The following is a 111846-nucleotide window of genomic DNA, read 5'->3' as shown; positions in this document are numbered from 1 at the left end:
CATGACCAGCCCCACCCGCGCTTCGCGATAGCGTGCGATGGTTTCCGGGATCGTGGGGCGGTGCTGGAACTTGAAGTATTTTTCGGCGGCGTCGTCGAATTCCTTGCCGAACAGGTCGGGTGCGCAGCGGCACGAGACTTCGGCATGCACGTGCATGTCGATGGCAATCAGGTTGGAAATATCCATGGGATGTCCTTGCTCAGCTCACCTGGGGCTGGTTCAGCAGCGCGTCCAGGCGGGTCTTGAATTCAATGAAAAGCGGCATGCTGTCCGGATTGGCCATGGCATCTGGGCTCGCCACCTTGGCGGGATCCGCCCCCAGCAGCAGCTTGCGGATCGGCAATTCCATCTTCTTGCCCGTCAGGGTGCGCGGGATGGCCGGCACGGCAAACACGTCGTTCGGTACATGCCGCGCCGACGCCTTGCTGCGGATCTGGTCCTTGATGCGTGCCTTCAGGGATTCATCCAGGCTCACGCCCTGCGCCATCACCACGAATAGCGGCATGTACGACGGCCGGCCCAGGTATTCAAGGTCGACGACCAGGCTGTCCGCGACCTCGGGCAGGTCTTCCACCACCCGGTAGATTTCGGCCGTGCCCATGCGGATGCCGTGCCGGTTGATGGTGGTGTCCGACCGGCCGTAGATCACGGCGGTGCCGCGCTCGGTAAAGCGGATCCAGTCACCGTGCCGCCACATGCCCGGCCAGGTGTCGAAGTAGCTGGCCAGGTAGCGGGCGTTGCCCGGATCGTTCCAGAAGTACAGCGGCATGGACGGCATGGGCTGGGTGATGACCAGTTCGCCGACTTCGCCAATCACGGCATGTCCGTCTTCGTTGAAGGCGCAGGCGGCCACGCCCAGTTCACGGCACTGGATTTCGCCGGCGTTGACGGGCAAGGTGGGCGCGCACGCCACGAAGCCCGAGGCGATGTCGGTGCCGCCGCTGATCGACGCCAGCCACAGGTCGGCCTTGACGTGCCGATAGACCCAGGCATAGGCCTCGAGCGGCAGCGGCGATCCTGTCGAATTGATCGCGCGCAGCGCCGCGAACGTGCCCGCCGGTTCCACGCCGTCTTTCATGTTCTGGATCAGGAAGGCGGCGCCGCATCCCAGATGTGTGACGGCCGCTTCGTCGATGAAGCGCCACAGGGCCTGCGTGTCGGGCCAGGCCGGATTGCCATCCGACAGCACCACGGTGGCGCCTGACAGCAGGCCGCCCACCATCAGGTTCCAGACGATCCAGCCCGTGCTGCCCAGGAACAGGAACCGGTCCCCCGGCCGCACGTCGTGTTGCAACTGATGGGTCTTGAGGTGCGTCAGCACGATGCCGCCATGCCCATGCACCATCGCCTTGGGCAGGCCGGTCGTCCCCGACGAATACACGATCCACAGCGGGTGATCGAACGGCAGGCGGTCGAAGCGCAGCGGCGCGGCATCGCGCGTCAGGTCATTCCAGCTGCGCAGGTGTGGCCAGTCAGGTGCCGTGGCCGTGCCGCCCTGGGTGCCCTCATTGCGCGTTACGTGCACCACGCAGGTCAGGGTGGGCAGCGCGTCGATCAGATCGCTTACGGTGCGGTTCCGGTCGTACGGCTTGCCGTTGTAGCGGTAGCCGTCGACAGCGAACAGGACCTTGGGTTCGATCTGCTGGAAGCGGTCAACGACCACCGACAATCCCATCTCTGGCGAACAGCTGGACCAGATCGCGCCGATGCTGGCGCAGGCCAGGAAGGCAATGACGGTCTCGGGCGTGTTTGGCATGTAAGAAACGACGCGGTCACCCGCTTGCACGCCCAGGGCGCGAAGGCTGGCCGCCAATGCGCCCGTGGTGCGTTCCAGTTCGGTCCAGCTGACGGTGCGGTCGGGTTGGCCTTCGCTGCGGGCAAGCAGCGCAGGCGACGCGCTGCCGGCGTGGCGGAAAACGTGTTCGGTGTAGTTCAGACGGGTGTTCGGAAACCAGCGTGCGCCCGGCATGTCGCGGGACGCCAGCACCGGGTCGGGCGAGCCGTCGGCGCGCACATCGCAGAAGGTCCACACCGCGGACCAGAAGGCGTCGGGGTCGTCGACCGACCATTGCCACAGGGCCGCGTAGTCGGCAAAGGTCAGGCTGCGCGATCGGGCCAACCAGGTCGTGAAGGCCCCAAGGCGGCTGGCCGCGATGTGGTCAGGACCCGGTCGCCAGAGTTCGTCGCCTTCGTGCATGGTGTCTCCCGGATAGTTATAAACAATAATAGATATGTTTTATAACTATACGAACCGGGAAGGGCGGCCGCATCGAGACAAACCCGAACGCGCCGCCCTGGGTACGACTTATGTCACGCCATGATCAGCTTGGCGCGCGGCATTCGAAGCTGGCTGCGCTTTCGATGCTGCCGGTGCCCTTGTAGATGGCTTCTTTCGGATAGCTGCACAACGGACGGGTGCGGCCAGGCCATGGCGCACCTGCCGCGGCACGCGCGGTGGCGGTCATGGTGTCGGGTGCAGCGCCTTGCTCGACCCACTTCACCAGCGCACCGAACGCATCGAACTGGTCGGTGCCATAGCTGCCGCCACTGCAATGCGCCATGCCCGGGACCGCGAACAGCCTGGCGCTTTCCGCTGCGTTGTCGCTGCCGTAGCGCGCCTGCACCTTGCGGTAATAGGCTTCGATGTCCGGGAACGAGAACGCCGGGTCGGCGGTGCCATTGAACATCAGCAGCTTGCCGCCGCGCGCCTTGAAGGCGTCGAGGTTGGGCGATTCGGCGTTGGTGAAGGACTCGGCCGACACGGTGTAGATCGGCGTGGTGGCGCGCGTCTTGGCGTATTCGGCGTCGACATTGGCTGTCAGCGAATAGCCGTACAGGTCTGGCGTCACCGTGGGCGGCGACGTGTAGATGTGCGACAGCTCGCCCGCGAAGATGCTGAGCAGCGCATTGTTGGGCGACCGGCTGCCCAGGAACCAGGTGCGCCATGCGCCCGCATCGGCAATGCCCGGATCGAACGACCACCGTTCATAGATCTGCGCGCCGGTGGACGTCTTGGCGCCGGCAAAGATCTGCTTGACGACAGCGGCCTTGGCAGGCGTCAGGCAGTCCGTGGTCTGGCCGGCCGTGCACGCCCATGCTGCCGGGTCAGGCTGGCATGCGCTGAGCTTGCTGACGATGCCGTCGGTGGCGCCATCCAGCGCATCGCAACTTTGCAGGATGCGATTGCTGATGCTCTTGAGGTCGGTGTCGGTCAGGGACTGGCTGATGTCGGGGCGTCCATCGGCGCCGGTTGGCGCAATGGTTGCCAGCAGTTGGGTCTGGTAGACCGACCCTTGCACGGCGGCCTGCGTCAGGCGGAAACCCGGTGCCGCGGCAACGATGCCGTCGAACAAGGTGGGGTAGCGCTGCGCGGCGATCATGGCCTGGCGGCCGCCGTTCGAGCAGCCCACGAAGTAGGACTTGTCCGGCGCCTTGCCATAGAAGTTGTTGATCAATTGCTTGGCGGCGGCGGTGACTTGCGGCACCTGCTGATCCCCGTATTCCAGACGCGCCTGCGGGTCCACGGCAAACAGATAGGATCCGTTGGCTACGCCCGTTTCGGCTCGATGGCCCGAGTCCGTGGTGACGACGGCATACCCGTCCAGCAAGGCATTGCGCGTATTGCCGCCAGCCGGGTAGGCACCGGTCGCAACAAACAGGGTGCCGTCGACGCCGCTGCCGCCCTGGTAATAGAAACGGCTGTTCCACGTGACGGGCAATCGCAGTTCGAAGCCCAATGCATAGGGCTTGTTGTCGATGCCGGTGCGCGCATTCATGGCGCCGCGCGCCAGGCAATGATCGGGAAAGGACGACGCGGTGACGGTGCCCGCCGTGGCCGCCACGAATTCGGCGGTGGTGACCGTTCCGCCCGGAACGGCACGGCCGACGAGGGCCGAGCAGGATTGAGTGAAGGTGGGGGAGGGGGCCGGCGCGTCATCATCGTCGCCGGAACATGCCGACAGCGTGACGACCATACCGACGCCGAGTCCGACGCCAACGGCGGACCGAACAACTTCGTGCAGAGCGTGTTTCATTTCCATCCTTGCGCAGGTTGATAGAACGAAAAGCCATGGGGAGTGCGCCATGCCAGTGCCGGCCCTGCGCCAAAGCGATGCGTGTTCGGGCGCGATGGGCCGTGCTGGGGCGTTAAGTGGCCTCTGAACAACTCATGAAGTGGCCGCTACATGAACGGCAAGCTTGAAAAGCAAGGGGTGTGCCATGGCGCGCGTTGGCGGCGCTTCCGGCAACCCGTGCACGGCTTGGGTAAAATCGTCGCTGCCCGCAGGCTTTGCGGGCAATGTTCAAAGGAATGGCATGGCGTGGATCATCCTCGTGCTCGCGGGACTGCTCGAGATCGTATGGGCCATCGGCCTCAAATACACCGAAGGGTTCACCCGGTTGTGGCCCAGTGTCGGCACGCTTGCAGCCATGGCGGCCAGCGTGGGCTTGTTGGGCGTGGCAATGCGGACCTTGCCGGTCGGCACGTCGTATGCCGTCTGGGTGGGCGTCGGCGCCGTGGGCACCGTCATTCTTGGCATGGTGCTGTTCGCCGAACCGGCCACCCCGGGCCGCCTCGTCAGCGTGGCGCTGATCGTGGCCGGCATCATCGGCCTGAAGCTGGCGAGCTGACGGGATGGATTCGATACGTGAAGGTGCAGCGGGCGGGGACGTCGTGGTGGGTGGCGCGCCGATCGGCGTCTATGACTCTGGCGTGGGCGGGCTGAGCGTGCTGCCGGCGATTCGCGAACTGCTGCCGGCCGATGACCTGATCTATATCGCCGACGCCGGCCATCTGCCCTACGGCGAGAAGTCGCCGTTCTATGTGGTGGAGCGGGCATGGCGGATCAGCGACTATTTCCTGTCGCGCGGCGTCAAGGCAATCGCCATTCCGTGCAATACCGCAACCGCTGCCGCAGCGGCGGTCTTGCGCGACAAGCACACCGACCTGCCCATCATCGGCATTGAACCCGCGGTCAAGCCGGCGGCACGCCTGACGCGGTCCGGGGTGATCGGGGTGCTGGCCACGACCGGCACCTTACTCAGCGCCAAGTTCCAGCAGTTGGTGCGCCGCGAAGCGCCCGGCAAGCAAGTGCTGCTCAAAGCCTGTCCGGGCTGGGTCGACCTGGTGGAGCAGGGCGCATCACCGGAAGACGCGCGGCGTATCGTGTTCGAACCGATCGACGACCTTCTGGCGCAGGGCGCCGATGTGCTGGTGCTGGGCTGCACGCATTTTCCGTTTCTGGTGGACCTGGTGCGCGAGCGCGTCGGCCCGGACTTTCCGGTACTGGAAACCGGGTTGCCGTTTGCGTTGGAACTGCGGCGGCAACTGCTGGCGCGTGAGCCCGGCGCCGCAGCGGCGGCGGGGATGTCGTCAGCGCTGTCGTCAGCGGTGTCGCCGGGCCTGTCGTTGGCGGCGGCGTCATCGGTCCGGGCGGCTGTGACGCCCCTGCGCCAGGCCTCGGGCGCGGCCGGCCGCATCGAAATGTGGACCAGCGGCGATCCCACGGTCGTGCAATCGCGTGTCGACCGGCTCATGCCGGGACTGGCTCCCGTCCGCCGCCTGCCCGAACCCTATTGTTGAACCCCCGCCGCGATGCGCTGCAATGCGTCCGAATGCACCCGATTGCGCCCGTCCATCGGGACCTGAGTATCCATGAGGGCTCATCCGTACCGCGGCGCGCAATGATCGAATCAGAGTATCCTCACGCGCTTGACCCCCGGATTCCGCAATGAAAAAAACTGACCTCGAAAAGAACAAGGCCCTGAAGATCATGGGCGCCATGAAGCAGTCGAACCTGCCCGACCGCTTTGGCACGGGCGCGTCGGCCGCTGGCACCGCGGTCGATCGCCGCACCCAGCGCAAGATGGACCAGGAACAGGGACTGATTTCGTTCCCCGTCAAGATTCCCGCCACGCTCGCGCAAGAAATCCGCGAGAAGTCGCAGGCCGACGGCGTGTCGGTCAACGACCTGGTCGCGCAACTGCTGGAAAAAGGGCTGGGACGCTGATCGCCGACAGGCCGGCGCCCTGGACGCACACGACACTCTGGAGGACTTATGTCATTGGAGCAGCATTACACCGCCATCCTCGAGGGCCTGGGCGAAGACCCGACCCGCGAGGGCCTGCACGGCACGCCCAAGCGGGCGGCCAAGGCCATGCAGTATCTCTGCCAGGGATACTCGCAGAACCTCGATGAGATCGTGAACGGCGCGCTGTTCACATCCGACACCAGCGAGATGGTGCTGGTGAAGAACATCGAGCTGTACTCGCTGTGCGAGCACCATCTGCTGCCGTTCATCGGCAAGGCGCATGTTGCCTATCTGCCCAACGGCAAGGTGCTGGGGCTGTCCAAGGTGGCGCGCATCGTCGACATGTTTGCCCGCCGCCTGCAGATCCAGGAAAACCTGAGCCGCCAGATCGCCGAAGCGGTCCAGCAGGTCACGGGCGCCATGGGCGTTGCCGTGGTGATCGAAGCGCAGCACATGTGCATGATGATGCGCGGCGTCGAAAAACAGAATTCGTCCATGGTCAGCTCGGTCATGCTCGGCGAATTCCGGAACAACCCGGCCACCCGCGCCGAATTGCTGCACCTGATCGGCTGATCGGCTGATCGACCCGGCCTTGCCTGGGGCCGCCCGTTCCAGGGGGGCCTGCCCAGACGGGCCTGCCCAGGCGGGGCCCGACAGGGTCGCCGCAGCAAGGGCTGCGCGTCCCTGCCCTGGCGCGAGTCCTTACCCGTCGGCCGCATCGGCTTGCCGGCCCCGCGCCGGACTCTCTCCCTCTCTCCCTCGCGTCGACCCTTGCCCCTCCTGGCACCGGGTCTGCACCAACACCGTGCCATTTCCGCCTTCCAGGACGCGCCAGCGCGGTGCGTCTTGCGCCGCGCGGTCGCTCCTCCCTACGTAACGCCCTGCATGGCCCGACATTTGCTTAGTTAAGCTAGTGGTTTACCCCACTCGCGCTTCCAAAATCGAGGCGCTATATTTTTACCCTTGTTCCGTATATGAGATGGGGTTTCGTATTTAAAACGCGATTCAACTGTCTTTCAGGCGTTTCACACAGGCCAGCCCTCATGAACGAAATCGAATTCCGCAAGGTCGGCAAACGCTTTATCGATCGCCAGACCTCGGAGCCGCGTGCTGCGGTCACCAATGTCAACCTGTCCATTCGCCGCGGCGAAGTGGTCTCCCTTATCGGCCCGTCGGGCTGTGGCAAAAGTACCTTGCTGAACATGGGCGCCGGTCTCTACCTGCCCAGCGAAGGCGAGGTCTACATTGGCGGCGAACTCGTCACCAAGCCGGTCCGCAAGGTCGCCTTCATGTTGCAGAAAGACCTGCTCATGCCCTGGCGCACCATCCGGTCCAACGTTGAACTCGGCATGGAAATCGACGGCGCCCCGGCGGCCCAGCGTCACGCCGTGGCGGAAGAACTGCTGGCCAAGTGCCATCTGAAAGGCTACGAACACCATTACCCGTATCAGCTGTCGGGCGGCATGCGTCAGCGCGCCGCCCTGGCTCGCACCCTGGCGGTGGATCCCCAGGTGCTGCTGCTGGACGAGCCGTTTTCGGCGCTCGATGCGCAGACCAAGATGGTCTTGCAGCAGGATCTGGCCAAGATGCTGTTCGAAAAGCAGAAGACCGCGCTGTTCATTACGCACGATCTGGTCGAAGCCATTGCGCTGTCGGACCGCCTGCTGGTGATGAGCGAGCGTCCGGGCACCATCATCGAAGAAATCAAGATCGACCTGCCGTTCCGCGACAACCCGCTGGAACGCCGCAAGCTGCCCGAGATCGGCCCGCTGCAAGGCCGCCTGATGGAATTGCTGAAGGTCGGCAAGGAAAGCGCCGAACTGCATTGAACCGGTGGTCTTGAACCGACTGCCCTGATTCGACCGCATCGAATTGATCCCGAATTTCCTCGTCACGCTGCACACGCCCGTCTCTACAGGAATCCCTCATGAAAAACGTTTTCGCCTCGTTCAGCTTCAATCTTGCCGTGGTCGCCCTGGCCGCCATCGCGCCGCTGTCCGCGCACGCCGCGCCGGAAGAAGTGACCTACCTGCTGCCCGCTCCCCCAAATTCGCCCGCTTTCGCGCCCTGGATGATCGCGCAAAAGAAGGGCTACTACGCCGATGAAAACCTGAAGGTCACGTTCGTGGCCGGCAAGGGCGGCGTCGATGTGGCCAAGCAGATCGGTGCGGGCAATGCCGTGATTGGCGGCGCCATCGGCGACACGCCGATCATCGTGCGCGCCAACGGCGTGCCGGTGAAAGCGGTGGCCGTACTTGGCGCCGGTTCGCTCACGCTGCTGACGGTCAAGAAGGGCAGCCCGATCAAGTCGGCCGCCGACCTGAAGGGCAAGACCATGACGGTCATGGCCTACACCGACACCACTTACTACGCGTTGCTGGGCACGCTGCGCAAGTACAACCTGAACAAGAATGACCTGAACATCCAGGCCGCTGGCCCGGCCGGCGTGTGGCAGCTGTTTGCCGCAGGCAAGGCCGAAGCCATGGCCGGGGTGCCGGACTGGGTGGTCGATGCCAACGAAGCGTCGGGCGGCAACGTCGAACTGCTGCCGGTGGCCGACAACTTCAAGAGCATGGCGCAGGCCATCCTGGCGTCCGACGAGACCATCAAGAAGAACCCGGAACTGATCAAGCGCCTGGTGCGCGCCACCCTGCGCGGCATGCAGGACATCATGCAGGACCCGAAGGCTGCGGCCATGACCTACACCGAAGCCGTGCCGGCCTACAAGGGCAAGGAAGCGAACATCGAAAAGGTGTTTGCCCTGTACAACCAGTACGTCTACGCCAACCAGAAGCCGTTGGGCCAGATGGATCCGGCGCGTCTGGACACGGTGCAGAAGTTCTACGTGTCGGAAGGCGTCGTGGCCAAGGCCACGCCGATCAATGACCTGTACACCAACCAGTTTGTCGGAGTGGCGCGGTAATGTCTGTCTCAGTTGAAACCGCGGCGGTGCCCGTCGCGGGCGGCGCTGCCGTCGGCACGCCGTCCACCCGCCGTCCGGGCGCATGGCAAAAGAAGCTGCCCACCGTGCTTGGCAGCCTGCTTGTCCTGGTCGTCTTCCTGGCCGCGTGGGAATGGGGTCCGGCTGCCATGGGCATGCCGGAATTCATCCTGCCCAAGTTCTCGCGCGTGGTGCAGGAATCGGTGTTGATGTGGAACACCAGCGACTTGCTCATGCACTTTGGCATCACCGCGTTCGAAGTGTTCGTCGGCTTCCTGCTGGGCGCCTTGCTGGGCCTGGCGGTTGGTGTGGTGCTGGGCCTGTCGCCCACGACCGAATCGATCTTCTCGCCGTACATCCTGGCATTGCAGATCGCACCGAAAGTGGCCTTTGCACCGCTGTTCGTCATGTGGCTGGGTTACACCATCTACCCGAAGATCCTGGTGGCCGTGCTGATCGTGTTCTTCCCGGTCATGATCAACGTGCTGTCGGCAGTCCGCACGGTCGACCCCGACCTGGTGAACCTGGTCCGCACGCTCAATGCGGGACGTGTCCAGATCTTCCGTCTGGTGGAATTCCCGTCGGCCATGCCGGCGCTGTTTTCCGGCTTGCGGATCGCGTCGACGCTGGCAGTCATTGGCGTGACCGTGGGTGAGCTGGTTGGCGGCAACATGGGCCTGGGCTACCTGCTTGTCGATGGGGAAGGCCAGGGCAATACGTCGGCGGTGTTCGTCGCGATCGCCGCGCTGACGCTGATCGGTATCGTGGCGTATGCTGGGGTCGTGTGGGCGGAAAAGCGCGTGCTGCACTACATGCCGCGTGCCGCAACGTCTACGGTGTAACGCCGTTTTTTACCCCTCGCAGTTTTTCTGGAAGTGAACGTGAATTCGACAGTCAGCAATAACCTTCTCGCGGGTCGCCGCATCCTGGTCACAGGCGCCGCACGCGGCCTCGGATTCGAGTTTGCCGTGGCGCTGGCCAAGGCCGGCGCCAAGGTGGTGATGGCCGACATCCTGGCCGACCTGCTCGCAAGCTCGGTCCAGCGTCTGCAGGCCGACGGCCTGGACGTCTTCGGCGTGACCGTCGACCTGGCCGACCAGGCATCCATCAAGCAATGCGCCGACCAATCGGTGGCATGGCTTGGTGCCCTGGATGGCCTCGTCAACAACGCCGCCATCACCAATTCCGGTGGCAAGACGGCGTTCGAACTGGACCCGAAGGTGTGGGACCTGGTCATGAACGTGAACGTGCGCGGCACCTGGTTGATGACGACCGCCTGCCACGAAGCGCTCAAGGCATCCGGCCGCGGCGCCGTGGTGAATCTGGCGTCCGACACGGCGTTGTGGGGCGCGCCCAACCTGCTGGCCTACGTGGCAAGCAAGGGCGCCGTCACCGCCATGACCAAGTCGCTGGCCCGCGAATTCGGTCCCGACAACATCACCGTGAACGCCATCGCGCCGGGGCTGACCCTGGTCGAAGCCACGGAATATGTGCCGGAACATCGCCACAAGCTCTATCACGACCAGCGCGCGCTGAGCCGTGAGCAGGTGCCTGCGGACGTGAGCGGCGCCGTGGTGTTCGCACTGTCGGATCTGTCGCGCTTCGTGACCGGTCAGTTGCTGCCGGTCAATGGCGGCTTCGTGATGAACTGATCGCCGCTTGCTGGCGATGCTAAGAAAAAGCCTTGCCGGCTTGTAGTGCGGCAAGGTTTTTTTTATGCCTGCGCGGTCGGCAACGGCGACGTTTCCGTCAGCCGGATCATTTCAACCGCCAGTTGAGCGATCAAGGCATCCCGCTGTGCGCGGGCTTCAGGCACGCTCCACACGTTGACCACTTCCTGCGGATCGTTTGTCAGGTCGTAGCACTCGCACGCGGCCTCGTCTTCCGACAGGGTCAGCCGCCACGCGCCATTGAACAAGGTGCGAACACGAAAGCGGGCGGGGCGGTCGAACAGGAATTGCATGGGTTCGTTCTCGACCACCACGCCGGCACGGGCAGGCGAAGTGGTGGCATCGCCCGCCAGCCACGGCAGCAGGTTCACGCCCTGGATGCCGTTATAGGGCGCGAGGCCCACCCGGGCCAGGATGGTCTGCGCCAGGTCCAGCGTGCTGGCGACTTCCGGCATAGCCTGGCCGCGGCGAGACGCCGGCAGCGCCGGATCGCGCCAGACGAACGGCACCTGGGCCACGCTGCGGTAGTGCAGGGGACCCTTCAGCATGATGCCGTGATCCCCCATCATTTCGCCATGGTCCGACGTGAAGATGATGACCGTGTCGTCGGCAATGCCCAGCCGGTCCAGCGTTTTCATGACCGACCCGATCGCGTCATCGACCAGGCTGATCATGCCGTAGGTCAGCGCAATCATTTCCTTGCATTCGCGTTCGTCCACCGAAAAGGGCGCGTAGGCCTCCCGGTTGCCGCCGGCTTGCGTGTACCGGTGCACCGCCGCCAGCAAGGCGGGCTTGTCTTCCTGATGAAAGGACGCGGGCAGCGCCATTGCATCGGGGTCGTACATGTCCCAGTACTTGCCGGGCGGCGTCAGTGGGTGATGGGGATCCGGGAACGAACACTGGATGTAGAACGGCGCCGCGTCGGGACGGGACACGTGATCTTCGATCCAGCCCGATGTCTGTTCCGCCACGAAGGTGGTCGGGTACAGTTCCACCGGCACTTTGGTGCGCCAGGCCTGTGGCGCGCAATAGCGGTCGTCGGGCGTGGCGTTCGCGCGGCCACGCAGGCTGTCCGGGTCGGGGTGACGCGTGGCCAGCCAGCGCGCATAGTCCCCCTGCACCTGGTCCGCATGCAGCGTGCACAGGGTGACGTGGTTAAAACCATAGAAAGGCGTTTCGACGCCGTGATCGGGCGACTGCTTCCACAGGGGCGTCCATTCGTTTTCGTACTCGGGGCCCCGACGCGGATCCTTGTGCGCATCGCGCAGCGCGTCCGGGGGCGGCGTGCCGCCGTTCAGGTTCTCCCAGCCGCGCTTGTTGGGATTGTCGTAGCCAAAATTCTGCAGATGCGACTTGCCGAACAGGGCGGTCGCATAGCCTGCGTCGCGCAGCAGCTCAACAAAGGTCGTGTGCTGGCGCGACAGCGGGATGCCGTTGTGCAGCACCCCATGCAAGGACGGCATGCGCCCCGTCATCAGTGTGGCGCGATTCGACATGCAGGTCGTGCTGGCCACATAGAACTGGTCACCGCGCACGCCGTCGGCGGCAAGCGCGTCCAGGTGCGGGGTGCGCAGTACCGTGTTTCCCGCAAAGCCGACATGATCGGCGCGCTGCTGATCGGTAATGAACAGGATGACGTTGGGACGCTTGCCGGGATTCATGACGGTCAGTCCGCGGTGATGTTGAACTCTTTGACCACCTTGCCGGTGGTGTCGTATTCCAGCTTGGCGGCGCGCGCCAGATCTTGCGGCGTGCCGCCGACCGGCACTTCCCACGTGGTCTTCAGGCGCGCGATCATGTCGGGCTGCTGCAGCACGGCGTTGATCTCGGCATTCAGCTTGTCGATCACGGCAGCAGGCGTGTCCTTGGGCGCAAACACGCCATACCACGCATTGACCGCCACGTTGGGGATGCCTTGCTCGGCCAGCGTCGGCAGATTAGGCATCAGCGGGCTGCGCTGCGCTTCGGCGGTACCCAGCGCGACCAGACGGCCCGATTCAATGTGCTGGCCCAAGGCGCCCAGCGCGCCGTAGGTCACTTTCACATGACCGGCCAGCACGTCGGAAATCGCCGGGGCAATGCCCTTGTACGGAGCGTGCAGCATGTCCACGCCCGCCGACTTCTTGAACAGTTCGCCGGCAATGTGCATGGGCGATCCGTTGCCCGCGCTGGCATAGGCCAAGCCAGGTTCCTTCTTGACCAGGGCCACCAGGTCCTTGGCATTCTTGACGCCCAGCGACGGGTTGGCCACCATCACCATCACGCCCTTGGTCGGCTGGATCACCGGGGCCAGGTCCTTCAGCACGTCGATCTGGCTGCCGGCGCCCTTGGGCAGCACGTGCGGCGCGCTGAACACCGTATTGGGCGACAGCATCAGCGTGTAGCCATCGGGCGTGGCGCGGGCCACGGCGGCGGCGCCGATCATGCCGCTGGCACCCGGACGGTTTTCGACCACCACGGGCTGGCCCAGGCGGGTCGCCAGCTTTTCACCCAGCGAACGGGCCAGCACATCCGGGCCGCCGCCTGGCGGATTCGGAACGATGATGACGATGGGCTTGCTGGGAAACGGGGTTGCCGCGGTAGCCTGGGCGGACGCCAGGGGCGCAACGGCCGCAAGGCCCAGGGCACACAGGGCGTTCAGCACGAAGAAGGGAGGGCGCATGATGGATTTCCGGAGGCAGGCGAATCGAACAAGGGCGCCAGGGCAATGCCCCTGACGATGGCTTTCTGCGATGCGGCGGCAAGCCGCGGCGCACGTAACGATTGTTCACTGCCATCCCCCGGGGCTCAACCGCCGCAACACCTTAATGAGGTATCGATCGTCTCGTTTCGGGTAGACGAAAGGCACCGCGACGCCCACAATCGGTCAGAATCTTTCACTTTGCGCAGGAGGTCTGCCGTGGATGTCCTGAGCGATGTACTGGCTGCCTGCCGCGTGGAAGGCGCTGTCACCGGCCGCTTCACCTTGTCGGCGCCCTGGGCCCTGGCGTCTGCCGGCGTCGACGGCGCCATGTTCCGCGTCGGCCGGGGCGAACCCTGGTGGCTCGCGGTGGACGGCGATTCCCCCGTGCGCGTCGATCCGGGCGACCTGGTGCTGCTGCCCCACGGCAGTCCGCACATCCAGATGTCGTCCCCCGATGTGGACGTTGCGCCTATCAACCTGGCGCAGGTGTTGCACGACACCGGGGTGGCCGATCGCCTGCATACGCCGTTGGTGTTCGCATCGGGCGGCGGTGGCGCGGTCACCGATCTGTTCTCGGGCATCGTGCTCTTTCGCGAAACGCAGCGCAACCCCGTGCTGCGGATGCTGCCGAAAATGATCCGCATCCGCGCCGCCGACATGTCCGTCGCGCCGTGCCTGGGCCCCATGACCGAAATGTTCGTGGAAGAAAGCCTGACCTGCCGCCCCGGCTGGAAAATCACCGCCGCGCGCATGGCCGACCTTTTGTTCGTGCACATGTTGCGCGCCTATCTGCTGACGCATTCCGGCGCCGGCCATGACTGGTTTCGCGGGCTCAGCGATCCCAAGATCGGCAAGGCGCTGATGCTGATCCATAACGATCCCCGCGCGCCATGGACCGTCGAATCACTGGCCGAAGCGGTGTTCATGTCGCGCTCGCGGTTCAGTGCGCGATTTCGTGAACTGGTAGGGGAGTCGCCCATCTCGTATCTGGCGAGCCGGCGCATGGGGATTGCCGCCGAGCGCCTGGCGCTGGGCTACCTGCGCATGAGCGATGTGGCCGAAGAAGCCGGTTATGGATCCGACAAGGTGTTCGCCCGGGCGTTTCGGCGCTGGTGCGGCATGACGCCGACGGAATACCTGAAGAGCCGCGGCGTGGAACGAGTTGGGGAAGATGCGGGCTAGGGAGTCCGGCGGAGCATCTCTGGCGCCTCCACCGACTGAGCGAGGCGTTCCCCGGGCGGCCGAAGTATGATCCCGCTTCGATCGCTAGGAACGATGCAACTTGGTATGACCACGAAAGCAAAGATGTCGGACGACGCCCAGGACAAATACCTGGTGCCCGCACTGGAACGCGGCCTGCTGCTGCTCAGCGAGTTCAATCACAACGACCGCCAATTGTCGGCCCCCGAACTGGCGCGCCGCCTGAACCTGCCACGGTCCACCGTCTTTCGCCTGTTGATGACGCTGGAGTCCATGGGCTTCGTGCAGCGCACCGAAGGCGGCCACGATTATCGGCTGGGGCTGTCCGTCTTGCGCCTCGGCTTCGAATACCTGGCCTCGCTGGAATTGACGGAACTGGGGGCGCCGCTGCTTGAACGCCTGCGCACCGACATCGGCTTTTCATGCAACCTGGTCGTGCGGGACGGCCGGTCCATCGTCTACGTGGCCAAGTCCAGCGCCTCCACGCCGTTCACCAGCACGGTCAACGTCGGCACACGCCTGCCCGCGCACGCCACGGTGCTTGGCCGCGTGCTGCTCGAAGACCTGACCCTGCCCGAACTGCGCGAACTGTTTCCCGAAGAACATCTGGAAAGCTACTCGTCCAGCACCCCGACCACCGTCCTGGAATTGTTCGAGCTGGTGCAGCAGGACAAGGAACGCGGCTTCGTGCTGCAGGAAGCATTTTTTGAAGCGCGGGTGTCCACCATCGCCGCCCCCGTACGCGATCACACCGGCCGCATCGTGGCCGCGCTGGGCGCCACCATTCCGTCGTCGCGCTTCGAACCCGAACGGCTGGATGACATCCTGACCAGCGTACGCAGCACCGCGTACGAATTGTCCCGACTGTTGAACTACTCGCCTTCCAAGGGCGCGGCGGCGGGCAAGGTCGTCAACCTGTGGCGGGAATAACCCCGCCGGACCGTGTCGTCGTCATTGGCGCCGGTCCCGCAGGGTTGATGGCAGCCGAAACGCTCGCGCAGGCCGGGCACGCTGTGGACGTCTACGACGCCATGCCATCCGTCGCACGCAAGTTCCTGCTGGCCGGCAAGGGCGGCATGAACATCACGCATTCTGAGCCGCTGCCCGCGTTCATCGGACGGTACGGTCCGCGTGCGGCGCAGCTTGATCCCCTGATTCGCGACTTTGATCCGGACACGTTGCGTGCGTGGATCGAGGGGCTGGGCGTGGGCACTTTTGTCGGGTCGTCCGGACGCGTGTTCCCCACCGATATGAAGGCCGCGCCCTTGTTACGCGCGTGGATGCAGCGGCTGCGAGACGCCGGCGTGCGGTTTCACATGCGGCACCGATGGGTAGGGTGGGATGAGACCGGCGCGCTGCGGTTCGTGGTCGGCGGCGCGGTAGCGGCGGTGCGGGCGGCGGCGGGCGGTGCGGGTGTTGGGGGCGATGCTGACGCTGTGTCCGGTGCAAATGCTGTGGGCAGCCTTGTCGCCCGTGCTGATGCAGACGTCCCGGAGGGCGCTGCAAGGCCTGTTGCGAGCGCTGATGCTGCTGCGGCTGCATCGGTCGGCCGGCCGGGAAACGAGGTTTGCGTCCACGCCGCGGCCACCGTGCTGGCCTTGGGCGGCGCGAGCTGGCCGCGGCTGGGTTCCGATGGCGCATGGGTGCCCCTGCTGTCCGCCATCGGCACGCAGGTCGCCCCGCTACAGCCCGCCAACTGCGGCTTCGACATTCGCTGGACACCGTTCTTTTCCGATAAGTTTGCGGGCGCGCCGCTGCGCGCCATCACCGCCCAGGTGACGGACGCGCACGGCGTCACGCACACGCGCACTGGCGAGTGCATCGTGACCGCCACCGGCATCGAAGGCGGGCTCATCTATGCGTTATCGGCCGCGCTGCGTGACACCATCGCCACGGGTGGATCCGCCACCTTGACGATCGACCTTGCACCCGGACTGTCGCTGGAACGTGTGCTGGACGAGATCCAGTGGCCACGCGGTTCAAAGTCCATGGCCAACCACCTTCGCAGCCGAGTCCGCATCGAAGGCGTCAAAGCAGGCTTGTTGAGGGAAGCGCTGGATGCCGACAGCTTTGCCGATCCGCAGCGGCTGGCCCGGACCATCAAGGCGTTGCCCTTGACGCTGATCGCGCCGCGCCCGATCGCCGAAGCTATCAGCACGGCCGGTGGCGTCGCGTTCGAATCGCTGGACGCGCGCGGCATGCTGGCCGCCCGGCCCGGCGTGTTCTGCGCCGGCGAAATGCTGGACTGGGAAGCCCCCACGGGCGGTTATCTTCTGACCGCGTGCCTTGCCAGCGGCCGCGCAGCGGGGAAGGGCGCCGCAGCCTGGTTGGCCAGTGCCGCGCGCGGCAAGGCGGAACGTTGAATCCGGCGCGTGGTGCCAAGCACGTGGCACCACGCACGTAGCATCATGCACGTAGCACCACGCACGTAGCACCACGCACGTAGCATCATGCACGTAGCACCACGCACGTCGCTCCATGCACGTAGCACCCTGTACGTAGCACCATGCACGTAGCACCACGCACCGAGCCCCCACCACAGCCGCCTTGAAACAGCCGCTGTAACGGGTGCAACCCACGATCACCTTCGCGGTGCTTGACCTTGCCACGGTGATAAGGTAGATCCTGAAGAATCACGCTATCAGGAGAACATCCATGTTGTCATTGCAAGTCGAAGGCATGTCCTGCGGACACTGCGTCAAAGCCGTTACCGAAGCCGTCCAGGAAATCTCTCCGGGCGCCAAGGTTGACGTTGATCTGACTACCGGCAAGGTGCAAGTCGATGGCGCCGACGACGCCGCCGCGGTATCGCACGCGATCACCGAAGCCGGGTACACGGTCAAGGGCTAGGTACCGGCAGGCGCGCGGGGCAGCGCGGGGCAGCATGACCGCTCCGCTCAGCCCCCTGGTCCCGGGGCAGGTGCCGCCGTAGGGCGTCGCTATTCAGGTTGCTGCGACGCTTCAAGGACTGCGCCTCAGCACCAGCCTCAACACCAGAGCCTCACCAGCAGCGCCTCAACACCATCCCCTTCAACACCATCCCCTTCAACACCATCCCCTTCAACACCATCGCGCCGCGATCGTCCCGCCCGCCCGCCTGACTCCTTCCTCCCTACTGATCGGCGAACTTCAATTCGCCCTGCACCTGCTCAGGCGCCAGGTCCGCCGGGTCATCCCCCGGCCGTGACAGCGCCCCGATCCGTACGCCCAACAGTCGCAAGCGCTGATCCAGCGGCACACGCCGCAGACATTCCCCCGCCGCCCGCCGTATCGTCGCCGCATCCCCCGTCGGGACAGGCAGCGTCACGTCCCGCGTCACCGTATGGAAATCCGCGTAGCGCAGCTTGATGCCGATGGTTTTGCCTACGTAGCCCTTGCGCTTCAAGTCTTCCGCGACCTTCGTACACAGCGCGGTAAAGATGCCCGACAGCGCGTCGCGGTCCTGCCGAGCATGCAGGTTGCGCTCGAACGTGGTTTCGCGGCTGACGGATTTTGGTTCCGACCGTGTCTCGACAGGCCGGTCATCAATGCCGTGCGCAGCTTCGTGCAGCCACGCCGAATAGCTGCGGCCAAAATGTTCCTGCAGAAAGCCCAGATCGGCATGGGCCAGTTCGGTCACGGTCCGGATGCCCAGGCTGGCAAGCTTCTCGTTCGACTTGGGGCCGATCCCGTTGATCTTGCGCACCGGCAACGGCCCGATGCGCACGGGAATGTCGTCGTGGCTCAGGATCGTCAGCCCGTTGGGCTTTTCCAGGTCGGAGCAGATCTTGGCCAGCAGCTTGTTTGGGGCCACCCCGATCGAACAGGACAGCCCGGTGGCTTCCTTCACGGCATCTTTCAGCCGGGAAGCCAGGGGCAGGGTGTCGTCGGGCTCTTCGCTCAGGTCGATGTAGATTTCATCGATCCCGCGGTCCTCGATGTGCGGCACGATGCTGGTCACCGCCGCCTTGAACAGTTTCGAGTAATGCCGGTAGGCATCAAAGTCCGCTGGCAGCAGCACGGCCTCGGGCGCCAGTTGCGCCGCTTTCATGATGCCCATGGCCGAAAAGACGCCCAGGGCCCGCGCTTCGTAGGTCGACGTCGTCACCACGCCCCGTCCTGCGTAGGTCCGCAGCGTCGTGAAGCGCCGCACCCCGTCGTCGCCGGTCTGGGGCTGCGCGGTCGAGCGCCCGCCAATGACCACCGGCCGTCCACGCAATTCCGGGTAGCGCAGCAGTTCGACAGAGGCATAAAAGGCATCCATGTCCAGATGCGCGATACGACGAGCTTTCATGTGCAAGATAGTAGCCGCTCGCGCCGCAACGGCGTCCCGGGCACTGCGCCGCGCGCATGTCGCAAGAAGTTAGCGGACAATGCGCGTTTCTGCGGCACTAGGGTCGGATGCAAGGCATGAACAAAATCAGCGGTCTGGTAATCACATTCAACGAGTCCAGGAATATCGTCGACTGCATTCGCTCGCTCAAGCGGGTGTGCGACGACGTGGTGGTCGTGGACTCGCTCAGCGCCGATGACACCGTGGCCCTGGCCGAAGCCGAAGGCGCGACCGTTATCCGGCAGCCCTTTCTGGGCGACGGCCCGCAGCGCACCGCGGGCCTGCCGTACTGCCGGCACGACTGGGTGCTGAACCTGGATGCCGACGAACGCCTGGAAGACGACCTGGCGGACTGGCTGGCGCGCACCGACCTGGACGCCTTGCCCGCGGACGCCGTCGAGTCGCGGCGGCGCAACTTTGTCGGGGACCGGACCACGCGCCACGCCGGGCAATATCCGGATTATGTGCTGCGCATCTTCAACCGGCAGCGGGCGGATTTCAAACCGGTGGTTGCCCATTCGCGGATCCAGGCCGGGCGCGTGATCCGCAACGAAGGCCACATCACGCATTACTCCTACCGGGACTACGCGGACATCTTTAACCGCGCCTGCCTGTATGCAAACTGGATGGCCAAGGACCTGGCGGCCAGCAGCAAGCCGGTGCATGGCTGGCATCCCATGCTGCACGGCACGTCGGCCTTCCTCAAACATTACGTCATCAAGACCGGTTTCCTTGCCGGCCTCGACGGCTTGACCCTGTCGCTGGGCAAAGCGTTGGCCTCGTACCTCAAATATGCCAGGGCCCTGGAGATACGTCGCGCCATCAGGTAAATGCGTTAGAATCTAAGTCTTTGATTTCTCTGGACTATTGATTCGTGCGATGCATTGCAGCAGATCGGCGGACCCCCCAACCATGACCAATACGGACACGAACAAAGTGACGACAACGACGGTGACCACGGCGGCAGACAGCCCGGTGACACCTTCGGGGGGCGAGTCAGGCGCGGAAACACAACATCCAGCAGGAACCGGTGCACCCACGGGTACGCAGGCGTACGCCGCGACCGAACCCGCCGCAGTGCCCGCGGCGCCTGCGTCTGCCGCACCGCCCGTGACGGGCGCCGCCGCAGCCACGCCAGCCGGCGCGTCCACCGCAGCCGCCTCCGCGGCGCCCGATGCGGCAGTGGAGATTCCCGCAGCCGCGGCTCCCGCCCAGACTGCGTCCCCTGCGCCTGCGTCCACGTCGACAGTGTCAGTGGCGCCTACGCCCGTCGCTTCAGCGCCGGTTGCTTCGACGCCGGTTGCGCCTACGCCGGTCGCTTCGACGCCGGTTGCGTCTGCGCCCGTCACTTCGACGCCGGTTGCGTCTGCGCCGGTCGCTTCGACGCCAGTTGCGTCTGCGCCCGCGTCCGCCGCACCTGCAGCCGCACCGTCGCCTGCGGCCTCCGCCGCTGCCGCCTCCGCCGCCCCGGACGCTGCAATCGACCTCCCTGCCGCTGAGCCTGCCCTGAGCGCTGCAGCCGCACCAATGACTGCTGGGACATCCGCTGCCGCCGCGCCCATGCCTGCCGCGCCAACCGGGGCAACTGCAGACGCCGCCGCTGCTGTAGACGCCGCCGCTGCTGCCGACGCCCCTGTGGACGCCGCCCCGGTGGATGCCGCACCCGCGACCTTCGACACCTTTGGTCTGCACCCGAGCATCCTGCAGGCCATCGTTGCCACGGGCTATACCGTGCCGACGCCGATCCAGGCCAAGGCCATTCCGGTGGTTGTTGCGGGTGCCGACGTCATGGGCGCCGCGCAGACCGGTACCGGCAAGACGGCGGCGTTCACGCTGCCTATCCTGCACCGCCTGATGCCGCTGGCCAACGCAAGCGCCTCGCCTGCCCGTCACCCGGTGCGCGCGCTGATCCTGACGCCGACCCGCGAACTGGCCGACCAGGTGGCCGAGAACGTCAAGCGCTACAGCAAGTTCACACCGCTGCGTGCCGCAGTCGTGTTCGGCGGTGTCGACATTGCGCCCCAGAAAGCCGAGTTGCGCGCTGGCTGTGAAGTCCTGATCGCCACTCCCGGCCGACTGCTCGACCACGTCGAACAGAAGACCGTGAACCTGAGCCAGGTCGGCATGCTGGTCCTGGACGAAGCGGATCGCATGCTCGACATGGGCTTCCTGCCCGACCTCGAACGCATCATGCGTCTGCTGCCCGAAAAACGGCAGACCCTGCTGTTCTCGGCCACGTTCAGCAATGAAATCCGTCGCCTGGGCCACACGTTCCTGAAGCAGCCAATCGAAATCGAAACGGCTGCCCGCAACGCCACATCCGACAACGTCACCCAGATCGCCTATGCACTGAGCAGCGACGCCAAACGCGCCGCCGTCGTGCACCTGGTCAAGTCACGCAACCTGAACCAGGTCATCGTGTTTTCGAACACGAAGATCGGCACTGCGCGCCTGGCGCGTCAGCTGGAACTGGATGGCGTGCGCGCCGAATCCATCCACGGCGACAAGACGCAAACCGACCGCATGAAGGCGCTTGAAGCCTTCAAGGCAGGCACGCTGGAAGTGCTGGTAGCCACCGACGTGGCCGCGCGCGGTCTGGACGTGGCGGGCGTGCCGTGCGTCATCAACTATGACCTGCCGCACAGCGCCGAAGACTACGTGCACCGCATCGGCCGCACTGGCCGAGCAGGCGCCCGGGGCGAAGCCATCGCGCTCTACACGCCCGAAGAAGAAAAATACCTGATCGACATCGAAAAGCTGATCAAGCGCACGGTGCCCCGCGCCACGCTCGACCTGCCTGTCACCCCAGGTTCCTTGCGCACCTCGCGCGAAAGCCGGGAAGGGCGCGAGCCCCGCCGCGACAGCAGTCGCGGCGCCAGCGAAGGCACCCGCGACACGGGTGCAAGCGGCGCCGCCAGCCGTGACAGCAGCCGTGACACCACCCGCGATGCCAGCCGTGACGGGGCGCGTGACGCCGGCCGCGACAGCACGCGTTCACCGTCACGCGACGGCGCCCGTTCCGCCGCGCCGGGTGCGTCGTCGCCCCGCAGCTACGATCGGCCGGACCGCAGCGGGTCCCGCGATGCGCGCTCATCAGGCCGCGGTGGCCGGTCGGCGCCGGTGGACGACTTCTTTTCGAAGCCGTACGTGCCGTCGCCCTCGGCCCACCGTGACACGACGCCAGCAACGGATGCCGCGCCTAGCCGCCCCGGCCCGAAGCGCCAGCTGGCCGCCTTGCTGGGTGGTGGCAAGAAGTCCTGATCGTTCAGGTTCGGACCACCCCGGTTCGGACCGCTCAGGTCTTGATGGCTAGCTTCTGATTGTCCGGTCCCTGATCGTTCAGGTCTGGTCAGCCGGCGCCGCGAATGGGCCAAGCCGCCACGCTGTCACGCCCTTCCAACCCCCGATACCCAAGCGGTACTCGGGGGTTTTTGCTTCCTGCTTACCTTGCCACCGCATCCCGTGACGCCGCGTCCGCAGCCTGCGCTTCGGACGCCAACCGTGCCGCGCCATTCAACGCGCCATAGCCGTCATACCCGCCAACCCGCTGCACCACTTCAAAAAAGAAGCGGTCCGCAAAGCGGGGGGTATAGATATGGAAAAATGCACCCAACGGTGTCTGGTCAAACAGGATGCCCAGACTGTGCATTTTCCCCACCAGCGCCGGGTCGAGGTCGCTGCGTGCCAGCAGGTCCTCGTAGTAGTTAGGCGAGATGGGAACGAACTGCGTGCCCGATGCCCGCAACTGCGCCACCGCCGCAAAGATGTCATCGCATGCAAAGGCCAGGTGATGCAGGCCGCCGCTACCGCCGCTTGCATTGACCGCGTGCGCCACGCCGGTCCGGCGGCTGGAAGACACGTTCATCACCATCCGCACGCTGCGCGTGTCATTGCAGACGCTGCTGCTTTGCACGAGCCCATACGGATCCGCCAATTCCTGGCTGTCGCCAGGCTCGAGACCCAGCACCGCGCGGCTGAAGAGCACCCAGCTGTCCAGTTGATCGGGCGGCAGCGCCAGCGCGATGTGGTCCAACGATTTCAGGAGGGGACCCGGCCGGGGCGATCGTGACAACGTTGCGGCGCCGGACGATGGCGTCGCCACGTCAAAATCGGCGGCTTCGAATCCGGGCGTTCCGGCTCCGGTCGGCACGAAATGGATGCGCATGCCGCCAGGCGAGACGATGGCAGGAATATGCAGTTCGTCTGGCCGGCGCGGTGTGTCGGCGGCGGCAGAAAGCAGGGCCGACGCACGTGCGGCGGCCTGATCCGGCAGGGGCGTCCCAAGGCCGATCGCGCACATGCCCGGCCCGCCCTGGCGCTCGAAACGCTGGCTGGCAAACGAGTCGGGCTCGGCGTTCACGACCAGACGGATATCGCCCTGCGCGTACAGCTGCACGTCTTTGGAACGATGCTGCCCGGCCAGATGGAATCCCAGGCTAGCGAGCAGGGTCCCAAGGGTCGCGGCATGTGCGGTGTCGACGGCAAACTCGACGAACGCCACGCCGTTCAACACTGGAACGGCGGGCGGCTTGAACAGCCACGCCTGTGTCGCCGTCTGGCGCCACAGCCTGTCGTGATCTCCGCTGGTTTCCAGCCGCGATCGCACCCGGCTTTCAAGCCACAACAAGGATCGCATCGCGTCGGTTGCGGTGCGTCGATTGGGCGTCTCGCGAAACTGGTCGTTGAAAATTTCAAGCGACAGCGGGCCTTCGTAACCCGACTTCAGCACCTGTTCGAAAAAGTATTCGCAGTCCAGTTGCCCCTGGCCGGGAAAGTTGCGGTAGTGGCGCGCCCACTGCAGAACATCCATCTGCAATTGCGGGGCATCGGCCATCTGCAAAAAGAAAATCTTGTCGCCAGGAAGCGTCGCGATGTCCGTGGGGTCGTCCTGCAGCGACAAGGTATGGAAGCTGTCCAGGATCAGGCCCAGATGGGAGTGATTGGCCAGCGCAACCCGTTTCCATGCATCGCGATAGCGCCTGACATGACGTCCCCAGGCCAGCGCTTCGTAGCCGATGCGGATGTCGTATCGCGCGGCGCGTTCAGCTATTTCGTACAGCTGCGCAGCCGCCCGTTCGGGTTCCCCTGTCGACAACGGCGACGTGTTCGAACACACCAGCAGCGTCGGGCAGCCCAGTTCCTTCATGAGCGCGAACTTGTGTTCGGCACGCGCCAGGCTGCGGCGGAAATGGGCGGTCGGCATGCCCTCTAGATCGCGAAAGGGCTGGTACAGGTCGATTCGTAGCCCGTGATCGCTGGCCATGCGCTGCAAGGCAAGGGCGCTGCCGGAAAAATGGACGAAGTCCGGCTCGAACAGTTCGATACCGTCAAACCCGGCGGCGGCAATGGCTTCGATCTTCTGCCGAAGGGTCCCGCTCATTGACACGGTGGCAATGGACCGGTGCACGGTCGTTCTCCTTGGGATGCGCAGTCAGCACCAACTGGCGCAAGCAGCAAGCGTACCCAATCGCGTGCTCACCATCACCGCGCGCACCATGACTTCCGTCTTGACGCGTCGTGAACAATCAGCGCCGTGGCCGTGGAACGTGCAGCGCCGTATCCAAGGCATAGGCACCCTGGGTCAGCTCCTGTTTCATGTACTCGATGCAGGCGCCCACTTTGGCCGACGTGGTGCTGCGGCTGCAGGTCATGGCCCAGACGTCGGCGCATTCCACGTAATCCGGCAGGACCTGCACCAGGCTGCCGTCGCGCAGATGCGCCGCCACATCCCACACCGACAACAGCAGGATGCCGTGGCCTTGCAGGCCCCAGATTCTGACGATGTCGCTGTGATTGGAACCGAAGCGGCCCGTCACCTTGACCGTGTGCAGGCCATCGGGGCCTTGCAGGCGCCACACGCCAAACGCCTGTTCGCGGTCACGGAAGGCCAGGCATTCGTGCTGGGTCAGGTCATCCGGCGTCGCGGGCATGCCGCAGCGCGCCAGATAGGCGGGCGACGCACAGAGGACGCGGCTGCTGTCGGCAATGCGGTGCGCGATCAGATGCGGATTGACCGGCTCGCCAACGCGGATGTCGATGTCGAAGCCTTCTTCGATCAGGTTGACGCGGCGGTCCACCAGTTCCAGCCAGACATCCAGTTTGGGATAGCGCTGCTGCAGGCCGGAAAGCACGTAGGACACGTGACTACGGCCCAACCGCAGGCTGGTACTGATACGCAACAACCCGCTCGGTTCATTGCGCGCGCTTGCCACGGCCTCGGTCATGGCGTCGACGTCTTCCAGCACCTTCAATGCCGCGCGGTAGACCCGTTCGCCTTCGTTGCTGATATGCACGCGCCGGGTGGTCCGGTGGAAGAGCCGCACGCCCAGTTGCGTCTCGAGAATGTGGATGCGTTTGCTGACGTAGGCGGGGGATACACCGCGTTCGTTGGCGGTCGCGATGAAGCTGCCACGGCGCGCCACTTCACAGAAAACAGAGAGGTCGTTGAGTTCAGGCTTATTGTGCACGCGGCGTTGTTTTCGTGAAGACGGATGAGCCAATGATAAGAGCAGGGGCCGTCGGTATTCTCTTCGCAAAACCACGATCAGGAGACGAAATGCCACACGCACAACCCCTCACGCACACGCCGTTCTGGCTGGCGTTTCACACCCTGCATCCGGCTTGCTGACGCGTTGTCGGTCACGACCATGTCTCGTCTTCGCATCGCCATTGTCGGCGCCGGCAGCATGGGCCAGGCGCACCTGGCCGTCGTGCAACGCAGTGCCTCGTGCACGGTGTCGGCGCTGGTCGACCCGTCCCCTGCAGCAGCCCACGTCGCGCAGCTTGCCGGTGTCCCGCTGTACCCCACGCTGGATCAACTCATTGAACGTGACCGGCCCGATGGTCTCATCCTGGCGACCCCCAACACACTGCATGCCGACCAGGCGTTGTGGTGCATTGCGCGGGGTGTTCCCGCGTTGATCGAAAAGCCCTTGGCTGCCACGGTTCCCGACGCCCTGGCCATTGTCGAAGCCGTCGATCGCACCGGCGCCAAGGTGCTGGTCGGCCATCACCGCGCGCACAGTCCGATCATGGCGCACGCACGACAACTGGTTGCCGATGGCCGGCTGGGTCCCATCGTCGCCGTCATGGGCAGCGCCCTGTTCTACAAGCCCGATCAGTACTTTGTTGACGGGCCCTGGCGCACCGGGCCGGGTGCCGGGCGGGTGCTGCTCAACATGATCCATGAAGTGCACAACCTCCGCATGCTGTGCGGCGACATCGCTGCCGTCCAGGCGCTGGGGTCCCGGCACACCCGCGGCTTTCCGGTCGAAGACACCGTGGCGATCACCTTGCGCTTTGCCAGTGGCGCCTTGGGCACCTTCATGTTGTCGGACACGGCAGCCAGTGCGCGCAGCTGGGAGCAGACGTCAAAAGAAAACCCGATCTACGCGCATTACGACGACGAAGACTGCTACGTCATTGCCGGCACCTTTGGTTCGCTGGCCATCCCGACCATGCGGCTCAAGACCTGGGGCAAGGCGGATGACCGGTCCTGGCGAACGCACTTCGATGTCGGCCAGGGCGAAACGACACGTGAAGACCCGCTCGCCCGCCAGCTTGCGCACTTTGCCGACGTGATCCGCGACGACGTCACGCCGCTTGTCAGCGCGCGCGATGGCCTGTGCAACGTGCGCGTCACCCAGGCCATTCTGGATGCGGTACGCGCCGGCACCACGATCACGATCTCGCCCGACTGACGTCAGGTCTCTGACGCCCATCACGGACGCGCAAGCGTTCTTTTCACCCACGCACCAAGGAACCTCCATGCACAAGATCGTGATGCTGCATGGCATCAACCACAACCTGTTTGGGCAGCGCGAACACGCCCACTACGGCAGCGTCACGCTGGCCGACATCGACCATTCCTTGCAGGACCTGGGTCGGGAATTGGGCGCGGAAGTCGCCTGCTTCCAGACCAACAGCGAAGCCGAAATCTGCGACCGCATCCACCGGGCGTTCCAGGAAAAGACCGACGCGGTGCTGATCAACGCAGGCGCATGGACGCACTACAGCTATGGCATCCGCGATGCGCTGGCCGTGCTGAATGTCCCGGTGGTCGAGATCCACATGTCGAACATTCACGCCCGCGAAGCGTTCCGTCACCAGTCCGTCTTCGCCAGCGTTGTCACAGGCCAGATCTGCGGATTTGGCGCCGAGAGCTACACCCTGGGTCTGCGCGCCGCCGTGTCGGCCATTGCAGCCCGAACAGCAGGAGTCCAGGCATGATCAAGACAGTTTCGATGGCGGCCGCCGTGGCGGCGTGCGGCATGGCGGTGTGCAGCACGGCAGCGTTCGCGCAATCGTCCGTGACCTTGTATGGCACCGTCGACCAATACGTCAGTTATCTGCGCAGCAGTTCAGGCGAAAAATCGGTTGCGCTTGAAGATGGCGCGCTGACCCGCACCCGGTGGGGACTGCGCGGCAGCGAGGACCTGGGCGGCGGGCGGCGCGCCACCTTCCAGCTTGAAGCCGGCGCCAACGCCGACGACGGCAAGGCTGCGGACACATCCCGCCTGTTCGACCGGCAGGCCTGGGTCGGACTGGGCGGGGGCTTTGGGGAAGTGCGTGTGGGGCGGCAGAACACCGTGGTGCTGGGCCGAGGGTCGTACGTCGATCATTCCGCCCGCACGCTCGGTTCCGTCTTCAACGCGTTCGGCATTCCGGCGCGCTACGACAACGACGTGTCCTACATCTCGCCTCGGGTCGCCGGGTTTCTGGTCGAAGCGCATTACGCTCTGGCCGAGACACCGAATCAAAGTCGCCGCCAGTCGGTCAAGCAGTTGGGCGTGGATTACGAGACGGGGCCTTACCGCCTGGGCTACGTCGGCGTCACAGCCGGACCGCGCTCGCCAGCTGCCTACACCGCCAATGTGCAGTACCAGAACGTGTACGCCAATTATGACTATGGGCAGGGCAAGGTCTACCTGGCGTATGCGCGGTCGAACAACACGACCGCGACCGGGGCGGGCAACAATACGGGCACGATCCTGAGCAATGTGGGCGGCGTGGTGGACGGCAGCAATGCCGACGTGAACCGCATGTACAACCTCTGGCAGATTTCGGCAGATTATCGGGCCACGCCGCAGTTTCGCGTTGGCGCCTTGTTCGGCTTGCTGGATGACCGGTCGGGCAACCGCAGTGCATCCGGCATGTCGGTCGCCGGGTTCTATGACCTGTCCAAGCGCACCACGGTCTATACGGTGGGCCAGCAATTGCGCAATCGTGGATCGGCGGGCTTTCGGCCGGCGGGGTCAGCTGGCCTGAAGTCCAATTTCGCCACGCCCAATGACGTGAACGGCCGCACGATCACCGGGCTGCATGCCGGGATACTGCATCGCTTCTGATGCGGGATGGCCGACGCGGCGTAGGCCGTGTCGGTTGCGGCGCCTGCCGTGTCGGCTGGTGCGGCGGCCGTGACGTTGGCGTTTCGTTGCAGCATCGGTGTGGACCGCATCCTGCATTGCTGCGGCCCGCATCCCTACTGCCCGCAGCCAGCAGCCGGCATCCGGGCCCGCATGCTGCATGCTGCATTGCGCATTCCTACGGCCCGCATCCCTGCACCCCGCACCGCGCAGCCATCATCATCAGTTGGCGGTGGCCCCCGACTTCTGCACCAGTTCCGCCCAGCGCGGGATTTCCTTGGCCATGAACGCCTGCAGTTCGGCCGGGGTGCTGCCCACGACTTCCATGCCAAGCTGCTGCGTCATCTTCTGGCGGACTTCGGGATTCTGCAGTGCCTTCACCACTTCCGCATTCAGGCGTTGCACAACGTTGGGCGGGGTGCCCTGTGGCGCGTACAGCGCCTGCCAGGACACCATCTCGAAATTGGGCAGGCCGGCTTCGGCCATGGTCGGCACGTTGGGCGCCAATGCGGACCGTTTGGGAGACGTGACGGCCAGGGCGCGCAGCCGGCCGGCCTTGATCATCGCTTCGCCCGCGGTCAATTGATCGAACAGGAAAGGCACCAGGCCGGCGACGACGTCCTGCAAGGCTTGCGGGCTGCCCTTGTAGGGAACGTGGGTCATCGGCACCTGGATGGTGTCGGCAAACAGTTCCCCTGCCAGGTGGGTCGACGTGCCCGCGCCCGACGACGCGAACGTCAGCTTGCCGGGCTGCGCCTTGGCGTACGCGATCAGTTCCTGCACTGAATGGATAGGCAGCTTGGCATCCACCATGAGCACGTTCGGCACATAGGCGATCAGGCTGACCGGCGCAAAGTCCTTGACCGGGTCGTAGCTCAGGTTCTTGTACAGGCTCGCGTTGATGGCGTGCGTGCTGATGGTGCCGCCGAACAGGGTGTAGCCATCGGGCTTGGCGCGGGCCACGTAGGCGGCGCCGACGCCACCGGCTGCGCCCGGCCGATTTTCGATGATGACGGGTTGGCCCAACGACTTGGACATCTCCTGGCCCAGCGTGCGTGCGACGACGTCGGTCGATCCGCCCGGCGCGAACGGCACGACCCAGTTGATAGGCCGGTTTGGCCACGCGTCTTGCGCAAGCGCTGCGTGCAGGGGCAGGGCGGCGCACACCGCCACGAAGGTGATCGCGTGCCACGCACGTGAAGGCAGCCGGCGGGGCGGGTGGTGGTAGTGCTGCTCGTGCTCGTGCTGGTGCTGGTGCTGGTGCTGGTGCTGTTGCTGGAGTTGGAGCTGCTGTTGCAGTTGCTGGAGCGGTTGCGGATGCTGGTCTTGGTCTTGGTCTTGGTCTTGGTCTTGGTCCTGGCAGTGGTCGGGCATGGTGTCTCCTGGTGACCGGCATCAAGGCCGATCTGTTGTGCTTGTGGGTGGATCTGCGGACTGGCAAACGCCGATCGTCAACCTTCAGCGCTGACGCGCCTCGCGCCATGCGGCGAAGTCGGCCCGGGACTGATCGTGCGTGGGCGGATAGAGGCCGATAATGGATCGGCCCTTCAAGACCTCTTCGGTCACGAAATCTTCGAAGGCCGTCATCTCGACGGCTTCGGCGGCGATCTCGTTGGCGATGCCGGCTGGAATGATCACGACGCCTTCGGCATCCCCCACGACCACGTCTCCGGGGAACACGGCGACGTCGCCGCAGCCGATCGGCACGTTGATGTCGATGGCCTGATGCAAGGTCAGGTTGGTGGGTGCCGACGGACGGCGGTGGTAGGCCGGCATGGCGTAGCGCGCAATGTCGGGGGAGTCACGAAAGCCGCCGTCGGTCACGATGCCGGCCGCGCCGCGCTGCATCAGGCGCGCCACAAGGATCGATCCGGCCGACGCGGCGCGGGCGTCCTTGCGGCTGTCGATCACCAGCACCGCGCCGGGCGGGCAGGTTTCGACGGCCTGCCGTTGCGGGTGGGACGCATCATTGAAGACGGCAAGGGTGTTGATGTCTTCGCGCGCCGGGATGTAGCGCAGGGTGTAGGCCTCGCCGACCATAGTGGGCGCCGAGGGGTTCAGCGGGCGGACGTCCTGGATGAACTGGTTGCGCAGGCCGCGCTTGAACAAGGCGGTGCAAAGCGTGGCGGTGCTGACCGTCCGGAGCATGTCGCGGGTACGCGGTTCGAGAGTCGGCATGGCAGATCCAAAGGAAGGAAACAAGAGGGCAGCGCGGCCGCCAGACAGGTGAGCCGGTCAGAACGCAGTCAAAAAATGTTCGGCTCGCCAATCGGCGCACCGAAATCCGTCTGCAGAAAATCGAAATCACAGCCGTCATTGGCCTGTCGGATGTGACGGGTAAACATCCACCCGTAGCCACGTTCGAAACGGGGCGGGGGCGGCACCCACTCGGCTTGCCGCCGGGCGAGTTCGTCATCGGGCACATCGAGATGGATGCTGCGGCGGTCGATATCGACGGAAATCAGATCGCCCGTGCGCACCAGGGCGAACGGCCCGCCGATGTAGGACTCGGGTGTCACATGCAGGATGCAGGCGCCATAGCTCGTGCCGCTCATGCGCGCGTCCGACATCCGGAGCATGTCCCGCACGCCTTGCCGCACCAGTTTTTTCGGGATGGGCAACATGCCCCACTCAGGCATGCCGGGGCCGCCCTGGGGGCCGGCGTTGCGCAGGATCAGGACGTGATCGGCGGTCACCTCCAGGTCGTCGCGTTCCACCGCTTCCTTCATCGATGGATAGTCATCGAAGACCAGAGCAGGGCCGGTGTGTTTGAAGAAGCGCGGGTCGCAGGCGCTGGGTTTGATGACGCAGCCGCCCGGTGCAATGTTTCCCCGCAGCACGGCCAGGGCGCCTTCCTTGTAAAGCGCGGTGGCCTGCGTGCGAATGACGTCGTCGTTGTAGACCTGGGCGCCTTCGATGTTGTCGCCAAGACTGCGGCCCGTCACGGTCAGCGCGTCCAGATGAAGCTTGTCGCCGATCCGGCTCATCAGCCCGGGCAGCCCGCCTGCGTAAAAGAAATCTTCCATCAGATAGGTGTCGCCGCTGGGCCGGATGTTGGCAATGACCGGCACGTGGCGGCTGGCGGCATCGAAGTCCTCCAGCCCGATGTCGTTGCCGGCGCGCCGGGCCATGGCGATCAGGTGGATGATGGCGTTGGTCGAGCACCCCATCGCCATTGCCACCGCGATCGCGTTTTCGTACGCCGGACGTGTCTGGATGCAGGACGGGACCAGGTCTTCCCAGACCATGGAAACGATGCGGCGGCCGGCTTCGGAACACATGCGGATATGGCCCGCGTCCGCCGCCGGGATGGACGATGCGCCGGGCAAGGTCATGCCGATGGACTCGGCGATCGCCGTCATGGTGCTGGCGGTGCCCATGGTCATGCAGGTGCCGTGGCTGCGCGCAATGCCGCCTTCGATGCCGATCCATTCGGCCTGGCTGAGCTTGCCCGCGCGGCGTTCATCCCAGAACTTCCAGGCGTCGGAGCCCGAGCCGAGCACCTGGCCTTTCCAGTTGCCGCGCAGCATCGGCCCCGCGGGCACATAGATGGCCGGTACGTTGGCGCTGGTGGCGCCCATCAGCAGTCCGGGGGTGGTCTTGTCACAGCCGCCCATCAGCACCGCGCCGTCGATCGGATGCGATCGAATCAGTTCTTCGGTTTCGATCGCCAGCAGGTTCCGATACAGCATCGTTGTCGGCTTGACCGCGCTTTCCGACAGCGAGATCGCAGGCAGTTCGACCGGAAAGCCGCCTGCCTGCAGCACGCCGCGCTTGACGTCGTCGACGCGTTGCTTGAAGTGGGCATGGCACGGGTTGAGGTCGGACCAGGTATTGATGATCGCAATGATCGGCCGGTCCAGCCATTCTTCGGGCGAATAGCCCATCTGCATGATGCGGGAACGATGGCCGGAGGAACGAAGGTCGTCTGGTGCGAACCAGCGCGCGCTGCGCAAGGTGTCGGGAGTTTTTCTGGGGCGGGTCATTGTCTCGTACCGTTGTTGTCGACTGCAGGGCAGGCGCGGTGCTCTGTGGCCCGCTGGACTGCATTGAAGCACTAATATATTAGTGCGTCAACGCAGGAGTCCCTGGGGTAAACTCGGCCCATGGAAGCGACTCTCCCCAATGTTCCGGTGCAACGATTCTTGTTCGACCGCACCCGCCAGGCGGCGCCGCAGGTGTTCGAGCACATGCGCGACCAGATCATCGCGATGGCGCTGCCCCCGGGCACCGTGCTGTCGCGTGTGGACCTTGCCACGCAGTACGGCATCAGCCAGACGCCGGTGCGGGATGCGTTGATGCGCCTGAGCGAAGAAGGGCTGGTCGACATCTTTCCGCAGCACGCCACGCGTGTCAGTCCTATCGATATCGCGCTGGCGCAGCAGGCGCATTTTCTGCGGCAGTCGATCGAGCTGGAAGTGGCGCGCGCGCTTGCCGAATCGGCCGACCCCGCGCTGGTGGACACTTTGCGCGCAAACATCCGGCGCATGCGCACGGTCGTTGACGACGACAACTATGCCGAGTTCACGGTGCTGGACCAGGCCTTCCACCGCACCTTGTACGAGGCGGCCAGGGTGCCGGACCTGTTCCACCTGGTGCGGCGCCAAAGCGGTCACCTGGATCGTCTGCGGCGGCTGCATCTGCCCATCGCGGGCAAGACCAAGGCCGTGGTGCGCGACCATGTGGCGATCGTGGACGCGATCGCGGCGGGTGATCCGGTCAAGGCCGAAGCGTGCGTGCGCGGGCACCTGTCGGGTACGCTGTCGCATCTGGACGCGATCCGGTCGCGCTATGCGACGTATCTGCGTTGACCGCTCACCACGCCGTTGTCTTTTCGAGGCCTTCATGACCCCAGCTCCCGCACCGCTCGCCAATTATTCCGATGTCCGCCGCAGCGGGCAGCAGCTGTATGTCTCGGGTACGACCGCACGTCTTGCGGACGGCGTGGCCGGCGTGACCGTGGGCCCGGCGGGTGCCAAAACTTATGACGTGGGCGCGCAGACCGATGTCATCTTGCAGAAGATCGACACGGCGCTGCGGCCGCACGGATCGTCGGTAGGGCGCTGCGTGGCCATGACCTGCTACCTGGTCGACATGGCGGATTTCGCCGCCTTCAACGAGGCCTATAACCGGTGGTTCCCGCCGCAGGTGGTGACGCCGACGCGCACGTGCGTCGCGGTGCTGGCCCTGCCGCATCCCGACATGCGGGTCGAGATCACGGCGATCGCCGGTTTGCCCGAGCGTGACGAAGGACCTGGCACGTCCGACTAGGGAGTACCCGGCTACTGTCGAGCCAGCGGCCGGAACCCTGCTACCATCTGCGGGCCCCGCAGTACCCCCGCAACCCGTTGTGCCCTCTCATGCCCCACCCCGTACCGCCCCAAGCTCTGCCGGACGAGCGCCTTGCCTTCCTGTCCGGCGGCGGTGAAATGGGAGCCCGCATGCGCGCCTTCGACTGGGCCGCGTCGCCCCTTGGCGATCCGGCGGCCTGGCCGCAATCCCTGCGTTCGATGATCTCGGTCTGCCTGAACTCGCCCATGCTGGGCACGGTGCTCTGGGGACCCGATCTGCGCATGTTCTACAACGATGCGTATATCGATTCGATGGCCGATCGTCACCCGGCCGCCCTGGGCGCGCCAGTTGCCTGCGTCTGGGGCGATGCCTGGACGCAGGTGTCGCCCCCGTTCCTGCAATGCCTGCAAACCGGCCAAGGGTTCTCGCAGACGCGCGTTCCTTTGCCAATCCTGCGGCGGGGGAAGGCCGAAACCACCTGGTGGGACTTCAGCGCCGCCCCGATCCGCGGCGAAGACGGCAGCATCGTCGGTCTGTTCAACCAGGGTGTCGAGACGACCGACCGCGTCGTTGCCGAAGCCGAGATCCGTGCCGACGCCGATGCCAAGGCCTTCCTGCTGGCGCTGGAAGAACGCCTGCGTGACCGGTTCGATGCCGACGCCTGCATCCGCGCGGCAGCAGAATTGCTGGGACGGCGGCTGGGCGTCGGCCAGGTGGCCTATGGCGAATTCGATGCGTCGGGCGAGCACGTCGACGTCAAGTCGGACTGGAACGACGGCCACTTCGAGCCCATCCGCGGACAGTTTGCGGTGGACGCGTTCGGTCCGGCATTTATCCGCGAGCTTCGGGCAGGGCGCACAGTGGCCATCGCAGACATCCACAGCGACCCCAGGTCGTGCGGGCCTGAAGCGTTGCCCGCATTCGAAAGCGTGGGCGTCGCGGCGCTGGTCAATGTGCCGGTGTTCAAAGATGGCCGGTTGATGGCCGTGCTGGCCGTGCATTCCAGTGCAAGGCGTATCTGGTCTCCTGACGAGCTGGCATTGGCGGAACAGGTGGCCGAACGCCTGTGGGCATCGGTGGTGCGCATGGGGACCCACACGCTGTTGCAGCACAGTGAACGCCGTCTGGAAGCGGCGCTGGCGATTGCCCGGCTCGGCGCGTTCGAGTGGAATTTTCTGACCGGCGAAACCCGGTTTGATCAGCGGGCCCGCGATATCTTCGGGTTTTCGCCCGACGAACGCCTGGATGCGCAAAAGATCATCGACCGGATCGAGCCGGCGGACCGGCCGTCGGTCGATGCGGAAACGAGCATGGCGTCACGCGTCGTCGGACAGCGGGATATCGAATACCGCGTGCGCGCGCCGGGCGCACCGATCCGTCTCGTACGCAGCCTGAGCGATGTCTCCGCCGCGGCCGACGGCAGGATCGAACGCGTGATCGGCGTTTTTGAAGATGTGACGCAGCGGCGGCAGGCCGAAACGCGGCTGCGCGATAGCGAGGAGTTCAATCGCCGCGTATTGGCCAGCAGCGATGACTGCATCAAGGTGCTGGATCTGGACGCGTGCATCGTGTTCATGAGCGAAGGCGGGCAGCGCGTCATGGAGGTCAGCGAATTCGAAACGATACGCGGCAAGCCCTGGCCCGATCTCTGGAAGGGCGAAGGGCATCACGATGCGATCGCCGCGGTCGCCGCCGCCCGCGACGGCATGAGCTTTCGTTTCCAGGGCGCGGCCGACACCCTGGCCGGCACGCCCAAGTGGTGGGATGTGCAGGTCACACCCATCCTCGACGCCGAGGGCCGTCCTGAAAAGCTGCTGTCCGTGTCCCGCGACATCACCACACGCAAGCAGATCGAACTGGCCTTGCAGGCGTTGAATGAAACCCTGGAGCATCGGGTCGTCGAACGCACTCGCGACCGCAACAGCCTGTGGGAATTGTCGTCGGACATCATGCTGCGGTGCGAGGCGAGCGGCACCATTACCGCCGTCAATCCCGCCTGGACCGAAGTGTTGGGATGGCGCGATGATGAACTGCTCGGCCAGGACATTTTCGACTTCATCCACCCCGACGACCGGCATCGTGCCGATCCGGATACCCGGGCGTCGGGCGAGGGGCGTCCTTACCGGCGCTTCGACAACCGGTACCTGCACAAAGATGGCAGCTACCGGTGGATTTCGTGGTCGACCCGGCTGGACCAGGGTGTGGTCAACGCGGTCGGGCGCGATGTGACGCTGGACTATGAACGGGCCGAGGCGCTCAAGGTGGCCGAGGCGTCGCTGCGCCAGGCGCAGAAGATGGAAGCGGTCGGTCAACTGACCGGCGGGCTGGCGCACGATTTCAACAACCTGCTGGCCGGCATTTCGGGCAGCCTGGAATTGACGCAGGTGCGCCTGGCCCAGGGCCGGTTCAACGACGTGGATCGCTACATGGCGGCCGCCCAGGGCGCCGCGCGCCGCGCCGCGGCCTTGACGCATCGGCTGCTGGCTTTTTCGCGCCGGCAGACGCTGGACCCGAAGCCGACGGACGTGAATCGCCTGGTCTTTGGCATGGAAGAACTGATCCGCCGCACCATCGGCCCGTCGATCGAACTGGAAACCGTTGGCGCGGCCGGTCTGTGGCCCGCCCTGGTCGATGGGTCCCAGCTGGAAAATGCACTGCTGAACCTGTGCATCAACGCGCGGGACGCCATGCCCGATGGCGGACGGATCACCATCGAGACCGCCAACAAGTGGCTGGACCGATGGACGGCCGATCACCACACGATTCCGGACGGGCAGTACCTGTCGCTGTGCGTGACGGATACCGGCACCGGCATGACGCCCGAGGTGATTGCGCGGGTGTTCGAACCGTTCTTTACCACCAAGCCGATCGGCGCCGGGACGGGCCTCGGGCTGTCCATGATCTATGGCTTTGCGCACCAGTCGGGCGGCCAGGTGCGGATCTATTCGGAGGTGGGGCAGGGCACGACCGTGTGCATCTACCTGCCGCGTCATCAGGGGGAAGGCGAAGTGGTCGAGCCCCTGCCCGCGCCTGCCGAGTTGCCGCGGGCGGAGCAGGGCGAGACCGTGCTGGTGGTGGATGACGAGCCGACCGTGCGCATGCTCGTCGCCGACATCCTGGATGAGCTGGGCTACACCGCCATCGAAGCCGACGATGGCCCGTCAGGGTTGCGGATCCTGCAGTCGGACGCGCGGATCGACCTGCTGATCTCCGACGTGGGCCTGCCGGGCGGCATGAACGGCCGGCAGATGGCGGATGCGGCGCGTGTGTCGCGGCCCGAGCTCAAGGTGCTGTTCATTACCGGCTATGCGGAAAATTCCGTGGTCGGCAACGGCCATCTGGCGCACGGCATGCAGGTGCTGACCAAGCCGTTCGCGGTCGACGTGATGGCCGACCGGATCCGGGCGATTATCGGCGCGGACTGAGCATCACTGCCCCGGCGCCGCGCATCACGCCGGCTTGCGGAACTTGAGCAAGCGCGTGGGCAGCGCGATCGGCTGGTCCGGGTCGAACCAGCTCATGTCCGGGATGCGGGAGTCGGTCACGTACATCGTGCCGTCCGGTCCCTCGGCCAGGGTGTCGGGCCAGCGGAAATCGGGTGCCTGGGCCCATGGGCGCACTTCGCCGTCTTCCAGGATGGATACGGCATTGTCTTCGACGGCCGTGATGTACAGCCGGCCCTGGGCATCGATATGCAGGCCGTCGGCCGGACCATGTTCCACCACCTTTTCCACCTGCTGGCCGACGGCGTCGTCGCTGGCCTGCGGGTCCAGCAAGGCCGGGGTCGGGACCCGGTAAATGGTCTTGCCCTTGACGGCCTGCCAGTACAGATGCCCGCCATCGGGAGACAGGGCAATGCCGTCGGACGAGAACACGACGCCGCGGCCGTCGGTCATCAGCAGCGGTTTGCCGTCGGACTTGACCTGCACCGTGGTGTCGATCTGGGTGCTGGGGTGGCCATCAAGCACGCGCCGCGCCGTCCCGGTCTCCAGGTCGACCACCACGATGGCGCCGTGGGCGCCGGAGTCGGTCAGGTAGGCCGTCTTGCGGTCCGGACTCAGCCGGATGTCATTCAGATAGCTGCCCTGCGGCGCGATGGTCTCGTCGAACGCAATATTCTGCACGACCTGGTCGGACGCCAGGTCGATCTTCACCAGCTTGGGCGCATCGGGCACCACCTGCGCCTGCGCGGGCGCGCCAGGGTCGATGACCCACAGGCTGTCGCCATGCGGATCCGCCACGACCGACTGCACGCAGACCCAGTGATCGTTTGGCGTCATGTCGTCGCGCCTGGCATTGCGCCAGCTGTTCCATTCCTCGTCGGGATAGGGACGCAGCGAACCGTCGGGCAGCAGCTCGGCAACCGACACGGGCGCGTCTTCGGTCCAGCGCGGGAAGTTAACGAAGAACCGGTTGTCGGGCGTGACGGTAATACCGGTGACCTGATGCTCGAAGGTGGCGACGACTTCCAGTTGGGCCGCGCCGGCCGACGAACCAATCGATGTGACGTCCACGTCGGGGGACCGGCGCGCCTGAACACGGGAAAAGGGATAACGAAGCATGGGAGCCTCCTTGCTGCGGGCGCCGTGAAAGACATGCCCCATGCATGCCCAGACGACGGCGCGTTGGTGCCTGACCTGCAGCAACATCGGTGCCCAGTCTCACCCTCCGTGCTTCAGGCGCCGTCGACCCATCGGGCGGCCCACACCCGGGTGGCTTCCGTCAGCCATCCCGCCACCTCCGTGCGGACGATGTCTCCCAGTTCCAGGTGGTGTCCGGCTTCACGCAAGCCGTCGAGCGCACGGGCCGGGTCCAGTGCGGTCGCGCCCGTTTGCTTGGACAGCTTTTGCCCATCGGCGTTGGTCACGACGGGCACATGCATCATGCGCGGCTCGGGCAGGCCCAGCAGCCGCTGCAGTACGCGCTGGCGGGGCGTTGACGCCAGCAAGTCCGCGCCGCGCACCACGTCGGTCACGTGCTGCGCCGCGTCGTCCACCACCACGGCCAATTGATAGGCCCACAAGCCGTCCGCCCGCAGCAGGACAAAGTCGCCCACGTCGGCGGCCACGTCTTGCTGCTGGGGGCCGACCCAGCGGTCCTCGAAGTGGATGACACCCGGTGGTACGCGCACGCGCCAGGCCCGGGCATGGCGGCCCGGCGGCAGGCCCTGGGCGCAGGTGCCGGGGTAGGGGATTTCGCCGTCGGGCAGGCGGCCGTCGCGCCGCAATACCGAATCGGCGATTTCCTTGCGCGTGCAGCCGCAGCCGTAGATGTGGCCGGCGTGTGTCAGGCGGTCGAACGCCTCGCGGTAGACGGCGTTGCGGGCCGACTGGACCAGGATGGGGCCATCCCAGTGCAGGCCGAAGCCTTGCAATTGCTGGCAGATGCGGTCGGCCGCCCCGGGCACGACCCGGGGCGTATCCAGGTCTTCCATCCGCAGCAGCCACTGGCCGCCGTGCGCGCGCGCGTCCAGGTAACTGGCCAGGGCGGCCACCAGGGACCCCTGGTGCAAGGGGCCGCTGGGGCTGGGCGCGAACCGACCGATGTAGGGTCGGCGGCTCATGGCAGCACCTTGCCGGCCGGCGCCTGCGCATGCAGCGGCGTCAACAGGGCCGCCCGCAAGCGGGGCGATTCCAGCCGTTGCAGGAACCACTGCAGGGCCAGGCCTTCCGCCGGCGCGCGCCAGGCGTACAGCACCCGTTCGTTCAGCGGCACACCGTCGACCTGGCGCGCCACCAGCCGGCCTTGCGACAGGTAGGGCGCCGCCATCGGCTCGGGCAGGTAGCCGCATCCCAGGCCGCGCAGCTGTGCCTGCAGCTTGGCCTGCAGGGTCGAGACGGTCAGGGTGTGCTGCACCGACAGCAGGCCCTTGGACATGACCGGCAGGCGGCGCGATGTGTCGGCGACGGCCACGGCCGTATGCCGTTCGATCACGGCCGGGTCCAGCGGGTCTTCCATGCTGGCCAGCGGATGGTGCGGCGCCATGCAGAACACGAACGGCATCTGGCCGATCACCCGCGAATGAAAACCTTCAGCCGGGGCGCCATCGGCGTCGGTGCCTATTGCCAGGTCCGCCCGTCCGCTGAGCAGGGCGTCCCAATTGCCTTGGAGCACCTCGGTCGAGAAGCGCAGCCGGGTGCCGGTGCCCAGCGCATGAAAGTCTTCCACCAGGTCGAACAGCGGGTCTTCGCACAGAATGGCATTGACCGCGATGCGCAGCTCGACTTCCCATCCGGTCGCGATCCGTTTGACCCGGTGGGCAAGGGCGTCGAAGGCATTGAGCAGATGCCGGCCTTCCCGCAGCAATTCGGTCCCGGCGCGGGTCAGCTGCGCGCGGTGGCCCGACCGGTCGAACAGCAGCACGTCCAGGTCGTCTTCCAGGCGGCGCACCGAATAGGTCACGGCGGATGGCACCTTGCCCAGCTCGCGCGCCGCCTTGGCAAAACTGCCGTGGCGCGCGATCGCGTCGATCATCTGCAGGGATTCGGGGGTCAAGGACTGCATAGGCACTCGTTCAAATTTATTGAATGGTTCCGTCAAATCATACGGCACCGGCAGCGGGCTCACGCGCCCACAATGGATCCATCGTCAAGCGCGCCACGGCAATCTTCGTGGTGCAGCAACTGGAGCATTTCTCATGATTACCCTTCGTCGCAGTGAAGAACGCGGTCAGGCCAACCACGGCTGGCTCAAGAGCGCCCACACCTTTTCGTTCGCCGGCTATTACGATCCGGCGCACATGGGCTTCGGGCCGCTGCGCGTGATCAACGACGACTTCATTGCCGCCGGCCGGGGCTTTGGCACCCACGGTCACCGCAATATGGAAATCATTACCTATGTGCTGGACGGCGCGGTAGCGCACAAGGACAGCATGGGCAACGGGTCGACCATCCGTCCGGGTGACGTGCAGCGCATGAGCGCCGGCACGGGTGTGCAGCATTCGGAATTCAATCCCGATGCCGCCAACGCGACCCACCTGCTGCAGATCTGGATCGAACCGAACGAAGTCGACGGCCAGCCCGCCTATGAAGAAAAGAACTTCCCGGCCGAAGAAAAGCGGGGCCGCCTGCGCCTGGTGGCCTCGCCCGACGCGGCAGACGGCTCGGTCGGCATCCGGCAGGACGCCCGCCTGTTCGTCGGTCTGTTCGACGGGCAGGAAAGCGCGACCTTGCCCCTGGGCGCCGGCCGCAAGGCCTGGGTACATGTTGCGCAAGGTCAGGCCACCGTCAACGGCAAGGCCTTGAATGCAGGGGATGCGCTGGCGCTGGAAGACGAGGCGGAAGTCTCGATTGCCAAGGGGACGGGGGCGGAAGTGCTGGTGTTCGATCTGCCCTGATCACCCGGTGGACGGGCAGGGCGGGCCGACACAGTCCAAACCTGCATAGCTCGGTGCCAGACGGCGGCCCTCATGGCCGCCGTTTTTTATTGTTCGTACGACCATCCTCCTGGGAAAGCGGCCGGTTTTTGTGTTGTTGCATCAACACGAAAGCGATACGTGCCATGCAATCTGGTGTGCAAGGGTTTACCCTAGTCGCAGTGGGGCACCTTGCACGCTACTATCTGTTTCGTGTTCCATATATGGGCCGATGGTTCACATACGAAACAAAAGTACGCCCGGCCACCGACTCAACAATTGCACCGCTGACCCCTCATGACGATGCCCCGCCCCGACGCGCAGGACAAGTATCTGGTTCCAGGCCTGGAACGGGGTCTGCGCGTCTTGTGCGAAGTGGGCAAGGGCGAATTGAACCTGACCGCGCCGGAACTGGCGCGGCGCCTGCAGGTTCCGCGAACTACCGTGTTCCGGCTCTTGTCTACGCTTGAGCATCTGGGTTTTGTCGCCCGCACCGACAGCCGCCGTGAATTTGGCCTGGGCATGTCGGTGCTGCGCCTGGGATTCGAATACCTGTCGTCGCTTGCATTGACCCAGCACGGCCTGCCGGTGCTTGAAGCACTGCGCGACGAGTGCGACTATTCCTGTCATCTGGTGGTGCGCGATGGCGCGCACATCGTCTATGTTGCCAAGGTAGCGTCCGAGCGGCCCCTGGCCAGCTCCGTCAACGTCGGCACCCGCCTTCCTGCTCATGCCACGGCGCTGGGCCGCGTACTGCTGCAGGACATGGACATCGACGCCTTGCGGCAACTGTTCCCGGTGCATCCGCTGCCGGCCCATTCCCCGTCCACGCCAACGTCGGTCGACGCGCTGGCGGCCATGCTCGAACTGGACCGCGCACGCGGTCATGTGTATTCGGAAGGTTTTTTCGAACCCGGGATTTCCACGGTCGCCGCCGCCGTTCGTGATGGCAACGGCCAGATAGTTGCCGCCCTGGGGGTGACCATCCCCCAGACGCGGATCGATGCCGACGCGTTGCGGGTGCTGGTCCAGCGCGCGCACCGCGCTGCCGGCGACCTGTCGGCGCGGCTTGCTGCCGACGCCGGCGCTGACATGACTTCTTCTTCGTCCCGCATTTCCTCTTCTTTCAACGGAACGACCGCTCAATGACCATGTACAACCTCCAAGGCACCGTTGCCGTCGTGACCGGTGGCACTTCCGGGATCGGCCTTGCCACCGTCGACCTGCTGCTGGAAGCCGGCGCCGCCGTGGCCTTCTGTGGTCGCGATGAAGCCAAGCTGCGCAGTGCGCGCGAAGGCCTGCTGACCAAGTATCCCGGCGCCACGATCTTTGCCGATCGGTGCGACGTGCTGGTGCCCGAACAGGTGCAGGCGTTTGCCGCCGCGGTCGAGCAGAACCTGGGCAAGGCCAGCATTCTGGTGAACAACGCTGGTCAGGGCCGTGTGTCGACGTTTGAAAACACCGAAAACGCCGCCTGGCTCGAAGAAATGCAGCTCAAGTTCTTCTCGGTCATCAACCCGACGCGCGCCTTCATTCCTCAACTCGAACAGTCCGACAACGCCGCCATCGTGTGCGTGAACTCGCTGCTGGCAATCCAGCCCGAGCCCCACATGGTCGCCACGTCGGCTGCCCGCGCCGGCATCCACAACCTGGTGCGCTCGCTGGCATTTGAATTGAGCGCCAAACACATTCGCGTCAATGGCATCCTGCTCGGCCTGGTCGAGTCGGGCCAATGGCGCCGCCGCTACGAGAACCGCTCCGACAAGTCTTTGTCGTGGGAAGCGTGGACCGCCGGCATCGCCAACGAAAAGCAGATTCCCCTGGGCCGCCTCGGCCGCCCCGAAGAACCTGCACGCGCCATCTTTTTCCTAGCCACGCCCTTGTCGTCCTATACGACGGGCAGCCATATCGATGTTTCCGGAGGGGTCTGCCGTCATGCCTGATACCAATAAAATTACCGTGGGCGCAGCCATTGCCGCCTTTCTCGAAAACTGTGGTGTCAAGGCGGCCTTCGGTGTCATCTCGATCCACAACATGCCGATCCTGGATGCCTTTGGCGAACGCGGCAACATCCGTTTCGTGATGGCGCGCGGCGAAGCCGGCGCGACCAACATGGCCGATGCCTATGCGCGCACGGTCGGTGGCCTGGGCGTCACGGTCACCAGCACCGGCACCGCCGCCGGCAATGCGTCGGGCGCCATGGTCGAAGCCCTGACCGCCGGCACGCCGCTGCTGCACCTGACCGGTCAGATCGACAGCCCGTACCTGGACCAGAACCTGGGCTTCATCCACGAAGCGCACAACCAGCTCGACATGCTGAACGCCGTGTCCAAGGCCGCTTTCCGCATCCGCACGCCCGAAACCGCGATCGGTGTCCTGAAACGCGCCGTGCAGATCGCCATGACCGCGCCGACCGGCCCCGTCAGCATCGAAATCCCGATTGACGTGCAGCAGGCCCTGATCGACATGCCTGCCGACCTGAACCCGCTGCCTATCGTCAGCGCCGTGCCCTCCGAAGCCGCGCTGGACGAACTGGCCGACCGCCTGTCCAAGGCTACCCGTCCGCTGCTGTGGCTGGGCGGTGGTGCACGCCAGGCCGGTGAACAGGTGCGCCGTCTGGCCCGCCTGGGCTTCGGCGTCGTGACCAGTACGCAGGGCCGCGGCGTCCTGCCGGAAAACGATCCGGCGATCATCGGTTCGTTCACGGCGTCCAAGCCGGTCGAAGCGCTGTACCAGACCGCCGACGCCATGCTGGTGGTGGGCTCGCGCCTGCGCAGCAACGAAACGCTCAAGTACGCCCTGAGGCTGCCCAAGACCCTGTACCGCATTGACGCGGATCCGCAGGCTGACGGCCGCGGCTATCGCAGCGATTACTTCGTGACGGGTGATTCGACCCTGGCATTGAAAGGCCTGGCCGACCGCCTGGAAGGCAAGCTGAAGGTTGACGCCAAGCTGGCCGACGACGTGCAGCGCGCACGCCAGGATTCGCTCAAGCAACTGATGGACGACGTCGGCCCCTACGCCACGCTGATCCAGAAGCTGCAGGCCCGCATCGACGCCGACTGCGAGGGCACGGATTTCAACTGGGTGCGCGACGTGACCCTGTCGAACAGCATGTGGGGCAACCGCCTGCCTAACCTGGCGGATTCCAAGTCCGGCGTGCACGCCCTGGGCGGCGGCATTGGCCAGGGCCTGGCCATGGGTATCGGCGCAGCCATCGGCTCGGCGGTCACCTCGGGCAACAAGACGGTCATGCTGGCCGGTGACGGCGGCTTCATCCTGAACCTGGGCGAACTCGCCACCGCGGTGCAGGAAGATGCCGACGTGGTCATGATCCTGATGAACGACCAGGCCTACGGCGTGATCAAGAACATCCAGGACGCCGTGTACGGTGGCCGCAAGCACTATGTGCAGCTGCACACCCCTGACTACGCATTGCTGTCGCAGTCGATCAACCTGCCACACACCCGCGTCAGCGACCTGGCCGATCTGGACGCCGCGCTGGAAAAGGGCTTCACGACCGAAGGCCCGTTCCTGATCGAAATCGACATGCTGTCGGTGGGTGGCTTCAAGGCCACGTTCGCCGGTCCGCCGTCCAAAGTTCCTGCCGACAAGGCAAAGGCGTAAGCCATGAGCAACGAGAAGAGTCTTCCGATTTGTATCGCCGGCGAGTGGCGGCTGGGCGGCGGTGACCGCTACGCCACCCTGTACCCGGCCACCGGCGAGCCGCATGCGTGGCTGAACGCCGCCAGCCTGGACGACGTCGAAGAAGCGATCCAGGGCGCGCACAAGGCCTTCCGCGAAAGCGGCTGGGCCCAGAAGAAGCCGCACGAACGTGCCGCTGTTCTGTATCGCGTCGCGCAACTGATCCGCGAACGGTCCGAAGAACTGGCGCAGATGCAGCGCCTGGACAACGGCAAGCCGATCAGCGAAACGCGCGGCCTGGTGGCCAGCGCCGCCGGCACGTTCCAGTTCTTTGCCGCGGCCTGCGAGACCCTGGAAGAAACCATCACGCCATCGCGCGGCGATTTCGTCACCATGAGCGTGTACGAACCGATGGGTGTCGTTGCAGCCATCACGCCCTGGAATTCGCCGATCGCCAGCGAAGCGCAAAAAATGGCGCCGGCGCTGGCCGCCGGGTGCGCAGTGGTCGTCAAGCCTGCCGAAATCACGCCGCTGGCCGCGCTGGAACTGGCCAAGATTTGCGAAGCCGCCGGCGTGCCCAAGGGCCTGATCAGCGTGTTGCCGGGCAAGGGCTCGGTGCTGGGTGACGCGATCACCAAGCACCCGCTCGTCAAGCGTGTGTCGTTTACCGGTGGCACCACGACCGGAAAGCACATTGCGCACATCGCGGCCGACAAGATGATGCCGGTGTCGATGGAACTGGGCGGCAAGTCGCCCACCATGGTGTTTGCCGACGCCGACCTGGACCACGCCGTGAATGGCATCCTGTACGGCATCTTCAGTTCGTCGGGCGAATCGTGCATTGCCGGGTCGCGCCTGTTCGTCGACGCCAGCATCTATGACGAAGTGCTGGAACGCCTGGCGGCCGGCGCCGCCCGTCTGCGCGTGGGCGATCCGGCCGACGAAAAGACCCAGATGGGTCCGCTGATCACCGGCAAGCACCGCGAATCGATCGAACAATACGTGGCGCTGGGCGTGAGCGAAGGCGGCCAGATCCGCACGGGTGGCGAGCGTCCGAGCGTGGCCGGGCACGAAAACGGCTACTTCTATCGTCCTACCATCATCGAAGGCCTGAATAACCAGAACCGCACGTGCCAGGAAGAGATCTTCGGCCCGGTGCTGGTTGCCATGCCTTTCAGCAACGAACGCGACCTGATCGAGCAGGCCAACGACAGCGTGTACGCGCTGGCGGCCGGCATCTGGACGCGTGACTTCAAGAAGGCCTGGAAGATTGGCCGCGAAGTCCAGGCCGGCACCGTCTGGATCAACACCTACAAGCAGTTTTCCATCTCGACCCCGTTCGGCGGGTGGCGTGACAGCGGCCTGGGCCGCGAAAAAGGCCGCCTGGGTATCTTGCAATACATGGAACAGAAGGCCATGTATTGGGGCACCAACGAACAGCCGCTGGGCTGGGCAAACTGAGATGGCGCATCAGGAGAGCAACATGGATGTACTGGGCATTGACGAGATCACCTACGGCGTGGACGATCTGGCGACCTGCAAGAAGTTCTTCGCCGACTGGGGCATGACCCTGGTCCAGGAGACCGACAAGTCGCTGGTGTTCGAAACCATGAACCGTTGCCGCGTGATCGCCAAGACGACCGACTTTCCTGGCCTGCCGGCCGGGATCGAAGACGGCCCGACCCTGCGCGAAGTGGTGTGGGGCGTGTCGAGCGATGACGTCATCGCACGCTTTACCGATATCGTGAAGAATCTGCCGGGTTATGTGAACGACAACGCCGGCCGCATCGGCTGCACGGACCCCAACGGCCTGGCCGTCCGCTTCCAGAAGACGCGCAAGATCGACGTCGAAATGGAAGTCGCGGGCATGAATACCTGGACCGACAAGTCGCGCCGCAACCAGCGCAGCCCGATCTATGAGCGCGCCACCCCGATCGAAGTGGGCCACGTCGTCTTCTTCGTGAAGGATGTGAACGCCGTCGAAAAGTTCTATACCGACAACTTCGGTTTCGTGGCGTCCGACCGTTATCCGAACAAGGGCGCGTTCCTGCGCTGCGCACCGGAAGGCGGTCACCACGACATCTTCCTGCTGCAGCCGCCGCACGGCAAGCCGGGCCTGAACCACGTGGCGTTCGCCGTGCGCGACATCCACGAAGTGTTCGGCGGCGGCATGGCCATGTCGCGCCTGGGCTGGGAAACGCAGTTGGGCCCGGGCCGTCACCCGATTTCGTCGGCCTATTTCTGGTACTTCAAGTCGCCGGCCGGCGGCCTGATCGAGTACTACGCCGATGACGACTACCTGGATGCCGAATGGGAAGCGCGTGAATTCGAACCGGGGCCGACCGTTTTCGCCGAATGGGCGATCGACGGCGGTCTGGACGGCCATACGCGCCGCCAGGTCGGCACCAAGGGTCCGGACGGCAAGTTCCTGACCGACAAGCGTTGATGTCCGACCCGAGCCCAATGATGAGCACGCCTGAATCCGGCCAGCCCGCCAGCCAACCCGCCGCCGCGCCGTCGCCGAACATTCTGCTGACCGTGCTGCTCAAGCACGATCAGTCGAACAACCTCGACGCCGTCCAGACCAAGCTGAAAGACGCCGACTGGTGGGAACGCTTTCCGCCCGAGGGCGTGAAAGTGGTCTCGTGGACGGTGGCGATGGGCTTCGGCCAGATCGTGACGCTCGACGTGCCCGCGCACCTGCTGCCGCTGGTGAACGTTGAACTCGAACGGTCGGCCTGGGGCGTGTTCCGCACCGAATGTTTTCCAACGTATGACTTTGTCCCGGTTCGCGAACGCATTCGCGAGCGGGTGAGAAATGGAGGTAAATGATGCAAGATCGTTATCTGGAACCCCATCAGGCCCGCAAACGCGAGCCGACGGCCTACGAGAACCTGCTTGGCGACTCGCTCGAACGCGCATTCAGCAGCGGCGTGCATGAATTGTCCGGCCTGGTCGAATACCTGAACAACTACGGCCCTCCGGGCATGGACGCGCGTCCGTGGACCGAAGAGATTCTTTCCAAAGAGCTGGCGCGGCTCGCCAACTAACGCAGGAGCATGGCAATGAGCACCAAATACCAAACCCCTGATGACCTGTTGGCCGTCGGCCTGAAAGACCTCTGGTACCCCATCTGCCCGTCGGACTTCGTGACCGACAAGCCGATTTCGCTGCGCCGCCTGGGCCAGAAATTCGCCATCTGGCGCGATGCCGACGGCACCCCGTACGCACTGGAAGACCACTGCCCGCACCGCGGCGCGCCGCTGTCGCAAGGCATCCCGATGGGCGACCGCATCGCCTGCGGCTACCACGGCGTCCAGATCCGCAAGGACGGCGTGGTCACCAGCGTGCCAGGCAGCCCGGGCTGCAGCCTGGAAGGCAAGCGCGCGGCGCGTTACTTCCACCTGAAGGAAGTGGCCGGCGCGATCTTCCTGTACAACAGCAGCGAACAGATCGACACCCCGCCGCCGCTGAACCTGCCGGAACAGCTGACCGACGACGCCACGTGGTCCAACTTCCTTTGCTACACCGAATGGAAGGGCGACTACCGCTACGTGATCGACAACGTGATGGACCCGATGCACGGGACCTACCTGCACAAGCAGTCGCACTCGATGGCCGAAGGCTCGACGGTGGCGGAATTCGGCGTGCGGGATACGCCGACTGGCTTCATCTTCGAAAAGAAGGGCCAGCGCAACATGAACTTCGACTGGACGGAATGGGCCGATACCGGCATCCATTACATGCTGCTCGAGATCCCGTATCCGAAGTCCGGCGGCCCTGGCGGCAGCTTCGGCATCGTCGGTATCTACACGCCGATCAACGAAAAGCTGTCGGCCGTGTTCCACTGGCGCGTCCGCCGCGTGCAGGGCTGGCAGCGCGATGCGTGGCGTTTCCTGTACCAGAACCGTCTGGAAGCGCGCCACTGGGCCGTGCTGGAACAGGACCGCGTGATGCTGGAAGAAATGGAACCCGACGCGAACACGCGCGAGAACCTGTATCAGCATGACATCGGCATCGTGCGTCTGCGCCGTCACATGCGCAAGCTGGCGTCGGCCCAGCTCGAGCAGCTGCAAGACAAGGCGGCATGAGCACCCCCGCACCGGTCCGCCGCGTCATCGCGCCGTCGCTCCCCGAGCGCGACACGATGACGTGGTCCAACTGTCTGGTGCGGGGCAACGAGATCTCGTTGTCCGGCGTCACCGCGAACCCCGAATCGACGGTCGACGCCCCGCTCGGCACCTACGAGCAGACGGTGGTGATCCTGAACAAAATACGGGCGTTGGTCGAAGCCGCTGGCGGTACGGTCGAAAATATTTATAAACTGGTCATTTACGTCACCGACATCAAGGACAAGGACGAAGTCGGACGCGCCCGGAAAGAATTTTTCCAGGTGCCGTATCCTTGTTCTACCTTGGTCGGGGTCAACGCACTCGTTTTTCCCAGCCTGACCGTGGAAATCGACGCATTTGCCAGCCTCGATTACGCCCTGCGCGCGAGCGCCTAACGCTTCCAGATATCCGTCCATGAATACCAGCTCACTCATTCCGGTCCTGATCCACACCATCCGCCACGAAGCCAAAGGCATCATCAGCATCGAGTTTCGTGCTGCCGAAGGCGGCGAACTGCCTCCGTTCGAAGCCGGTTCGCACATCGACCTGCATCTGGACAACGGTCTGGTCCGCAGCTATTCGTTGTGGAATTCGCCGAACGAGCGGAACCGCTATGTGGTGGGCGTGCTGAACGACAAGAACAGCCGCGGTGGATCGAAGTTCGTCCACGAAAACCTGCGCGTTGGCACGATCATCAAGATCTCGCTGCCGCGCAACAACTTCAAGCTGGACGAGATCGCACCCAAGTCGGTGCTGGTCGCGGGCGGTATCGGCGTCACGCCGATCTACTGCATGTTCAACCGCCTGCGCGACCTGGGCAAGCCGGTCGAGATGCTCTACTGTGCGCGGTCCAAGGCCGAAGCGGCCTTTTCCGAAGAGCTGCTGGGCCATGAAGCCATGGTCACCACGCACTTCGACGAAGACAAGGGAGGCCCGCCAGATCTGAAAGGTTTCCTGGCGCAGCATTCGGCTGACACGCACTTCTACTGCTGCGGCCCGACGCCCATGCTGAACGCGTTCGAAGCCGCCTGCGCGGAACTGAACTTCCCCAACGTCCACGTCGAGCGGTTTGCGGCGGCGGGCGAAGTGGAAGCGGCGCAGGACTCGGCCTACCGGGTCGAGCTCAAGCGCAGCAAGAAGACGCTCGACATTCCGGCCGGCAAGTCGCTGCTGGACGCGCTGCTGGATGCGGGCGTGGACTGTGACTACAGCTGCCGCGAAGGCGTGTGCGGCGCATGCGAAACCTCGGTCATCGAAGGCGAACCCGAGCATCGGGATTCGGTGCTGACCGAACGCGAACGTGCATCGAACAAGACCATGATGGTCTGCGTGTCGGGGTGCAAGGGCAAGAGCCTGGTTCTGGATCTGTAAGCTGCCAGCGCTGGATTAAAACCGCGTTCCCCGCTGGATGAAGACCGCGTTCCTTTTGCAGGGCGCGGTTTTTTTTCGTCTGCCGGGATGCCTCTTCCATGCCTCTGGGCTGCGCCCTAGTCAGCGTGCGAGACCTGAATCAGCCAGTCCCGAGTTGCCTGTACTGCGTCGCTGACGGGCCGCCGGTCCGGTGCAAGCACGTGATAGGCCATCGCGTCCAGCAATGGTTCGGACACCACGCGCAGCAAACCCAGCTTCAACTCATCCTGTACCAGCAAGACGCTGAGCAAGGCGACACCCTGGCCCGCGATGGCGGCCTGGATCGCATGGCTTTCCTCCGAGTACCTCGGCCCTGCCGCTGGGTCAGCGAATGCGATGCCTGCCGCGCGGGACCAGGCCGGCCAGCTCAGTTCGGCGGGCGTCGGCCGGTGCCAGTCGAAGTGCACCAGGGGCCATGTTGCAGGATCCTGGTCGGATGCCGGCATCAGGGACGGGCTGGCGACTGGCGCAAAGCGGTCTCGCAGCAGGAGGGTGGCAGTGGCGCCCGGAAACGGGCCGACGCCATAACGGATCGCCAGGTCGGCCGCGCCGCCATTCAGGTTGGCCGGCGCGTTCGACGCATGCACGTGCAGGTCGATCGACGGATGCGCCGCCTGAAATGCCGCCAGCTTGGGCAGCAGCCACTTCGCGGCGAAGGCCGGGGTCGTCGATAGCGTCACGGTATCCCTGTGCGGGTGACGCAATTGCTCGATCGCCGCCGCCATGCCCTGGAATGCGCCACTGACGGCGGCATACAGGGTTGCGCCATCGGGCGTCAACGCGACAGCGCGCACCTGGCGCACGAACAGCGGACGGTCCACGAACGATTCGAGCACACGAATGCGATGGCTGATGGCCGTCGCCGTCACCGACAATTCCTCGGCGGCCTTCTTGAAACTGAGCAGGCGGGCGGCGGCTTCGAACGCGCGCAAGGACGTGAGCGAGGGCAGGGGGGTAGGCATGGACAGATGATCCCATGTCATGCGTCGGCTGACCATTGATCGTTTGTCCAGCATCCGGGAACGGCCGAGACTGAAGCCACTGACCTGACTTCATTCAAAGGATGTTCCACGATGACGACCCTGCTGCACATTGATTCCAGCGCCCGTTCCGGTGCCTCGGGCACGACCCGGCACGGCTCCCACACTCGGCGCCTGACCGAACGTTTTGTTCATGCATGGACCCAGCGGCATCCGGACTCCCGGGTGGTTTACCGCGATGTTGGCGCGTCGCCACCGCCGCCCGTGTCCGGCCGATGGATACAGGCAGCCTTCACGCCCGAGCACGTGCGTGAGCCGTGGATGCACGACGAATTGCGGTGCAGCGATGCGCTGGTCGACGAGTTGCTGCACGCGGACGTCATTGTCGCGGGCGTGCCGATGTACAACTTCGGGCCACCCGCCTCGTTCAAGGCCTACATCGACAATATCGTCCGCGTCGGCCGCACCTTCGGGTTCGATCGCAGTCGTCATGGCGATCCCTACTGGCCCTTGCTGGCGGACGCCGGCAAGCGGCTGGTGCTGCTTTCCTCGCGGGGGGACTTCGGGTACGGACCCACTGAACGCCTGGCGGACCGCAACCACGTCGAAGCGTCGGTGCGCACAGCCTTTGCCTATCTGGGCATCACGGACATGGTGGGCGCGGCGATCGAATACGACGAGTTCGGCGACGACAGGCTGGCGCAATCCATCGCGCGCGCCGAGGCGAAGGTGGACGAACTGGTGGAGGCCCTGGACGCCACGGCGCGTTAACGGTCTTCGGTCAGATCCGCATCGATGGGGTGGGCGGAACCGGCAGCGGTGGGGGCCTGCGCGCCAGCCTGGCCGGGCGTGTCGCCGTATCCGGCTGGCGTTTCATGCAGCGTGGCAGGCACGAGCGACGCCGGCGTCGACCCGTCGAACAGATGCGCGGGCAGATGTTTGACGGCTTCGTAGGTCGTGCCGATATGGTCGCGCAACAGGCGCGACGCCAGCTCCGCATCACGCGCCAGCGTGGCATCCAGGATGCCTTGATGCTCGTCGTGCAGGTCGCGCGGAATGGGGTCGCGCACGATGGTCAGGCGCCGGTAGCGCTCGGCCTGCTGGTACAGGATCCCCAGGAAATGATGCATCCACCGTGAGTCGCAGGCGCTGATCAGCGCCTGGTGGAATTCGCGGTTGCGCTCTTCCCATTCATTGAAGCGGCCCGGCCGGTCCACCGCCAGCCGTTCCTCCGCCCGTCGCAGGCGGTGAAACGCCGCGATCACCCGGCTTTCCCAGACATCGTCGCCCACGGCGATCGACTGCCGCAGTGCTTCGCTTTCCATCAGCATCCGGTTGCGGGTGATGTCCAGGAAGTCTTCCAGCGAAATCGGCGTGACGTGAAAGCCCCGCTGTCCGTGCACGATCACCAAGGCATCCGATACCAGCAGCGCCAGCGCCTCGCGCAGCGTGCCGGCGCCCACTCCATACGAATCTTTCAGGTGTTCCACCCGCAGGCGCGAGCCGGGCGGCAGGCGACCTTCAATGATGTCGCGGCGCAGGCTGGCGTACGCCGACCCGACCAGGGTGGTGGGGGCGGCGGCGTGGGCCAGAGGGGGCAGGGCGGCGGAGATTTCCGGCATGGAGCGGGACGACGCGTGAGCATCGCAAGGCAAGGTCGACAAGCCGAAGTGTAGAGGACTTTGAGGCGATCGGAACGAATCTAGGGAAAACCAGAAAATCTCGATAAAACGCTTTGACTTCGATATTCCCGGCGTCTATCTTATAAAAAAGCGCAGGAGACAGGCAGTGATTCATCTACATGACATCCGCTACGTCCGGCTCGGTACCCCCGACCTGGATGCCTCGGTCAAATATGCCACCGACGTCCTTGGGCTGGAAGTCGCGGAACGGTCGAACAAGACGGTGTACCTGCGGTCCGACAGCCGGGACCATACCCTGGTGTATTTCGAAGGCGATGCGCGCGACCACACCGCGGCCTTTGAAGTCGACACTGCCCGGGAACTGGACGACGCCCTCCAGACGCTGGAAAACGCCGGCGTGCGCGCCGTGCGCGGCACGGCCGAAGAAGCCGAACAGCGCCATGCGCGCGACTTCATCCGGTTCAACGATCTGTCGGGCAATCGCATCGAACTGGTCTTCGCGCCGCACCACAGCGGCCGCCGCTTCTTCGGCTCGCGCGATGCCGGCATCACCGGCTTCAGCCACATCGGCCTGCGCACGCTGGACGGCCGCCGTGATGAAGCCTTCTGGACGACGCTGCTTGGCGCGAAGGTCAGCGATCGCATCGGCGAAGCGGCTTTGCTGCGGATCGACGACGTGCATCACAAGATCGCGCTGTTTCCGTCCAGTTTCCCGGGCGTGCAGCACATCAATCACCAGGTTGAAAGCATCGACGACGTGATGCGCGCGTATTACATCCTGCGCGAACGCAACATCCCGATCCGCTTCGGCCCCGGCCGGCACCCGACCTCGGGCGCCATGTTCCTGTACTTCGAAGGGCCGGACAGCATGATCTACGAGTACTCCACCGGCGTGCGCATGATCACTGAAGAAGACGAAAAGACCTACCGTCCGCGCGACTTCCCCATGGTGCCGTCGTCGTTCTGCATGTGGGGCGCGCGCCCCGATATTCCGGAATTCAAGACATGACCGACTTTCAAGCCGATGCGGTCAGCCCCGAAGCGGGCGCCGTGCCGACCGCGCGCCAGCAAAGCCTGGTGCGCGCTGCAGCCCGGGCGCTGTCCCGCGCGGGGCTGGTGCATGCCTACGGGCATTGCAGCCTGCGGCTGGACGCGGACGCATTCCTGGTGTGCGCGGCTCGCCCCATGGGCCAGATCGACCCGACCGAAGATGGCGTGGTCGTGCCGGTCAACGGGGAATTGCCCGATGGCGTGCTGGGCGAAGTGCGCATCCATCAGCAGATCTACCAGCGCCGGCCCGATGTGCAGTCCGTGATCCGCAGCATGCCGCGCGACGTCATGACGCTGTCGGCAGCGGGCCTCACCCCGTCACCGCGGCACGGCATGGGCTCGTACTTTTCGCCTGGTGTGCCGCTGTGGCAAGACCCGCAACTGATCCGCACCGAAGCCCAGGCGGCCGGCGTGGCAGACACCTTGGGGACAGGCCCGGCAGTGGTGATGCAAGGCAATGGCACGGTGATCGCGGCGGCTTCTATCGAGGAAGCCGTGGTGCTGACCTGGTACCTGGAAGATGCCGCGCGGATCGAATTGCAGCTGCGCGCCGCCGGCCTGGCGGACGCGCCCGGATTGACGCCGGACCAGTGCGCGCAGCGGGCCACGCGCGCCGGCCGGATCTTTGAACGAATGTGGGAATACCTGTGCGCCGGTGATCCGGAATTTGCAGAGGTCCTTTAATTTTTGGAGTGAGCAAGGCAATGAGCGATTTCAGGAACTTCATCAACGGCGAGTGGGTGTCGACAGGCAAGACATTCGAAAACCGCAATCCCGTCGACAACAGCCTGATCGGCATGGTGCATGAAGCCGGCAAGGCGGAAGTCGGGGCGGCGGTCGACGCTGCACGCGCTGCGCTGAAGGGCCCGTGGGGCAAGCTCAAGGTCGAAGACCGGGTCGAACTGCTGCATGCCATTGCCGACGGCATCAACGCCAACTTCGACGAGTTCCTGGCGGCCGAAATGGCCGACACGGGCAAGCCGCATGGGCTGGCCAGCCACGTGGACATCCCCCGCGGCGCCGCCAACTTCAAGGTCTTTGCCGACCTGATCCGCAACGTGCCGACCGAAAGCTTCGGCATGGACACGCCTGATGGCGGCCACGCCATCAACTATGCCGTGCGTGCACCGCGTGGCGTGATCGGCGTCGTCTGCCCCTGGAACCTGCCGCTGCTGCTGATGACCTGGAAGGTCGGTCCCGCGCTGGCCACCGGCAATACCGTCGTGGTCAAACCGTCGGAAGAAACACCGGCCACCGCCACGCTGCTCGGCAAGGTCATGAACGACGTGGGCGTGCCCGCCGGTGTCTATAACGTCGTGCATGGCTTCGGGCCCGATTCGGCAGGCGAATTCCTGACCACGCATCCCGGTGTCGATGGCATCACCTTCACTGGCGAAACCCGCACGGGCGAAGCGATCATGCGCGCCGCCGCCTCGGGCGTGCGGCCGGTGTCGTTTGAACTCGGCGGCAAGAACGCGGGCATCGTGTTTGCCGATTGCGACTTCGACAAGGCAGTGGCGGGGATTGCCCGCTCCACATTCGAAAACAGCGGCCAGGTCTGCCTGGGTACGGAACGGGTCTACGTGCAGCGTCCGATCTTTGAGAAGTTCGTGGCGGCGCTCAAGCAGCGGGCCGAAGGCTTCAAGCTGGGCGACCCCAACGATCACAGCACCAACTTCGGACCGCTGGTGTCGCAAGAACATCGCCGCAAGGTGCTCAGCTACTACGAGAAAGCGCGTGCCGAAGGCGCCACGATCGTGACCGGCGGCGGCGTGCCGACCATGCCGGGCCGCATGTCCGAAGGCGCCTGGGTCCAGCCCACCATCTGGACCGGCCTGCCGCAGACCGCATCGGTGATCCGCGAAGAAATCTTTGGTCCTTGCTGCCACATCACTCCCTTCGACACCGAAGAAGAAGCAGTCAACATGGCCAACGCCACGCCCTATGGCCTGGCCGCCACCGTGTGGACGCAGGACGTCAGCGTGGCGCACCGCATGGGCCGCGCGCTCGAAGTCGGCATCTGCTGGGTGAACTCCTGGTTCCTGCGCGACCTGCGCACGTCGTTCGGCGGCGCCAAGCAGTCGGGTATCGGCCGCGAAGGCGGCGTGCATTCGCTGGAGTTCTATACCGAACTGCGCAACGTCTGCATCAAGCTCTGATGACCGCGCGGCGGTCGGGCTGACGCCGCGCAATGATTTGGGCCGCTACCGCGGGCCGGCAAGATTTGGGCCGCTGAAGCGGACCCGCAAAAAACATAACAACATCGACGGAGACACACCATGACACCCACCACCAAGGCTTTGGTGATGGCCGGCTTGCTGCTGGCCGCAGGATCGGCGCAGGCTGACATCAAGATCGGTTTTTCCGCCGTCCTGTCCGGCCCGCAGGCCGCGCAGGGGCAGGACCAGTACGACGGCTTCATGCTTGCGGTCGAACAACTGGGCGGCAAGTTCGGTGACCAGAAGGTCAGCGTCGTCAACGAAGACGACCAGCTCAAGCCGGACGTTGGCTCGCAGATCCTTCAAAAATTCCTGGAACGCGACAAGGTCGACGCGGTGGTGGGACTGGGCTATTCCAACATCCTGATGGCGCAGACGCGCCGCATCAAGGAATCGGGCGTGGTGGCGATTTCGACGGTGGCCGGTCCGGCGCCGATCGCGGGCAAGCTGTGCATGCCCAACCTGTTCGTGATGGGCTGGCAGAACGACGGCATGTCCGAAGCCATGGGCCAGTACGTCAAAGACAAGGGCTACAAGAACGTCTACCTGATGTCATCGAACTACCAGGCGGGCAAGGACAAGCTGGCAGGCTTCAAACGTTACTACGGCGGCCCGGTAGCCAACGAGGTCTATACGCCGCTTGGCCAGCTGGACTATTCGGCCGAGATTTCCCAGCTGCAGACGGCCAAGCCCGATGCGCTGTTCGCCTTCTACACCGGCGCCATCGGCGTCAACGTCGTGCGGCAACTGAGCCAGGCTGGCCTGATGGGCAAGCTGCCGTTCTTTTCCGACAGCCTGATCGAAGCCAACACGCTGGCCGCCATGAAGAACTCGGCCATCGGCGCCATCTACGGCTCGCCTTGGGCAACGGTGCTCGACAACCCGCAGAACAAGAAATTCGTCGACGGCTTCAAGGCCAAGTATCAGCGCACGCCGTCCGAATACGCGGTGAACGGCTACGACGCGGCCTATCTGCTCGATGCCGCCGTGCGCAAGCTCAACGGCAAGGTGTCCGACAAAAAAGCGTTTGCCGACGCGGTCAAGTCGGTGGGGGGCAGCTTCCCGACAGTGCGGGGCAAGTTCCGCTTCAATACCAACAACATGCCGGTGCAGAACTACTACGCGTTCGAGATCGTGCCGCAGGGCGACAGCTTTGCGGTCAAGCAACTGGCGCAAGTCTTTACCGACCACCAGGACGCCTACGTCAACGAGTGCAAGCCTTGATGGGGCCGGCGCGGGGGCATCGCATCCTTGCGCCGCATTTCTAACACTCACGGAAGCCAGCCATGATCAGTTCGCTGTTTCTGTCGCAGTTGCTCAACGGGGTGCAACTCGGCGTGCTGCTGTTCCTGCTGTCGTCAGGTCTGACCCTGATCTTCGGCATCATGAACTTCATCAATCTTGCGCATGGATCGTTGTACATGGTGGGCGCTTTCGTCGGCGCCGCCAGTTTCAACGCCAGCGGATCCTTCACGTTCGCCATTGCGGCGGCCATCATTTCCAGCGGCTTGGTCGGTCTGCTGCTGGAACACCTGGTGGCGCGGCCGCTGTACCGCTATGACCACCTGTACCAGGTGCTGGCCACGTTCGGCCTGATGATGTTCTTCAACGAACTGGCCATCGTCACCTTCGGCAATCGGCCGTACTACGCGGCGATACCGGAAAGCCTGGGCGGCGCCATTTCGGTGTTCGGCGCGCCGTACCCGGTGTACCGGATCCTGATCATCGCGGTGGGCGTGCTGGTGGCGCTGGGGGCGTGGTTCCTGATCCAGAAGACCCGTTTCGGCATGCTGGTGCGGGCGGGGGCCAGCAATGCATCGATGGTAAGCGTGCTGGGCGCCAATGTGGACCTGCTCAAGAAGTCGCTGTTCATGCTGGGCGCGGGCCTGGCCGGGTTGGCCGGTGCGCTGGCCGGTCCCATCCTGTCGGTGCAATCCGGCATGGGCGAACCGGTGCTGATCCTGGCGCTGGTGGTGATCGTGGTCGGCGGTATCGGCTCGATACGCGGCGCCCTGGTGGCTGCCATGGTGATCGCGATCATCGACACGCTGGGCCGCGCCTACCTGCCTAGCTTGCTCGGCAAGCTCATGCTGCCCTCGGCCGCCAACGCGGTAGGGCCCGCGCTGGCGTCCATGCTGATCTACGTGCTGATGGCGCTGGTGCTCGCCTTCCGTCCCAATGGCCTCATTTCAGCCGCTCGCCGCTGATCCCTTGCAAGGACGCTTTCGATGACTCGATCCAAGTTCGGGGCCTGGGTGATACCGGTGCTCTTTCTTCTGCTCGCCGCCGTGCCCTTCGTGGCCAACGCCATCGGCGAACCTTTCTACGTCACCTTCTTTGCGCGGGTCCTGGTGTATGCCCTCGCCGCCAGCGCACTAAACGTCGTGCTCGGCTTTGCCGGACTCGTCAGCTTCGGCCACGCGCTGTTCATCGGCCTGGGGTGCTATGCGGTCGGCATTCTCGGCTTCTATGACGTGACCAGCGGCTGGGCGCAACTGGGCGTGTGCGTGCTGGTCTGCGCCGCGGTGGCGCTGGTGGTCGGCAGCGTGTGCCTGCGCACATCGGGCATCGGCTTCATCATGATCACCCTGGCGTTTGCCCAGATGTTCTATTTCCTGATGGTCAGCATGACGACCTTCGGGGGCGACGACGGCTTGAACATCAACGCCCCCAGCAACTTCAGCGGCTTCGAACTCAGCGGCAGCACCGAGGTCTACTGGGCGGCCTGGGCCGTCCTGCTGGTCACAACGATCGTCATGGCGCGCTTCAAGCGTTCGCCCTTCGGGATGATCTTGCGCGCCACGCACATCAACCCGCGCCGGGTGAACGCCTTTGGCTACTCGGTGTTCCGCGTACAGTTGCTGGCGTATGTGTTTTCTGGCGTCATCACCGGGATCTCGGGCTTCCTGCTGGCCAACCTGACTGCGTTCGCATCGCCCAGCTACATGTCCTGGCAGATGTCGGGCGATCTGATCGTCATGATCGTGATCGGCGGCATTGGCCTGGTCACGGGGCCGATCGTGGGCACGGTGGTCTTCCTGGTGCTCGAAGAAATCTTCAAGGGCATCACCCAGCACTGGATGCTGTTGATGGGCCCGATCATCGTGCTGATCGCCTTGCTCGGCAAAGACGGGTTCTCGTGGGTCAAGCGCTTCAAGCGGCCCGATGTGTCCGGCCGTCAACCCGCCGCCACGGTGTCGGCGGCGTCGGTGGGGGCGTCGGCCAATGCGCCTTTGGGTTCCCCGATCGGTGCACCCGGGGTGGCGCCGATTGCCGGAGACACACCATGAGCGCGCTCGGACTGCAGACCACGGACCTGACCAAACGTTTTGGCGGGCTCAAGGCGACCGACGGGGTGTCGCTCGACATTGCACCGGGCGAACTGCACGCCATCATCGGGCCGAACGGTGCCGGCAAGACCACGCTTATCAACCTGCTGACGGGTGAACTGCGATCCGACGGCGGCCAGATCCGCATCGGCAGCAGCGACGTGACGGGCAAGCCGATCCAGCAGCGCGTCAGCCTGGGCCTGCTGCGGTCCTACCAGATCACGTCGATCTTCGACAGCTTCACGGTCAGTGAAAACGTCTGCATCGCCGCCATGCGCAAGCGCGGTGTGCGCTTCGCCATCTGGAAGCCCATGTCGGGCGATGCCGAACTGGTCGGCAAGGCACGCGCCATCATTGAACGTTGCCGGCTGGGTGACGTGGAACACACGGTGGTGGCCAATCTGGCCTATGGCCAACGGCGTCAGCTCGAAATCGCCATGGCGCTTGCGGCCGAGCCGAACATCCTGCTGCTGGACGAACCGATGGCCGGCATGAGCGCAGCCGAAGGGGCAGGGGCGATCGAACTGCTGCGGTCCTTGAAGGGGCAATACACGATCCTGCTGGTCGAACACGACATGCATGCGGTGTTCTCGCTGGCTGACCGCATCAGCGTGCTGGTGTACGGCAAGATCGTCGCCACCGGCGGCATCGATGAGATCCGCAACCATCCCGACGTGCGCCGCGCCTATCTTGGCGACGACGAAGACGCCTGACGCAAGGAGACCGCATGCTTTCCATCCAACACCTTGCCGCCAAGTACGACAGTTGCCAGGCCCTGTTCGACGTGGACCTGGAAGTCGGCCGCGGCGACGTCGTCGGGCTGATCGGCCGCAACGGCATGGGCCGCACCACTGTCATCAACTGCCTGTTCGGCTTGCTGCGTCCGTCGGCCGGCACCATCCGCTTCAACGACCAGCCCTTGAACGGCATGGCGCCGTACCGCGTCGGCCGCCTGGGCATCTCGCTGGTGCCCGAAGGCCGCCAGATCTTTCCGACGCTGACCATTGAAGAAAACCTGATCGCCACCGCCAAGCACGACGGCAGCGCATCGCAATGGACGCTGGAAAAAATCTACGAACTCTTCCCGCGGTTGAAGGAGCGCCGGTCCAACCTGGGCACGCAACTGTCGGGTGGCGAACAGCAGATGCTGGCGATCGGCCGCGCGCTCATGACCAACCCCAAACTGCTGGTGCTGGACGAAGCCACCGAAGGCCTGGCGCCCATTGTCCGCGCCGAGATCTGGAGCGTGCTGGCGCGGCTGAAAAACGAAGGCCTGACCATGATCGTGGTCGACAAGAACACCAAGGCGCTGATGCGCCTGTCCGACAGCAACTTCATTCTGGACAAAGGCACGACCGTGTGGCGTGGCACGTCGGCGGAACTGGCGGCGCGGCCGGAACTGATCGAACGGTACGTGGGAGTCTGAGTCGATGACGACAGCAACGATGACGGCAGCAACGATGACGGCAGCAACTGAATCGATGACAGCAGCAACTGGATCGATGACGACAGCAACGATGCATCCAGCAACGACGTCGTTGCCGATCGCCACCTTTGGAGCGACGGCATGAGGCTGGAAACCAAGACCGCGCTGGTCACAGGCGCAGCCGGCGGCATCGGCCTGGCCATCGCCCGGCGCTTCGCGGCCGAAGGGGCCAACGTCGTGATGGTCGACCGCAACGCCGACCGCCTGACCGAATCGGTCAATGCGACGCAAGGCGAAGTTCGCGCATTGGTCGGCGACGTGACCGTGCCCGACGACGTCGACCGCATGGTGGCCCTGTGCGAATCCGAGTTCGGCGGCCTGGACATCTGCGTGTGCAACGCCGGCGTCATCCGCGCGGCAGAATTTCTGGATCTGGAACTGGCCGACCTCGACTTCGTCCTGAATGTGAACGTGCGCGGCGCCTTCCTGACCGCCCAACGCGCCGCCCGCGCCATGGTGCGGCAAGGGCAGGGCGGCAGCCTCATCATGCTGTCGTCCATGACCGCCGAACTCGCGATGTCCAACCAGCTTGCCTACGGCGCCAGCAAAGGCGCGGTTCGCCAGATGACCAAGTCCATGGCGCTGGCCATGGCGCCGCATGGCGTGCGCGTGAACGCCCTCGGGCCCGGCAGCATCGACACCGACATCATGGCCACCATCAGCAACAACCCCGACAACTTGCGCAAGGTCCTGTCGCGCATCCCCATGACCCGACTCGGCCGCCCCGACGAAGTCGCCGGCGTGGCGCTGTTCCTTGCCAGCGAGGACTCCAGCTACGTCACAGGCCAGACCATCTATGCCGACGGCGGCCGGCTCGCGCTGAACTACAACGTGGACGTGCCGGAGGACGCGGTGCGGTAAAGCTGAACAGGAAGCAGACGCAAAAGACGCCGGCGATTGCCGGCGTTTACGTTTCGCGGCTGCCAGATCAAAGCAGGGGATAGGACACTTCTGTCCTGCGATGCCAAGCGCAGCCGCAACGCTTCATCTATCTTGGTCAACAGGACGCGTCACCTTCGTGACGTCGCTCGCACCCTGCGCGTTCCATTAACCAATTAGGTTATAGTCTTGTGGAAAAGCTTGTTCCGCATTCAAAGTTGCCTGCAGTAAAAAGATTGGTCCTGGCAGGGCACGTTCGTCCAACCAGTTCAGCCATCGCCGGCGCTGCGCGATTGGGCTTGTCTTTCAGCGATGTTGTCGGCGTTGTGTTGGCCCTCACATCGCAGGATTTCTACAAAAGCATGACTACCCACGGCGACCATCGGATCTGGCAAGACGTGTATAGGCCAGCCACTGCAGCGGGTCTTGTGTACCTGAAAATCACGGTGTCCTCCGACGTCGTGATCGTGTCGTTCAAGGAGCTTTGATCATGAAGTGTCCCGCGTGTGGTGCGGCAGACCTGGTCGCTGAAACCAGCGATCTGCCGTACGTGTATCGGGGCGCCGCGACGGTCATCCACCAAGTGACCGGCGAACGCTGCCCGGTGTGTCGTGAACAGGTGTTGGATCCCGTCGAGGCAAGCCGCGTGAGCGAACTGATGTTGGGTTTCAATCGCCAGGTCAACGCGTCCATTGTCGATCCACGCTATATCGCCGAAGTCCGCAAGAAGCTGGCGCTCGATCAACGCGAAGCAGCTGAGATCTTCGGGGGCGGCGTAAACGCTTTTTCGCGCTACGAAACAGGCAGGACGAAGCCTCCAATGGCCCTGATCAAGCTGCTGAAAGTGCTGGACCGGCATCCCGAACTGCTGGACGAAATCCGAACTGCCTGAGCCAGGCGGCGCTTGCGCTAACGCCCCGTTATCGACGCCAGCGCGTGGCGTCCACCCCTTTATTTGCGCGGCCGCCCCGTCCGCCTGCTCCGCCCAACTCGCCCACCCACCGCCGCCGCGGGCACGGCCTGGATCACCGCATGCAGGTCATCCCACAAGGCCTGCGCCGCCACGCTCAATGTGACGTCCCGCCGCCTGACCAGGTACAGCTTGCGGGCGATGGTCGGGGTGTCCAGCGGCACGGGGGTGACCTTCTTGGTCGCCATCAGCGCCATGCGCGGCAGCACGGCCAGGGCATTGCCGTGTTCCAGGAATCCGATCATCGATGACAAGTGTTCGACTTCGTCGAACCACGGCGCGGGCACGCCTGCTTTGGCCAGGGCGGCGTCGACCTGCTGGCGGTTGGCGCTGCTGGGGCGCAGCGCCAGGATGCGATGCGCCGACAGTTCCTGCCATGACAGGCGTGCCCGCTGCGCCAGCGGGTGGCCGGCCGGGCAGCCCAGCACGTAGGGGTCGTCGCCCAGGTAGGTGCAGTGCAGGTCGGGCTCGTCTTCCCACAGGATCGTCACGCCGAATTCGGCATTGCGGTCGATGACGGCGTCGCGCACGCGGGCGCCGGTGTCGTCGCGCAAGTCCACGCGCACGTCCGGGTGGCGCACACGAAAGCGGCTCAGGGCATCCGGGAACAAGGAAAAGGCAACGGTCGTCAGGCAGGCGACCGTGACCTGGCCCATGTCGCCGCGGGCAGTCCGCTGCGCTTGCGACAGGCAATCGTCCAGGCTGGCCAGCAAGGGCAGCAGCCGCGCGTGCAGCGTCACGCCCAGCGGCGTCAGGATCATGGTGCGGGTGGTGCGTTCGACCAGCCTTCCGCCAATGGCGTCTTCCAGCTTGCCGATCCGCCGGCTGAGTGCCGACGGCGATATGGCCAGCAGGTCGGCCGTCTTGTTGAAGCTGCCGGCCGCCACCAGCTGGCAAAACGCGCGCAGGTCAGGAAGATCGCAATTGGTGTGCATGACGCAATAATAGCGGAATAGTTTGCACTGGATTTCATGGTGGCGGCGCTGCATGATGCGGACTCTCATGTCTTCTGGTGTCGCCATGCCTGTCGTCAAAGCCTTCGTGCTTCCTTCCCTGCTGTCGCTCGCGCCCAGTGAATTCGATGCGTTCGGCAGCGCCGTTGGCCAGGTCTGCCTGGACGTGTTGCGCGCATCGCCTCACCAGATCCAGGTGATGGTGGTCCCTGCCCATGCGCTGCGGGGCGAACCGATCTATGTCGAGGTCAACTTTCGCGGCAATACCTACCGCGATGCGGACGTCGTGCAGCAATTCATGTCGGATCTTGAAGTTGTGATCCACGACACGTTCAAGACCGTGCCGCGCATCCGCTGTTTTTCCGAAGACCAGGCGGCGCTGCATGCCCGCAACTGACGCGCTGGCCGGGCCGTCCGTCACCTTGCGTGGCATCGACAGTTTCCATGTCGCTGGCAGCGTACGGACGCTGGCTGGCCTGCCGGTGGAGCAACGGGTGCTGGCGCAGGGCGCCGCGGCGCGCCCGGTGGATCCTAACGGCGATCACATGACCGGGCAGATGTATTGCCAGGCCTATCGCCTGGTCCAACCACGACACCCGTTTCCTGTCCTGCTGTGGCACGGCGGCGGCATGACCGGCACGAACTGGGAGACGACGCCCGATGGCCGTCCCGGCTGGCTGTGGCGTTTCCTGCAGGCCGGGTATGACGTGGTCGTGTCGGACGCGGTGGAGCGCGGTCGTTCGTCGTGGTCCAAATACCCAGAGATCTACGCATCGGAGCCGATCTTTCGCACGCTGGATGAAGCCTGGGACATGTTCCGCCTGGGGCCGGCGAAGGGGTACGCCACCGACGCCGCCGCGCGCACTGCCTTCCCGGAACAGCAATTTCCCTTGCCGTACTTTGATCAGTTCGCCAAGCAGTGGGTGCCCCGCTGGGCCGGCCACGAGGCGATCACCAGCGCCGCCTACGACGCGCTGATCGAACGCATCGGCCCCTGCATCGTGGTGGGCCACAGCCAGGGCGGCGGCTTTGCCATGCTCGCTGCGCAGCGCCAGCCCGCGCGCGTCCAGGCGGTCGTGGCGCTGGAACCGTCCGGCGCACCCGCTTTCGATACCGGCCTGACCACGCCGCGCCCACCGCACCTGACCGTGTGGGGCGACACGATCCGCAGTCATCCGGTCTGGCAGCGGTATCACGCCACGGTCGATGCATTCGGCAGTGCGCTGCGTGCAACCGGCGCGCGTTCCGACGTGCTGGACCTGCCGCTGGAGGGCATCCACGGCAATTCCCATTTCCTGATGATGGACAGAAACAGCGACGCCATCTTCGAACGCGTCGCCGGCTGGCTGGAGCATCACGCGACGGATCACACGACCGATCACACGACCGATCGCACGACGGATCAAGCCCCGACATCGCCACCCTGACACCCTGTTTCGCACACCAAGATTTCGAACACCCCGATCTTCCGGAGACACGTATGACGCATAACAAGAAAGCCCTGGTCGCCACCCTGGCCGCCGCGATCGCCGCGACGTTCATGGGTGCCATCCCCGCCGCTCACGCGGCGGACGCCTACCCGTCCAAACCCATCACCGTGCTCGTGCCATTCGGCCCGGGCAGCGGCGTCGACACCACCGCCCGCATCGTCAGCGAAGCGCTGGGCCGTGAACTCGGGCAGACGCTCGTCATCGAAAACCGCGCCGGCGCGCAAGGCGCGATCGCCGCGCAAGGTGCGGCCCGCGCCGCGCCCGACGGCTACACCGTCTTCTTCACGACGCAGACCACGCAAGCCGCCAACCCGGCACTGATGAAAAAGCCTGGGTACGACCCGATCAAGGACTTTGCGCCGGTTGGCCGCGTGGCCTACACGCCCGCCCTGCTGGTGTCGAATCCGGCATTGCCCGTCAAGACGCTGGACGACCTGATTGCGCTGGCCAAGCAGCAGCCCGGCAAACTGACCTACGCCTCGGGCAGCGCCGGCACCCTGGTGCCCGCCGCCATGCTGACCAGCGCCGCCAAGATCGAAATGCTGCACGTACCGTACAAAAGCATTCCGTTGGGTCTGAATGACGTGATCGCCGGCCATGTCGCCATGATGTTTACCGAAGTCGTGACCGGGACCCAGCAGGTCAAGGCCGGAAAGGTCCGCGCGCTGGGCATCAGCTCGCTCAAGCCGTGGCCATCGCTGCCCGACGTTCCGCCCATCGCCAACCGTTTCCCGGGCTTCGAACTGCTTGCCTGGTATGGCGTCTACGTGCCGGCCAATACGCCCGCACCGATCGTTGACCGCCTGAGCGCCGCGCTGAAAACCGTCATGAACGACGCCGCCGTGCGGGAACGCCTGGTGGGATTGGGCCTGGAAGTCTCGTACAGCACCGCGCCGGAACTGGCGACGTTCGGCAAGTCGGAACTGGAAAAGTGGACCAAGGTGATCAAGGCCGCGGGGATCGAGCCCGAATGATCGGCTGATCACCCGGCGACGCGGGGCGCGCCTACGCCGGAATGGACAGCACCGAGGCCGGCACCCTGCCGGCCTTTTTGTTCTCCGGTTACTCTTGACCCATCCATTGCTGCACCGAAGCAAAGCAACAGACCCGGGCGTACCGTGCAAGGACGTCGCGCAGCTGTTGCCCAGCTCGCATTGCCGTGCGCTATCCCCAGGAGAACCGATTGCTGTCGAACCCGCCCCTGTCGCCGACCTTCTTCACCGTTCCCGATGCACCGCGCTATGCCTTGCGTCATGTTCGCGTGCCGACCTGTCTGACCGGACGATCCGACCTGCCGGCAACGACCCACGAAGCCAACTTGTCCAACGTCGACCTGCTGATCGACCACGGCCGCATCGCCGACATCCAGCCTGCCGGCGCCATGGCCGCCGACCTGGGCCCCGACCTTGATCACTCGATGATCCTGCCCGGCCTGATCGACTGCCACACCCATCTGGACAAGGGCCACATCTGGCCGCGCAAGCCCAATCCAACCGGTGACGTACCGGGCGCGTCCAAAGCCACCAGCGAAGACCGCAACGCCAACTGGCATGCCGAAGACGTGCGCCGGCGCATGGAATTTGGCTTGATGACCGCCTATGCCAAGGGCGTGGTGTCCATTCGCACCCACCTGGATTCACTCGAGCCCCAGGCTGCCATTTCCTTCCCGGTGTTCAAGGAGATGCGTGCGCAATGGGCCGGCCGCATCGACCTGCAGGCCTCGTCGATCGCCCCCATCGACATCTTCCTGACCGATGAAGGCCGTCGCCTGGCCGACATCGTGGCCGACGCGGGCGGCAACCTCGGCTGCGTCACCCGCTTTCGCAGCCTGCCGAACGCGCCGGGTCAGCCGGAGTTCGACGTGGCCATGAAAAACATGTTCGCGCTGGCGACCGAACGTGGCCTGAACCTGGACCTGCACGTGGACGAATCGGGCGACATCGACGCGCGCACCTTGCTGCGCGTCGCCCAGCTCGCGATCGAAGTCGGGTTCCCCGGCCGCATCCTGTGCGGCCATTGCTGCTCCCTGGCGCTGCAAGAAGACAGCATCATCGAACAGACCCTGGCCGCCTGCGCCGCCGCCCGCATCGACATCGTCAGCCTGCCCACCGTCAACATGTACCTGCAATCGCGCACGCATGGCGTCACCCCCCGCTGGCGCGGCGTGACCCTGCTGCACGAAATGCGCGCCCGCGGCCTGCGTGTGGCCGTCGGCGGCGACAACTGCCGCGACCCCTTCCACGCCTATGGCGACCACGACATGCTCGACACCTTCACCCAGGCGGTGAAGATAGGGCAACTGGACCACCCGATTTCCGACTGGATCACCACTGCCACGTGCAACCCGGCCGACATCATGGGCCTGACCGGCCGCGGTCGCCTGCGGTCCGGCGACGCCGCCGACCTGATCGTGCTCCGCGCGCGCGACTACTCGGAATTGCTGTCGCGCTTCCAGGCAGACCGCGTGGTGTTGCGCGCCGGCACGGCGATCGATACGCGGTTGCCGGATTACCGGATGCTGGATGATCTGATGGTGGCGTAGGGGGCCTTACTCCACCTTCTTCGGCATGCTCCACGCGAACCAGGTGCGCTCGGCCCATTCGATGACCTGGTACAGGACCAGCAAATCCCGCGTGCCGGTTTCGTGGGCCGTAATCCGGATCTGGGCGCGGCGCATGCCGCGCAATTCGCCGATCCGTGCGTTCAGTTGTTCAAAGTCGCGCTTCTGCTGGCGAATGTGGGCCAGCAGCATTTCGCCCGCACCGGTAGGCCGCATCCCGCGCGGCAGCCGTTCAAACAGCTCGACGCCCATATCGGTTTCCAGTTCGCGCAGTTGGCGATTGAGGGCGGACGCAGCGACATGAACGGTTTCAGCCGCTTTGCGGATCGAGCCGGCGCGCGCGATGGCGTCGACGTACAGAAAGACTTTGGGCAGCACGGCAGGTGTCGTAGGTGGCAGTGATCAGGAGGCGGGGCGTGCCGTTACTGTAAACCGCCAAGTCCATTGCAGCCGCTCCACCCGCACCACCCGAGCCAGGACCGTTTCGTCCCACTCAACTGTTACAGCGGCGGCCTTGGCGCTGCCGCTTTCCCCCGCTGGCAGCTAAAATGGGGGATGCCTTCAGTTTCCGCCTCCCCCTTTGTCCACTTGCGCGTCCATTCCGAGTTTTCGGTTGTCGACGGCGTGGTGCGTATCTCCGAACTCGTCAAGCAGGTCGCTGCGATGGAGCAGCCCGCGGTTGCCCTGACCGACCTGTCCAACATGTTCGGGCTGATCAAGTTCTACCGGTCCGCCCGCTCCAAGGGCGTCAAGCCGGTGGCGGGCTGCGACGTGTGGGTGACCAACGACGCGGATCGCGACAAGCCGTTCCGGATGCTGCTGCTGGTGCGCAATCACCAGGGCTATCTGAATCTGTGCGAACTGCTGTCGCAGGCTTTTCTGACCAATCAGAACAAGGGGCGCGGTGAACTGCGGCCCGAATGGCTGGACACCCTGAGCGACGGCCTGATCGCGCTGTCGGGCGGCCGGTTTGGCGACATTGGCCAGGCCATCGAGCAGGGCAATCTGCCCGCGGCGGCCGAACTGGCGCGCAAGTGGGCCGACGTGTTCCCGGGATCGTTCTACATCGAGCTGCAGCGCGCCGGGCGCGAAGGGGACGAAACCTACGTGCAGGCGGCGATGCGTCTGGCGGCCGAATGCCACTTGCCCGTCGTGGCCACGCATCCGGTGCAGTTCCTGACGCGCGAGGATTACCGCGCGCACGAGGCCCGGGTCTGCATTGCGGAAGGGGAACTGCTGGCCAATCCGCGCCGGCAGCGCCGTTTTACTGAAGACCAGTATCTGCAGTCGACAGAAGAGATGATGGCGAAGTTCGCCGACGTCCCGTCCGCGCTGGTCAATACGGCGCACATTGCGCAGCGGTGCAATCTGACGCTGGAACTGGGCAATCCCAAGCTGCCGAATTTCCCGACGCCCGATGGCGTGACGCTGGACGAATACCTGGTGCAGCTGTCCAAGGAAGGCCTGGAAAAGCGCATGCTGACGCTGTTTCCCGACGAATCCGACCGTGAAGCGCACCGCGAGGAATACGAAGCGCGGCTGGATCGCGAGTGCAAGACCATCATCGGCATGGGCTTTCCGGGCTACTTCCTGATCGTGCAGGACTTCATCAACTGGGGCAAAAGCAACGGCGTGCCGGTGGGACCGGGCCGGGGGTCGGGCGCCGGGTCGCTGGTGGCATTCAGCTTGGGCATTACCGACATCGATCCGCTGCGCTATGACTTGCTGTTCGAACGATTCCTGAATCCCGAACGCGTCTCCATGCCCGACTTCGATATCGACTTCTGCCAGGACAATCGCGACAAGGTCATCGAATACGTCAAGGTCAAGTACGGCCGCGAAGCCGTGAGCCAGATCGCCACCTTCGGTACCCTGGGCGCCAAGGCCGTGATCCGCGATGCGGGCCGCGTGCTGGACCTGCCGTACATGTTCTGCGATGGCCTGTCCAAGATCATTCCGCATTCGCCCGCCGACCCCTGGGATCTGGAACGTGCACTGAACGAAGAGCCGGCCTTCAAGGAACGGTACGACAACGACGAAGAAGCGCGCGCGCTGATCGATCTGGCGCGGCCGCTGGAAGGCCTGACGCGGAACATCGGCATGCACGCCGGGGGGGTGCTGATCGCCCCGGGCAAACTGACCGATTTCTGCCCGCTGTATTGCCAGCCCGGTCAGAGCCAGACGGCCATGTCGCAGTACGACAAGGACGACGTGGAAGCCGTGGGCCTGGTCAAGTTCGACTTCTTGGGCCTGCGCAACCTGACGATCCTGGACTGGGCCGTGCGGTACGTGCGCGAGTTCAATCCGAGCAAACGCGACTTCGACGTCATGGCCTTGCCGCTGGACGATCTGGGCGCCTACAAGCTGCTGAGCGACGGCAACACCACGTCGGTGTTCCAGGTCGAATCGCGCGGCATGAAAGAACTGCTCAAGAAGCTGCGCCCCAGCAACTTTGAAGACATCATTGCCGTGCTGGCGCTGTTCCGTCCGGGCCCGCTCGGCTCGGGCATGGTCGATGACTTCGTCAACCGCAAGCACGGCCGCGCCAAGGCCGAATATTTCCATCCTGACCTCGAAGCCACGCTGAAAAGCACGTACGGCGTGATCGTGTATCAGGAGCAGGTGATGCTGATCTCGCAGCTGATCGGCGGCTACACGCTGGGTGGCGCCGACTTGCTGCGCCGCGCGATGGGCAAGAAAAAGGCCGAGGAAATGGCCAAGCATCGCGAGATTTTCCAGCAGGGCGCGTCCGAAAAGGGTTATGACCCCGACCTTGCGGTCACGCTGTTCAACCTGATGGAAAAGTTCGCGGAATACGGCTTCAACAAGTCGCACACCGCCGCCTACGCACTGATCACGTACCAGACGGCCTGGCTCAAAGCGCATCACCCGGCCGAGTTCATGGCCGCGACGATGTCGTCCGACATGGACGATACCGACAAGATGCAGATCTTCTGGGCCGACACGATCGCCAACAAGGTTGCGATCCTGCCGCCCGACGTCAACATGTCCGGCTACCGGTTCGAACCGGTGCAGGACGAACATGCCGCCAAGGGCAAGCCGCCCCGCACCATCCGATATGGCCTGGGTGCCGTGAAGGGCACGGGGCAGGGCGCGGTTGAAGACATCATCCGTGCGCGGACCGAAGGCGGTCCCTTCAAGGACCTGTTCGACTTTTGCCGCCGCGTGAACAAGAACGCCGTCAACCGCCGCACGATCGAAGCCATGATCAAGGCCGGCGCGTTCGACGCGTTTTCCGACAGCCGAGCCGCCTTGCTTGCCACGGTCGGCACCGCCATGGAAGGCGCCGAACAGGCCGCGCGCGCCGCCAGCCAGGTCTCCTTGTTTGGCGGGGATGACCACGCCGACCTGTCGGGCGAACTGGCCCGCGTCGAACCCTGGGACGAACGTGAACGCCTGGGCCACGAAAAATCGGCGCTGGGCTACTACTTCAGCGGCCACCTGTTCGATGCGTATCGCCACGAGGTCAAACGCTTCGTACGCGGCACGCTGGCGCAGTTGCAGCCCAGCCGCGACCTGCAATGGATGGCCGGCATTCTGGTCGGCGTCCGCGTGATGATGACCCGCCGCGGCAAGATGGTCTTTGCCGTGCTGGACGACGGCAGCGCGCAGGTCGAAGTGTCGGTCTTCAACGAACTGTACGAAGCCAACCGCAGCCGCCTGCGTGAAGACCAGTTGCTGATCGTGTCCGGCAAGGTCACCAACGACGAATACTCCGGCGGCACGCGGATCGTGGCCGAATCGGTCATGGACCTGCAGATGGCGCGCGAAGCCAAGGCCCGCGCCTTGTCGATTCGTCTGAACGGCAATGCGCAGACGCAGCTGTTGAAAGACATGCTGTCGCCCTACCGGGCCGAGCCGCAGAACGGCTACCCCGGCACACCGGTCGAGATTGTCTATAACCAGGGCGAAGCCAAGTGCGTGGTCCGGTTGAGTGAAGACTGGCGCGTCCGGGTGCCGGATGTGTTGCTGCAACAGTTGGGCAAGGTGATCGGCAACCCGGCGGACGTGGCGCTGGAATATTGACGCGCGAGGGTGACGTGCAGGCCACCGAGCGGGTCATTGACGCGGGTTCGCGGCCTGCCTCTCAGGTGATGTACGTTGGCGACATGCTTGCCATGGACAGCAATGCCTGACCTGCCCGTTGCGATTGAGGCGCCGCTGCCGCCGTCAAGGGACTGCGTCGGTGTCGACGCGTGCCGCGCGGGCTGGTTCGCGGCAAAGCAGGACGCATCGTCAGGCCGCCTTCACCATGCGGTGCATGCCCGGTTTGCCGACCTGCTGGCCTGGGCGCCTGCCCCTGCCATCATCGCGATCGACATACCGATCGGACTGTCAGAGTCAGGACATCGTGCCTGCGATTCGGCGGCCAAGGTCTTGCTGGGCGGGCGACGTGGGCAGTCCGTGTTCCACACGCCTGTGCGACAGACCTTGTCCAGCCTCGATTTGCCGCCGGGCGATGCGTATCCGCAGGCCTTGGCGACCCATCGCGCAGTGACCGGCGTCGGGATCTCGAAACAAGCGTTTTATTTATTGAAGAAGATCGCCGAAGTCGATGCGGCCTTGGCCGCGTCGTCGGCGGACGCGGCACGGGTGTTCGAAGTGCATCCGGAAGTCGCCTTCGCATCGCGCCGCACAGCGCTCTCTGGTCAGCCCCTTGTCGGCATCGCGGAATCCAAACACACGCAGGCCGGACATGACATCCGGCTTGGCTTATTGCCCGATGCGTATCGTATGGCGGCAAGGCAGGCCATTGCTGAACGATCCGGGCAGGCATCCGCCTACGGCCGCGACGATGTGCTCGATGCGTTGATCTGCCTGTGGTCGGCGCTGCGGATCGAATGTGGCGTACACGTGAGCTTGCCAGGTGCAGACGATACGAGCGGCGGGATCATGGCGCGCATTCACTATTGATCGACGACGCGCGATAAGGAATCACTTGCGATCATCGATCACGCATGGCTGACCTGCGCGTTCAGCTTAATCCCCAACGCGTGCATCACCTTGAGGATGGTGGCGAAACTCGGATTGCCGTCACCTGACAGCGCTTTATAAAGGCTCTCTCGGCCTAAGCCAGTATCTTTTGCGAGTTGCGACATTCCTTTTGCGCGCGCAATGTTCCCGAGCGCTTTGGCGATGAATGCGGCATCGTCACCTGCTTCGTCCATGCAAGCTTGCAGGTACGAAACCATGTCGTCGTCGGTTTTCAAATATTCAGCGCTGTCCCACTTTCGCAGCTTCAGGGCATCCATGCTTATTGCTCCCGCACTTGCCGCGCTAACAGCAACGCAGCCTTGATGTCTTCGGTTTGGGTTGACTTATTGCCGCCCGCCAATAGGACGATGATTTCAGCTCGGTGTTGAACAAAGTAGACTCGGTATCCAGGGCCGTAATGAACACGCATCTCAGACACGCCTTCGCCCACTGGAACACAGTCACCGAGATTGCCACTTTCGGCGCGGTCAATGCGCGCCTGGATCCTCTGTGACGCCCTCTTGTCGCGTAGTCGCGAAAACCAAGAGTCGAACACTGCAGTCGTAAATATTGTCGTCATCGTTCTGTATAAAACAGGATACACCTGCGCGGATCAGGCAGCAAGGGTGCCACCTGCCAACGGCAGACGTGCGACGATCGGGATTGTTTACGAACGCACTAGGCTTGCGGCTGCGTCAGAAAGGCGCATGGCTATCACGGTGATCTCTTCATGCCATCAGGCAAGAGGCGTCTACCGACTTGCCGCCGCTTCCAGATACGCCACCGCCGCCAATGCCATCTGCTCACGCAGCGGCTTGACCTTCAACTTGCTGCCAAACCCCAGCACGCGTTGTAGCGGCCCGGACATCACCCCCTGCAGCACCGTCGTCACCGTATCCAGGTCATCGAAGGTCGCGTCGGCCGCAGTCTCGAGCATGGCGCGGATGGCGATGTCTCCGCGCCGGCACATCTTGCGCACGATGGTCGCGCTACCCAGTTCCGTGGCCACGGCATACAGGGCGCGCGAGGGTTCGGGCCGGGCCAGCTTGCAGTCCACATACGCGATCGCCAGCGTGCGTCCCATCACTGCGATGGGCTTGCCATGCAGCGCGGCGCAGGTTCGCTCCAGCGTGTCGGTCACGCCGTCCAGATACCGTTCCAGCACACCGGCCAGCAGGCTTTCCTTGTTCGGGAAGTATTGATACAGACTGCCAACCGACACGCCCGCCCGGTCGGCCACCTTGGTGGTGGTCAGATCCTTGATGCCGTCAGTGCCCAAAACCTGAATCGTTGCCTCCATGATGGCGTCGACAGTGGCGACCGAACGCGCCTGGACCGGCGTCTTTCGGGGCTTGAGCACGGGTGTGATTGGCGGCATGGAATGCGAATGTGAAATGTGAAGGATTGTTCGTATTATGAGTTGGTGTCGACGCGCTGCCAACCGGGCACCACGCATCGGCGGACACAGGCATCCAATCACGAACGGCAATCTGAGAATCAGGACATGAACGCAGGCAAGACAGTGGCGCTGGTGACGGGCGCGAACAAGGGGATCGGGAAGGAGACCGTGCGGGTGTTGGCGGCGCAAGGGTGGACGGTGTATCTGGGTAGCCGGGACGCGGGACGCGGCGAGGCTGCCAAGGCCGAGCTTGGCTTGGGTGACAGCGATATCCGAGTCATCTCACTCGACGTGACGGACGATGCATCGGTGGCAGCTACGGTGGCACAGGTGACCTCGGAGGCAGGCCGGCTGGATGTGTTGATCAACAACGCAGGTATTGGCGTGGACATGGACCCGGTCACCGACGTCACCATCGATGCCATGAAACGGACATTCGAAGTCAACGTGTATGGACCCGTGCGGCTGACGCAGGCGATGCTGCCGCTGATGCGGGCGGGCGACGCCAAGACCATTGTGAATCTGTCCAGCGAACTAGGATCGTTGGGCCTGCATGGCTTTCCGGACTCGCCTTATGACAAGGTCGTGCCCTTCGCGTACAACGCGTCCAAGACGGCACTGAACGCGTTCACCGTGCTGCTGGCGAAGCAATTGAAAGGCGAAGGTTTCAAGGTCAATTCGGTCAGCCCGGGCTACACCGCGACGGACCTGAATGGCTTCAGCGGTCCGCGTACGGTGGAACAAGCGGCCGCAGTGGTTGCGCAGTACGCGATGCTGGATCGCACGGGGCCGACGGGTGGGTTCTTTACCGAGGGTGGTTCGGTACCTTGGTGACGTGGGTGGCGCTCACCCCCGCCGCGCGGCCTCGATCGTCGCGATGTCGATCTTGCCCATCGTCATCATGGCTTCGAACGCGCGCTTGGCCGCTGCCTGATCCGGGTCCGCGATCGCGTCGGTCAACGCTCGCGGCGTGATCTGCCACGACAGGCCCCACTTGTCCTTGCACCACCCGCAGGCGCTTTCCTGACCGCCGTTGCTCACGATCGCATTCCACAGCCTATCGGTTTCCGCCTGGTCGTCGGTCGCGACCTGGAAGGAAAACGCTTCGCTGTGATGAAAGGTGGATCCGCCGTTCAGCCCCAGGCAGGGGATGCCCATGACCGTGAATTCCACGGTCAGCACATCGCCTTCCTTGCCTGACGGGTAATCTCCCGGCGCGGTGTGCACCGCCTTGATTGCGCTGTCGGGAAATGTTTCTGCGTAGAAGCTGGCCGCTTCCAGCGCGTCGTGGTCGTACCAGAGGCAGATGGTGTTCTTGCTGACCATGGGGGTTCTCCTTGTCGGAAACTCACCCCATCGTATGCGTAAACCCCGCCAAGGTCACCCCCGCCGCCGCAGCAGGGGCCACGACTGCGTTGCGGGATCCGCGTCCGTTTCCTGCAGATATTGCGCCCACACCACCGACAGCGCGACGATGAAGAACAGCAAGGACGGATGATTGGTGAACGTCGTATTGGTCAAGCCATACAGCCCGAACGACCCGACGATCGCCACAACCCCTGCGCCGCCGAGCGACCGCAGGGCCGGGCGCGTGTGCCGGCGGCGCAGCAATCCCGCCAGCGGCAGCACGTACACCAGCGCCAAGGCCAGGCCACCGACCGTGCCGGCCCGCGCCATGGCATCCAGCCATTCGTGGTGCGCCACGTTCTGGGTATAGATGTCGCTGGACTTGAACTGCTCGGTGTTCTTGCGATGCAGCTCGTCCTTGTAGCGGGTCGGGCCGATACCGAAAGCGGGGTGTTCCTGCCAGATCTGGAAGCTGATTTTCCACATGGCCAGGCGGGCGCCGACGGAGCTTTCGGACTTCTTTTGCGGATCGGCAATGGACAGGTCGCGGGATGCATCGTCGATGCGGTTGGAGATCACGCGCGATGCGGTCGGGAAGGCCAGGGTCACCAGCACGATGTGGGCGACCAGCAGCATGACGGCGGTCTTGCGGGGCAGGCGGGCCAGGTGCAACAGCAGCAGGATGACGAAGGGCACCAGCAGCGGCCAGCCGCCGCGGGTCACGGACAGCAGCGAGGCCCACATGCCGCCCCAGCCGGCCAGGGCCAGGATGATGCCGACCTTGCGCGACTTGGCGTACAGGGCGCCGACGCCGCACAGCAGGCCGAGCAGGATGCTGAGGTTGCCGTAGGGGTTCGCGGCGGTGAAGCCTTGCGACCGGCCGTAGCCCAGGCTGAAGACCTGGTAGGTGGACACGATGCCGGTCAGGATCGACCCGACGGCGATGCCCAGCCAGAAGTATTTGAAGTCGACGTGGCGGCGCGCGGCTACCAGCACGAACACGATGGGCATCAGCAGCAGCCACCGGTTCGGATAGTCCAGGCCGCGCAGCGAGTCGCCGGTCATGACGACCGACAGCAGGAAGGCCAGGAAGAAGCACAGGAAGGGCACCCAGATCGGCGCGGTGTCGCGGCGGACCTCGCCCCATTTGACGGCACGGCTGCGGATCAGCGGCACCAGGCAGGCCAGCGAGATCAGCAGCGGAATGACGGCGGCGATGCCGTAGCCACCCTTGACGCCCACAAGTGTTGCCGGGAGCAGGAACAGGCTCACGGACAGCAGCCAATACAGGCGGTGGGGGGGCAGGGCAGGCGTCATCGGGGGTAATCCTGTGGTCGTAAATAACAGAGGGCGGCGCAGAGATTAGCAGGTGATTGCCCCTGCTGCGCATGACCTAGGCAGGCTAGGTCAAAGTACGCAGGGCAGGTGCTGCTCAATGTTGGCAACGCTCAAGATCGAGCGGAATCAAGCTTGCCTATGCTCAGGGCAGCGCCGCAATACTGCTGCCCACCAGCGCAAACCGCGCCGACCTTTCGACCTCGTCCAGCGTCGGCCAGGCGGTGTCGGATCCCAGACACACGGCCTTTTTCGACCACGGTCCGGTGCGCTCCCTCCGTGTCACGCCAAACAGGGTGATCTGGCGGGCGCCGGCTGCCGCGGCCACATGCGATGTGCCCGAGTCATTGCAGACGACCAGGGCGGCCTTGGCCGTCAGGGACGCAAACGCGCCCAGCGGCAGTGACGGCAGAATGGTTGCTGTCGGCACGGCCGCGCGGGCCTGCTCGACTTCATGCGCGGGCGGGCAGGTCACGCAGGTCCAGCCCTCGCGCTGCAGGGACGCCGCCAGGGCGGCGAATTCCGGCCAGGCCTTGGCCTTGCCATGGTGGAGCCCGGTGGCGGTGGGGGACAGCAGCACGAACGGCCCGCTGATGCCGGCCGCGGCCAGCGCCGCGTCGGCGGCGGCACCGTGACCCTCGGTCAGGGGCAGGCCCAGCGTGGCGTCGGGCTCTTCGGGCACCGAACCCGCCACGTTCCAGCGCCATAACGCCAGGCGCGCCAGGTCGTGGAAGATCTCGACTTCGTGGCGGCCTTCGCGTTTGTTGAATGGCCACGTCAGCAGCAGGCTGCGGCCATCGCCGCGATAGCCCGCGGTCCGGATGCCGGCCAGGCGGAGGGCCGCGGCGCTTGACAGGGAATTGGTGAACACCACGCCCCGTGCGCCGCGTCCGGCCGGGTAACGGGACCGGATGGCGGCCCGGTCGGCGCGCCAGCCTTTGCCGACAGGCACGTAGCCCGCCGGCGCCAGGCCGGCAAACAGGTCTTCAGCCCAGGGCTGGCCGCACAGGACCAGCGGCAGGCCGGCCGCCTGCAGCCGCTTGATCGCGGGCAGGCACATGCAGGCATCGCCCACCCAATTGGGCAGCCGTAAATACAGGTAATCGGTCATGGCGGAAAAAGTGGTGGGGTGTCGCGTCGGCAAAATGGGCAAACGGCCCTGGCCGGCCTACCCGCGTACAATCGTTCGGACCCCGATTGTAAGCGTCAGGCGGTCATGCCCCAGGCATGGCCACGTCAGCCACGACGCGTTCATGAGCAAGCAGTGACTTCCCAACCTGTCAAATCCTATCTCTGGCGCCAGATCTACGGGCGCGTCCTCCGTTATTGGCCGCGTCTGGCCATGGGCCTCCTGTGCCTCGTCGGCGTCGCCGCGTCCCAGCCCTTGCTGGCCGTGCTGATGAAACCGATGCTGGACGGCGGCTTCAGTGGCGCCAAGCCGCATTACGTCTATACGGTGCCGGCCATCATCATCGGCATCTTCCTGATCCGCGGGGTGCTGTCCTTCGCCAGCGAATACCTGCTGGCGTGGGTGGCGAACAGCGTGCTGGCGGACCTGCGCAAGGAAATGTTCGACCGGCTGCTGCGGCTGCCCGACACCTACTTCAAGAGCATGGGCTCGTCGGTGCTGCTGAACCGCTTCGTCGTCGACGCCACCAATGTCATGCAACTGGCCACCGACGTCATCACGACCCTGGTCCGTGAATCGCTGATCGTGGTGTTCCTGGTCGGCGTGCTGCTCTATCTGTCCTGGCAGATGACCCTGATCGCCCTGGTGGCCTTCCCGCTGTCGGCGTTCATCATGCGCAGGATTTCGCAGCGGGTGCGCCGCATCAACCGCGAGACCATCGTCATGAATGGCGAACTGACGCGCGTGGTCAGCGAAGGCATCGACGGCCAACGCGTGATCAAGCTGTTCGGTGGCTACGAGCAGGAAAACAGCCGGTTCTGGGAAATCAACAATCGCCTGCGCCGCTTTGCAATGCGCAACACCGTGGCGTCGGCCGCCGCGTCGCCCATCACGCAGACCATTGCCGCCGTCGCGCTCGCCATCGTCGTGGCCACCGCGCTGAATCAGTCCGGGTCCAACCAGATTACGGTGGGGGGCTTTGCCGCCTTCGTGACGGCCATGATCCAGATGCTGGATCCGCTCAAGCGGCTGGCTAACGTCACCAGCCCGATGCAGCGCATGCTGGTGTCGGCCGAAAGCGTGTTTGCGTTGGTGGACCAGGATATCGAAGTGGACAAGGGCACCCGTACCTTGCCCGAGCCTGTGCGCGGCCACATCGTTTTCAAGGACGTGTCGCACCAGTTTCCCAATGCGGACCGGCTGACGCTGAACCAGGTGTCGTGCGAGATCACCCCGGGGCAGACCGTGGCCTTCATTGGCCGGTCGGGTAGTGGCAAGACGACGCTGATGTCGATGCTGCCGCGCTTCACGCTGCCGTCGGCGGGCACGATCTGCGTCGATGGCGAGAACATTGAAGAACTGACGCTGGAAAGCCTGCGGTCGCATATCTCGCTGGTCAGCCAGGATGTCGTGCTGTTCGACGACACCATCGCCGCCAATGTCGGCTACGGGGTGAACGGCAAGCCGTCCGACGAGGCCATCCGTAGCGCCCTGGCCGATGCCAACCTGATCGAATGGGTCGATTCCCTGCCCAACGGCATCCACAGCCGCGTGGGCGAAAACGCCGCGCACCTGTCGGGCGGGCAACGTCAGCGCCTGGCGATTGCCCGCGCGCTGATCAAGAACGCACCGATCCTGATCCTGGACGAAGCCACGTCCGCGCTGGACAACGAGTCCGAACGGCAGGTGCAAGCGTCATTGGAACGGCTGATGAAGGGCCGCACCACGCTGGTCATCGCCCACCGCCTGTCCACCGTACAGAATGCCGATCGGATCGTGGTGCTGGATCAGGGACGGATCGTGGAAGAGGGCGCGCACGCGCAATTGATGGAGAAGAACGGCCTGTACGCATCCTTGTACCGGATGCAGTTCCACGACTCGGCCAACAGCGAAGCGGCGACGGTTTGAGGTGAAGGGCGGCGGACGCTCAGGAGAAGCGCGTCCGCTACGGATCACAAAATCGCACGGAAGCTTCCGAGCAGGCGACTGGTCTGAGCAAGGCCTTGGCGTCTGATGACGTCGAGATAACGATCGACATCCAGCGCCGGGCTCTTCAGCTGCCTGCGTTGACGCTGCGCTGCGGTCACAACGGCCGCAGGGTCCAGGTCAAACACGTTTTCAATAAATTCGTCGGGATGTTGCGCTTCGACGCCAAAGGGCGCCAACGCCTTGGCTGGAAAATCCTTCAAGTTGAAAGTCACGATGACGCTGGCGCCGCACCTTATCGCAGCAGCCAACACGTGGCGATCATCATCGTCGGGTAGGCTCAAGCCGGCAATCAAGGGTTCATGGCCGCTGACACGTGCGTCGGGAATGGCCTGTTCCATCAGTGCGATCGTGCGATCCAAGTGATCGCCGTTGAGTTCCGGACGTTTGCGTAGCAGGTTCCGCTTCCACTCTTCATGGATCTGCGTGCTCCAGCGCGCGCGAGAGTGCCCTGAAAGACCCAGCCACATCAACAGGTCCCGCAGGGGCGCTGGGTACAGAACACATGCGTCGTACACTGCCGTGAACGGCGACGACCTCATTCGTATCCCAGTTGAAGTTCCTGCGCCTGCGCCGCCAAGGCAGCCATGGCCTTTTCGCTTGACCGATCTCGCTCGGCCTTGAACGCCATTACGTCGGCAAACCGGACGCGCCGATGCTTGCCGGTTTTGTGGAATGGCAGCACGCCTTCCTCCAGCAGCTTGACCAGGTGTGGCCGCGACACGTTGATCATGTCAGCAGCTTCCTGGGTCGTAAGTTCTGCATGAATCGGTACGACGCGCACCGCGTTCCCGTCAGCCAGTTCCGACAAGACATCCATCAACAAACGCAAAGCGGACGTCGGCAGTTCAACCGCATGCGCCGTGTTGTTGTCGTCAAATATCTGGATGCGTTGCGTGTCGGCGTGCGTCGTCAGAAATGCAGCCAACGCGCGTTGACCGAGGACGGCGGCACGCACTTCGTGTTCAACCGGCAGGGCCGGTTCGGATAGGGCGGTGGGCAGCATGAGCGACCCCCATCAAAAATATGGACAGGCACTCAGTTTAAACGAAATAAACGAAACGCCAAGCTTCTCCCATTCGTTTCGACCGAGCCCACTTTTCCCTGCGCCCCATCACGCCGCGCTCAAATACCCCCGCAGCGACTCCGCATCCCGCCGGAATGCGTCCGACGTGCCGTTCCATGCGATCTGGCCCTTCTCGATGATGTAATGCCGATCCGCCGTCCGCAGTAGCGGGCCCAGGTTCTTGTCGATGCACAGAATCGCCAGGCCTTCGTTCTTGAGCGTCTGCAGGCACGACCAGATTTCGGCGCGAATCAAGGGCGCCAGGCCTTCGGTCGCTTCATCCAGAATGATCAGCTTGGGATTGGTCAGCAGCGCGCGCGAAATCGCCAGCATCTGCTGTTCGCCGCCCGACAGGTGCGCGCCCAGGTTCTTCTGGCGTTCCTGCAGGCGCGGGAAGAGCTGATACACCCGTTCCACTGTCCACGGGTTGGCCTGCTTGAGCCCGTTGTGCGCGGTGGCGACCAGGTTCTCGTGCACCGACAGATTTGGGAAGATGTGGCGGCCTTCAGGCACCAAACCGACGCCGAAGCGCGCGACGCGGTACGACGGTTCCTTGTGGATGGGCTTGCCGTCGAACCGGATGGTGCCGCGCGAGGGCGACATCAGACCCATGATGGTCTTGACGGTGGTCGTCTTGCCCATGCCGTTGCGGCCCAGCAGGGTGACGAATTCGCCTTCTTCGATCTTCAGGCCCATGTGGAACAGGACCTGGCTGTTGCCGTAGCTGGCGGCAATGTCGTCGACTTCGAGCAGTGCCATCTCAGGCCTCCTGGGCGGCAGGGTGGGCCGCAAGGTCGTCGTCTTCTTCGCCCAGATAGGCGGTCTTGACGTCTTCGTTGCGGCGGATCTCGTCGGGGGTGCCGCTGGCGATCTTCTTGCCGTACACCAGCACGGTAATGCAGTCCGACAGCGCGAACACGGCTTCCATGTCGTGTTCGACCAGCAGCATGGCGTACTTGCCGCGCAGGCGCAGCAGCAGTTCGGTCATGGTTTCGGATTCGCGCTGGCTCATGCCGGCCATGGGCTCGTCCAGCAGCAGCATGCGCGGCTCGCAGGCCAGCGCCATGGCCAGTTCCAGCTGCCGGTGTTCGCCGTGCGCCATGTCGCCGACACGGGTGCCGGCGCGGGACGCCAGGCCGACCAGCTCCAGCGCCTGGTGCGCGGGGTCGTTCAGTTCGCGGGCCACCGTGGTCGGCTCCCAGAAACGGAAGCTGTGCCCGCGCTGCGCCTGCACGGCCAGGGCCACGTTCTGTAGCGCCGTGAAGTCGGGAAAGACCGACGTGATCTGGTAGGACCGGGCCAGTCCGCGGCGCACGCGCTGTTCGATCGGCAGGGCGGTGATGTCGTTGCCGTCAAACGAAATCGTGCCGGAGTTGGACTTGATCTCGCCGCTCAGTTGCCCGATCAGCGTGGTCTTGCCGGCGCCGTTCGGGCCGATGACGGCGTGGATTTCGCCGGCGTTGACCGTCATCGACACGTCGTCGGTCACGGTCAGGCCGCCGTATCTTTTGATCAGATGATCTGCACGAAGCAATGTCATCGCGAGCCTCCTGGCAGATTGCCGATGATGCCGCGGCGCGACACCATGACGATGACGACGATGATCAGGCCGAGCACCAGCATCCAGTGTTCGGTCCAGGCCTTCAGCACTTCTTCCATGATCAGGAAGGCAACCGATCCGGCCACCGGTCCCATCAGGGTGCCAAGGCCGCCCAGCACCACCATCACCACCAGTTCGCCCGACGTGGTCCACGCCAGGTAGGACGGCGAGATGTACAGGGTCAGGTTGGCGATCAGCACGCCGGCCAGGCCGCACACGATGGCCGACAGCACATAGGCCGTCAGCTTGTAGGGCAGGGGCGCAAAGCCCATGGCCTTCATGCGGCGTTCGTTGGTTTGCGTGCCGCGGATCACCATGCCGAAGCGCGAGCCGATCAGCTTGTGCATGGCAAACAGCAGCACCAGCAGCAGCACGAAGCTGGTGTAGTACAGACTGAGCGGATCGTCCAGCTTCAACACACCAAAGTTGCTGCCCTGGAAGATCGACATGCCGTCGTCGCCGCCGTATTCGTTCAGGCTGACGGTCAGGAAATAGAACATCTGGGCGAAGGCCAGCGTGATCATGATGAAGGCGATGCCGGTCGTGCGCAGCACCACCGCGCCGCTGATCAGGCCCACGATGCCGCAGACGACGACGGCGGCCAGCAGGTGCAGCCAGCCGTTGTCGATGCCGTGGTGGCTCAGGATGCCGACCGAATACGCGCCCAGCCCCAGGAACAGGGCATGGCCGAAACTGACCAGGCCGCCATACCCCAGCAGCAGATTGAGCGACACGGCGGCAATCGCATAGACCAGCACGCGCCCGAACAGGGCAAGGTAGAACGGTTCACCGGCGATCTGCGCGTAGATGGGCACGCAGCCCAGGAACAGCAGGATCAGCACGGTGGCTATCGTGCGGGGAGTCATCTTCACATCGGCTCCTAGCCGTGACGTACGGGGAACAGGCCTTGCGGTCGCAGGGCAAGAATGAGCGCCATCATCACGTAGATGAGCATGGACGCAATGGCCGGACCGGCGGCGTTGGCGGCCGAGGGCGACAGCACTTCGCGCAGGATCCACGGCAGCATGGAACGGCCCAGCGTGTCGACGACGCCGACGATCAGGGCGGCCAGGAAGGCGCCGCGCACCGACCCGATGCCGCCGATCACGATCACCACCATCGTCAGGATCAGCACCGGTTCGCCCATGCCGGTCTGCACCGACAAAATGGGACCGGCCATCAGTCCGGCAATGCCGGCCAGCGCCGCGCCCAGCGCGAACAGCAAGGTGTTCAGCATGCGGATGTTCACGCCCAGCGCGCCCACCATCATGCGGTTGGACGATCCGGCGCGGATCAGCATGCCGACCCGCGTCTTGTGGATCAGCAGATAGCAGCCCAGGGCCACGACCAGTCCGACCACGATGATCATGAAGCGGTACAGCGGATAGGCGATGCCGAACAGGTCGATGGTGCCTTCCAGCATCGGCGGCACCTGCATGTTGTAGGGCGACGGTCCCCAGATGATGCGCGTCAGTTCATTGAAGAACAGGATCATGCCGAACGTGGCCAGCACCTGGTCCAGGTGATCGCGGTCGTACAGCCTGGACAGGGCAATGCGATCGAGCAGGAAGCCGATCGCGATCATGGCCACCACCACGCCCACCGCCGACAGCAGGAAGGACCCGGTGTGGTTGTAGAGGGTAGCGGCGATGAAGGCGCCCATCATGTACAGCGAGCCGTGCGCCAGGTTCACGAAGTTCATGATGCCGAACACCAGGGTCAGGCCGGCGGCGAGCAGGAACAGCAGGACGCCGAGCTGGATGCCGTTCAGCGCCTGGGCAAAAAAGAGGGTCGCGGACATGTCAGGTGGGTCTCTCGGCAGAAGGTGCGGACGCCGGGCCGATGCCCATGGCGGCAAACACCGCCAGGGTCAGGGGCGAGGCCGGGTCGGCCAGGTGCAGGATGACGTCGAAGTGGTTGGTGCCGGGCATGTCGATGTACTGACCCGCAAAGCCGCGGTGGTGCCAGGCGTCCAGGTATTGCCGGCTCTGGCGCGCGAATTCGGCGGTCTCGGTTTCGCCGTACGACACGATCAGCGGACACCCCTGCGTGGGCAAGTGCTGCAGGGGACTGAGCCGCGCCGCCGACTCGGCGTCCAGATGCATCCACGCGTTGACGTGCGTGTTGATCAGCGGTTCCAGATCGAACAGGCCGCTGACCGGCGTCGCGCTTTTGACCGTGTCCGGCGCGATGCCGAAGTCGGCGTGCCACCCGTCGGCCAGCAGCATGCCCACCAGGTGGCCGCCCGCCGAACTGCCGGCGATATGGATGCGTGCAGGATCACCGTGGTAACGATGGATCTTGTGCGCGACCCAGGCGAGCGCCGCGCGGCACTGCCGCACGATCTCGTCCAGCGATGCCCCCGGCGCCAGCGAATAGTTGACGGCGACAACTGTCGCCCCGGCCTCGACAAAGGCGGGCGCCATGAAAGACGACTCGTCTTTCGACAGCGCGCGCCAGTAGCCGCCATGCACGAAGATCAGGACCGGACTGCCCGGCTGCCTGGCCGGAAAGATATCCAGCGTCTCGTCCGGATGCGGCCCGTAGGCCACGCCCGTGTGGCACGTCAGTGTGTCGCGCGCGGCCCGGCTTTCCTCGGCATAACGCGCAAGGATGGGCGCGAGGTCATCGACAGTGGCCCTCGCGTTGTATTGCCGGTCGAGATCTTCAGGGGAGTAGTGAGCGTAAGGCGCGGTCCCCATCGTTTACTTCATCTCGCATTGGCTGGCGTACGAGTCCTTGCTGCGCTCGAAAGTCGTGCCCTTGGTGGCGAACGCCACCTTGCCGTCGGCGCCCTTGACCACGTCGACGCGATAGAACGGCGCGATCGGGAACTGGTTGGTGTTGTACGCAAAGTAGCCACGCACCGACTGGAAGTCGGCGGCTTTCAGGGCGGCGCGGAAGGCTTCCTTGTCGGCCACGTTGCCCTTGGTCTTTTTCAGTGCCGAGGCCAGCAGGCGGGCGGCGTCATACGACTGCGCGGCATACAGCGACGGTTCGCGGTTGTACTTTTTGCGATAGGCCTCGGCAAACTGCTTGTTGGCCGGGTTGTCCAGGTCGGGTGAATACGACGAGCTGGTCACGGCGCCCAGGGCCGCTTCCTGCAACGCGGGCAGGGTCGACCCGTCGATCGTCGAGCTGGACAGCATCGGGATCTTGGCCGAGAGGCCGGCCTGCTGGTATTGCTTGGTGAAGTTCACGCCCATGCCGCCGGGATAGAACACATAGATCGCGTCGGGCTTGGCCGCGGCCAGGTTGGCGATCTCGACCGAGTAGTCGGGCTGGTTGACCTGCGTGTAGGTCTCGCCGATGACCTTGCCCTTGTAGGTGCGCTTGAAACCTTCCAGTGCGTCCTTGCCGGCCTGGTAGTTGGCCGCCATCAGGTAGACGTTCTTGAAGCCCATCTTGTTGGTGAGCTCGCCGCCCGCTTCGTGCAGCTGGTCGTTGTTCCACGAGGTCGAAAAGAAATACGGCGAGCAGCCCTTGCCGGTGACCGGCGTCGGGCCGGCGTTCGAGCCGACAAAGAAGACTTCGCCGCTGGTGATCGGGCGATGGATGGCCATCATGACGTTGGAGTAGATGACGCCGGTCACGATCGACACCTTGTCCCGCTGCAGCATCTGACGCGCGATCTGCACGCCGACTTCCGGCTTCATCTGGTCGTCTTCCTTGACGATTTCGATGTCGGTATCGCCTAGCTTGCCCTTGCCCTGTTCCACCGCCAGCATGAACCCGTCGTACTGGTCCTGGCCCAGCACCGAGCCGGGGCCCGAGAAGGTCGAGATGAAGCCGATCTTGACGGGTGCGGCCAGGGCGGCAGCGGCAAGCGAAGCCTGCATCAATGAGGCGATGGCGATCAGTTTTACGGTTTTCATGCGTGCTCCGGGTAGTGGCGTCCGGGACGTGCCCGGACGATGGGGTGCGGCGAAAATCGGGTCAGGGAAGGGGGCAGGACGCGTGGTAGGGATCCTGGTGGTCCGGGAAGACGGTCGAGCGAGTGGCAAGATTAACCGTCCCGCTCGCGTCGCGCACCACCTCGAACGCGTAATAGTTGGACACGGGGAAATGGTTGTTGTTGAAACGGAAACCGCCACGCACCGATGGGAAGGTGGTCTTGGCCAGCGCCGCCGACAGCGTCTTGCCGTCGGCCTTGCCGCCCGTCGTCTTCAAGGCGGCGTCGAGCGCCAGCGCCGCGTCATAGCCATAGGCCGCATACGCAGAAGGGATGCGGTTGTACGCCTTCTGGAAATCGGCCACGAAGGTTTTGTTGGCGGCATTTGGCAGGTCGGGCGACCACGGTCCGGCCGACATGACGCCCAGCGCGATGTCTTTCAACGCCGGCAAGGTGGTGCCGTCCACCGTCGATCCCGACAGCAGTGGGGTTTTCCCCAGCATGCCCGCTTGCTGATATTGCTTGACGAAATTCACGCCCATGCCGCCGGGGTAGAAGATGAAGACGGCGTCGGGCTTTTGCGTCTGCAGCTGGGTGATTTCGACCGAGTAATCCGGCTGGTTCACCTGCGTGTAGGTCTCGCTTAGGATCTCGCCCTTGAAGTAGCGCTTGAACCCGATCAGCGCTTCCTTGCCGGCCTGGTAATTGGGCGCCATGATCGCGATGCGGCGATAGCCCTTGTCTTGCGCGTACTTGCCCATGGCTTCGTGCTGCTGGTCGTTCTGCCATGACGTCGAAAAGTACAGCGGCGAGCACTGGTCGCCCGCGAGCTGGCTGGGCCCGGCATTGCTGCTGATCAACACGGTGCCGCTGTTCACCACGTCGCGCACGACCGCCATCAGCACGTTCGAAAAGCTCATGCCGGTCACGACGTCGACCTTGTCGCGTTCGATCAGCTTCTTGACGGCCTGGCGTCCGACTTCTGGCTTGAGCTGATCGTCTTCCTTGATGACCTGCACGGCTTGCCCGCCCAGCTTGCCGCCGGCTTTCGTGATGCCGAGCATGAAGCCGTCGTACTGGTCCTGGCCCAGCGTGCCGCCCGGACCCGACAGGGTGCCAAGAAACCCGATCTTGACGTCGGCCTGCGCCGTGGCGACCAGCGCGGCGTTCAGCCCGAGGCAGACACAGGCGCCGGCCAGGGCGCGGGAAAGGCGGAAAGTCTCAGGCATGTCGCACTCGCTGAAAAAAGAACGTTATTCGGTTTTGTCGCCGTTGTCGAGCACTGCGCGATCGATGCCGCCAGCGTCGAACTCGAACCGGTACGCATGGCCGCTGCCCTCCGGTGCGGCCACGACGCGTCCGGCGGTCGGCGCGGGAAAGTGGGCGGGCAGCACCAGTGTGTGATCGTGCGCGCATCGCGCCAGCAAGGCTTCGCGCGATGCGCGGGCTTGCACGGGGTCGGCACAGAAACGGGTGCTCCAGCCGGGATAGCAGCACTGCAGCGGATGGTGGAAGGCATCGCCGCTGATCAGGCCGTGCTGCCGGGCGCCCTGGATCGCCACGCCGACATGCCCCGGCGTGTGGCCGGGCAGGGGGACCAGTTGCAGCAGGTCGTCGATGCGATGATCCATCGGCACCAGGTCGGCAAGGCCCGCATGAAAGATAGGCCAGACCGAATCGCCGATGTAGTCGCCGGTGCGCAGCAGGCCCGGATGGCCTTCATTGGCCTTCCAGTAGTCCCATTCCGGATGGGTGAACAGATAGCGTGCGTTGGGGAAGGTGGGCGTCCAGACGCCATCGACCAGCGTGGTATGCCAGCCGACGTGGTCCACATGCAGGTGGGTGGACAGCACGATGTTGATGTCTTCGACACCCAGGCCCGTGGCCTTGAGCCTGTCGAGCCAGCCCCACTGCTGCCGGTCGAAATCGGCGCGCACCCGCGGCTTGCAGTCGCCCACGCAGGTGTCGACCAGGATGTTCTTGCCCCCGCTGCGCAGCAGGAAGGACTGGATGCTGATCACCAGCCGGTCGGTGTCGGGGTCGTAGAAACGGGGCACCAGCCAGTCCAGGTTGGCCTGGATATCCTGCGGCGTCGAGTCCGGAAAGATTTCGGCCGGCCGCAGCAGCGGCCCTTCGGCCTCGACCAGGCGGACCAACTGCACGCCGCCAAAATCAATGACCGCGGGATCAATGACCGCCGGATCGATGACCGCCGGATCGATACCCGTCATTGCGCGTGCGGAACGTGCTTGCCCGGATGCACGCTGCCGCACTCGCCGCACGTGCGGTTGGATTCGCTGGCGTAGAAGGCGTCGAACAAGGGTGGCAGGTCGGCCACGATGTTCTTGAGCTGCACTTCCACGCGGTGCACCAGGCTGCCGCAGTTCAGGCAATACCACTCGAACCCATCAAGCAGGCCTTCCGGACGCTGGCGTTCCATCACCAGACAGGCGCTGCCCGTTTCCGGCCGCTGCGGCGAATGGCGCACATGCGGCGGAAGCAAAAAGATGTCGCCTTCTTTCAGGTCGACGCGTTCTTCCTTGCCATCGACCCACAGCTTGAGCCAGGCATTGCCCTTGATCTGATAGAAGAATTCTTCGAGCGGATCGTCGTGGAAGTCGGTGCGGTGGTTGGGTCCGCCCACCACGGTCACGATGAAGTCGGTGTCCTTCCAGATCTGCTGATTGCCCACGGGCGGTTTCAGAAGGTGGTCGTGGTCGTCGATCCACCGCAGGAAGTTCATGGGGGGGCCGTATCCGGTCATATGCGTGTCTCCGCTGTGAGTGCTTAGTCTAGGCGCGCGCAGGCTCTCGTCAAAATAGAACTTGGCGTCCGGGATATTCATTTTGGCTATGGTGCCAGACGGTGCGTCAGGCACCAAGGTGACGCTAGGTGGCGGAACCGTTGCGGGCGTCCGCGATGCGATGCAGGTATTCGATCAGGTGTTGGCTGGCCGGCGTCAGCTGGCGGTGGGCGCGCACCGAATAACCGACCTTGCCGAACTGGCCGAAAGTGTCGATGGGAAGCCGTTTGAGCATGCCCTGCTGCAGGAACTGGTCGGCGGCATCGTGCGGCATCAGGGCGATCGCGTCGGTGCGCAGCAGAATGCCGACATTGGTCAGCAACGACAAGGATTCGATGTGCCGGGTGGGCAGTCCCAGCCCGGTCCGGTAAAAGGTCTGCTCCACAGCGGTGCGCAGCGGCGAATCCGACGACGGCAGGATCCACGGATGATCGATCAGCGCCGCCAGGTCCAGGGCCGGCAGATCCACTGCCCTTGCGCCGGCCAGCGGGTGCTGCGCGCCCACCACGGCGCAGAGTTTTTCTTCGTAGAGCGCGTGGTGGACCAGCGGGAAGGAGTAGCCAAGCGCGATATCGCGTTCGGGCAGGCGACCCACGACCACATCCAGGTCGCCGGTGGCCAGGGCAGGAAACAGATGGGAAGACGGGCCTTCGGTAATCGTGACCAGGATGCCGGGGTGTTCCTGCATCAGCAGCGCGATGGCCTCCGGCAGCAGCTTGGCCGAGGCCGCGATCAGCGTGCCGACGATCACATGGCCGCTTTCACCGCTCAACACGGCGTTGAGCTCGTCGGTCATGTAGCGCAGTTCGGCCATCAACGTCTTGACGCGGCGGCCCAGCATGTGCGCAAGTTCGGTCGGAACCACCCCCCGGTTGGACCGTTCGAACAGCGTCGCCCCCACGAACTTTTCCAGCTCGAAAATCGCCTTGGTCACGCTGGGCTGCGTCAGGTTCAGTTCATTCGCGGCCCGCGACAGCGACCGGCGCTCGAGCACCCGTTCAAAGATCTGCAACTGATGCAGCTTGAACTTGTGCCCGAGCGCGTTCGGGGTAATGCGGAAGTTCGACATGGCGGACGCCGTTCGGGATGGCTCGCCATTGTCGGCAAGGCCAGGCTGGACAGTCACCCGCGCGGCATTACAGCTTCACGCACACGTTGGTGGGCTCGGTGTAGAAGTGTAGCGAGTGTCGTCCGCCTTCCCGCCCGATGCCCGACAGGCCGCTGCCGCCAAAGGGCGTGCGCAGGTCGCGCAGGAACCAGCAATTGACCCAGGCCAGGCCCACGTTCATGGCCTGCGCCACGCGGTGGCCGCGCGTCAGGTTGGTGGTCCAGACCGCCGCGGCCAGGCCGTAGCGGGTGTCGTTGGCCATGCGGATCGCGTCTTCTTCCGTGTCGAAAGGCGCAATGTGGCAGACCGGGCCGAACACTTCTTCCTTGATGCAGCGTGCCGTCTCGGGCAGGCCGGTCCAGATGGTCGGCTGGATGTAGGCGCCTTCGTCGCGCGCATCGCCAAAGGTCGGCACGCCGCCCCCGGTGACCACGGTGGCGCCTTCTTCCACGGCCAGCTTCAGGTACGACTGCACCTTGCTGCGATGTTCGTGCGAGACCAGCGGACCCATGGTCGTTGCCGGATCCATGGGCCAGCCCAGCACCAGTTTTTCGGCTTCGATCTTGAGCGCGCTCACGAATTTGTCGAAGATCGGCCGGTGGACGTAGACCCGTTCCGTGCACAGGCAGACCTGGCCGCAATTGGCGAACACCGATCGCGCCACGCCTGCGACGGCGGCATCGAAATCGGCGTCGTCGAACACCAGGGCCGCGTTCTTGCCGCCCAGTTCGAACGACACCGGTTTGACGCCCGGCGCCACGGCTTTCATGATGGTGCTGCCGGTGGCCGTCTCGCCCGTGAAGGTGATGCCGTCGATATCCGGATGGGTCGTGATGAATTCGCCCGCCGAGTTCGGACCGAACCCGTGCACGACGTTGAAAACGCCGGGGGGCAGGCCGATTTCTTCGGCCACTTCAGCCAGCAGGGTGGCGGTGGTGGGCGTGACTTCGGACGGCTTGGCGACCACCGTGTTGCCGAACGCCAGCGCCGGCGCGACCTTCCAGGTGAACAGCAGCAGCGGCAGGTTCCACGGCGAGATCACGCCCACGACGCCAAGCGGCTTGCGGTAGGCGTAGTTGAGCGCCTGGCGGCCGTCGGGCGTGTCGGTCATGAAACTTTCCATGTCCAGCGTGCGGGCGATTTCGGCAAAGGACCGGAAGTTGGCGGCGCCGCGCGGAATGTCGATCTGGCTGGCCCAGCCCACCGGCTTGCCAGTGTCGGCAATCTCGGCCTGCAGGAATTCGTCGAACCGGCGTTCGATGCCGTCAGCCAATGCATACAGGTACGCGGTGCGCTCGCCCACTGGCAAGGCGGCCCAGCCGGGCAGCGCGGCGCGGGCGGCAGCCACGGCGGCGTCGACCTGGTCACGGCTGGCTTCATGCACCTGGGCGATCAGTGCGCCGTCGGCGGGATTGTGCTTGGCGAAGGTACGGATGCCGTCGTGAAAGCGGCCGCCGATGAAATTGCGCAGGTGTCTGACCGACATGGGTGTGTCCTCAAATGACGTATACGTACTAATCTACCGCCACTTTGTACTTTTGGGAAGCGAAAACGTCAGCGTGGCGCCGCCGCAGCACGGCTTCGCCGCAGCGGGTAAGATCGAAAGATGTCTTCATGAGCGCTTCCGCATGCCATCTGATACGCCCCGCCACTCCGACCCGCTCGACACCCCGGATCCCCAGCCGACTGGCCATCCAATTGTCGAAATCGACGCTGCCGCCGGCACGGAACCCACCGAAGCGGAGCGCGACACGCTGATCGCCGCGTTCGAACTGACCGACGTCGCGTCGCACCTGCTGCGCCGCGCGCACTTTCGCGCTGAAGCCATGTTCATGGAGCATTTCCAGGACGAAGACATCACGCCGCGCCAGAAAGCGCTGCTGATCACGGTGTGCAAGCATCCGGGCGCGACGCAGAACCAGCTGGGCGACTATATTGCGCTCGATCGCAACTCGCTGGCCGACATGGTCAACCGCATGGTGCGCAAGGGGTATCTCAAGCGGATGCGGGCGGCGGGCGACGGCCGGGCCTATGCTGTGCACATCACCGATGCCGGGTTCGCGCTGCTGCAGCGCGTGCTTCCGCGCGACAAGCTGGTCGAAGAAGCCATCATCGGTGTGCTGCCCGACGAATACCGCGCCCTCTTCATGAAGTGCCTCAAAATCGTGGCGGGCGTCCAGGTCTGACGCACGCGGCGGCTGGACGCGGCGTCCCGGCTATGCTGTCATGGCGCTTGCTTTCCGCAAGTAAAAACTCGTATATTCGTACGTATACGTCATAAAACCACGAGGACACGCATGGGGCAGACACCTACTCCCGACGCCGCGTTGATCTCGGATCTTGCGCAGCGCCTGCGCACGGCCCTGGACACCCGCGTTGCCATCGACCCGCTACGGACGGCATTGCCGGACAACGACCTTGCCGCGGCCTATGCCGTGCAGCAGGCCAATACCGATCACTGGCTGGCGCAAGGCCGCCGCCTGGTCGGCCGCAAGATCGGGCTGACGTCCAAATCGGTCCAGGCCCAGCTCGGCGTGGACCAGCCCGACTACGGCATGCTGTTCGCCGACATGTCGGTGTGCGATGGCGAAGAGGTGCCTGCCGGCACGCTGCTCCAGCCCAAGGTCGAAGCCGAAATCGCGCTGGTCATGGAACGTGACCTGGATGTGGCGCAGGCCACCATGGCCGAGCTGATCTCGGCGGTGGCGTATGCCTTGCCTGCCATTGAAATCGTCGACAGCCGGGTCGCCAACTGGAAGATCGGCATCGTCGACACCATTGCCGACAATGCCTCGTCGGGCCTGTTCGTGCTGGGCAACCGGCCGGTCAAGCTCAATGACTTCGATGCGCGTCTGTGCGGCATGGTCATGGAACGCAACGGCGACCAGGTGTCGATCGGCGCTGGCGCCGCGTGCCTGGGCCACCCGCTGAACGCCGCACTGTGGCTCGCACGCAAGATGGTCGATTGCGGCCAGCCCCTGAAGGCGGGCGACATTCTGATGACGGGTGCCCTGGGCCCCATGGTGGCCGTGACGGGCGCGGACCGGTTCGAGGCGCGTATCGCCGGACTGGGCAGCGTACGGGCCGTATTTGGCGCACAGGAGCAGAAGGCATGAGCGGATCGTCAATGACCCTGGAAGAGATCGCACGCGAGCTGGACGTCGCGGCATCCACTCCCCACGAGGCCGAGCAGTTCGCCGAACGCCGCCCCATGACCCTGGCCGAAGCCTACGATGTCCAGAAGATGCTGATCCAGCGCCGCGTGGATCGCGGTGCGTACCGTATAGGCATGAAGATGGGTTTCACCAGCCGCGCCAAGATGGTCCAGATGGGCGTGCACGACATGATCTGGGGTCGCCTGACCCACGACATGCGCGTGGACGAGGGCGGCGAGCTCAAGCTGTCGACGCGCGTGCATCCCCGCGTTGAACCGGAAATCGCCTTCCTGCTCAAGAAACCGCTGTCGGGCACGGTGTCCGCCATCGAAGCGCTGGGCGCCGTCGAAGCCATCGCGCCTGCGATGGAAATCATCGACTCCCGCTACAAGGCCTTCAAGTTTTCGCTGGAAGACGTGGTGGCCGACAACGCGTCGTCGTCCGGCATCGTGCTGGGCACCTGGCATCGTCCGGACATCGACTTTTCGAACCTGGGTCTGATCATGTCGCGTAACGGCAAGCCGACCCAGATCGGGACCACGGCGGCGATCCTGGGCCATCCCATCCGTTCACTGGTGGCGGCGGCGCGGCTGGTGGCCGAGGCAGGCGAAACCCTGCCGGCCGGGTCGATCGTGATGGCGGGGGGCGCCAGTGCGGCTGAAGCGCTGGTGGCGGGCGACTGGATCGAACTGGAAATGCAATCGCTGGGCCGCATCGGTTTCCATGTGACAGCGTAAGCGGACAGCAGCTAGCCCTGCATCGGGGGCGGCGGGTGCAAGACGACGGGCAAGCTTTACCGGTTTGCTCGACCGTGTTGCCCCGCCGCCCCTTTTTTCGTGCCGGGCGAAGGCCGCGCCTGTGCTGGGCATAAGCTCATAAGCGCGCGCCGCAGGCACGCCTATTGCGGGTCAGGAAGCTCTCAAACGCAGTATCAGGAGACAACCATGATTCGATATACCCGTTCCATTCTGATCGCTTCCATCCTGGCCGCCACGAGCACGATCGCCGTGGCGCAGACCGGCGGTACGTCGGGCTCCATGTCGGGCTCGGGCGCCGGTTCCACGATGACCCCGGGTTCGACCACGACGTCGCCGGGGATGCGTTCGGGTGGCAACTCCAATGCATCGGGCAATGCCGGCACGGGCTCGCGCTCAGGCACCGGTACCGGCACGATGAACAACCGTAGCGGCTCGGGCACCACCGGCGGCACGGGCACCATGAACGGCAGCGGCGGCTCCATGAGCGGCGGCGCGACCGGCAGCGGCCCCACCACGGGCGGCATGAACGGCGGCACGGGCAGTGGCGCGAGCGGCACCGGCGGTTCCATGAGCGGCAACACCGGCTCGATGGGCGGCGGGTCGATGGGCGGAACGCCGGGTAGCGGCGGCATGGGCGGCGGGTCGACCGGCGGCGGCACCATGGGCGGTTCGACCGGCGGCGGCATGGGTGGTTCGTCGGGCGGCGGCATGGGTGGCGCGGGTGGTGGCATGGGTGGCGCCGGTGGCGCTGGCGGTGCCGGCGGCGCGGGTGGTGGCGGCCGCTGATCCAGCGCAGCACCAGTAAGAGCAACGGCCACTTCGTGTGGCCGTTGTTGCGTCCGGTGCCTGCGCACGCGCGTGCTAGCATGCCGCCAATTACGTCATAGGCACTTCACGTCATGGAAACACAAAAGCAGATCGCGGTGCTGGTCGAGGCCATTGCCCACCAGAGCCGGCAAATTGCGTCGTTGACCGCGTCACTGGCAGAGCAGAGCGGCCAGACCGATGCCTTGACCGCCGCCTTGCTCTCCACCCTGCACGCGGCGCGCGCCACGCCGGGGCTGCCGCTGTTGATCGAATCAAGGCTCGAGCAAGGCTATTCGGGTCTGCTGGCCCGGTCGGAAAGCCCGGAATATGTGGGCGGGTTCGAACGCATGCGCGACCTGATTCTGATCGCGCTCAAACAGGACTGATCGCCCGATCAGCAGGCCCCGTCGGTCGGCTGGCGTTCGATGGCCATCGGCTAGGTGCCAGCGGCTTCCTTGCGCAGATCGCGCTTGGCATCAGTCACGGACTGCGCCTGCGACAGCGAGTGCGTCTCGGACACGGGCGCATCGTCTTCAGCCAGATCGCCCAGACGGCGATAGAACTCCGTCAGCTTCTGCAGTTCCTTTTCGTCCAGATCTTCGATGCAGATCAGGCGATTGCTCGCCTTGCTGTGGCTGGCGATCAACTCGTTCAGCTTCAGGTGCACCGCTTCGCTGTCCTTGTTCTGGCTCTGCTGGATCAGGAACACCATCAGGAAGGTGACGATGGTGGTGCCTGTGTTGATGACCAACTGCCACACTTCGGAAAAGCCGAACAGCGGACCGCTGATCGCCCACACCAGCACGACCAGCAGCGCCATCGTGAAGGCGATGGGCGATCCCGCCGACCGGGTCACCTTGCCGGCAAACGTGTCGAACATCTTGTAGAGCTTGCGGCCGATGCTGGCATCGTCGTCGCTGGGTTTGCGCGCGTCCTCGGGGGCTTGGGCGTCTTGCGTCATGGTCGGGCTCCGGGCATGGGGCATCAGGGGGCGAGCGTGGGCGTGCAGGGGCCGGGCATCGGGTCTGGACTGCACCTGGCCATCGTTCCGAAAGGCATATCCTGCCTCGGGCGCACATATTGCTGCAAGAGCCGTGCCGCAGAGCAGCCGCGCCACCCGCGCGCCGCTCCGCATCAAGCCCACACCTGCATTCCTGGAGGCCAGCGCCATGCCCAACGACACCACCGCCAACCCGCCGCACCCCGTGCATCACTACCGGCTGTATGTAAGCCAAGGCCATGTGCTTGCAAGAAACACCAAAAGCAAGACCATCGACCTGGGCACCGTGACCGAACACGACGGCCTGGTCAGCTATCGCCTGGATGTGGGCGATCTGGCTGGCGCGAACTTCGCCACCACCGAAAAGATGCTGAACGACGTGGCGGCCAAACTGGCCTTTGCTTACCTGGACGACCTGTTCACCGCGCTGGCCGATTGCACACCCCAGATCGCCCTGGATCTGGACAAGGACCCGTATCTGGACATCACGCTGGAAGACATCACCCCGCGCGAGGGCAGTTCCCTGAACGAGCCCACGCCGCACATCTTCTGATTCCGGGCGGGTTCAGTACGGGGGTCAGTACGGGGATCAGTACGTCTTGTACGGCAGGAATTTGCCGGACAGGACGACCTTGACACGATCGCCCTTGGGATCGGCCTGCCGGTCGATGTCCATCGAAAAGTCGATCGCGCTCATGATGCCGTCGCCAAACTCTTCGTGGACCAGTTCCTTGATCGTGGTGCCGTACACGCTCACGATCTCGTACCAGCGGTAAATGAGCGGGTCGGTCGGCACGGCGGTCGGCAGGGAGCCCTTGTACGGCACGATCTGCAGCCAGGCGATCGCTTCATCCGACAGGTCAAAGATCGTGCCGACAATGCCGGCCTGTTCCTTCGTCAGCGTCATCTGGCCCAGGCAGGCCGCGGTCGTCCATTCCTTGCTCAGGCCAACCTGTTCGGCCACGTCGGCCCATTTCAAGCCCTTGCGGACCTTGGCGGATACGATCATCCGGGTCACTTCACTGCGGTCATAAATCGCGGACATGGTGTCTCCGTGTCAGTGGGAGGTAAGTGCGGCGGTCGGGGGCAGGGCGGCAAGGCCCGGCATGACCGTCAGGGGAGGCGCCGATGCGCCACGCGCTTCGGCTTGATAGGTACGCGACCGGTTCACCAGAAAGTCGATCAGGTGATTCCGTATCGGGTAGTACTGCGGGTCGTGATGGACAGTGGCCCGCGTGCGATCGCGCGGCATCGTGTTGTGCACGATCTCGGCCACCCGGGCATAGGGGCCGTTGCTCATCAGCATGATCTTGTCGGCCAGCAGGATCGCTTCGTCCACGTCATGGGTGATCATGAACACGGTCTGCCGCGTCGCCTTCACGATGCCTAGCAACTGATCCTGGATCGTGCCGCGCGTCAGCGCGTCCAGCGCGCCGAAGGGCTCGTCCAGCAACAGCATCTTGGGTTCGATCGCAAACGCGCGCGCGATGCCCACCCGTTGTTTCATGCCGCCCGACAGTTCCGACGGTTTCTTGTCGATGGCCGCGTCCAGGCCGACCATGGCGACATGCTTGACGACATGCGCGTCGATCTGCGCACGATTCCAGTCCGGCCAGCGCGAGCGCACGGCAAACGCAATGTTCTTGCGCACCGTCAGCCAGGGCATCAGTGCGTGGCTCTGGAAGACGACGCCGCGATCCAGGCTGGGGCCACGCACCTCGCGCCCATCCATCAGGATCAGCCCGCCGCTAGGCGTTTCCAGGCCCGCCAGCGCGTTCAGGATGGTCGTCTTGCCGCAGCCGGAATGTCCGATGATGCAGACAAATTCGCCTTGGGCAATGTCGAAGCTGACGTTTTCGAAAACGGGCGGCGCGCCGGGGACGTAGACCTTGCTCAGGTTCTCGATCTTCAGGAAGGCGGGCGGACGGTGGCTCATCGGGTCGCTCAGGCTGTCTTTCATTCGGTATACGTGACCCATTTCTGCAGCATGCTGAACATGCGATCGAGCAGCATGCCGACGATGCCGATCACCAGGATCGCGAAGATGACGCTGGTCAACGACAGGTTGTTCCACTCGTTCCAGACGAAGTAGCCGATGCCGGTGCCGCCCACCAGCATCTCTGCCGCGACGATCACGAGCCACGCAATACCCATCGAGATCCGCATGCCGGTCAGGATGGTGGGCGCGGCCGCGGGCAGGATCACCTGGAAGGCGCGGCGCAGCGGCCGCACTTCCAGCGTGCGCGCAACGTTCAGCCAATCACGCCGCACGCCCGCCACACCAAAGGCGGTGTTCACCAGCATGGGCCAGACCGAGCAGATGAAGATCACAAAAATGCCCGAGATGGACGAGTCCTTGATCGTGTAGAGCGCAAGCGGCATCCAGGCCAGTGGCGAGATCGGCTTGAGGATCTGGATGAAGGGATCGAGTGCGCGGTAGATCAGCGGCGACATGCCGATCACGAAACCCAGCGGCAGCGCCACCGCGACCGCGATCAGAAAGCCCAGCGCCACGCGGCCCAACGAATGCGCGAGCTGGATGCCGATGCCCTTGTCGTTGGGCCCGTTGTCGTAGAAGGGTGATGAAAGCTGTTCGACGATCGTGCGGCCCATGTCGCCCAGGGTCGGAAAGCCGGAGTTGCGCGGGGCTTCCACCGACTTGCCCATCATCTTCATGTACTCGATCTGATCCGCCGTCATGGCCGGACCTGCCGGCCCCGCGGCGCCTGGCAGGGTCGCCAGATGCCAGATTCCCAGGAAGACGCCAAGCAGCAGCAGCGACAGCAGGGCGGCCTTGAAGCGCAGGGATCGCATCACGCCGTCTTCCGGATCGCAAAGCCGTCCAGGTACGCGTCGGGCCTGGCCGGATCGAAGGTCTTGCCCATGATGGTGAAGGGCGGATAGGCTGCATCAGGCGCCGGCTGGCCCAGTTCCTTCATGTGTTTCTTTGCGTCGGCCAGCAGGAAGACACGTTCCGCCAGTTGCCGGTATTGCACGTCGCCCTTCACATAGCCCCAGCGCTTCATCTGCGTCAGCATCCACACGGCCATCGATTGCAAGGGCACGGGGTTGAAGTCGGCGCGGTCCGGCACGGTCTGGATCTTGCCGAGCCCGTCGGCGAAGCGCCCGGTCAACACCTGCGCCACAACGGTCTCGGGCTGGTTCAGGTAGGCCTGCGGCGAAATCACCTTGGCGATCAGTTCGCGGTTCTTGGCGTCGCGCGCCATGGCCGATGCGGTCAGCACCGCGCGGAACAAGGCGGCAAAGGTGTTGGGATTCTGCTGGATGAAGGCTTCCGAGGTGCCGAAGGCGCAGCACGGATGGCCGTTCCACAGGTCTTTGGTCAGCACGTGGATGAAGCCGACTTCGTCGAACACCGCGCGCTGATTGAAGGGGTCCGGGCCCAGGAAACCATCGATGTTTCCCGCGCGCAGGTTGGCCACCATTTCCGCCGGCGGCACCACCCGGATCTGGATGTCGCGGTCGGGATCAAGGCCGTGTTCCGCGACGTAGTAGCGCAGCAGGAAATTGTGCATCGAGTATTCGAAGGGCACCGCGAACTTGAAGCCTTTCCACGTGGCAGGGTCGCGCTTGTCCTTGTGCTTGAGACTCAGCGTGATGGCCTGGCCATTGGTGTTCTGGATCGTCGCCACCCTCATCGGCGTCGGGTTGGACCCGGCCCCCATCGAGATCGCCAGCGGCATGGGCGACAGGAAGTGCGTCGCGTCGTATTCCTTGTTGATCATCTTGTCGCGGATCAGCGCCCAGCCCGCGGTCTTGATGACCTCGACATCCAGTCCCTGCTGTTTGTAGAAGCCCAGCGGGTGGGCCATGATCAGCGGCGTCGCGCAGGTGATCGGAATGAAGCCGATCTTCAGGTTCTTCTTTTCGGGCGCGGCCTTTTCCTGGGCCATCGCCATCATCGAATCCAATGGCAGCACGCTCTGGATCACGCTCAATGCCGTGCCCGCACCCACGGCGCGGATGAAGCGGCGGCGCACGCTGTCCTGCGGGAACAGCGCCTTCACCATGGCCGCCTCGACAAAGGCGTTGATCTCGGCCTCGTTGTCGATCGCCCGTGCCTTCAGCGTGGCGACCGCCAGCGCGTTGTCGTGCGAGGCCGCGTCGGCATGGCGGCCGCAGGCGCAGCCGGAAGTCAGAGGGCGATCGGGATTGAACGGGTCGTAGGACATGGGGCGCTGCTCCGGGTGGGGGAGGATCTGAGTCCCCATCCTACGGACTGTCGAGCAGCGCCGGTATCGCGGAATCCGGCGAGTTTTTGTAGTGCCAGCCCTACACGGCCACCAACTGGTGTTTCACCGCGTACAGCGCGATGCCGACGTCATTGCGCGCGCCCGTCTTTTCCATGATGCGGCTGCGATAGGTGCTGACGGTGTTCGGACTCAGCGCCAGCCGCTCGGCAATCTGGCCGACGCTTTCGCCGCTGGCGATCAGCTGGAACACCTGGTATTCGCGGTGCGACAGCGCTTCGTGCGGCACGTCGTGCGCGGCGCGCGCCATGTCCATGGCCATCGTTTCGGCCTGGGACGCGCTCACCACCACGCCACCCGCCGCCGCCTTGCGGATCGCGTCGGTCAGCTGCTGCGGCGCCGCGCTCTTGTTCAGGTAGCCTGCCGCGCCCAGCTTGAAGCAACGCGCAGCGTACTGACGATCGGGATAGGTCGAGAGCATCAGCACCGGCAGCTTCGGGAATTCGCGTTTGAGCTGGATCAGCACGTCCAGTCCGTCCCGCTGCGGCATCGCGATGTCGAGGAGGACGACGTCAAAGGCGCCTTCGCGCGCCAGGCGGATCGCCTCCGTCCCGTTGTCGCATTCGGCGGCGACATCGATATCGGCCGTGTCGGCAAGGATCTGCTTCAGTCCCTGCCGGATGATCTGGTGGTCATCGCACATCAACAGACGGATCATGGCAGCGCCTCAGGCAAGGGAAGGAATGGGGACGTCGAGCGCCAGCCGGGTGCCTTCACCCGGGATGCTGTCGATGCCGATTTCGCCGCCGAAATGCCGCGCGCGTTCGCGCATGCCCATCACGCCATAGGCATCGGAGCGTTCGAAGGCGTCGCGCAGCGCGCCCACACCGTTGTCGGTCACAACGATCCGCAGCCGGTCGCGGGTCACACGGATCCGGATCGCGACCCGGTCGGCCCGGGCGTGGCGCGCAATGTTGCTCAGCATCTCCTGGAAGATGCGGAAGATGGCGGTGGCCAGGGTGTCATCGGGCATGACGACGCCCGGGTCGACATCGAGCTGCCAGTCGCACACGATGTCGGACGATGACTCGAACTCGCGCAATTGCCACTCCAGCGCTGCGAACAGGCCCTGGTGATCGAGCAGGCTGGGCCGCAGGTCCGTGATGATGCGGCCGACGTTTTCGACCGCGGTTTCGATCAGCCGGTTCATGGCTCGGCATTTGGCCGACAGGTCGGACCGTTCCACCAGGCGGGTGTCCAGCCAGTTCACGTCAAACTTGAGCGCGATCAACAGACTGCCCAATTCGTCGTGGATCTCGCGGGCAATGCGTGTGCGTTCGTCTTCGCGCACCGAGTGCAGGTGGGCCGACAGTTCCCGCAGCTGGGCCAGCGCATCGGACAGCGCGCGGGTCCGGTCCGTCACCCGTTGTTCAAGTTCGTCCTTGCTTCGCTGCAGCAGATCCTGCTCGCGGCGGCGCACCGAAATGTCGATGAACGTGACGACCGCGCCGCGCACCACGCCCTGGTCGACGATCGGATGCGACGAGTATTCCGCCGGAAAGCTGGTGCCATCACTGCGCCACAGGACTTCGGTGTCGATGCGGCAGGGCATGCCTTGCCAGAAGGCCCGAAAGATCGGGCAGGTGTCGATCGAATAGTGCGAGCCGTCCGCATGCGTGTGATGCATGAGGTCGTGCATGTTGTGACCCAGCATGTGCGCGGGTTCGTAGCCCAGCATGTCTGCCGCCGCGCGATTGGCGTAGATGCACTTGCCGTCCATGTCGATGCCGCAGATGCCGTCGCCGGTCGATTCGAGCAGCAGGCCGATCTGGTCACGCCAAAGTTCTGATAGAGGAAAGGGACGGGAGGCAGGCATTGCGCAGCAAGGGAGACGTTGCGCAGTTCATGCAAGTCGCATGCCAGAAATCAGGGTCGTTTCTGCATGGAAGCGGTGCGTGGAAGGGGGAAATCGGCCCGGCAGCGCGTAGCGTGCGCGGGGGCGGTGCGCCAGGCAGGCGCACCGCGGTGCATCGTATCCCTCCGTCTTCAGCTGCGGTTTTCCACCTTGGGGCCGCTGTCGACGTTATTGCCCGGGTCGTGGGCTTCTTCCGCGCTCACGCCTGGCGGAAAGTTGGCCTTGGCGCCCAGGGCGTTCGGATCGGTCGGATGGTTGCCGATCGTGCGCGCATCCTTGCCGTCGCCGTCTTTCGGCTTGCCCGGGGTTGCACCGCGCGCCGTCCCGGCGTCGTCGGTGGCATTGCCTTCTGAAGGGCTCTTTTTGGACATCGTCTTCTCCTTGGGGTGGGTGGCGCGTCAGTCTTTCTTGTGGGTTTGCGCAGGCGTCTGCTGCGACGCGTCGCCATCGGACTCCGATCCGACACCCAGCCAGTTCGGGTCGTTCGGACGCTTGTTGATGACGGGCTCCGCGTGGGTGCCCTGGGTGGCCGAATCCGGATCGTTGTTGGCCGAGGTGTTCTGGGTATCTGCCTGCATGGTGTGCTCCTTGGTTTGCACGCGTGGTGCAACCATGCAGCAAGCCACGTGCCGTCCTGTTGACTTGGCCGCCGGGGTGCGGGCACGCCGCTTGCGGATGAGTCTGGGTCCCTCGGGAACCGGGCGGCACGTTCTAACAAGTGCAACCGGAAGACTGAGAAAACGCGGGCAGGAACGGCAATTGCTGTGGTCCTGGTACTGACAACCGAAGTAGGAGATACCATGAAACATTCGAATTTCGTCAAGAAAGCCATGTTCGCCGCCATCATCGGCGCAGCCTCGACGGTTGCTTTCGCGCAAACCGACACGACTGCCGCACCGGGCAGCGCCAATACCAAGATGACGCAAGGCGGCCCAGCCGTCGGTGACGGCCAGCAAGGCGGCGCCAAGACCGGCAAGACCGGTTCGGACCGTGCCCAGAAGGCACCTGGCGCAGCCGCAGTGGGCCGCAGCGCCGACAGCACGATGCCAAAGACCCGTTCGCCAGCACCTGGCTCGAATGGTCCCCTGGTCAATGACAACTATGTCCAGGGCGGCGCCAACACCGGCAAGACCGGCTCGGACCGCACCATGAAGTCGGGCACGACCGCCAACGTGACCCGTCCTTCGGACAAGATGGATCCGGACCGTCCTGGCACGCCAGGCGGCCCGTACACCAGCGACGCCAACCAAGGCGGCGCCAAGACGGGCAAGACGGCATCGGGCAAGTAAGCTGACGCGTCTCGCACGTATCGCCTGAGCGGTCTGCGGACTGCAAGGGTTTGAACGGCCGCCTCCTTCGGGAGGCGGCCGTTTTTGCGTGTGCGGCGGCGTTGCGTGGCGGCGTGCCCGTCGTTATCCCGCTGCATGACGTGTCATCGTGGCGCAAAAATGTAGGGTTTACCGGAAAGGGAGCCCTCTGGTCCTGTAGAGCGTCTTTGACAATTGCACGAGACGGCATTGTGCGGTCGCACATCGAAGCTGCTTGCATCGGCCCCAGGGGTCGGGCGTATAGTGAACCGTCGCTTGGCGGAGTCTCATCATGCAGACCATCCAGTACAGCCCCAATCGCAGCTCACGGATTCTCGACATCGAAATCCAGCCCACGCAGCAGCCCTCCGGCGCCTGGAGCGCCGACTGCAGCGTTTATGAAATGGTCGCGGGCGTACGCGTCTGCCGCGGCACCGGCCTCACGCTTCGTGACGTGCCGGCCACCTGTGAAGACGACATGCTCGACGCGGCAGCCTCGCGGATCGCCGACGACATCGAACACCAACGAGGGATCACCCTCTAGCTCCAGGAGACGACATGACCACACCGAAACGCCTTGCATCCGCCGAAGACATCCGCATGCTGGTCCAGGACGCCGTCAATGCGCGCCCGGAACTGCGTCAGCACAACGAAGCCCTCATGGTGCACGAGCCTTTCTGGCACGAAGACGACCAGACCGGATGCAACTGGTCCATCTCGGGTTACATGGGCCTGAGCAAATATGCCGATGACTTCCGGATCGCCCTGCAGGACGTCCGTAGCAGCTACAACCTCGGCACCTGACCGAAAACCGGCAAAATCTGCAGGTTCATTGGTGAATTCCCTGGGTATCCAGGGCTGGATCACGGCTCCTCCCGCGCCTATATTCTGCTGTACTGACTGCATATGCTGGTCCGACACAGTGGTCTCTAGACGAGGGAGCAAGCTATGCCAATTGATCGCAAGAAGCTGGTGTGTTTTGTAGTGGCGCTGAAATCACCCGATGGCGCATGGCACGGGTGTGCACTGAATGAAGACAAGGCGTGGCTGCAACCGCTCGACACCGATCTATGGGGCGCCGGAGAAAAGGCTGGCGTGTTCTGCTCCAAACCCAGTGAAGAGTTGCTGCGCGCCGCAGCCCAGGGGCTCGCGATCTCCGAGCCTGTGGAAGTCCGGGCCCACCGGTTGTTCCATGCTTCGGACAGCGACGAATCGGCGTCGGTCCTTTCGCGCAAAGTGCTGCGCTGAACCTGCAAGTCTTGTAGCGGCCGCGTAGCAATACGCGGCCTTTCCATTCGTGCCCGCCACGGCTGCCGTCCCGGCACGACCCCCACAGGAATCCGTTTTCCATGGCAGCAAGATGCCTTTTCTTTCTGGCAGCGTTGATGCTTGCCGGCGCCGCGCATGCCGACGTGGACTGGACGTCGCCGCTCGGTGTGGAGCTGGGCACGACCCCCTGCAAACAGATGCAGCGCCAGAAGCGGCAGACCTGGGACTTGTGGGTGCGGGCGACCAGTGATGTGACGGGCGGATCGGCCTTCTATCCGGAAAAGCCGGTGCTCGACGACCTGCCGGACCTGAAGCAGATGGCGATCGTGTGCGACGCCGCGCCGGGCCGGGTGGCTGCCGTCTTTCTGAGTGTGCCGCGCCATTACCTGCGCGCCGCCGCCGATGCCTTTACCTACCGCCATGCGACCGTCAAGGTCGACCTGGGCGACCCGCAGCATGGGGCGGCGCAGTGGCGGGACGAAACCGACTATGTCGAGATCCGCTACGACGAACGTCATCCGGAAACGTTTTATCTGACCTACATGACACAGGCTTTCCACGACGACTGGGCGGCGTACCTGGCCCGGTTTCCGCGTGCGCAGCCCTGGTATGTCGCGCCGAACTGACAGTGCCAAAAAATTATTGAGCCAGCTCAAAGTTGAATGGCTGTCAACTTCCAGGGCGGCTACCGGAGGCCTTCCAGGCTGCTCAGGACGACCGTACAGTGCAGCGCAATGCGTGTTTCGGCAGCGACTCCGACGGTGACCACGGACGCCAGTTCGCTGATGTCCGCCAGGGGCCGCGAGGCCTGGCGTGACGGATACTCGACCAGCACCGTCCAGTGCGGCGGGTACTTCTGCAATTCTTCGATGAGTTCCGTGACGACCACGCAGCGTCTCCCGTGCGGCACGCTGGTGCGTGCGGATGGGCAATTATCCGGCGTTTGAACCGTGGCCGACGCCACCGGACGGTCTAATCCTTAGGCGCTGCATGGTCCGGTCCAAACGGTCAGGTCGGGAAAACTATCGCCTGGGGCTAGGTTGGACGTATGATTTGCGTGAGATTTGATCGGGGCCGATCCTTTTCGTGCGTGCGCCGTTCTCGCGCTGCGCTGTCGTCGTCACCCCCCTTCTACGTTAACGAGTCCGTTCCCCCATGAACCACACCACGATGCCGCGTCGTCCGACGCTTCCGGCCGCTGATCTTCTGTCGTCCGGCGTTGGGCGCACCGTCATCGCCATTGCCGCCACCGCGGCGCGGGTCGACGCCTTGGCGTCCTTTTTCCGGCAAGTGGACCCGCGCACCGACGCGGTGTTCATCGTGATGCTGGACGCCGAGGCGGACCGGACGCTCGATTGCCTGCTCGCATTGCAGCAGGCGGCCGACCTGCCGGTACAGGTGCTGGCGGAGCGCCTCAAGCCCCGTCCCGGGCATCTGTATATCGTTCCGGGCAACCAGACAGTGGATGTCATCGAGGGCATGGTGGGCACGGATGCCGCGCCTGCCGATACCCCCTTTGCCAGTGTCGTGGACGCAGGGCTGATCCAGCTTGCGCATGCGTATGGCGAGCGTGTGTTCGCGCTCAGTTTCATGGCCCGGCAAAACGTGGCAACCCAGGGGTGGCATTCGGTGCGGCAAGTGGGCGGCATCGTGATGGCGGCCAGCGATATCGCGCCGTGTCCGGAAGCGGATATCTGCATGCCGTCCGACCAGTTGGCGGCGCGCATCCGCCTGATCCGCCAGGTGTCTGACGCCCACGCGCCGCCGCGCGGCCGGCATGTGCTGGCCGATCCGCACACGGCCGACAGTGTGGTGGAAGCCGAGGCAGAGGAATGGGCCTGGCGCGATGTGCTGACCCTGCTCTGCCATCACGCACGTCATGATTTCCGTCGATATCGGCGCGATGCCCTGATGCCGCGGGTGACGCGCCGCCTGCGGATCGCCTGCGTGGCCGGCCTGCCCGCGTACCGCGATTACCTGCAGGGCCGGCCTGCCGAAGCCCATGCCTTGCTGGCCGAACTGGCCAGTGGCGGCCCGTCGCTGTTCGATACGCGGACTTCTGTGTTGCTCGACACCGAAACCTGTCAGGGGCTGGTTGATCTTGCAAGCCAGCGGGGCGATCCGGTGTTGCGGGCGTGGAATGTGGATTGCGGGCGGGGCGAGGACAGTTATGCGATCGGCATCCTGCTGCTCGATGCCGTGAGCCAGCCTGGCGCGGCCGCGGCGGTGCAGGTGTTCGCGACCGAGTCGGACGCGTCGGCGCTGGTGCAGGCCCGGGCCGGACGCTACCCCGCGTCCCGGATTGCCAACATGGCAGGCGCCGTGGCGGAACGGCATTTTGCCGTGTCGAATGGCGATGCCGTCGCCAATCGCAAGCTGCGCGGCACGATCGTGTTCGCGGCGCATGACCTGTTGCAGGATCCGCCGCTATCCCGACTGCACCTGGTGGCGTGGCGCAATCGCTTGTCCTTGCTCACGCACTCGATCCAGCGCGCCATGCTGCGGGTGCTGCATTATTCGCTGGTACCGGGCGGGTATCTGCTGCTGGGTGAAAACGAAGGGTCCGACGCCATGGACGAGTGGTTCGTGTCGGTGGACCGCCAGCGCGGGCTGTACCGGGCGAGGCTGACCGGTGCGGACGCACAGGTGCCCGTGCCGGCCGGCCAAGGGGTAACCGAGTCGGCGTTCAAATCGAGCGCGAGCGGCGAGATCTACCGGCGCGCGCTGCAACGAGACGCCTTGCCCAGTCTGATCGTCGGGCATGAATACGAACTGGTGCACCTGTGCGACCGGGTCGGACGCTTCCTGACCTTCTCGGTGGGCGAGCCGACCCGCCAACTGTTGGCCGTGATCGATCCGGCCTTGCGCGGCGCACTGCGCGCGGCGCTGCACGAGGCGACGCTATCGCGGCAGCCGGTCTATTCGCCCCAAGTGTCGTTCCGCCGGGGCGGCCGCGATCTGCTGGTCAGCATCGCCGCCAAGCCGTTCACCGACAGCGACAATGGCGCCGACCTGATCCTGGTGCTGTTCGACGAAGCCGAGGTCGATCCCGTGGCCGACGCGTTGCCGCCTGAAGCGCCCGTGCGGCGCATCGAATCCCATCTGCATACGGTGCGCACGGGGCTGCGCAGGCAGGGCGACCCGTCGCAGGGCGCCGGCCAGGCGTCATTGCATGCGGCGAATGAAGCCCTGCAGATCATCAACGAAGAGCTGCGCACGGCGACCGAAGAATTGAAAGCGCGGGAGTCCGCGCTGCAGGCAGCCAACCAGGAATTGAGCACGCTCGTTTCCGAGCTGGAACAGGAAATGGAGCGGGCCGCCACGGAGCGTGACCATCTGCGTAATCTGCGGCACGCCAGTGAATCGGCGGTCATGTTCGTTGACCGCCAGCTGTCGGTCCGGTTCTATACCCCGGCATGCCGCACCGTGTTCGATGTGGCGGCGCTCGAAGCCTGCGGCCCGCTGACCGATGTGGTGTACGGCTTGAACTACCCGGGGCTGGCCGACGACGCCGCTACCGTCATGCGCACGCTGCGCAGGCAGGAACGGCAGGTGTCCGACCGGGCCGGCCGGTGGTTCACGGTGCTGCTGTCGCCCTATGTGACCAGCAGCGACCGGGTCACCGGCGTGGTGGTGACCCTGCGCAACAAGGCGGCCAGTCCGCCTATCGCCCGCCCGGTCGCAGCGGGGCAGCCGCCGCTCGACATGTCGGCGTCGATCGCCAGCCTGATGGGCATGCCGACGGATGTCCAGCCGGACCGATAGGGCGACCGTGAGCGCGGCTGCGGCAGCTCGGGCGGCATCGGCGGGGCATCCTCGGGACCCGCATCGGCCCTGCTGATCCGCGTCGGGTCTGCTCGACCATGAGGGCCCGCCTTCAGCGGGAGGCACGCAAGGCCGAGGCCGGAACCGCCGCGATGCGCCCGGCCAGGCGTTCGAACTCGTGCAGATCATGGCCGCAGCAGACATCCACCTCGTCGGCGTGGCCGGCCACCAGCTCGCGCAGCCGGCGCTGATTGTCGAAGCGCGCGGCCCGCTCCTTTTCCAGCATCCACTGGTAGAACCGCAGGCCGGGGGTGCAGTGCGGATCCTGCAGGCGCATTTCTTCGTGATAGAAATAGGCGTCTCCCGCTTGCAGCAGCCACTTGCCGCTGCGCTGGACGGCCACGCCGGCGTGCCCCAGCGTGTGGCCGATCAGCGGGATCAGGGCAATTTCCGGTGGCAGGCCATCAAGCGGGCGAGCCCGTGCAAAGCCGTACCAGGCTTCGCCTTCCATCGGGTCATACACCCGCCACCGGGGGCGGGACGACCACTGCTGCGGCCGGAATCGTTGCCGGTCCATCCAGGTGGCTTGCGCCTCGGCGGCGTCTTTTTCCCGGCGTATGAGGTGGACCACGGCGTTCGGAAAGTCGTCGAGGCCCCCGGCATGGTCGAAATCCAGGTGCGTCAGCACGATGTGGCGCACGTCTTCGGCACGAAACCCCAGCCGTTCGACCTGCCGCCGCGCCGTCATTTCTTGGCGGAATTCCGGTTTCAGCAGCGCCAGGAAATAGGCACTGAGCCGGCTCTTGGGGTCATGCACGTCGCGCAGTCCCAGGCCGGTATCGATCAGGATCAGGCCACCGTCGGGCGGTTCGACCAGGATGCAATGGCAGGCCAGATGGCCGCGGCACACCAGGCAGCGGCTGCGTCCATCCATGAGATGACCGCCGACCGGGCAGGTCGATATGCAATTGAGATGGTGCAACCGCATCGGAGCGCTCCTGAAAAGACGAGAGCCTCCGGATTCGCAAGCGCTGTTCCCAACGGCCCGCCTTTATTTTTTCTTGAGCGCGTCCGGCTTGTGGATGGCGGTCTTGCCCGTCTTGTCACTCTTGACCTCGTATTGCGGCTCGCTGGCGCTGGCCTTGGCGGTATGGCCGCCCGCCTTGGCTTCGCCCGTCACCTTCTTGGTGACGGTGCCCGTTGTCTTGCCCTGCGGCGTCTTCCACTCCACTTCGTCGCCTTTCTTGAGTGTGCTCATTCTTGTTGCTCCTGCAAGTTCACGACGGCGCGGCGCGCCGTTCCCGCTTGCGAACTACGCTTGAGCAAGCCGTGTACCCGGCGGGGAAGGGCGATGGGCAGGCGTCGTGCGGCCACGACACTGGGGGGTCGCGCTCCACGCCGGGGTGGCATATGATCGGCCGGACAGCTCTCCCACCTCGCCCGGCACCGCCGACGGGCGTTTCTGCGGCGCCCCCCGATGCCTTCCGAGACACTGGTATCTTCGTCCGTCAATGCCGACACCGTCCTGGTGCTCGAGGCGCTGTCGGGTATCGACCAGGCCCTGTTGGTGGTCAACCGCAACCATGAAGTGGTGTTCGTCAACGATCGCTACCGCGATCTGTTCGACGTGCCGCAGGACCTGATACGGCCGGGCGCCGCCTTTCATGACCTTCAGGTGTATCTGGCGGCCAAGGGCGAATACGGGGATGGCGACCCGCGCGATCACATTGCGGTGCGCGAAGAGGCCATGCGCGAAGGCCGCAATTTCAAGCTCGACCGCAAGCAGCCCGACGGCCGCTACATCGAAGTGGCGGGCAATCAACTCCCCAGTGGGGGCTATGTATTCACCTTCAGCGATGTGACCGGCCGGGTGCGAGCGCGGGAAAACCTTGAAGCGCTGGTGCACCGCCGGACGCAAGCGCTGCGTGACGCGAATGTCGAGCTGGAACGGCTGGCCACCCTCGACCCGCTGCTGGGCATTGCGAACCGCCGGCGGTTGATGGACGTGGCGCGGGGGCTGCGGCAGCGCGCGATCGAAGATGACTTGCCGCTGGCCGTGCTGATGATCGACGTGGACCACTTCAAGTCCATCAACGACGCGTACGGCCATGCCTATGGCGACGCCGTGCTGTGTGCCATCGCGCGAGCGCTACAGGCCGCCGTGGAGGACGACGCCCTGGTGGCTCGTTATGGTGGTGAAGAGTTCGTCGTGTTGCTGCCGGGCAAGACGGCTGCCGACGCTGCCCGCATTGCCGTCGAACTGCAGCAGGCGATTTCAGCCGGAACGGCGGACCTGCCGTCGCTGGTGGGAACGGCCGATCCGGCGTCGGGCGCCACCTGTACGCCGACCGTGTCGGTGGGCGTGTCAGAGTGGCTGATGCCTGAACCCAACCTGGAACCGGCCCTGAGCCGGGCCGATGCGGGGCTGTATCGCGCCAAGAGTTCCGGGCGCAACCAGGTGGGCTGACGGCCCCCAACCTTAGGCAACCCGGGCAACCTGGGCAACCCGGTGCATCGGCCCTTGCCTAGCGCCGCAGTTGCGCCAGGATCTGCTGCTTGAGCGCACCGAATTCCGGCAAGGACCGGTCACGGGGGCGGGGCAGGTCGACCTCGATCCGCGCCTGCACCCGGCCCGGCCGGGGCGCCATCAGCAGAAGGGTGTCGCTCAGGAACAGCGCTTCGTCCACATCGTGCGTGACCACGATGACCGTCACTTGCCGCTCCATCCAGATCCGCAGCAGTTCTTCCTGCAGGTAGATGCGCGTCAGCGAATCGAGTGCGCCGAAGGGCTCGTCCATCAATAGCATCTGCGGTTCCGACACCAGCGCGCGGGCAATGGCGGCGCGCTGGGCCATGCCGCCCGACAACTGATGCGGGAAGGCATCGGCAAAGCCGGTAAGGCCCACCAGTCCGATCATGTCGTCGATGCGGGCACGGCGCGCGCGCGGGCTGAGCGACATGCTGTCGAGGCCCAGGCCGATGTTGGCTGCAACCGTCAGCCAGGGGAACAGCCGGTGGTCCTGGAATACCATGCCGCGTTCCAGTCCGGGGCCATCGACCGGGCGGCCGTTGATCAGGATGTCCCCTTCGAAGTCGCGGTCGAGTCCGACGATCAGGCGCAGCAGGGTGGACTTGCCGCAGCCCGATGCGCCGACCACGCTCAGGAATTCGCCGGGGGCCAGCGCCAGGTCCACACCGTCGAGCACAGACAGCGTGCCGTCGGCGACAGGGTAATGTTTGCCCACGCGGTGCAGGGCCAGGGCGGCATCGCGGCCGCTGGAAGACATCGATGGGGTCATGAACGGGTCTGCCAGGGAACGAAGGTGAAACGAAGCCGGCGGGCAAGGCGGCTGAAGCCGTAGCCGATCGCAGCCAGCGCCACGACGCCGACCAGCACGAGGTCCATCCGGAACCCTTCCCGCGCCGC

Annotated in this window: 116 protein-coding genes (2 of these 116 only partly in view); 65 read left to right on the top strand and 51 right to left on the bottom strand. The window is 64.7% G+C overall.

Features of this window, described 5'->3' with window-relative positions:
- From HD883_RS09685 to HD883_RS09675, 3 genes are all read right to left on the bottom strand, one after another.
- On the bottom strand, positions 1–186 hold the 5' portion of the coding sequence (locus HD883_RS09685) for an amidohydrolase family protein (protein ID WP_179586048.1). Its footprint begins 678 nt before the window's first position; the window shows 186 of its 864 coding nt (coding positions 1–186); it begins with the start codon at positions 184–186; its stop codon lies beyond the left edge, outside the window.
- Positions 187–199: 13 nt separating this feature from the next.
- Entirely contained in the window at positions 200–2197 is a 1998-nt protein-coding gene (locus tag HD883_RS09680; protein WP_179586050.1) for an acetoacetate--CoA ligase, read from the bottom strand.
- A gap of 124 nt (positions 2198–2321) precedes the next feature.
- Positions 2322–4034 (bottom strand): tannase/feruloyl esterase family alpha/beta hydrolase, encoded by a 1713-nt coding sequence (locus HD883_RS09675; protein ID WP_179586052.1) that lies wholly within the window; start codon positions 4032–4034, stop codon positions 2322–2324.
- A gap of 280 nt (positions 4035–4314) precedes the next feature.
- Here HD883_RS09675 and sugE point away from each other — a divergent pair, with 280 nt between their 5' ends.
- From sugE to HD883_RS09635, 8 genes are all read left to right on the top strand, one after another.
- A complete protein-coding gene (gene sugE / locus HD883_RS09670; RefSeq protein ID WP_179586055.1) occupies positions 4315–4629 on the top strand; it encodes a quaternary ammonium compound efflux SMR transporter SugE in 315 nt (104 codons plus the stop codon).
- A gap of 4 nt (positions 4630–4633) precedes the next feature.
- Complete coding sequence (gene murI / locus HD883_RS09665; protein ID WP_218863178.1) at positions 4634–5581, top strand: glutamate racemase; 948 nt, start codon at positions 4634–4636, stop codon at positions 5579–5581.
- 148 nt (positions 5582–5729) lie between these two features.
- Positions 5730–6008, top strand: coding sequence for a hypothetical protein (locus HD883_RS09660; RefSeq protein WP_179586057.1), 279 nt, complete (start codon positions 5730–5732; stop codon positions 6006–6008).
- Positions 6009–6056: 48 nt separating this feature from the next.
- Positions 6057–6602 carry a GTP cyclohydrolase I FolE gene (gene folE, locus HD883_RS09655; RefSeq protein ID WP_179586059.1) on the top strand — a complete coding sequence of 182 codons (546 nt, stop codon included), beginning with the start codon at positions 6057–6059 and terminating at the stop codon, positions 6600–6602.
- 470 nt (positions 6603–7072) lie between these two features.
- Positions 7073–7858 carry an ABC transporter ATP-binding protein gene (locus HD883_RS09650; protein WP_218863180.1) on the top strand — a complete coding sequence of 262 codons (786 nt, stop codon included), beginning with the start codon at positions 7073–7075 and terminating at the stop codon, positions 7856–7858.
- Between the two features lie 98 nt (positions 7859–7956).
- Positions 7957–8952 carry an ABC transporter substrate-binding protein gene (locus HD883_RS09645; RefSeq protein WP_179586063.1) on the top strand — a complete coding sequence of 332 codons (996 nt, stop codon included), beginning with the start codon at positions 7957–7959 and terminating at the stop codon, positions 8950–8952.
- Positions 8952–9812, top strand: coding sequence for an ABC transporter permease (locus HD883_RS09640; RefSeq protein WP_179586065.1), 861 nt, complete (start codon positions 8952–8954; stop codon positions 9810–9812). Before HD883_RS09645 ends, HD883_RS09640 begins: the two co-directional genes overlap by 1 nt.
- Positions 9813–9845: 33 nt before the next feature.
- Positions 9846–10622 carry an SDR family oxidoreductase gene (locus HD883_RS09635; RefSeq protein ID WP_373563337.1) on the top strand — a complete coding sequence of 259 codons (777 nt, stop codon included), beginning with the start codon at positions 9846–9848 and terminating at the stop codon, positions 10620–10622.
- Positions 10623–10684: 62 nt separating this feature from the next.
- Here the strand turns inward: HD883_RS09635 and HD883_RS09630 are convergent, their stop codons facing one another.
- Positions 10685–12301 (bottom strand): sulfatase family protein, encoded by a 1617-nt coding sequence (locus HD883_RS09630; RefSeq protein ID WP_179586069.1) that lies wholly within the window; start codon positions 12299–12301, stop codon positions 10685–10687.
- Between the two features lie 5 nt (positions 12302–12306).
- Positions 12307–13302 (bottom strand): Bug family tripartite tricarboxylate transporter substrate binding protein, encoded by a 996-nt coding sequence (locus HD883_RS09625; protein WP_179586071.1) that lies wholly within the window; start codon positions 13300–13302, stop codon positions 12307–12309.
- Positions 13303–13539: 237 nt separating this feature from the next.
- Here HD883_RS09625 and HD883_RS09620 point away from each other — a divergent pair, with 237 nt between their 5' ends.
- The 4 genes from HD883_RS09620 to HD883_RS09600 all read left to right on the top strand — a co-directional run bounded on the left by HD883_RS09620 (position 13540) and on the right by HD883_RS09600 (position 17373).
- Positions 13540–14505 (top strand): AraC family transcriptional regulator, encoded by a 966-nt coding sequence (locus HD883_RS09620; protein WP_373563336.1) that lies wholly within the window; start codon positions 13540–13542, stop codon positions 14503–14505.
- A gap of 105 nt (positions 14506–14610) precedes the next feature.
- Positions 14611–15453 carry an IclR family transcriptional regulator gene (locus tag HD883_RS09615; protein ID WP_179586073.1) on the top strand — a complete coding sequence of 281 codons (843 nt, stop codon included), beginning with the start codon at positions 14611–14613 and terminating at the stop codon, positions 15451–15453.
- Entirely contained in the window at positions 15441–16886 is a 1446-nt protein-coding gene (locus HD883_RS27680; RefSeq protein ID WP_373563335.1) for a TIGR03862 family flavoprotein, read from the top strand. The genes HD883_RS09615 and HD883_RS27680 overlap by 13 nt, the downstream gene beginning before the upstream one ends.
- A 292-nt stretch (positions 16887–17178) precedes the next feature.
- The gene (locus HD883_RS09600; RefSeq protein WP_179586075.1) at positions 17179–17373 is read left to right on the top strand and encodes a heavy-metal-associated domain-containing protein; all 195 of its coding nucleotides are present in this window, start codon (positions 17179–17181) and stop codon (positions 17371–17373) included.
- A gap of 262 nt (positions 17374–17635) precedes the next feature.
- Here HD883_RS09600 and dinB read toward each other — a convergent pair whose 3' ends face one another.
- Positions 17636–18796 carry a DNA polymerase IV gene (gene dinB, locus HD883_RS09595; protein WP_179586077.1) on the bottom strand — a complete coding sequence of 387 codons (1161 nt, stop codon included), beginning with the start codon at positions 18794–18796 and terminating at the stop codon, positions 17636–17638.
- 116 nt (positions 18797–18912) lie between these two features.
- Between dinB and HD883_RS09590 the strand changes: the two genes are divergently transcribed.
- Together HD883_RS09590 and HD883_RS09585 are read left to right on the top strand one after the other, a co-directional pair.
- Complete coding sequence (locus HD883_RS09590; RefSeq protein ID WP_179586079.1) at positions 18913–19665, top strand: glycosyltransferase family 2 protein; 753 nt, start codon at positions 18913–18915, stop codon at positions 19663–19665.
- A gap of 730 nt (positions 19666–20395) precedes the next feature.
- Positions 20396–22096, top strand: a complete 1701-nt coding sequence (locus HD883_RS09585; protein WP_179588643.1) for a DEAD/DEAH box helicase — start codon at positions 20396–20398, stop codon at positions 22094–22096.
- A gap of 181 nt (positions 22097–22277) precedes the next feature.
- Here HD883_RS09585 and HD883_RS09580 read toward each other — a convergent pair whose 3' ends face one another.
- Together HD883_RS09580 and HD883_RS09575 are read right to left on the bottom strand one after the other, a co-directional pair.
- Positions 22278–24242 (bottom strand): bifunctional sugar phosphate isomerase/epimerase/4-hydroxyphenylpyruvate dioxygenase family protein, encoded by a 1965-nt coding sequence (locus HD883_RS09580; RefSeq protein WP_179586081.1) that lies wholly within the window; start codon positions 24240–24242, stop codon positions 22278–22280.
- Between the two features lie 118 nt (positions 24243–24360).
- Positions 24361–25302, bottom strand: a complete 942-nt coding sequence (locus HD883_RS09575) for a LysR substrate-binding domain-containing protein (RefSeq protein ID WP_179586083.1) — start codon at positions 25300–25302, stop codon at positions 24361–24363.
- Positions 25303–25482: 180 nt separating this feature from the next.
- On the opposite strand from HD883_RS09575, the gene HD883_RS09570 reads away from it, so the two are divergent.
- The 3 genes from HD883_RS09570 (at position 25483) to HD883_RS09560 (ending at position 28182) form a co-directional block, all read left to right on the top strand.
- The gene (locus tag HD883_RS09570; protein ID WP_179586085.1) at positions 25483–26535 is read left to right on the top strand and encodes a Gfo/Idh/MocA family protein; all 1053 of its coding nucleotides are present in this window, start codon (positions 25483–25485) and stop codon (positions 26533–26535) included.
- A gap of 67 nt (positions 26536–26602) precedes the next feature.
- On the top strand, positions 26603–27064 hold the full coding sequence (gene aroQ / locus HD883_RS09565) for a type II 3-dehydroquinate dehydratase (RefSeq protein WP_179586088.1): 462 nt from the start codon (positions 26603–26605) through the stop codon (positions 27062–27064).
- A gap of 14 nt (positions 27065–27078) precedes the next feature.
- Positions 27079–28182: a porin gene (locus HD883_RS09560; RefSeq protein ID WP_257022460.1), complete on the top strand. Its 1104-nt coding sequence runs from the start codon at positions 27079–27081 to the stop codon at positions 28180–28182.
- 240 nt (positions 28183–28422) lie between these two features.
- Here HD883_RS09560 and HD883_RS09555 read toward each other — a convergent pair whose 3' ends face one another.
- Entirely contained in the window at positions 28423–29373 is a 951-nt protein-coding gene (locus tag HD883_RS09555; protein ID WP_373563334.1) for a Bug family tripartite tricarboxylate transporter substrate binding protein, read from the bottom strand.
- Positions 29374–29427: 54 nt separating this feature from the next.
- Between HD883_RS09555 and HD883_RS09550 the strand changes: the two genes are divergently transcribed.
- Positions 29428–29589, top strand: coding sequence for a hypothetical protein (locus tag HD883_RS09550; protein WP_179582105.1), 162 nt, complete (start codon positions 29428–29430; stop codon positions 29587–29589).
- A gap of 69 nt (positions 29590–29658) precedes the next feature.
- Here HD883_RS09550 and HD883_RS09545 read toward each other — a convergent pair whose 3' ends face one another.
- Both HD883_RS09545 and araD read right to left on the bottom strand, forming a co-directional pair.
- Positions 29659–30378 carry a ribonuclease activity regulator RraA gene (locus HD883_RS09545; RefSeq protein ID WP_179586092.1) on the bottom strand — a complete coding sequence of 240 codons (720 nt, stop codon included), beginning with the start codon at positions 30376–30378 and terminating at the stop codon, positions 29659–29661.
- 68 nt (positions 30379–30446) lie between these two features.
- Entirely contained in the window at positions 30447–32186 is a 1740-nt protein-coding gene (gene araD / locus HD883_RS09540; RefSeq protein WP_179586094.1) for an L-arabinonate dehydratase, read from the bottom strand.
- Positions 32187–32306: 120 nt separating this feature from the next.
- Between araD and HD883_RS09535 the strand changes: the two genes are divergently transcribed.
- The 3 genes from HD883_RS09535 (at position 32307) to HD883_RS27935 (ending at position 36917) form a co-directional block, all read left to right on the top strand.
- Positions 32307–33011, top strand: a complete 705-nt coding sequence (locus HD883_RS09535) for a GntR family transcriptional regulator (protein ID WP_179586096.1) — start codon at positions 32307–32309, stop codon at positions 33009–33011.
- Between the two features lie 34 nt (positions 33012–33045).
- A complete protein-coding gene (locus HD883_RS09530; protein WP_179586098.1) occupies positions 33046–33471 on the top strand; it encodes a RidA family protein in 426 nt (141 codons plus the stop codon).
- Positions 33472–33560: 89 nt separating this feature from the next.
- On the top strand, positions 33561–36917 hold the full coding sequence (locus HD883_RS27935) for a PAS domain-containing protein (RefSeq protein ID WP_179586100.1): 3357 nt from the start codon (positions 33561–33563) through the stop codon (positions 36915–36917).
- Between the two features lie 24 nt (positions 36918–36941).
- On the opposite strand, the gene HD883_RS09520 is transcribed toward HD883_RS27935, so the two are convergent.
- The 3 genes from HD883_RS09520 to HD883_RS09510 form a co-directional block, all read right to left on the bottom strand.
- Positions 36942–38054, bottom strand: coding sequence for an L-dopachrome tautomerase-related protein (locus tag HD883_RS09520; protein WP_179586102.1), 1113 nt, complete (start codon positions 38052–38054; stop codon positions 36942–36944).
- Positions 38055–38167: 113 nt separating this feature from the next.
- Positions 38168–39055 (bottom strand): tRNA glutamyl-Q(34) synthetase GluQRS, encoded by an 888-nt coding sequence (gene gluQRS / locus HD883_RS09515; RefSeq protein WP_179586104.1) that lies wholly within the window; start codon positions 39053–39055, stop codon positions 38168–38170.
- Complete coding sequence (locus tag HD883_RS09510; protein WP_179586106.1) at positions 39052–39996, bottom strand: LysR family transcriptional regulator; 945 nt, start codon at positions 39994–39996, stop codon at positions 39052–39054. Before HD883_RS09510 ends, gluQRS begins: the two co-directional genes overlap by 4 nt.
- A 133-nt stretch (positions 39997–40129) precedes the next feature.
- Here HD883_RS09510 and HD883_RS09505 point away from each other — a divergent pair, with 133 nt between their 5' ends.
- The 11 genes from HD883_RS09505 (at position 40130) to HD883_RS09455 (ending at position 49974) form a co-directional block, all read left to right on the top strand.
- Complete coding sequence (locus HD883_RS09505; protein ID WP_179586108.1) at positions 40130–40828, top strand: pirin family protein; 699 nt, start codon at positions 40130–40132, stop codon at positions 40826–40828.
- Positions 40829–41149: 321 nt separating this feature from the next.
- A complete protein-coding gene (locus HD883_RS09500; RefSeq protein ID WP_179588645.1) occupies positions 41150–41995 on the top strand; it encodes an IclR family transcriptional regulator in 846 nt (281 codons plus the stop codon).
- Positions 41992–42789 carry an SDR family oxidoreductase gene (locus HD883_RS09495; protein WP_179586110.1) on the top strand — a complete coding sequence of 266 codons (798 nt, stop codon included), beginning with the start codon at positions 41992–41994 and terminating at the stop codon, positions 42787–42789. Before HD883_RS09500 ends, HD883_RS09495 begins: the two co-directional genes overlap by 4 nt.
- Entirely contained in the window at positions 42782–44473 is a 1692-nt protein-coding gene (locus HD883_RS09490) for a thiamine pyrophosphate-binding protein (protein WP_179586111.1), read from the top strand. The genes HD883_RS09495 and HD883_RS09490 overlap by 8 nt, the downstream gene beginning before the upstream one ends.
- A gap of 3 nt (positions 44474–44476) precedes the next feature.
- Positions 44477–45952 carry an aldehyde dehydrogenase gene (locus HD883_RS09485; RefSeq protein ID WP_179586113.1) on the top strand — a complete coding sequence of 492 codons (1476 nt, stop codon included), beginning with the start codon at positions 44477–44479 and terminating at the stop codon, positions 45950–45952.
- 22 nt (positions 45953–45974) lie between these two features.
- On the top strand, positions 45975–46937 hold the full coding sequence (locus HD883_RS09480) for a VOC family protein (protein WP_179586115.1): 963 nt from the start codon (positions 45975–45977) through the stop codon (positions 46935–46937).
- Positions 46938–46957: 20 nt separating this feature from the next.
- Positions 46958–47323 (top strand): hypothetical protein, encoded by a 366-nt coding sequence (locus tag HD883_RS09475; protein ID WP_179586117.1) that lies wholly within the window; start codon positions 46958–46960, stop codon positions 47321–47323.
- Positions 47320–47541, top strand: coding sequence for a recombinase-like helix-turn-helix domain-containing protein (locus tag HD883_RS09470; protein WP_218863183.1), 222 nt, complete (start codon positions 47320–47322; stop codon positions 47539–47541). Before HD883_RS09475 ends, HD883_RS09470 begins: the two co-directional genes overlap by 4 nt.
- 15 nt (positions 47542–47556) lie before the next feature.
- Positions 47557–48582 carry an aromatic ring-hydroxylating oxygenase subunit alpha gene (locus HD883_RS09465; RefSeq protein ID WP_179586119.1) on the top strand — a complete coding sequence of 342 codons (1026 nt, stop codon included), beginning with the start codon at positions 47557–47559 and terminating at the stop codon, positions 48580–48582.
- Complete coding sequence (locus tag HD883_RS09460) at positions 48579–48998, top strand: RidA family protein (RefSeq protein ID WP_179586121.1); 420 nt, start codon at positions 48579–48581, stop codon at positions 48996–48998. The genes HD883_RS09465 and HD883_RS09460 overlap by 4 nt, the downstream gene beginning before the upstream one ends.
- A 19-nt stretch (positions 48999–49017) precedes the next feature.
- Entirely contained in the window at positions 49018–49974 is a 957-nt protein-coding gene (locus tag HD883_RS09455; protein WP_179586123.1) for a PDR/VanB family oxidoreductase, read from the top strand.
- A 116-nt stretch (positions 49975–50090) separates the two neighbouring features.
- Here the strand turns inward: HD883_RS09455 and HD883_RS09450 are convergent, their stop codons facing one another.
- The gene (locus HD883_RS09450; protein WP_179586125.1) at positions 50091–50975 is read right to left on the bottom strand and encodes a LysR substrate-binding domain-containing protein; all 885 of its coding nucleotides are present in this window, start codon (positions 50973–50975) and stop codon (positions 50091–50093) included.
- A gap of 111 nt (positions 50976–51086) precedes the next feature.
- On the opposite strand from HD883_RS09450, the gene HD883_RS09445 reads away from it, so the two are divergent.
- Positions 51087–51764 (top strand): FMN-dependent NADH-azoreductase, encoded by a 678-nt coding sequence (locus tag HD883_RS09445; protein WP_179586127.1) that lies wholly within the window; start codon positions 51087–51089, stop codon positions 51762–51764.
- On the opposite strand, the gene HD883_RS09440 is transcribed toward HD883_RS09445, so the two are convergent.
- A complete protein-coding gene (locus HD883_RS09440) occupies positions 51761–52615 on the bottom strand; it encodes a GntR family transcriptional regulator (RefSeq protein ID WP_179586129.1) in 855 nt (284 codons plus the stop codon). The genes HD883_RS09445 and HD883_RS09440 overlap by 4 nt on opposite strands.
- Positions 52616–52781: 166 nt before the next feature.
- Here HD883_RS09440 and HD883_RS09435 point away from each other — a divergent pair, with 166 nt between their 5' ends.
- The 11 genes from HD883_RS09435 (at position 52782) to HD883_RS09385 (ending at position 62491) form a co-directional block, all read left to right on the top strand.
- Positions 52782–53645: a VOC family protein gene (locus HD883_RS09435; RefSeq protein ID WP_179586131.1), complete on the top strand. Its 864-nt coding sequence runs from the start codon at positions 52782–52784 to the stop codon at positions 53643–53645.
- Complete coding sequence (locus HD883_RS09430) at positions 53642–54370, top strand: class II aldolase/adducin family protein (protein ID WP_179586133.1); 729 nt, start codon at positions 53642–53644, stop codon at positions 54368–54370. The genes HD883_RS09435 and HD883_RS09430 overlap by 4 nt, the downstream gene beginning before the upstream one ends.
- A gap of 20 nt (positions 54371–54390) precedes the next feature.
- Positions 54391–55845 (top strand): 2-hydroxymuconic semialdehyde dehydrogenase, encoded by a 1455-nt coding sequence (locus HD883_RS09425; RefSeq protein WP_179586135.1) that lies wholly within the window; start codon positions 54391–54393, stop codon positions 55843–55845.
- Between the two features lie 120 nt (positions 55846–55965).
- Positions 55966–57129 (top strand): ABC transporter substrate-binding protein, encoded by a 1164-nt coding sequence (locus HD883_RS09420; protein ID WP_179586137.1) that lies wholly within the window; start codon positions 55966–55968, stop codon positions 57127–57129.
- A 62-nt stretch (positions 57130–57191) separates the two neighbouring features.
- Positions 57192–58112, top strand: a complete 921-nt coding sequence (locus HD883_RS09415) for a branched-chain amino acid ABC transporter permease (RefSeq protein ID WP_179586139.1) — start codon at positions 57192–57194, stop codon at positions 58110–58112.
- 21 nt (positions 58113–58133) lie between these two features.
- Entirely contained in the window at positions 58134–59195 is a 1062-nt protein-coding gene (locus tag HD883_RS09410; RefSeq protein ID WP_179586141.1) for a branched-chain amino acid ABC transporter permease, read from the top strand.
- A complete protein-coding gene (locus HD883_RS09405) occupies positions 59192–59947 on the top strand; it encodes an ABC transporter ATP-binding protein (RefSeq protein ID WP_179586143.1) in 756 nt (251 codons plus the stop codon). The genes HD883_RS09410 and HD883_RS09405 overlap by 4 nt, the downstream gene beginning before the upstream one ends.
- 14 nt (positions 59948–59961) lie before the next feature.
- On the top strand, positions 59962–60660 hold the full coding sequence (locus HD883_RS09400; RefSeq protein ID WP_179586145.1) for an ABC transporter ATP-binding protein: 699 nt from the start codon (positions 59962–59964) through the stop codon (positions 60658–60660).
- 141 nt (positions 60661–60801) lie between these two features.
- Positions 60802–61581 (top strand): SDR family NAD(P)-dependent oxidoreductase, encoded by a 780-nt coding sequence (locus tag HD883_RS09395; RefSeq protein ID WP_179586147.1) that lies wholly within the window; start codon positions 60802–60804, stop codon positions 61579–61581.
- A gap of 209 nt (positions 61582–61790) precedes the next feature.
- On the top strand, positions 61791–62087 hold the full coding sequence (locus tag HD883_RS09390) for a type II toxin-antitoxin system MqsR family toxin (protein ID WP_179586149.1): 297 nt from the start codon (positions 61791–61793) through the stop codon (positions 62085–62087).
- Between the two features lie 2 nt (positions 62088–62089).
- On the top strand, positions 62090–62491 hold the full coding sequence (locus tag HD883_RS09385) for a type II toxin-antitoxin system MqsA family antitoxin (RefSeq protein WP_179586151.1): 402 nt from the start codon (positions 62090–62092) through the stop codon (positions 62489–62491).
- Positions 62492–62550: 59 nt separating this feature from the next.
- Here HD883_RS09385 and HD883_RS09380 read toward each other — a convergent pair whose 3' ends face one another.
- Positions 62551–63573, bottom strand: a complete 1023-nt coding sequence (locus tag HD883_RS09380) for a LysR family transcriptional regulator (RefSeq protein ID WP_179586153.1) — start codon at positions 63571–63573, stop codon at positions 62551–62553.
- A gap of 16 nt (positions 63574–63589) precedes the next feature.
- Here HD883_RS09380 and HD883_RS09375 point away from each other — a divergent pair, with 16 nt between their 5' ends.
- The 4 genes from HD883_RS09375 (at position 63590) to HD883_RS09360 (ending at position 67554) form a co-directional block, all read left to right on the top strand.
- Complete coding sequence (locus HD883_RS09375; protein ID WP_179586154.1) at positions 63590–63919, top strand: hypothetical protein; 330 nt, start codon at positions 63590–63592, stop codon at positions 63917–63919.
- Entirely contained in the window at positions 63906–64949 is a 1044-nt protein-coding gene (locus tag HD883_RS09370) for an alpha/beta fold hydrolase (RefSeq protein ID WP_179586156.1), read from the top strand. The genes HD883_RS09375 and HD883_RS09370 overlap by 14 nt, the downstream gene beginning before the upstream one ends.
- A gap of 53 nt (positions 64950–65002) precedes the next feature.
- Positions 65003–65986 carry a Bug family tripartite tricarboxylate transporter substrate binding protein gene (locus tag HD883_RS09365; protein ID WP_179586158.1) on the top strand — a complete coding sequence of 328 codons (984 nt, stop codon included), beginning with the start codon at positions 65003–65005 and terminating at the stop codon, positions 65984–65986.
- A 209-nt stretch (positions 65987–66195) separates the two neighbouring features.
- Positions 66196–67554, top strand: a complete 1359-nt coding sequence (locus HD883_RS09360; RefSeq protein ID WP_218863185.1) for a cytosine deaminase — start codon at positions 66196–66198, stop codon at positions 67552–67554.
- 6 nt (positions 67555–67560) lie between these two features.
- Here the strand turns inward: HD883_RS09360 and HD883_RS09355 are convergent, their stop codons facing one another.
- A complete protein-coding gene (locus HD883_RS09355) occupies positions 67561–67950 on the bottom strand; it encodes a LysR family transcriptional regulator (protein WP_179586160.1) in 390 nt (129 codons plus the stop codon).
- A 177-nt stretch (positions 67951–68127) separates the two neighbouring features.
- On the opposite strand from HD883_RS09355, the gene dnaE reads away from it, so the two are divergent.
- Positions 68128–71619, top strand: a complete 3492-nt coding sequence (dnaE, locus tag HD883_RS09350) for a DNA polymerase III subunit alpha (RefSeq protein ID WP_179586162.1) — start codon at positions 68128–68130, stop codon at positions 71617–71619.
- 102 nt (positions 71620–71721) lie between these two features.
- A complete protein-coding gene (locus HD883_RS09345; protein WP_179586164.1) occupies positions 71722–72507 on the top strand; it encodes a DUF429 domain-containing protein in 786 nt (261 codons plus the stop codon).
- 38 nt (positions 72508–72545) lie between these two features.
- Here the strand turns inward: HD883_RS09345 and HD883_RS09340 are convergent, their stop codons facing one another.
- The 3 genes from HD883_RS09340 to HD883_RS09330 all read right to left on the bottom strand — a co-directional run bounded on the left by HD883_RS09340 (position 72546) and on the right by HD883_RS09330 (position 73927).
- On the bottom strand, positions 72546–72845 hold the full coding sequence (locus HD883_RS09340; protein WP_179586166.1) for an addiction module antidote protein: 300 nt from the start codon (positions 72843–72845) through the stop codon (positions 72546–72548).
- A gap of 2 nt (positions 72846–72847) precedes the next feature.
- Positions 72848–73147: a type II toxin-antitoxin system RelE/ParE family toxin gene (locus HD883_RS09335; protein ID WP_179586168.1), complete on the bottom strand. Its 300-nt coding sequence runs from the start codon at positions 73145–73147 to the stop codon at positions 72848–72850.
- A 171-nt stretch (positions 73148–73318) separates the two neighbouring features.
- On the bottom strand, positions 73319–73927 hold the full coding sequence (locus HD883_RS09330; RefSeq protein WP_179586170.1) for a TetR/AcrR family transcriptional regulator: 609 nt from the start codon (positions 73925–73927) through the stop codon (positions 73319–73321).
- 144 nt (positions 73928–74071) lie between these two features.
- Here HD883_RS09330 and HD883_RS09325 point away from each other — a divergent pair, with 144 nt between their 5' ends.
- Positions 74072–74800, top strand: coding sequence for an SDR family oxidoreductase (locus tag HD883_RS09325; protein ID WP_179586172.1), 729 nt, complete (start codon positions 74072–74074; stop codon positions 74798–74800).
- 12 nt (positions 74801–74812) lie between these two features.
- Here HD883_RS09325 and HD883_RS09320 read toward each other — a convergent pair whose 3' ends face one another.
- The 3 genes from HD883_RS09320 to HD883_RS09310 form a co-directional block, all read right to left on the bottom strand.
- Positions 74813–75292, bottom strand: coding sequence for a VOC family protein (locus tag HD883_RS09320; RefSeq protein WP_179586174.1), 480 nt, complete (start codon positions 75290–75292; stop codon positions 74813–74815).
- A gap of 54 nt (positions 75293–75346) precedes the next feature.
- Positions 75347–76630 (bottom strand): O-antigen ligase family protein, encoded by a 1284-nt coding sequence (locus HD883_RS09315; RefSeq protein ID WP_179586176.1) that lies wholly within the window; start codon positions 76628–76630, stop codon positions 75347–75349.
- Positions 76631–76793: 163 nt separating this feature from the next.
- Entirely contained in the window at positions 76794–77759 is a 966-nt protein-coding gene (locus tag HD883_RS09310; protein ID WP_179586178.1) for a glycosyltransferase family 9 protein, read from the bottom strand.
- Between the two features lie 105 nt (positions 77760–77864).
- Between HD883_RS09310 and msbA the strand changes: the two genes are divergently transcribed.
- Positions 77865–79685, top strand: coding sequence for a lipid A export permease/ATP-binding protein MsbA (gene msbA, locus HD883_RS09305; protein ID WP_179586180.1), 1821 nt, complete (start codon positions 77865–77867; stop codon positions 79683–79685).
- Positions 79686–79729: 44 nt separating this feature from the next.
- On the opposite strand, the gene HD883_RS09300 is transcribed toward msbA, so the two are convergent.
- The 13 genes from HD883_RS09300 to HD883_RS09240 all read right to left on the bottom strand — a co-directional run bounded on the left by HD883_RS09300 (position 79730) and on the right by HD883_RS09240 (position 91718).
- The gene (locus HD883_RS09300) at positions 79730–80305 is read right to left on the bottom strand and encodes a PIN domain-containing protein (protein WP_179586182.1); all 576 of its coding nucleotides are present in this window, start codon (positions 80303–80305) and stop codon (positions 79730–79732) included.
- Positions 80302–80769: a helix-turn-helix domain-containing protein gene (locus tag HD883_RS09295; protein WP_179586184.1), complete on the bottom strand. Its 468-nt coding sequence runs from the start codon at positions 80767–80769 to the stop codon at positions 80302–80304. Before HD883_RS09295 ends, HD883_RS09300 begins: the two co-directional genes overlap by 4 nt.
- 108 nt (positions 80770–80877) lie before the next feature.
- Complete coding sequence (locus tag HD883_RS09290; RefSeq protein WP_179586186.1) at positions 80878–81588, bottom strand: ABC transporter ATP-binding protein; 711 nt, start codon at positions 81586–81588, stop codon at positions 80878–80880.
- 1 nt (position 81589) lies between these two features.
- A complete protein-coding gene (locus HD883_RS09285) occupies positions 81590–82369 on the bottom strand; it encodes an ABC transporter ATP-binding protein (protein WP_179586188.1) in 780 nt (259 codons plus the stop codon).
- Positions 82366–83295 carry a branched-chain amino acid ABC transporter permease gene (locus tag HD883_RS09280; protein WP_179588648.1) on the bottom strand — a complete coding sequence of 310 codons (930 nt, stop codon included), beginning with the start codon at positions 83293–83295 and terminating at the stop codon, positions 82366–82368. The genes HD883_RS09285 and HD883_RS09280 overlap by 4 nt, the downstream gene beginning before the upstream one ends.
- Positions 83296–83309: 14 nt before the next feature.
- On the bottom strand, positions 83310–84230 hold the full coding sequence (locus tag HD883_RS09275; protein ID WP_179586190.1) for a branched-chain amino acid ABC transporter permease: 921 nt from the start codon (positions 84228–84230) through the stop codon (positions 83310–83312).
- Position 84231: 1 nt separating this feature from the next.
- The gene (locus HD883_RS09270) at positions 84232–85131 is read right to left on the bottom strand and encodes an alpha/beta hydrolase (RefSeq protein WP_179586192.1); all 900 of its coding nucleotides are present in this window, start codon (positions 85129–85131) and stop codon (positions 84232–84234) included.
- A gap of 3 nt (positions 85132–85134) precedes the next feature.
- On the bottom strand, positions 85135–86304 hold the full coding sequence (locus HD883_RS09265; protein WP_179586194.1) for an ABC transporter substrate-binding protein: 1170 nt from the start codon (positions 86302–86304) through the stop codon (positions 85135–85137).
- A gap of 61 nt (positions 86305–86365) precedes the next feature.
- Positions 86366–87550: an ABC transporter substrate-binding protein gene (locus HD883_RS09260; RefSeq protein ID WP_179586196.1), complete on the bottom strand. Its 1185-nt coding sequence runs from the start codon at positions 87548–87550 to the stop codon at positions 86366–86368.
- Between the two features lie 24 nt (positions 87551–87574).
- Positions 87575–88552, bottom strand: coding sequence for an MBL fold metallo-hydrolase (locus tag HD883_RS09255; RefSeq protein ID WP_179586198.1), 978 nt, complete (start codon positions 88550–88552; stop codon positions 87575–87577).
- Positions 88549–89085, bottom strand: a complete 537-nt coding sequence (locus HD883_RS09250; RefSeq protein WP_179586200.1) for a 3-hydroxyanthranilate 3,4-dioxygenase — start codon at positions 89083–89085, stop codon at positions 88549–88551. Before HD883_RS09250 ends, HD883_RS09255 begins: the two co-directional genes overlap by 4 nt.
- Before the next feature lie 124 nt (positions 89086–89209).
- A complete protein-coding gene (locus HD883_RS09245) occupies positions 89210–90193 on the bottom strand; it encodes a LysR substrate-binding domain-containing protein (RefSeq protein WP_179586202.1) in 984 nt (327 codons plus the stop codon).
- Positions 90194–90260: 67 nt separating this feature from the next.
- Positions 90261–91718: a 2-hydroxymuconic semialdehyde dehydrogenase gene (locus tag HD883_RS09240; RefSeq protein WP_179586204.1), complete on the bottom strand. Its 1458-nt coding sequence runs from the start codon at positions 91716–91718 to the stop codon at positions 90261–90263.
- A 73-nt stretch (positions 91719–91791) separates the two neighbouring features.
- Between HD883_RS09240 and HD883_RS27930 the strand changes: the two genes are divergently transcribed.
- The 5 genes from HD883_RS27930 to HD883_RS09215 all read left to right on the top strand — a co-directional run bounded on the left by HD883_RS27930 (position 91792) and on the right by HD883_RS09215 (position 95338).
- Positions 91792–92418 carry a MarR family winged helix-turn-helix transcriptional regulator gene (locus tag HD883_RS27930; protein ID WP_373563331.1) on the top strand — a complete coding sequence of 209 codons (627 nt, stop codon included), beginning with the start codon at positions 91792–91794 and terminating at the stop codon, positions 92416–92418.
- A 111-nt stretch (positions 92419–92529) separates the two neighbouring features.
- A complete protein-coding gene (mhpD, locus tag HD883_RS09230; protein ID WP_179586206.1) occupies positions 92530–93348 on the top strand; it encodes a 2-keto-4-pentenoate hydratase in 819 nt (272 codons plus the stop codon).
- The gene (locus HD883_RS09225; RefSeq protein WP_229828066.1) at positions 93345–94124 is read left to right on the top strand and encodes a 2-keto-4-pentenoate hydratase; all 780 of its coding nucleotides are present in this window, start codon (positions 93345–93347) and stop codon (positions 94122–94124) included. Before mhpD ends, HD883_RS09225 begins: the two co-directional genes overlap by 4 nt.
- A 207-nt stretch (positions 94125–94331) precedes the next feature.
- Positions 94332–94931 (top strand): hypothetical protein, encoded by a 600-nt coding sequence (locus tag HD883_RS09220; RefSeq protein ID WP_179586208.1) that lies wholly within the window; start codon positions 94332–94334, stop codon positions 94929–94931.
- 113 nt (positions 94932–95044) lie between these two features.
- A complete protein-coding gene (locus HD883_RS09215; protein WP_179586210.1) occupies positions 95045–95338 on the top strand; it encodes a hypothetical protein in 294 nt (97 codons plus the stop codon).
- A 50-nt stretch (positions 95339–95388) separates the two neighbouring features.
- On the opposite strand, the gene HD883_RS09210 is transcribed toward HD883_RS09215, so the two are convergent.
- A complete protein-coding gene (locus tag HD883_RS09210) occupies positions 95389–95913 on the bottom strand; it encodes a low affinity iron permease family protein (RefSeq protein ID WP_179586212.1) in 525 nt (174 codons plus the stop codon).
- 133 nt (positions 95914–96046) lie between these two features.
- Between HD883_RS09210 and HD883_RS09205 the strand changes: the two genes are divergently transcribed.
- The gene (locus tag HD883_RS09205; protein ID WP_179617607.1) at positions 96047–96505 is read left to right on the top strand and encodes a hypothetical protein; all 459 of its coding nucleotides are present in this window, start codon (positions 96047–96049) and stop codon (positions 96503–96505) included.
- Positions 96506–96541: 36 nt separating this feature from the next.
- On the opposite strand, the gene cynS is transcribed toward HD883_RS09205, so the two are convergent.
- The 8 genes from cynS to HD883_RS09165 form a co-directional block, all read right to left on the bottom strand.
- Positions 96542–96997 (bottom strand): cyanase, encoded by a 456-nt coding sequence (cynS, locus tag HD883_RS09200; RefSeq protein WP_179586216.1) that lies wholly within the window; start codon positions 96995–96997, stop codon positions 96542–96544.
- 12 nt (positions 96998–97009) lie between these two features.
- Positions 97010–97912 (bottom strand): ABC transporter ATP-binding protein, encoded by a 903-nt coding sequence (locus HD883_RS09195; protein WP_179586219.1) that lies wholly within the window; start codon positions 97910–97912, stop codon positions 97010–97012.
- Positions 97909–98766: a nitrate ABC transporter permease gene (ntrB, locus tag HD883_RS09190; protein ID WP_179588651.1), complete on the bottom strand. Its 858-nt coding sequence runs from the start codon at positions 98764–98766 to the stop codon at positions 97909–97911. Before ntrB ends, HD883_RS09195 begins: the two co-directional genes overlap by 4 nt.
- On the bottom strand, positions 98766–100145 hold the full coding sequence (locus tag HD883_RS09185) for a CmpA/NrtA family ABC transporter substrate-binding protein (RefSeq protein ID WP_179586221.1): 1380 nt from the start codon (positions 100143–100145) through the stop codon (positions 98766–98768). The genes ntrB and HD883_RS09185 overlap by 1 nt, the downstream gene beginning before the upstream one ends.
- Positions 100146–100245: 100 nt before the next feature.
- Positions 100246–100881: a response regulator gene (locus tag HD883_RS09180; RefSeq protein WP_179586223.1), complete on the bottom strand. Its 636-nt coding sequence runs from the start codon at positions 100879–100881 to the stop codon at positions 100246–100248.
- 9 nt (positions 100882–100890) lie between these two features.
- Positions 100891–102039, bottom strand: a complete 1149-nt coding sequence (locus tag HD883_RS09175) for a sensor histidine kinase (protein WP_179586225.1) — start codon at positions 102037–102039, stop codon at positions 100891–100893.
- A gap of 170 nt (positions 102040–102209) precedes the next feature.
- Positions 102210–102449, bottom strand: coding sequence for a hypothetical protein (locus HD883_RS09170; protein ID WP_179586227.1), 240 nt, complete (start codon positions 102447–102449; stop codon positions 102210–102212).
- Positions 102450–102476: 27 nt separating this feature from the next.
- Positions 102477–102656, bottom strand: coding sequence for a hypothetical protein (locus HD883_RS09165; protein WP_179586229.1), 180 nt, complete (start codon positions 102654–102656; stop codon positions 102477–102479).
- A gap of 222 nt (positions 102657–102878) precedes the next feature.
- Between HD883_RS09165 and HD883_RS09160 the strand changes: the two genes are divergently transcribed.
- The 5 genes from HD883_RS09160 to HD883_RS09140 all read left to right on the top strand — a co-directional run bounded on the left by HD883_RS09160 (position 102879) and on the right by HD883_RS09140 (position 105280).
- Positions 102879–103367, top strand: a complete 489-nt coding sequence (locus HD883_RS09160) for a hypothetical protein (protein ID WP_179586231.1) — start codon at positions 102879–102881, stop codon at positions 103365–103367.
- Positions 103368–103677: 310 nt separating this feature from the next.
- The gene (locus HD883_RS09155; RefSeq protein ID WP_179586233.1) at positions 103678–103929 is read left to right on the top strand and encodes a hypothetical protein; all 252 of its coding nucleotides are present in this window, start codon (positions 103678–103680) and stop codon (positions 103927–103929) included.
- Positions 103930–103943: 14 nt separating this feature from the next.
- Positions 103944–104189: a hypothetical protein gene (locus HD883_RS09150; RefSeq protein WP_179586234.1), complete on the top strand. Its 246-nt coding sequence runs from the start codon at positions 103944–103946 to the stop codon at positions 104187–104189.
- A 144-nt stretch (positions 104190–104333) separates the two neighbouring features.
- Complete coding sequence (locus HD883_RS09145; RefSeq protein WP_179586236.1) at positions 104334–104633, top strand: hypothetical protein; 300 nt, start codon at positions 104334–104336, stop codon at positions 104631–104633.
- A gap of 101 nt (positions 104634–104734) precedes the next feature.
- On the top strand, positions 104735–105280 hold the full coding sequence (locus HD883_RS09140; protein ID WP_179586238.1) for a hypothetical protein: 546 nt from the start codon (positions 104735–104737) through the stop codon (positions 105278–105280).
- A 59-nt stretch (positions 105281–105339) separates the two neighbouring features.
- Here HD883_RS09140 and HD883_RS09135 read toward each other — a convergent pair whose 3' ends face one another.
- Positions 105340–105543, bottom strand: coding sequence for a hypothetical protein (locus HD883_RS09135; RefSeq protein ID WP_179586240.1), 204 nt, complete (start codon positions 105541–105543; stop codon positions 105340–105342).
- Positions 105544–105809: 266 nt separating this feature from the next.
- Between HD883_RS09135 and HD883_RS09130 the strand changes: the two genes are divergently transcribed.
- A complete protein-coding gene (locus HD883_RS09130) occupies positions 105810–108419 on the top strand; it encodes a CheR family methyltransferase (protein WP_179586242.1) in 2610 nt (869 codons plus the stop codon).
- A 112-nt stretch (positions 108420–108531) separates the two neighbouring features.
- Here the strand turns inward: HD883_RS09130 and HD883_RS09125 are convergent, their stop codons facing one another.
- Entirely contained in the window at positions 108532–109407 is an 876-nt protein-coding gene (locus HD883_RS09125) for an MBL fold metallo-hydrolase (RefSeq protein WP_179586244.1), read from the bottom strand.
- Positions 109408–109470: 63 nt separating this feature from the next.
- Positions 109471–109677 (bottom strand): hypervirulence associated TUDOR domain-containing protein, encoded by a 207-nt coding sequence (locus HD883_RS09120; protein ID WP_179586246.1) that lies wholly within the window; start codon positions 109675–109677, stop codon positions 109471–109473.
- 219 nt (positions 109678–109896) lie between these two features.
- Here HD883_RS09120 and HD883_RS09115 point away from each other — a divergent pair, with 219 nt between their 5' ends.
- Positions 109897–110886, top strand: coding sequence for a GGDEF domain-containing protein (locus HD883_RS09115; protein WP_179586248.1), 990 nt, complete (start codon positions 109897–109899; stop codon positions 110884–110886).
- 58 nt (positions 110887–110944) lie between these two features.
- Here HD883_RS09115 and HD883_RS09110 read toward each other — a convergent pair whose 3' ends face one another.
- Both HD883_RS09110 and HD883_RS09105 read right to left on the bottom strand, forming a co-directional pair.
- Positions 110945–111718, bottom strand: coding sequence for an ABC transporter ATP-binding protein (locus tag HD883_RS09110; RefSeq protein WP_257022102.1), 774 nt, complete (start codon positions 111716–111718; stop codon positions 110945–110947).
- A protein-coding gene (locus HD883_RS09105) for an ABC transporter permease (RefSeq protein ID WP_179586250.1) crosses the window boundary here: on the bottom strand, positions 111715–111846 show its 3' portion. The gene runs 693 nt beyond the window's last position; only the last 132 of its 825 coding nucleotides appear in the window; the start codon falls outside the window, past its right edge; the stop codon is at positions 111715–111717. The genes HD883_RS09110 and HD883_RS09105 overlap by 4 nt, the downstream gene beginning before the upstream one ends.

It is taken from the genome of Pigmentiphaga litoralis (assembly GCF_013408655.1).
GTDB classification, from domain to species: Bacteria; Pseudomonadota; Gammaproteobacteria; order Burkholderiales; family Burkholderiaceae_B; genus Pigmentiphaga; species Pigmentiphaga litoralis_A.
The sequence above is the reverse complement of the archived record's forward strand: the minus strand, read 5'-3'. Positions and strand labels throughout refer to the sequence as shown.

Excerpts from the sequence above, each read along its gene's own strand:
- HD883_RS09680 (WP_179586050.1), bottom strand. The coding sequence starts at position 2,197 with ATGCACGAAGGCGACGAACTCTGGCGACCGGGTCCTGACCACATCGCG.
- HD883_RS09675 (WP_179586052.1), bottom strand. The coding sequence starts at position 4,034 with ATGAAACACGCTCTGCACGAAGTTGTTCGGTCCGCCGTTGGCGTCGGA.
- sugE (WP_179586055.1), top strand. The coding sequence starts at position 4,315 with ATGGCGTGGATCATCCTCGTGCTCGCGGGACTGCTCGAGATCGTATGG.
- murI (WP_218863178.1), top strand. The coding sequence starts at position 4,634 with ATGGATTCGATACGTGAAGGTGCAGCGGGCGGGGACGTCGTGGTGGGT.
- HD883_RS09660 (WP_179586057.1), top strand. The coding sequence starts at position 5,730 with ATGAAAAAAACTGACCTCGAAAAGAACAAGGCCCTGAAGATCATGGGC.
- folE (WP_179586059.1), top strand. The coding sequence starts at position 6,057 with ATGTCATTGGAGCAGCATTACACCGCCATCCTCGAGGGCCTGGGCGAA.
- HD883_RS09650 (WP_218863180.1), top strand. The coding sequence starts at position 7,073 with ATGAACGAAATCGAATTCCGCAAGGTCGGCAAACGCTTTATCGATCGC.
- HD883_RS09645 (WP_179586063.1), top strand. The coding sequence starts at position 7,957 with ATGAAAAACGTTTTCGCCTCGTTCAGCTTCAATCTTGCCGTGGTCGCC.
- HD883_RS09640 (WP_179586065.1), top strand. The coding sequence starts at position 8,952 with ATGTCTGTCTCAGTTGAAACCGCGGCGGTGCCCGTCGCGGGCGGCGCT.
- HD883_RS09630 (WP_179586069.1), bottom strand. The coding sequence starts at position 12,301 with ATGAATCCCGGCAAGCGTCCCAACGTCATCCTGTTCATTACCGATCAG.
- HD883_RS09625 (WP_179586071.1), bottom strand. The coding sequence starts at position 13,302 with ATGCGCCCTCCCTTCTTCGTGCTGAACGCCCTGTGTGCCCTGGGCCTT.
- HD883_RS09615 (WP_179586073.1), top strand. The coding sequence starts at position 14,611 with ATGACCACGAAAGCAAAGATGTCGGACGACGCCCAGGACAAATACCTG.
- HD883_RS09600 (WP_179586075.1), top strand. The coding sequence starts at position 17,179 with ATGTTGTCATTGCAAGTCGAAGGCATGTCCTGCGGACACTGCGTCAAA.
- dinB (WP_179586077.1), bottom strand. The coding sequence starts at position 18,796 with ATGAAAGCTCGTCGTATCGCGCATCTGGACATGGATGCCTTTTATGCC.
- HD883_RS09590 (WP_179586079.1), top strand. The coding sequence starts at position 18,913 with ATGAACAAAATCAGCGGTCTGGTAATCACATTCAACGAGTCCAGGAAT.
- HD883_RS09585 (WP_179588643.1), top strand. The coding sequence starts at position 20,396 with ATGCCTGCCGCGCCAACCGGGGCAACTGCAGACGCCGCCGCTGCTGTA.
- HD883_RS09570 (WP_179586085.1), top strand. The coding sequence starts at position 25,483 with ATGTCTCGTCTTCGCATCGCCATTGTCGGCGCCGGCAGCATGGGCCAG.
- aroQ (WP_179586088.1), top strand. The coding sequence starts at position 26,603 with ATGCACAAGATCGTGATGCTGCATGGCATCAACCACAACCTGTTTGGG.
- HD883_RS09560 (WP_257022460.1), top strand. The coding sequence starts at position 27,079 with ATGGCGGCCGCCGTGGCGGCGTGCGGCATGGCGGTGTGCAGCACGGCA.
- HD883_RS09545 (WP_179586092.1), bottom strand. The coding sequence starts at position 30,378 with ATGCCGACTCTCGAACCGCGTACCCGCGACATGCTCCGGACGGTCAGC.
- araD (WP_179586094.1), bottom strand. The coding sequence starts at position 32,186 with ATGACCCGCCCCAGAAAAACTCCCGACACCTTGCGCAGCGCGCGCTGG.
- HD883_RS09535 (WP_179586096.1), top strand. The coding sequence starts at position 32,307 with ATGGAAGCGACTCTCCCCAATGTTCCGGTGCAACGATTCTTGTTCGAC.
- HD883_RS09530 (WP_179586098.1), top strand. The coding sequence starts at position 33,046 with ATGACCCCAGCTCCCGCACCGCTCGCCAATTATTCCGATGTCCGCCGC.
- HD883_RS27935 (WP_179586100.1), top strand. The coding sequence starts at position 33,561 with ATGCCCCACCCCGTACCGCCCCAAGCTCTGCCGGACGAGCGCCTTGCC.
- HD883_RS09520 (WP_179586102.1), bottom strand. The coding sequence starts at position 38,054 with ATGCTTCGTTATCCCTTTTCCCGTGTTCAGGCGCGCCGGTCCCCCGAC.
- gluQRS (WP_179586104.1), bottom strand. The coding sequence starts at position 39,055 with ATGAGCCGCCGACCCTACATCGGTCGGTTCGCGCCCAGCCCCAGCGGC.
- HD883_RS09510 (WP_179586106.1), bottom strand. The coding sequence starts at position 39,996 with ATGCAGTCCTTGACCCCCGAATCCCTGCAGATGATCGACGCGATCGCG.
- HD883_RS09505 (WP_179586108.1), top strand. The coding sequence starts at position 40,130 with ATGATTACCCTTCGTCGCAGTGAAGAACGCGGTCAGGCCAACCACGGC.
- HD883_RS09500 (WP_179588645.1), top strand. The coding sequence starts at position 41,150 with ATGCCCCGCCCCGACGCGCAGGACAAGTATCTGGTTCCAGGCCTGGAA.
- HD883_RS09495 (WP_179586110.1), top strand. The coding sequence starts at position 41,992 with ATGACCATGTACAACCTCCAAGGCACCGTTGCCGTCGTGACCGGTGGC.
- HD883_RS09490 (WP_179586111.1), top strand. The coding sequence starts at position 42,782 with ATGCCTGATACCAATAAAATTACCGTGGGCGCAGCCATTGCCGCCTTT.
- HD883_RS09485 (WP_179586113.1), top strand. The coding sequence starts at position 44,477 with ATGAGCAACGAGAAGAGTCTTCCGATTTGTATCGCCGGCGAGTGGCGG.
- HD883_RS09480 (WP_179586115.1), top strand. The coding sequence starts at position 45,975 with ATGGATGTACTGGGCATTGACGAGATCACCTACGGCGTGGACGATCTG.
- HD883_RS09475 (WP_179586117.1), top strand. The coding sequence starts at position 46,958 with ATGAGCACGCCTGAATCCGGCCAGCCCGCCAGCCAACCCGCCGCCGCG.
- HD883_RS09470 (WP_218863183.1), top strand. The coding sequence starts at position 47,320 with ATGATGCAAGATCGTTATCTGGAACCCCATCAGGCCCGCAAACGCGAG.
- HD883_RS09465 (WP_179586119.1), top strand. The coding sequence starts at position 47,557 with ATGAGCACCAAATACCAAACCCCTGATGACCTGTTGGCCGTCGGCCTG.
- HD883_RS09460 (WP_179586121.1), top strand. The coding sequence starts at position 48,579 with ATGAGCACCCCCGCACCGGTCCGCCGCGTCATCGCGCCGTCGCTCCCC.
- HD883_RS09455 (WP_179586123.1), top strand. The coding sequence starts at position 49,018 with ATGAATACCAGCTCACTCATTCCGGTCCTGATCCACACCATCCGCCAC.
- HD883_RS09450 (WP_179586125.1), bottom strand. The coding sequence starts at position 50,975 with ATGCCTACCCCCCTGCCCTCGCTCACGTCCTTGCGCGCGTTCGAAGCC.
- HD883_RS09445 (WP_179586127.1), top strand. The coding sequence starts at position 51,087 with ATGACGACCCTGCTGCACATTGATTCCAGCGCCCGTTCCGGTGCCTCG.
- HD883_RS09440 (WP_179586129.1), bottom strand. The coding sequence starts at position 52,615 with ATGCCGGAAATCTCCGCCGCCCTGCCCCCTCTGGCCCACGCCGCCGCC.
- HD883_RS09430 (WP_179586133.1), top strand. The coding sequence starts at position 53,642 with ATGACCGACTTTCAAGCCGATGCGGTCAGCCCCGAAGCGGGCGCCGTG.
- HD883_RS09425 (WP_179586135.1), top strand. The coding sequence starts at position 54,391 with ATGAGCGATTTCAGGAACTTCATCAACGGCGAGTGGGTGTCGACAGGC.
- HD883_RS09420 (WP_179586137.1), top strand. The coding sequence starts at position 55,966 with ATGACACCCACCACCAAGGCTTTGGTGATGGCCGGCTTGCTGCTGGCC.
- HD883_RS09415 (WP_179586139.1), top strand. The coding sequence starts at position 57,192 with ATGATCAGTTCGCTGTTTCTGTCGCAGTTGCTCAACGGGGTGCAACTC.
- HD883_RS09410 (WP_179586141.1), top strand. The coding sequence starts at position 58,134 with ATGACTCGATCCAAGTTCGGGGCCTGGGTGATACCGGTGCTCTTTCTT.
- HD883_RS09405 (WP_179586143.1), top strand. The coding sequence starts at position 59,192 with ATGAGCGCGCTCGGACTGCAGACCACGGACCTGACCAAACGTTTTGGC.
- HD883_RS09400 (WP_179586145.1), top strand. The coding sequence starts at position 59,962 with ATGCTTTCCATCCAACACCTTGCCGCCAAGTACGACAGTTGCCAGGCC.
- HD883_RS09395 (WP_179586147.1), top strand. The coding sequence starts at position 60,802 with ATGAGGCTGGAAACCAAGACCGCGCTGGTCACAGGCGCAGCCGGCGGC.
- HD883_RS09385 (WP_179586151.1), top strand. The coding sequence starts at position 62,090 with ATGAAGTGTCCCGCGTGTGGTGCGGCAGACCTGGTCGCTGAAACCAGC.
- HD883_RS09380 (WP_179586153.1), bottom strand. The coding sequence starts at position 63,573 with ATGAGAGTCCGCATCATGCAGCGCCGCCACCATGAAATCCAGTGCAAA.
- HD883_RS09375 (WP_179586154.1), top strand. The coding sequence starts at position 63,590 with ATGCCTGTCGTCAAAGCCTTCGTGCTTCCTTCCCTGCTGTCGCTCGCG.
- HD883_RS09370 (WP_179586156.1), top strand. The coding sequence starts at position 63,906 with ATGCCCGCAACTGACGCGCTGGCCGGGCCGTCCGTCACCTTGCGTGGC.
- HD883_RS09365 (WP_179586158.1), top strand. The coding sequence starts at position 65,003 with ATGACGCATAACAAGAAAGCCCTGGTCGCCACCCTGGCCGCCGCGATC.
- dnaE (WP_179586162.1), top strand. The coding sequence starts at position 68,128 with ATGCCTTCAGTTTCCGCCTCCCCCTTTGTCCACTTGCGCGTCCATTCC.
- HD883_RS09345 (WP_179586164.1), top strand. The coding sequence starts at position 71,722 with ATGCCTGACCTGCCCGTTGCGATTGAGGCGCCGCTGCCGCCGTCAAGG.
- HD883_RS09340 (WP_179586166.1), bottom strand. The coding sequence starts at position 72,845 with ATGGATGCCCTGAAGCTGCGAAAGTGGGACAGCGCTGAATATTTGAAA.
- HD883_RS09335 (WP_179586168.1), bottom strand. The coding sequence starts at position 73,147 with ATGACGACAATATTTACGACTGCAGTGTTCGACTCTTGGTTTTCGCGA.
- HD883_RS09325 (WP_179586172.1), top strand. The coding sequence starts at position 74,072 with ATGAACGCAGGCAAGACAGTGGCGCTGGTGACGGGCGCGAACAAGGGG.
- HD883_RS09320 (WP_179586174.1), bottom strand. The coding sequence starts at position 75,292 with ATGGTCAGCAAGAACACCATCTGCCTCTGGTACGACCACGACGCGCTG.
- HD883_RS09315 (WP_179586176.1), bottom strand. The coding sequence starts at position 76,630 with ATGACGCCTGCCCTGCCCCCCCACCGCCTGTATTGGCTGCTGTCCGTG.
- HD883_RS09310 (WP_179586178.1), bottom strand. The coding sequence starts at position 77,759 with ATGACCGATTACCTGTATTTACGGCTGCCCAATTGGGTGGGCGATGCC.
- msbA (WP_179586180.1), top strand. The coding sequence starts at position 77,865 with ATGCCCCAGGCATGGCCACGTCAGCCACGACGCGTTCATGAGCAAGCA.
- HD883_RS09300 (WP_179586182.1), bottom strand. The coding sequence starts at position 80,305 with ATGAGGTCGTCGCCGTTCACGGCAGTGTACGACGCATGTGTTCTGTAC.
- HD883_RS09295 (WP_179586184.1), bottom strand. The coding sequence starts at position 80,769 with ATGCTGCCCACCGCCCTATCCGAACCGGCCCTGCCGGTTGAACACGAA.
- HD883_RS09290 (WP_179586186.1), bottom strand. The coding sequence starts at position 81,588 with ATGGCACTGCTCGAAGTCGACGACATTGCCGCCAGCTACGGCAACAGC.
- HD883_RS09285 (WP_179586188.1), bottom strand. The coding sequence starts at position 82,369 with ATGACATTGCTTCGTGCAGATCATCTGATCAAAAGATACGGCGGCCTG.
- HD883_RS09280 (WP_179588648.1), bottom strand. The coding sequence starts at position 83,295 with ATGACTCCCCGCACGATAGCCACCGTGCTGATCCTGCTGTTCCTGGGC.
- HD883_RS09275 (WP_179586190.1), bottom strand. The coding sequence starts at position 84,230 with ATGTCCGCGACCCTCTTTTTTGCCCAGGCGCTGAACGGCATCCAGCTC.
- HD883_RS09270 (WP_179586192.1), bottom strand. The coding sequence starts at position 85,131 with ATGGGGACCGCGCCTTACGCTCACTACTCCCCTGAAGATCTCGACCGG.
- HD883_RS09265 (WP_179586194.1), bottom strand. The coding sequence starts at position 86,304 with ATGAAAACCGTAAAACTGATCGCCATCGCCTCATTGATGCAGGCTTCG.
- HD883_RS09260 (WP_179586196.1), bottom strand. The coding sequence starts at position 87,550 with ATGCCTGAGACTTTCCGCCTTTCCCGCGCCCTGGCCGGCGCCTGTGTC.
- HD883_RS09255 (WP_179586198.1), bottom strand. The coding sequence starts at position 88,552 with ATGACGGGTATCGATCCGGCGGTCATCGATCCGGCGGTCATTGATCCC.
- HD883_RS09250 (WP_179586200.1), bottom strand. The coding sequence starts at position 89,085 with ATGACCGGATACGGCCCCCCCATGAACTTCCTGCGGTGGATCGACGAC.
- HD883_RS09245 (WP_179586202.1), bottom strand. The coding sequence starts at position 90,193 with ATGTCGAACTTCCGCATTACCCCGAACGCGCTCGGGCACAAGTTCAAG.
- HD883_RS09240 (WP_179586204.1), bottom strand. The coding sequence starts at position 91,718 with ATGTCGGTCAGACACCTGCGCAATTTCATCGGCGGCCGCTTTCACGAC.
- mhpD (WP_179586206.1), top strand. The coding sequence starts at position 92,530 with ATGGGGCAGACACCTACTCCCGACGCCGCGTTGATCTCGGATCTTGCG.
- HD883_RS09225 (WP_229828066.1), top strand. The coding sequence starts at position 93,345 with ATGAGCGGATCGTCAATGACCCTGGAAGAGATCGCACGCGAGCTGGAC.
- HD883_RS09220 (WP_179586208.1), top strand. The coding sequence starts at position 94,332 with ATGATTCGATATACCCGTTCCATTCTGATCGCTTCCATCCTGGCCGCC.
- HD883_RS09215 (WP_179586210.1), top strand. The coding sequence starts at position 95,045 with ATGGAAACACAAAAGCAGATCGCGGTGCTGGTCGAGGCCATTGCCCAC.
- HD883_RS09210 (WP_179586212.1), bottom strand. The coding sequence starts at position 95,913 with ATGACGCAAGACGCCCAAGCCCCCGAGGACGCGCGCAAACCCAGCGAC.
- cynS (WP_179586216.1), bottom strand. The coding sequence starts at position 96,997 with ATGTCCGCGATTTATGACCGCAGTGAAGTGACCCGGATGATCGTATCC.
- HD883_RS09195 (WP_179586219.1), bottom strand. The coding sequence starts at position 97,912 with ATGAAAGACAGCCTGAGCGACCCGATGAGCCACCGTCCGCCCGCCTTC.
- ntrB (WP_179588651.1), bottom strand. The coding sequence starts at position 98,766 with ATGCGATCCCTGCGCTTCAAGGCCGCCCTGCTGTCGCTGCTGCTGCTT.
- HD883_RS09185 (WP_179586221.1), bottom strand. The coding sequence starts at position 100,145 with ATGTCCTACGACCCGTTCAATCCCGATCGCCCTCTGACTTCCGGCTGC.
- HD883_RS09180 (WP_179586223.1), bottom strand. The coding sequence starts at position 100,881 with ATGATCCGTCTGTTGATGTGCGATGACCACCAGATCATCCGGCAGGGA.
- HD883_RS09175 (WP_179586225.1), bottom strand. The coding sequence starts at position 102,039 with ATGCCTGCCTCCCGTCCCTTTCCTCTATCAGAACTTTGGCGTGACCAG.
- HD883_RS09170 (WP_179586227.1), bottom strand. The coding sequence starts at position 102,449 with ATGTCCAAAAAGAGCCCTTCAGAAGGCAATGCCACCGACGACGCCGGG.
- HD883_RS09165 (WP_179586229.1), bottom strand. The coding sequence starts at position 102,656 with ATGCAGGCAGATACCCAGAACACCTCGGCCAACAACGATCCGGATTCG.
- HD883_RS09160 (WP_179586231.1), top strand. The coding sequence starts at position 102,879 with ATGAAACATTCGAATTTCGTCAAGAAAGCCATGTTCGCCGCCATCATC.
- HD883_RS09155 (WP_179586233.1), top strand. The coding sequence starts at position 103,678 with ATGCAGACCATCCAGTACAGCCCCAATCGCAGCTCACGGATTCTCGAC.
- HD883_RS09150 (WP_179586234.1), top strand. The coding sequence starts at position 103,944 with ATGACCACACCGAAACGCCTTGCATCCGCCGAAGACATCCGCATGCTG.
- HD883_RS09145 (WP_179586236.1), top strand. The coding sequence starts at position 104,334 with ATGCCAATTGATCGCAAGAAGCTGGTGTGTTTTGTAGTGGCGCTGAAA.
- HD883_RS09140 (WP_179586238.1), top strand. The coding sequence starts at position 104,735 with ATGGCAGCAAGATGCCTTTTCTTTCTGGCAGCGTTGATGCTTGCCGGC.
- HD883_RS09130 (WP_179586242.1), top strand. The coding sequence starts at position 105,810 with ATGAACCACACCACGATGCCGCGTCGTCCGACGCTTCCGGCCGCTGAT.
- HD883_RS09125 (WP_179586244.1), bottom strand. The coding sequence starts at position 109,407 with ATGCGGTTGCACCATCTCAATTGCATATCGACCTGCCCGGTCGGCGGT.
- HD883_RS09120 (WP_179586246.1), bottom strand. The coding sequence starts at position 109,677 with ATGAGCACACTCAAGAAAGGCGACGAAGTGGAGTGGAAGACGCCGCAG.
- HD883_RS09115 (WP_179586248.1), top strand. The coding sequence starts at position 109,897 with ATGCCTTCCGAGACACTGGTATCTTCGTCCGTCAATGCCGACACCGTC.
- HD883_RS09110 (WP_257022102.1), bottom strand. The coding sequence starts at position 111,718 with ATGACCCCATCGATGTCTTCCAGCGGCCGCGATGCCGCCCTGGCCCTG.